Consider the following 115,343-nt stretch of genomic DNA (forward strand, 5'->3'; position numbering starts at 1 on the left):
TCGAAGGTGCGCAGCGCGTTGTCCGCCGTAATCAGCGCCATCGCGCCGTAGCGCCGGAGACGGGAGCCGTCGGGACGGCCGGTCCAGGCCGCGTCGGTCATCGGCTCGGGTTCGTCGGTACCGGCCCACACGATCTCGGAGGTGGTGGGCGCGTACAGGTCACCGCGCTCGCCGTGGCGCCAATATCCCAGCTCGTGCCGCGGCCACTGCCGGTCACCGAGCAGGGCGAGGACCTCGTCGAGATCCTCCGGCTCGCCGAAACTGGTTGTGCGAAGGGACTTTTCCGACCGTCGCAGCATCGAGGTGAGGCGTGCGCCGGGACCGGCTTCGATTACGTACCGGACCCCGCGGGCCGTCAGTCCCGCCATCACGGCATCCCAGCGCACGGGTGCGCAGATCTGCGCGGACAGCGAGTCGGCCGGGTCGAGTTCGGTACGCCAACTCCCGGATGCGCCGTCCACCAACGGAATTCGCGGTGCGGCGAATTCGGCGCGATCCAACTCCGACCGGAAGGCGGCCGCGGCCGGTGCCATCAATGCGCAGTGAAACGGCGCGCTGACGTCGAGAGCACGGATCATCGCCCCGCGTTCCTCGGCGAGCTGCCGAGCCCTGCCGACCGCGCCGGTGTGCCCGGAGATCACCACCTGACTCGCGCCGTTGTAGTTGGCGACCGCGACGACCTCGGATCGCGCTGCGGCAGCGCAGATCCGGTCGACCTCGTCGGCTTCCAGGCCCATCACCGCCACCATCGCACCCTTCCCCGGCGGCACCGCCTCCTGCATCAGGGCGCCCCGGCGGCGCACCAGACGCACCGCCGTCTCGAAATCGAGGGCGCCGGCACAGACGTGGGCGGTGATCTCACCGAGGCTGTGGCCGGCCACCACGACCGGATGAATGCCGGTCTCCGACACCAGAACCCGATACGCCGCCACACTGGTGGCCAGGATGGCGGGCTGGGCGTTCTCGGTCCGGGCCAGCTCCGCCGGGTCGCCGGCGAAGCACAGCTCGCCGAGGCCGAATTCGATTGCCGCGTCGGCACGGTCGAACACCTCGCGCGCGACCGCGTAGGTGTCGGCCAGCGCCTTGCCCATGCCGGGGAATTGCGCGCCCTGACCGGGGAATACGAATGCGATCATGTCAGCCGATCCTCAACAGTGCGACGCCCCAGGTGCCGAACCCGTGGCTGATGGTCATGACGATCTCCCCCGGCGCGACGCCGTCCTCCAGATACGTCTGCAGATTGATCAGATTGTCGGCCGAATGCACGTGGGCGTAGTCGGCGATATTGTCCAGATAGCACAGGTCGTGGTCGAGTCCGGCCGAGTCGGCCATGAAGCGCACGGCCTCCTCGTTGACGTTGTTGGCGATGATCCGCCGCACGTCGCCGCGATCCAGGCCGGCGCGGTCGAGCATATCGGCGACCGCGCGGGACAGGCCGCGCTTGGTGAGCCCGGCCAGCGCCGGCATCTTCGCCACGCGGATCAGCTGGTTGGTGCCCTGATTCGAGCCGAGCACCTCGATCCGCGAGGGTTCGGCGGAGGTGATCAGGCAGGCGGCCGCACCGTCGCTCAGGACCGAGAGTGCGTCACGCAGGATGCGGGCATGCGGGTCCGGGCACGCGTCGGCGGTGACGACCAGGACATTGCGGGCCGATCCGGCGGCGACCAGGCTGTGCGCGATCCGCAGGGCGCTGCCGAAATTCGCGCATTCGGCGAGCGTGACGCCGATCGGGGTGGCGCGAGTGAGGCCGAAACGCTCACAGAAGCGCAGGAATTCACCCCCGGCCAGGGCACCGGTTTCCGGGCTCGACGACGCGTAGACCAGCAGGTCGATCTCGGCCGCGTCCACCGGGATCCGGTCGAGAGTGCCCGCGACCACCTCGGCGGCCAGTTGCAGCGGGGTCTGTTCGGTCCGGCAGTAGTGGTACAGGCCGAGTCCGTGCATATCGCGCAGCATGGCCGGGTCCTCGCGCAGCGGCGGCAGGCCGGCGATCGGCTCGCGGGCGCCGACGGCGTAGGAGATGCCGTGCAGATAGACGCTCATCGGGGCTCCTGTTTCTTGCGGGACACCCGCACCCGGTCGGACCGGCGAGAGGCTGCGCGAGTGTGTCTCACCGGTCCTCCTCCTCGCGTAGGCGGCCGGACAGGTAGCGGTGCATCGCCCGCACCGTCGGATGTTCCCAGTGCACCGCGCCGGGCAGGTCGATGCCCAGGGCGGCCGACAACCCGTTCTTGAATTCGAGCAAGGCCAGCGAACTCATGCCGAGTTCCAGAAACGGTGTGGCGACATCGATCTCGTCGGTGTCGATGCGCAGGACCGCCGCCGTTCTGCTCAGCAGCAGCTCCCACAGCGCGGCCTCACGTTCCTCGGCCGGAAGGCGGCGCAGCTCGTCCGCCAGGGCCGAGGTGGCGCCGGAACCCATGGCGCGCAACGGTTCGTACATCGGCACGGCACGCGCGAAGGGATGGGCGCCGAGCCAGGCGTCGGCATCGAGACCGATGATGGCGGCGCGGGGGCGACCGTCGTCGAGCAGCGACTCCAGCAGTGTGTATGCCGTCGCGGGTGCCAGCGAGCGGATTCCGCGACCGGCCAGATATTCCTCCGTCGCGGCGCTGCGCGCGGCGAGTCCGGTGTCGCGGAAGGGACCCCAGGCCACCGTGGTCGCCGCCAAGCCCTGCGCGCGCCGGTAGTGCGCCAGACCGTCGAGAAACGCGTTGGCGGCGGCGTAGTTCAACTGACCGCCCGAGGGCAGCAGGGTCGCGGTGGAGGAGTACATCACGAAGTACTCGACGGGATCACCCGCCACGGCGCGGTGAATGTTCCAGGCACCCAATGCCTTCGGACGCAACACCGGATCGAACCGATCCCAGCTCTGATTGGTCAGGACGGCATCGCGCAGGACGGCCGCGAGATGGAACACCCCGCGCACCGGGCCGACCCGGGAGCGCAACCGCCCCACAGCGGCGCCGACCTCGGCCGCATCGGCGACGTCGGCGCGCTCCACCACCACCCGCTCTCCGGCGGCGTTGAGTTCGTCGATGATCGCGCGTTCCTCGGCATCCGGCTCGCGACGGGCGAGCAGGGCCACCTGCGCGCCGCCCCGTTCGACGAGGGTGCGGGCGAGTTCGAGACCGAGCCCGCCGAGGCCGCCGGTGATCAGGACGCAGCCGGGTTCGGCCAGCCCCTGCGCGGCCCCGCGCACGATGTCGGTGGTGGCCGCGTCGTCGGTCACCAGCACCAGTTTGCCGGTGTGCGCACCGGTGCTCATCAGCCGGAACGCCTCGGCCGCCGCGGCGATCGGAAAGGTCTGCACCGGAAGCGGTTTCAGTTCGCCGGAAACGACGCGGCCGAGCGTGTGGTGCAGCAGTTCGGCGAAGACCGCCGGGCGTTCGCGGTGCAGACCGGCCATATCGACGGCGGTGTAGGTGATGCGGCGTTTGAAATGTTCCAGAGGGAGCCGGCCCGAGCCGTGGATATCGCGTTTGCCGAGTTCGAGGAAGATCCCGTCGGCGGCGACCGTGCGCAGACTCGCCTCGGCGGCCGCGCCGGTGAGGGAGTTGAGCACGATATCGACCCCCTCACCGCCGGTCACGTCGAGCACCTGCTGCTCGAATTCCGTGGTGCGCGAATCGAAGACGTGCTCGATGCCCTGCTCTCGCAGGAGGCGGCGCTTGTCCTCGGTGCCCGCGGTGGCGATGATCTCCAGTCCGTGCCGCTGTGCCACCGCGATGGCCGCCGAACCCGTGCCACCGGTACCCGAATGGATCAGGATGCGCATGCCAGGACGCACCCGGGCCAGCTGTTCGAGCGCGTAGCAGGCCGTGGTGTAGGCGGTCGGCAGCGCCGCGGCGTCGGTGAGCGCGAACGTCTCCGGCAGCCGATGGACCAGCGCCGCGTCGGCGACGGCATGGGTGGCCAGGCAGTTCAGCGCCACCGCCACCACCCGGTCGCCGACGCGCACCGTATCGACCTCGGCGCCCACGGCGACGACGGTGCCCGCACATTCCGATCCCAGCGGCACGTCGTCGACATCCGCGAAGAACCCCATGGCCCACATGACGTCGGCGAAGTTGAGACCGGCGGCGGCGACGGCGATGACCACCTCGCGGGGGCCCGGGTGCGGCCGGCCGCGGCCGCGCAGTGTCAACGTCTGCAGGCGGCCGGGCTCGTCGATATCCACCCCGAAGCCGCGAGTTCCGGCGACGACGAGGGGTGGATCCGGGTTCAGCCGGACACGATCGAGGCGCGCGACCCAGCGATGGCCGGAGCGCAACGCGATATGCCGCTCGCCGCCGTCGGCGAGTTCGGCGACCAGGTCGGCCGCGTCGTCGCCGTCCACGCCCGCATCGGCGGCCAGGTCGACGAGCGTGGTGCGCAGTTCGGGGTGTTCGGCGGCCAGGGCGGTGCCGAAACCCCACAGGGCCGCCTGCCACGGGTCCACGCACTCCTGCGCCACCGCCTGTCCGCCGCGCGTAACCACCCACAGCCGGGGCGCGGAGGTTATCCGCACGAGCGTGCGCGCGAGGCCGAGCAGTGCGGCGAGATCGGCGAATGCCGTTGCGCCGTCCTCGGTTCCGGCGAGGTAGAGGATGTGGTCCACGGGTTCGCCGAAGGCCGGGGCGCTCTCGTCGCCACTCGGTGCCACCGCGGCCGTGGCGGCCTCGGCGCCCGCCGCGACGAGCTCCCGGATCAGCGTTCCGGGGCCCAGCGGTGCGTCGTCGTCCGCGTCGCCGCCGACGACCACCCAGCGTCCCGAAACCCGCCCGGTCGCGCGCGGGCGCTGCTGCCAGTCGACCGCGAGAACGGCGGCATCGGCCGTATCCGCCGCGTCGACGCGGGTCGCGGTCAGCTCGCGCACCGTGGCGACGAGCGAACCGTCGTCGGCGTAGATGTCGAGGTCGGCGGTCTGCAGGCGACCGTCGCGGGCGTAGCGGCGCACATGGGCGTAGACCTGCGGCGGAATCCGATCGGCGACGTGCAGGGCGCCGATCGCGGACGGCAGGAACAATTCGTCCCCGGCCAGGGCGCCGACCACCTGGAAACATCCGTCGAGGACCGCGGCCGCCGTCACCCCCTGCTCCGGATCGCGCGCAGCTGCCACCGCGCTCACCCGTCCGAGCGCCTCGCCGTCGCCGACCGACAGTTCCGTCACCGTGCGGAAGGCGGGACCGTAGCGGGTGCCGGTGCGGGTATAGGCCGCGTAGAGCTCCTGCGGGTCGGCCGCGGTGCGGCAGTGCCGCCGCGCCGCGGCCAGTCCGGGCGCCTCGGGGAGGTTCTCCCCCGCAACGATCCGTCCACGCGCGTGCTCGGTCCACACCGTGGCCGCGCCACCCGGCTCGGCCGCATGGGCGCTGATCCGAAATTCGTTGTCGCGCAGCACTACCTGCACTCGACGGCCGGACTCGGGCAGGGTGAGTACCCGCTCGAACCGGATATCGGCGAAATGGCAGCCGGGTCCGAAACCGTGCTGCAGTCGCGCCGCGGCGGCGAGGTTGACCAGCCAGGCGCCGGCGGCGACCGGAGTATCCCCCACCGCGTGGTCGAGCAGCCAGGGCGAGCGGGCGAGATCGACCACCCGCTGAAGCAGACGTTCCCCGCTGACCGACGATTCGACCACGGCCTGCCCACCGTGCTGTTCGGCGGCCACATCCCAATCGGAGCGAGCCCAGAACCGCTTGTGCTGCCACGGATACGACGGCAGGTCGGCGATCCGGCCGCGCACCCCGGCGGCCGCCCAGTCCACGGGGACGCCGTGCACGTACAACCGGGCGATCAATTCCAGGATGTCGCGGCGCGCGTAACCGTTGCGTTTCAGGGAACCGGCCACCGCGCCCCGGTCGTTCGAGGCGTCGATGCGGGCGCGGATGCCGTCCACCAGAACCGGATGGGGGCCGATCTCGACGAAGGTCGCCGGACCCTCCGCGAGCACCCGTTCGATGGTCTCGTCGAGGCGGACCGTGCTGCGCAGATTGCGCCTCCAATAGTCGGCGGTCAGCGCAGCGGTGGGGACGTAGTCGGATTCGACGGTGGACAGGAAGGCGGCCCGGCCACCCGGGATCGCGGTGATGCCGGCGATCCGTTCGACGAAGGCGTCCAGGTGCGGATCCAGTTGGCGGCTGTGCGCGGCCGACTCGATCTTCACTCGGCGCGGGTCGTAACCCGCTGCGGCGAGTGCCTTTTCGAGACGGTCCAGATCGGCGACCGTCCCGGAGACGACGACCTGCGCGGGCCCGTTCACCGCGGCGAGGTCGAATTCGCCTTCGATCTGCTCCAGCCATCCGTCGAGCTCGCGGGCGCTCATCGGCACCGACAGCATGCCGCCGGCCCCTTCGATCGCGCGCAGCACTCGATTGCGGTGGACGATGACCGCGGCCGCGTCCGCGAGGCTCAGTGCCCCCGCGACCCGGGCGGCCGCGATCTCACCGACGCTGTGACCGATGACGGCATCGGGCCGCAACCCGGTCGCCGCCAGCAATTCCGCCAACCCGATCTGCACGGCGAAGGACATGGGTTGCGCCAGATCGATGCGGCCGCCGTCGGATTCGCCCGTGGCCAGCAGTTCGGCGATATCGGTGCCCAGATGGGGTTCGAACGCCGCCGCACAGTGCCGCACCGCCTCGGCGAATACCGGGTAGTCGGCCATGAGCTGGGCGCCCATCCCGGCCCAATGCCCACCGAATCCGGCGAAAACGAAGACCAGGGCGCCGGGTTCGCCGCGGCGGCCGCGAATCACGCCCGCGCGATCGCGATCCTCGGCGACGGCGGTGAGTCCGCGCTGCAGTGCGGCGGCGGTTTCCCCGATCACCACGGCACGATGGTCGAGTGCGGCGCGGCGGGACGCGGTGAAGCACAGGTCGCGCGCCGGCGCGCCGGCCGCCAGCCGGTCACGCCGGCGAAGTGCCGTATCCCGCAGGGCTTGTCCGGTTGCCGCCGACAGCGGTAGGACCAGCAGTTCCCGAGCCGGTTCGGCGGCATCCTCGGCCGCCGGTTCGAGACCCGGGGCCGCGGTGATGATCGTATGCGCGTTGGTCCCGCTGAATCCGAACGCACTCACCCCCGCGTACACCGGCTCGGCGCCGGAGATCTCCTGCGCCTCGGCCGGGATCACGATCGGCGTGGCGTCCCAGTCGATGAGCGGATTCGGCGCATCGAAATGCAGTGTGGGAGGAACGATCCGGTCGCGGACGACCGTGATGGCCTTGAGCAGTCCGGCGATGCCGGCGGCCGGTTCCAGATGACCCAGATTGCCCTTGGCCGATCCGACGAGCAGCGGACGGTCACGGCCGGCGCCGAAAACCGCGGACAGCGCGCGCAATTCGATGGGGTCGCCCAACGGTGTGCCGGTGCCGTGCGCCTCGATGTAGTCGATGCGGCCGGCCTCCAGCTTGGCCTCGCGCAGCGCATCGCGCAGCACCTGTTCCTGTGCGCGGCCGTTGGGCGCGGTGAGGCCGTTGCTGCGGCCGTCCTGATCGACGGCCGTGGCCACGATCGAGGCCAGCACTCGATCACCGGCGGCGTGGGCGGCGGACTCCCGCTTCAGCACGACGACGCCGCACCCCTCGCCGCGTACCAGTCCGTCGGCGGCCGCGGAGAAGGGTGCGCAGCGATTGCTCGGCGAGGGCGCCCGTAGTTTCGACATCGAGATCATCGACTGCGGGGAGACGATCAGATTGACTCCGGCCACCAGGGCCAGATCGCACTCCCCCGCCCGCAGGCTCTGCACCGCCAGATGCAGCGCGACCAGCGCGGACGAACATGCGGTGTCGACGACCAGGGCGGGGCCCTGCAGTCCGAGGTGATAGGCGATCCGCCCGGCCGCCACCGACGGCGCCAGACCGGTGGCCGAATAGATGTCGATCGCCGCCGGGTCGGTGGCCGCGGCGCCGTAATCGTTGGGGCACATGCCGACGAATACGCCGGTCCGGCTCTCACGCAGGGTCTCCGGTGGAATCGCGGCGTGTTCGAGCGCCTCCCACGCGACCTCGAGCAGCAGCCGCTGCTGCGGGTCCATGGCCTCGGCCTCGCGCGGCGAGATGCCGAAGAAAGCGGCGTCGAAATCGCCGATATCGGTGAGGGCGCCCATCTTCGCGATGAAGGATCGGCCGGGTGCGTCGGCGTCGGCGTCGTAGTAGTGCTCGACATCCCAGCGGTCGGGTGGAATATCGACCACGCCGTCGCCACCCGCGCGCAGGAATTCGGCGAATCCCTCCAGCGAATCGACCCCGCCGGGCAGGCGGCAGCCCGCACCGATCACGGCGACCGGCTCGCTGCGCTGCGCCAGGGCCCCACGGGCGGTGCGCAGGGCGGCGATGGCGCCGCGTAAGGCCTCGCTGCTGTCGCCGCCCTCGGGCAGCGCACTCGGATTCGTCGCGGTGGGGGTCAACGCAGCACCTCTTCCAGGGCGGCCACTTCCGCGCGAGCCAGCGCGATGAGATCGGATTCGCTCAACCCGTCCAGCGGACTGCGGGTCGTGCTGACGCGGATATCGAACGACACGGGGTGGGGCCCGGCCGCGTTGTGGTGCTCCAGCTCGGTCGATGCCGCCGGAGTCGCCGATTCCGGCATCGCCGGTTCCGCGGCCGGTGCGGGCGCACGCGTCGGCGCGTCGGCCAATCGAGCCGTGAGTTCGGCGATCTGCGCTGTGGCCGTGGGGAATTCGAAGGCGAACGCCGCTTCTATCGGCAGCGCGAGGGCGCGGCCCAGTACGGTTCGCAATTCGATCGCCATGAGCGAGTCGAAGCCGAGCTCCTGCAGCGGCGTATCCAGATCGACGGGGTCGGAATCCGGCATCTGGAAGACCTGCCGGATACTCCCGGTCACCACCGAGTGCACGCGCCGGCGCAGCAGGAACAGGTCGGCTTCGGACAGCGCGGGCCGCGCGGATTCGACGGCCCCTGCGACGGGCGCGGTCGATGGGGTCGCATCGACTCCGGTGCGAACGGGTGGCCCGGGGACGGTGCAATCGGGGACCGTTCCCCGACCGTCGCCCGGCTCGGCCCCGTCGAGGGTGGCCGTGCGGGCAGCGTCGGGGGCGTGCGTGGCGCCGGACGCTTCCACCCAGTAGCGGCGGCGCTGGAAGGGATAGGTGGGCAGGGTGATCCGGGGATAGTGGGTGCCGTGCAGGTCACGCAGGTCGTCGACGGCTCCGGCGGCGAACAGCCCGGCCGTGCACCGGATCAGCTCGCCGCGGGTGGTGCCGGTGGTGAACCAGCGGCTCTCCGAGGCGGTGCGGCGGTTGCTTCCCAGCTCGGTCAGCGTCGCCCCCGCGACCTCGGTGAATACGGTGCAGTCGAGCTCGAGCAGCGTGCCGAAGGCCCGGTCCAGCTGCGCGGGCCACAGCGGGCGGCTCGACCAGTAGGCGGGATCGGCTGCTTCGCGGCCGAGGCGCGCCCCGGTGTGCGCGGAGACGACGGTGAATTCGGGGTCGCCCGGCTGTCCCGGGTCGGCGAGGGCCGTTCCCACGTGATCGCGCAGTTCGGCGTGCGTCGTAGCGGCGATCCCGGCGGTGCGCAGGCGGTGCAGGAGCGGCTCGCGACCGCCGGGGCCCGCCTCCAGCAGATAGCGGTCGCCGAAGTGGCCGCACAGGCGCGCACCCGTTTCGCGCAGTACCGCGTCGAGCAGCGCCCGGTCGCCGGTGCGCGCCACCGCGCGTTCACCGAGCAGCGCCGCGGTCGAGACCGAAGCACGCAGTGCCACAGCGGGTTCCAGAATCCCGGTGATCGCGGCGGTCACGTACTCGCCCACGCCGACGCCCAGGACGGCAGCCGGGCGCAGTCCGAACGCCAGCAGCTGGCGAGTGGTGGCGTAGCGGTGCACGAAGGCCAGCGCATCCGCCAGGCCGGGGACGCGCTGCGCCTGATGCGGTGCCAGCCCGGCGAACAGAGCGGTCCGGAAACTCTCCCGCGAGGAGGTCGCGTCCAGGCATTCGTCGACGGCGGCGCGGAAGACGCCGGAGCCGGTGTAGCTCTCACGATCGAGCGGTTCCACGCCGGGGCCGCGGTGCCCGATCAACAGGGCGGCACGCACGGCACGACCACGCGGCACATGGCCGGTCACGACCGCCGGCTGCCGCTGCCCGGCGGTATGCGCGTCCAGGGCGGCGGCCATCGCGGTCGTACTCCCGGCCACCACCGCGAGTCGATGTTCGAACGAGTTCCGCCCGAGATTGGCCGTCGCGCAGACGGATTCGAGCCGCGACGGTTCCACGGTCCGCAGCGCGAGCGCGAATCGCCGCGCCTGCGCCCGCAGCGCCTCGTCGCTCCGGGCGGACAGTGTCAGCAGACCCGAGGGCACGGCGGTGGCGGATTCCACGGCCACCGGCGGCTGTTCGACCACCACGTGCGCATTGGTTCCGCTGAATCCGAACGAACTGACACCCGCGATGCGTGATCCGGCCGGCCACGGTGTGGTCTCGGTGACCACGCGCGCCGAACCGGACGCCCAATCGATGCGTGGATTCGGTTCCCGCACATGCAGCGTCGGCGGGATCGCACCGCGTTGCACGGCCAGGGCCGCCTTGATCAGACCGGCGATTCCCGCGGCCGTCTCGGCGTGCCCGACATTCGATTTGATCGACCCGACCCACAGCGGCGCCCGTGCGGCGCCGAAGACGGAGTTCAGCGCACCGATTTCGATCGGGTCGCCCAGTGCGGTGCCGGTGCCGTGCGCCTCGATGTAGTTCACCTGCGCCGGTTCGATATTCGCCGCCCGCAGCGCGGCCCGCACCACCGCCTCCTGGGCGCGGGCGTTCGGCACGGTGAGCCCGCCGGTCCGGCCGTCGTGGTTGACCGCCGAGCCGCGGATCACCGCGTAGGTCCGGTCACCGTCGCGCTGTGCCTGCGACAGCCGCTTGAGCACCACCAGAGCGGCTCCCTCGGCACGACCGTATCCGTCGGCGGAGGCATCGAAGGTCTTGCAGCGGCCGTCCGGCGACAACGCGCGGATGCGGCAGCAGAACATCGTCGACAACGGCGAGAGGATCAGATTCACACCACCGGCCAGCGCCGTCGAGCAGTCGCCGTTGCGCAGGCTCTGCACCGCCTGATGCACCGCCACCAGCGACGACGAGCACGCGGTATCCACCAGTGACACCGGCCCGTGCAGATCCAGCGTGTACGCCACGCGGCCCACCGCGATACTCGGCGTATTGCCCAGTCCCGCATAGGCGTTCATGGCTTCGGGCCGGTCGGCGACGGCGATCCGGTCGTAGTCGCGCCAGCTGAATCCGACGAACAGGCCGGTATCGGATCCCCGCAGCCGCTGTGGCGCGATCCCCGCGTTCTCCACCGCCTCCCACGCGATCTCCAGCAGGAGCCGCTGCTGCGGGTCCATCGCATGCGCTTCCCGCGGCGAGATGCCGAAGAAGTCGGCGTCGAACATGTCCACCGCGTCGAGAAATCCGCCGCGGGTGGTGTAGATGGTGCCGGGCTTGTCCGGGTCCGGATCGTAGAACCGCTGCACGTCCCATCGATCGCCGGGCTGTTCACCGGTGGCGTCGACACCCCCGGCGACGACGTCCCACAGAGTGTCCGGTCCGGTGATGCCGCCGGGGAACCGGCATCCGATGCCGACGATCGCGATCGGTTCCGCCGGGCGGGGTGCGGCCAGCCGCTCCCGCGCCGCGCGCAGGGCCGCGGCGATGCGCTGCTCGCGGTCGGGTGTCTCGCCGGCGGTGGAGGCGGATTCGGAACCAGCTGCGGACATATCCCTCACCACTGTGCGTCGCTGTGTAATGCCGCCTCCAGCAGAGCCAGCTCGGCGGCGATCGGATCCTCCGACGGGGATGCGGCGTGCCGGGCCGACGGGGCCGGTGGCGAACCTGCCGGTTCCGAGCCGGGCGGCTGCGGCCCGGCCGGATCCGGACCGGTCGGACTCGCGACCGCAGGAGTCGGCGCAGGCGAATCCGGCTCAGCCGGAACCGGAATCAGCGAACCGGACGCAGCCGGGAGCGGCGTAGCCGAAGCCGATGTGGCCGAATACGACCCGGTCGGTGGTACATCCGGCGATGTCGCGGCCGAATGCGGTGGTCCGTCCTGTATCGCCGGCTGCTGCGGCCGGGCACCGTGTGCCGCGGCGGCCACGGTCGCGTCCGACGCGTCGGCTTCGTCGGAAGCGATTGCGGCCGAGAGGTATTCGGCCGCCTTCTCGATCGTCGGATAGTCGAATCCGAAGGTCGCGGGGAGCGCGAGTCCGAAACCGTCCTGCAGGCGTGAGCGCAGTTCGACCACCGCGAGGGAATCCATCCCGAGCTGGGTGAATCCTTCCTCCGGGTCGACCAGATGCCCGTCGTCGAGTCCCAGCACCGCCTTCACCTCGGTGGCCGTGAGCTCGCGCACGAGGGCCGTCCGATCGGTCCGGGCGGCCGCCAGAACCCGGTCGCGCAGTGAGGCGGCGGGCCCCGCGGCCGCGGGGGTCGCGACGATACTTCCGTACCACGGGTCGCCCGCGGCCGCCGCGGCCAGCTTCGGCCAGTCCAGATCCGCGGCGACCACGGTCGGCCCGGCAGCGACCAGATTGCCGGCCAGCAGACGCAGCCCCTGTTCCGGCGAGAGCGGGCGGTAGCCGCGCAGCCGGGCACGTTCGCGCTCCTCGGCGCCGAGCCTGGCCGCCATCCCGATCTCACCCCACGGGCCCCAGGCGATGCTGGTCGCGCGGATACCCTGCGCCCGCAACAGCGACGCGTACCCGTCCAGATACGCATTGGCCGCCGCGTAGTTCGCTTGCCCGCCCGCACCGACGGTCGCGGTCAGCGACGAGAAGCACACCACGAATTCCGTGTCGGTACCGATGATTTCGCGCAGCCGGTGGATGCCGCCGACCTTGGGCGCCAGGACCCCGGCGAACCGGTCGGCGTCCAGGCCGGCGATCGTCGCATCGTCCAGCACACCGGCCGCGTGCACGATGCCGCCGAGCGGATGCGGCGCCGCGGCGACCACGCCGGCGAGCGATTCGGCGCCGATATCGGCGGTGTGCACGGTGACCGAGCAGCCACCGCCGCGGATCTCGTCCAGCAGTCGCACGGTCTCCGGGTCGGGTGCGGTGCGGCCGACGAGTACGAGATGTCGCGCGCCCTGCTCGGCGAGCAGGTGCGCCACGCGCGGGCCGATTCCCCGCAGTCCGCCCGTGACGAGGTAGCTGCGATCGGGCCGTATCCGCACCTGGGTCCCCGGCTGTGCCCGGCGCAGCCGCGCGACGTACCGATTCCCGCCGCGATACGCGATCCGCATCTCCGCCGACCACCGCTGGATCTCGGCCGCCAGCCGCGTCAGCGACGAATCGTCGTCGCCGTCCAGATCGACTGTGCTGCAGTGCAGTTCCGGGTACTCGCGACGGACGACCGTGGCGATCCCCCACAGCATGGTCGCGGCCGGATCGGTGACGTCGGCGTCGCCGGTCACGGGTTGGGCGCCACGAGTGGGCCACCATACGCGGACGCGGTCGGATGCCAGCGCCGGGAACGGTCGCACAGCCGCGGCACACCGCTGGGCGGCCTCGCCGACGAACCGCGCGCTGTCGCCGTCCGCGCTCGACAGGCCGCGTAGGTCGACGTAGCCGCGACGGTCCGCCGCGGCGAATTCGACCGGCCACGACAGTGTTTCGCCGTCGGTGGCCGCGCGGCGGGTGATGCCCGGCCCGGGCGGCGCGTCCGCACCGATCAGTACCGTCACGGCCGGGATCGCTCGCTCGCGCAGCACCCGCGCGAACCGGTTCAACCGGTCGGGTTCGTCGTCGACCACAAGCAGCGAGACCGGATGGATGCCGTCGCCGGCGGCCCCGGTGCGCTGCCAGTGTTGTTCATGGGTGATATCGGCCGTCTTGTGCGCGAGCGCCCGCTCCACCTGTGCCCGGCTGATGCGCCGCGATTCGAATCCGTCTACGGCGACGACCAATTCGCCGGTGGCGCTGTACATCCGGATATGCGCGGTGAACGCGTCGTCACCCGCACCGTGCCCGCCCGCCAGCCGGGCGTGGATCCACAGCGGGCCCTCGGTGCGGCGACCGGAGAAGTAGTAGCGGTCGATACTGAACGGAACGTAGATGTTCTCCTGCGCCCGCAGCAGATCGTTGTCGTATTTCCAGCAGCTGTTGAGCACCTGGAACGCGGCCTCGACCAGCCCCGCGTGCAGCGGTTCCGGCCCGATCTCCACGCCCTCGGGACGGGTGGTCAGGCACAGTGCCTCGTTGTCGCCGCGCCGGATGGTCTCGATCCAGTGGAAGGAGTTTCCGGTGTCGAGCCCCGGCACCCACACATCACGATAGAACTCGAGTCCGGACAGCTCCTGCGGACAGCGGGCGAGGATGTCGTCGCGATCCGCGTCGCCGAAGGTCGAATCCGATTCGGCGGGAGCGCTTTCCAGCGCGGTGCGAAACAGCGCCGGCCAGGCCGCGCCCGCACCGGACTCCTCCTCCGCGACGAGGGTCACGTCCCAGCCCGGGCCGTTCGGCCGCAGCACCAGCTGTGCGCGGCGGCTACCGCCGTCCGATACGGCGAACGGATGGAGGAACAACGTGTCACGCAGCACGGACGGCCCGTCGATGTGATGCGCGGCCGCGGCCAGCACCATCGCGATATGAGAGGCGCCGGGGACCACCGCGGTACCGAACAGCCGGTGATCGGTCACATAGGACGGCGAGTCACAGGCGAAAACGCGTTCGTAGCGAATCTCGTCCGACAGCGGCAGATCCACCGGACGACCCGGCAGCCCGGGCTCCTCGACGGTGCTCTCGGCACGGCGGAGCGCACGATTCGGCTCGACCCAGAAGGTGCTGCGCTGGAAAGCGTAGGTAGGTAGCGGGATTCGACGGCCGTGCGCGAACGGCCCCCACGGTGTGAGGCAGATGTCCTCCCCGCTCGCATAGAGTTTCGCCGCCGCGATGGCGAAGGTGCGCGGAAAATCGTGCGGCCCGTCGGTCGCGAGGACCGTGTGGACGCTGTGCCGATCGGCGGCGAGCCGCAGCCGGGCTCGTTCGTCGCCGCGCCGGCCCAGCACCAGCATCCGATCGCAGCCCGCGGCGGCTACACACGACTCGACGCCGTGTGCGTGCGACGCCTGCCAGAGGTCGCGGCGATCGTCACCCACCGGCGCCGGTGCCCCCGCCGCGGCCTTCCGCATCGCGGTCGCCAGATCGATGACGCCGGATATCGCCGCGGCGACGTATTCGCCCGTGCCGTAACCGATCACCACATCCCAGCGCAGCCCGCAGGCCCGCCACATCTGCACCAGGACGTACTGCCGGGCCAGCTCGGCCTGCACCCCGGCGGGTTCGGCGCCGCCGAGCGCCGCGGCCACCTCCGCGCGCGCCGTGCGCACCACCGCATCGTCGGCGTACAGGTCGAGGAATTCGTCGATACCGTTTTCGGGCGCGTCGCCCAGGACCAGGCACAGGCGGCGGTCCGCGTGCTGTTGCGCCTCGGTGAACAATGCCGCCGCGGGTTCACCACGCAGGTAGGCGGCCAGCGCCGCCCGCAACTCCGGCAGCGTGGCGGCCACGGCGGCCAACCGGTTCCGATGATGCTCTCGCCCGAAACCTGTTGTGTAGCAGACGTCCTCGACGGCCGCGTCGGCGTTCAGCCGATCGAGGTAACGCTGCGCGAGCTCACGCAGCGCCGCGTCGGAACGCGCCGACAATCGGAACACTCCGGTCCAGCCCGCGGGGGCGGTGTTCCCGGTGCGCGGCGGCGCGGCCTCCAGCACCGCGTGCGCGTTGGTGCCGCCGATACCGAAGGCCGACACCGTGGCGATCCGCGGCCGATCCGACGGCCACGCCCGCGACCGCTGCGACACCTGAAAAGGCGTCTGGGACCACGGAATCCGGCTACTGGGCTGGTGCAGATCCGCGAGCCCCGGCAGGACCGCGTGATCCACCGCGAGTACGGCTTTGACGAACCCCGCCACACCGGCGGCGGTATCGAGGTGGCCGATATTCGCCTTCACCGATCCGACCTCGCACCGTTCGGCGCGCGGGCCGCCGAACGCCTCGGTGAGGGCGGCGATCTCCATCGGATCACCCATCGGAGTGGCCGTACCGTGCGCCTCGACGTATCCGATATCGGCCGGCGCCACCCCGGCGACGCGATGCGCCCGGCGGATGACCTCGGCCTGGCCGTCGACACTCGGCGCGGTGAACCCGACCTTCGCCGAGCCGTCGTTGTTGATCGCGGTGCCGCGCACCACGGCGAAGATCCGGTCCCCGTCGCGCATCGCGGCGTCGAACCGTTTGAGTACGACCACGCCCGCCCCGTTGCCGAAGACGGTGCCGCCGGCCTGCTCGTCGAAGGCGCGGCAGTGCCCGTCCGGCGAGGCGACCATCCCCTCCTGATGCAGATACCCGACCCGATCCGGCACGCGCACCGCGACCCCGCCGGCCAGGGCGATCTCGCATTCGTCCCGGCCGATGGATTGGCAAGCCAGATGAACCGCGACCAGGGAGGTCGAGCACGCACTCTGCACGGTGACGGCCGGCCCGTGCAGGTCGAGCCGGTAGGCGATCGAGGTGGGCAGGAAGTCGGGTTCGTTGCCGACCTTGATCTGATAGTGCTGGGTCGAGGGCAGCCGGGTGAAGTCCTCGGCGAAATAGCGGTGGAAGTAGCTGCTGGGCAGCCCGCCCACGAACACCCCGGTGCGCGGGCGCTGCGGCGCACCACCGTAGCCCGCGTGTTCGAGCGCCTCGACCGCGCATTCCAGCAGCAGCCGATGCTGCGGATCGGTGACCTGCGCCTCGCGGGCGGTGAAACCGAAGTAGTCGGCATCGAATCCGGCGATATCGTCCAGGACGGCCACGGTGCGCACGTAATTCGGCGCGGCGATGCGCTCGTCCGATTCGCCCGCGGCCCGCAACTGCTCGTCGTCGAGTTCGGTCATCGTCGTGCGCGCACCCGCGATGACATCCCAGAACTCATCGAGGTCGGCAGCGCCCGGAACGCGCACGGCCATGCCGATCACCGCGAACGGACCGCTGTGGTCACCGGTGTCATCGGTCGACTCTCGGGCGACGACCGAACCGGCGAGGGCCGCGGCCAGCGAGGCCACGGTCGGGTAGCGGAACAGGTCCGTGCGCGCGATCGAGATACCGAGCGCCTCTTCCAGCGCCAGGTGCACCCGGGCCACGAGCAGTGAATTGCCGCCCAGATCGAAGAAATTCGCGGTGGCGGGCACCGAATCACACTCGAGCACCCGCGCCCAGACCGCCGCTATCGCGTCGGAGAGATCGCTCGGTGACGCGGCGGTCGTGCTGCGCACCGCGACGACGGGTGCGGGCAGACTCCTGCGATCGATCTTCCCCGCCGAGTTGCGCGGAAATTCCTCGAGCACAATGATTTTCGCCGGAACCATATAGACCGGCAGCAGCGCACGGGCATGATCGCGCAACGCGTCGGCGTCGACCACCGCGTCGTCCTCCGCGCTCACGTAACCGACCAGTTCGCTGCGCTGCGGATCATCACCGAAGATCGTGACCACGGCCTCGCGTACCCCGTCGGCCGTGCGCAACGCCGCCTCGACCTCGCCGGCTTCGATCCGCAGGCCACGCAATTTGAGCTGATGGTCGGCGCGGCCGAGATAGTCCAGGCGTCCGTCCGGCAGCCGCCGCACGCGATCACCGGTGGCGTACAGCCGATCTCCGGTTCGCCGGTCGGCCACGAAGCGGCCGGCCTCGTCGGCGGGATCGACATAGCCACGCGCGAGGCAGACCCCGGCCAGATACAGCTGACCCGGAACTCCGACCGGCACAGGCTGTCCGGCGGTGTCGAGGACGACGGCGCGCACATTCTCGATCGGGCGACCGAGGGTGACCGCCGCCCCCGGAAGGACCTGTTCGCAGGTGACGTCGACGGCCGCTTCGGTCGGTCCGTAATAGTTGTAGAGCGCGGTGCCGGGCAGCAGCCGGTGGAATTCGGCGGCCACATCCGCGGGCAGGGCCTCACCGCTGGTGGTGACGTAGCGCAGCGAGGTGCACGCCTCGACGCCCGGCTCGGCCAGCCACGTGCGCAGCATCGAGGGCACGAAGTGGGCGACGGTGATCTCCTGCGCGCGAATGATGTCCAGCAGATAGCGCGAATCCCGGTGTCCCTCGGCATCACACAGCACCGACTGCGCACCGTGCACCAGCGGATAGAACAGATCCCACACCGACACGTCGAAGGTCAGCGGCGTCTTCTGCAGCACCCGGTCGGACTCGTCGATGCGAATCGCGTCGTGCAGCAAGCGGTTACAGATCGCCGCGTGTTCGATCAGCACACCCTTGGGCCGGCCGGTCGAGCCGGAGGTGTAGATGACGTAGGCCAGATCCGTCGGCGCGCCGACGCGTGCGGGCGCGGGCTCGGCCTGTTCCAGGTCGTCCCATACGGCGTCCAGATCTATCGCCGTGACGCCCTCGACGGATAAGCGTTCGGCGATCTCGGCGTCGTCGCACAGCACCACCGACGCCCCGGAATCGGCGAGGATCGTCGCCAGCCGCGCATCCGGATCCGCCGGATCCAGCGGCAGATACGCCGCACCGGCCTTCATGACGCCCAGGGCCAGCACCGGCACCCGCGGCGAACGCCGCAGGCACAGCGCGACGATCTCGCGAGGCCGCACCCCCACGACGCTCAGGTATCCGGCGACGCGCGCGGCGCGGTCGTCGAGTTCGCCGTAACTCAGGGTGCCCGCCGCGGACACGACGGCGGGACTGTCCGGCCGGCTCGCCGCTCGTTCGGCGATCAGGGCGTGCAAGGTGGTCGCCGGGCGGGCCACCAGCGGCCCGGCCGACCACTCGTCGAGGGCCGCCCGGTCGTCGTCCGGCAGCATCGGCAGGGCCGTGAGCGCGGTATCCGGCTGTGCGGTGAACGCGTCGATCAGCGTCGCCCATTGCGCCAGCAGTCGCCGCACCGTCTGCGGTTCGAACAGCTCCGCATCGTATTCGCAGCGCAGTTCACCGGCGTCGCGATCGTCGACGAACACCAGGTCGCAGCCGACGACGGCCTCGAGCGCGTCCTCCGCCGCGTCCGGCTCGTGCTCACCGGTGAGTTCGCAGTAGGCGATCTGGAACAGCGGATGTCGATCGAAGACCGGTGTGGGGCAGAGCTTCCCGATCAGGTCGTCGATGTCGAAGCCGGCCCGCATGGCCGCGAGCCGCGACCGCGCGTCCTCGACCTCGGCGGCCAGCGCGTCCGCCGTGCGATCCGGTTCGACGGCGATCCGCAGCGGGATCGGTGAATCATCCTCTGGCGCGATCACACCGAGCGTGACCTCGGCGTGTTCGGAATGCCTGTGGACCAGGGCGATCAACGCCGCCAGTGCCGGACCCGAGGTGCCGGGACGATACTCCTCCCGGGCGCGCAGGTATCGCTGCACCGGGGCGCGCCGGAAATCGGTGGCGATGGCGAGGACGCCGGGAAGAAAGTCGGCTTGCACAGTAACTCGATCCCACTTATCCGGCGCGAACCGGCTCTACCAGATAATTGCCGATGGCCAGCACGTCCAGTCCGGCGGTGACGAAGGTGTCCAGGCCCTCGGCGGGCGTGCACACGATCGGCTGGCCCTTCACGTTGAACGAGGTGTTCAGCAGGATCGGCGTACCGGTCTCCTGCCGGAAGGCGTCGATCACCGTCCAGAACCGCTCGTTGCGCTCGCGCGACACCGTTTGCACCCGAGCGGATCCGTCGACGTGGGTGACCGCCGGCAGGCCCTCGCGGAACTCCGGCCGCACCGAGGTGATGAACAACATCCAGGCGTAGGTGTCGACCTCGGTGTCCTTGATGTCGAAATACGTGGTCGCGTACTCGTCGAGGACCGCGGGGGCGAAGGGACGGAAGCCCTCCCGTTTCTTCACCTTCGCGTTGATGATGTCGCGCATGCGCGGATGGCGCGGGTCACCGAGGATGCTGCGATTACCCAGGGCGCGCGGACCGTATTCCAGGCGCCCCTGGAACAGCGCCCCGATCTGCCCGGCGGCCAACCGGCGGCCCAGTTCGGCGGCCAGCGCGGTGAAATCGTCGAATCGGGTTGCGGTGCAATCGGTCCGGCCGGCCAATGCCGCCGCGATCTCGTCGTCGGCGTATTCCGGGCCGTTCAGCGGTGTCTCGATACCAGCGATCGGGGCGGCCCCTTCGCGCTGGTAGTGGACATACAGCGCGGCGCCCAGTGCGGTGCCGTCGTCACCGGCCGCGGATTGGATGAACATGCGCTTGAACTGGCGGCTGCGCAGGATCACACCGTTCGCCGTGCAGTTGAGCGCGACCCCGCCGGCCATGCACAGATTCTTCGCACCGGTCTGTTTGCGGAAGTACCGCAGCGTGTGCAGCAGTGTCGCCTCGAGCGCCGCCTGCAGGGCGGCCGCGATATCGCGGTGGTGGTCGGTCAGTTCGTCCTCGGGGCCCCGGGCCGGTCCGAAGATCTCCTCGACGGCTTTCAGTGTGCCGCGGTAGGTTTCGCGGTCCAGATCGGTTTCGTTGCGGTACAGGATGGGAATGGTGAAAGTACCGTCGGACCGCAGATGAATGAGATCCATCATCGCCGCGAAGTGTTTGCGGTGGTCACCGTAGGGCGCCAGCCCCATGATCTTGTATTCGTCGAGGCCGAATGCGAAGCCCAGATAGTAGGTGAAGACGCCGTAGAGAATTCCCAGGGAATTCAGCTCCGAGACCGTCGCGATCGGTTCGATGCCCGCATCCGTTCCGAGCGCGACGGTCGCGCTGTGCTGCTCCCCCATGCCGTCGGCCACGAGGATCAGCGCCGAATCGAATCCGCTGGGATAGAACGTGCTGGCCGCATGGGCCAGATGATGCGGTACCTGCACCAGCCGGTCGTCCCAGTCGCCGCCGAAGGTCTCGCCGAGCTTGTCCAGCAGCACCTGCCGGGCGAAGACCTCACGGAACCGCGCGCGCCCGAGTTCGCTGTGTTCGAATTCGGCGCGCAGCGGCTCGTAGGAAAAGCCGTGCGCGAGGACATCGAGCGAATCGACCGAGATTCCCGCGCGCTCACAGCCGAACCGGATGGCGTGTTCGGGAAAGGCGCCGGTCGCCTTCTCTCCGGTGAACCGCTCCTCGGCGACCGCGCTGATCAGTTCGCCGTCGTGCAGCAGTGCCGCCGCGGAATCGAAGCCCTGGGTGATGCGATAGTCACGCCACCCCAGCCCCGGGAAGCGGGCCTGCTTGAACGGCACACTGTTGTGCAGACCGCTGATCCCCATGATCGACTTCGGTTGCGCGGCTGGTGTTCTCACCATGGCGGAAGCTCACAATCTTCGTGCCCGCGGACGTTTGCGGGCGAAATACTGGCTGGTCGCATACAGTTCGACGGCGATGTCGGTATCCGGGACGACGCGCTGCAGGAAGGCGCGATGGGCTTCGATGGCCGCCGGATCGGCGCCGGCGTGCTCCAGGTAGGCCGGCACGCACTGTTCGAAACCCAAGGCGTGCAACATCTTCGCCTCGGGCATCGCCGAGACCGGCTGGAAGCGGTCGCGTCGGGCGATGATGAAGCCGGTCTCGGTGAGCAGCTGCGGGGTGCGGTCGTAGATGTCGTGTGCGGCACCGCGCGCCCGGCCGAGGGCGAACCACCACTCCCGCCACAGATCCGCGGCCGGATCGTCGCCGGGCACGAATCGCAGCGCCCCGACATCGGACATCTCCAGCAGCAGCGCACCGTCGTCGGCGAGCATGCGCTCCATCGCGGTGAGCGCGGCGGCCGCGTCGGCCACGTGCATCAGCAGGAAGCGGCTGTACACCCAATCGATCGAACCGGGTTCGAGCGGTGCGTCCTCGATGCGCGCGTGCACGTAGCGCACCTGCGGCAGATCGCCCACCAGCCGGCGCGCGATCTCGAGCTGTTCGGCGGAGGCGTCGACGGCGTAGACGACGCCGTCCGGCCCGACCCGCTCGGCCAGCCAGGCCGTCATCGCGCCGTGCCCGCAGCCGATATCGGCGACCGTCGCGCCGGCACAGAGCCCGACGGACTCGAGGAAGGCACGCGAACTGGGGTTGTAGTGCTGATCGAGCAGGGCCAGGCGCGCCGCGTCGCGATCGCCGACGGCCATGCTGTAGGTCATCGCTGCAGCCATATCGGATTCGTCTTTCTACGAACGCGCGGCCGGTTCGTGCTCGAGCGTGGAGGCCCACTGCAGGCTGTGCGCCCGCTCCGGGTCGGGCAGCAGATAGCACCCGTCCTGGCGCGGCCGGCGGCCCGGCGTCACCAGACCGACCGGCGGCCCGGCGCCGAAATCCAGCCAGGAGGCGGGAATCCGGGACAGATTGCTGACCAGAAAGCCCGACTGCGGCGGATATCCCCAGACCCGGTCGAGTCCCGCGATGCCGTGCACCTGCAGGAAGGCCTCGAGTTCGGCGATCGCGTCGTCGATGCGTCCGGGCGCGGTGGCGACCGCGTCCCGCACCCAGCCGGCGATCTCCGGCACCGAGGCGTTGCGGACGCGCTCGGTCTCGACATCGACCAGCACCTGCACGAAGGCATTGCCGAAATAGGTCGGGCCGAGCTCGCGGACGAAACGGCGGATGTCGACCGGGCAGGCCAGGGTCACCAGCTCGGTGTCCTTGGTCGCGGCGTAGTCGCGAAACAGGCCCGCCGCCACCAGATCCGCGGTCGACAGCCCCGAAACCTCGGCCTGCGCCTCGCATTCGGTGAGATCCAGCCGGCCGGTGTGCACGTCGAGTTCGGGCAGGACCAGATCGGGTTCGACAATCACGAATCCCGCCCGGCGCAGGGCGTCCGGATCGACGCTGTCACGGTCGCGGGCCTGCGGGCGGGTGAGCACCTCGCGGTCGCAGCGCGGCGACAGGAAGCGAGCACCGCGGGCCCGCGCCGCCCAGGCCGCCAGGAAGAAGAACATGCCGTAGCCGTCGGCCAGGCCGTGCGACATCGACAGCCCGACGGCCGTGCGGTCGCCGCGGGTCACCACCCGTCCGCGTGCGAGCACATGGCCCACCCCGATCTCGACCGGATCGAGGCATTCGCTCAGCGGCACGGTGGATTCGGCGACCGTGGCCCGGATCGCGGGGCGCGGGTCGTCGACGTCCATCGCCAGGGTGCGCTCGTCGAGTTGCACCAGCGCCGCGTCGGCGCCGACGAATTCGCGAGCGGTCTCGACATAGGCCTCGACGATCCGATCGGCGTCGAGCACCTCGCCGAACTCCACCACGAATTGCAGCGGACCGGCCATATTCGCCGTCCACATGTGGTCGACGGTCGACAGCGGTACCGGCGCCATCGTCAACTCCTCTCCAGGGCGTCGAATTCGCCCTGCAGCAACTGGTTCCACATCACCCGCCGCCGCGGCTTACCGCTGGTGGTGCGCGCGATGAGTCCGCGATCGCCGATGAACAACCGCAGCGAGGTATCCGTTCCGAGCTGCCCGGCCAGGACCTGCCGCAGCCGCACGGCCTCGACCGGCTTGTCCTCGACCAGCACGGCGACGCGAGCGGCGCCGAAGGCGTTGCCGGCCAGCGCGACCACTCGGTTGGCGGGCACGCCGAAGGCTTCCACCACGGCCGCCTCGATGTCCTCGGCATAGACCGTGCGGCCCCGCACCTTCACCGCGTCGCCGACCCGGCCGATCGGATACAGCTGCCCGCCCACCAGCAGGCCCGCATCACCGGTCGCCAGGGCCCCGTCCTCGGCCCGCGACAGATCGCGGGTGCCCTCGGCGGTCTGATATTCCCGAGCGACGCTCGGACCGCCGACGATCAATTCGCCCGGCGCTCCGGCATAGTCGTCGGTCGCCGCGGTCCGCACCGTCACCCCGTCCAGTGGTGCGCCGCATCCGACCAGCCACCGGCGGCCGTCGTCGAGCGGTGCGGACATCAGCTCGAACGGACCGTCCACGGCGCCGGTGTCGGGGGTCACCGCGGCGGCCTGCACCGGCTCGGACGGCCGGAGACCGGACACCGCGAGCGTGCCCTCGGCCAGTCCGTAGGCGGGACACGGTGTGCGCGAATCGAATCCGTAGGGCGCCAATCGCTCGGCGAATCCGCGCAGAATCGCCGGATCGATCCGTTCGGCGCCGACGATCATCACCCGCCAGGGATCGAAATCCATTCCGGCCAACGCGTCGTCGGTCATCTTTCGCAGCAGATACGCCAGCGCGAAGTTCGGCGTCGCGGTGATCGTCGCACCGTCGCGGCCGAAACAGGACAGCCACGACAACGGATCGCGAATGAAATCGATCGGCGTCATGGCCTGAATGTCCAGATTCAGAATGGTCGGCGTGATGATGCAGCCGATCAGGCCCATATCGTGATACGGCGGCAGCCAGGTGGCGATCCGGTCCGTCGGCCGAAACTCCAGCCACCGGTCGATCGCGGCGCAATTGGCCTCGAGATTCGCCACCGATACCCGGACCGCTTTGGGCGAACCGCTACTGCCGGAGGTGAATTGGAGCAAACCGATGCGGTCGGGTGCGCAGCCCGGCAGTTCGGTCACGGCGGGAGTCGCATCGGATGTGCCGACAATCGTGATCCCGCCCACGGATTCGAGCACCGGATGAACCACCGCGGCGAGTTCCTCGGCCACGATGATCGCCGAGGGGGCGGCCGCGGCCAGCAATGCGGACAGTTGCTGCCGATACGCCGACTCGTTCTGCAGTGGTAGCGGCGGCGCCAGCGGATTCGGAGTCGCCCCCGCGGCCAGTACGCCGAAGAAATTCGTCATGAATCGTTCCGGGGCCGATTCCACGATGGAAACCACCGCACCCGGACGCACCCCGGCCTCGATACAGGCCGCGGCCACCCGCCGCACCTGTTCACTCAACCGGGGGTAGGCGACGCGTCGCCATCCGCCGTTGTCGGCGATGGTCCAGCCGCGTTCGTCGCCGTCGTAGGCCAGCCAGTCGAGCAACCCGGTCATGGCCGTTTCGCCCGCAGCGCGTCACACACCATCTGCTCGATATCGCCGACGGTCACCACATTCGTCGCACCGGAGTCGCCGCCGGCGTCGATGCCGAAACGCACCTGCAGGCCCAGCGCGAGTTCGATCAGGGCCAGCGAGTCGTAGCCGAGCTGTTCGGCCAGCACATCGTCGGAGGACAATTCCGCCGAAGGCTGGGGGGCGTGCCGGCGGACCAGTTCCCGTACCTGGTCGCGCACTTCATTTTCGTCCACGAAATGCTCCCGAGTTATTTTGATTCATCGAACGAGGTAGGTGACGGGATGTGATTCACCGTGCAGATCGGCATATTCTCCCGCGGCCGCCGCACAGGATTCCCGCCAACTCTCCGCGAGTTCCGAAATCGTGTCCGGCGGAATTCCGATCGACGTCATTCTCCGACCGAGGGAACTCTCCGCGAATTCCCATTGTTCCCGAAGTATTTCTGCGCGTTTCCGTAAAACCGGAACCAATCGCGGGAACGGATCACGCGTTTCCGGATCGACCAATGTCCGGGCGGCCGCCGGAATATGTTTGCGAATCATCGCGACAATATGGTCGCGATATCCGCTGCGCACTCCGTTGCGCAATGCCAGCACACCGAAGGAAATATGCCGCGATTCGTCGCGGGCGACATTCGTGATGCCGGTCCGCAGGATGTCGAAGCGCGGCAGCGCCCGCACGGTCCCCAGGACGGTGTGCAGACCGGTCATCGCCACCGCACCCTCGACCAGCAGGTGGTAGACCACCACGCCCTCGTACCAGGCGGCGGTGTCGCCCGGGTCCGCCCGCACCCGCTCGACCGCGTCCACGAGCGCCTTCTCGAACAGGTCACCCACCCGATCGACACCGCTGACCTGCGATAACTCCTCGTTGCCGAGGGTTTCGGAGAGAAAGGCGAGGTAGCGCCGGAAGAAGACGGTGTGGCGGGCCTCGTCGGCCAGCTGGGTGGCCAGATACATCGTGTAGTCGACCTCGGGCGCGGCGTAGGCCAGCGGCGCCAAGGTCTCGGTCACGGTCGTCTCGCCGACCAGGAAGCGGGCCAGGGTGGCCAGCAGCGGCAACCGCGCGAAGGCCGGCAACCGGGTCCAGCCTTCGGCATCACGCTCGTATTCCAGGCTCTGCGCCTGCCATTGCTGCATTTCCCAGCGGCGATAGAGATCGAGTGCGGTCACCCGTTCGGCAAGATCGATCTCGATCTCGTCGATGACCGTTGAATTGTTCATCGCGATTTCTCGATCTCTCAGGAGAGGCCGGTGAAAATCGATAGCAGAGTGCTTTCGTACACGTCGATCAACCCTTCCAACCGCCCAGCTACTCCACGCGCAGCTTCCTCACCTGCTGCGGCGTGTCAATACCCGTGACCACGCATCCGTACCGGAAGGATTAAATCCTTCGATCTTGTGGACAGCGATTCTGCACGGTGCCCGAGCTTACTCCGGAAATAGCTCGCGAGCCACTCGTAACGGGTAGATCACAACGGCAAAAGGTTACCTATGAATTTGCCGCCTTCTCGGCACTCCCGGTGAGTGGACACGGGCTTTTCACATTCCGGCTGACAGCTCACCACACCCCACCCCCCGCCTCGGATGCGGGAAGTTAGCCACAGGTGCCGATTCGTCCGCCGGCCGCCGCGAAAAATCGCCCGGACACACCGAAACGGCCGCCGCTCGCAGCTCCTGGCTACGATGCGGCGGCCGGCGGTGACCGGCTACCTGGCTCCTATTCGCCTGCGGCGCGGCGGATTTCACCACCCGCGGCCCGGTTCCGGGTGGCCCGGGCAGCGGCGGCGTCGAAGTGTTCCAGGTGGTCGAACAGCGGGTCCTCGTCGTCGACGTCGAGCACCACCGCGCGCCGGCGCAGGGCGCGGGCGGCATCACGATCCATTCCGGGACGCCGCTCGGTCCGGACGCGTTCCTCTGCAACGGCTTCGGCGTTCTCGGCCGGCCGCTGCCGCGCACCGGACAACCGTGCGGCGCGGCGGCGGCGGATGTCCTCCTCGTAGCGCACCTGGCGCCGCAAGTACGCCAGATAGCCCCCCAATGCCACCACCGACAGCGCACAGCCCCACCACAGGGCCGCGTTCACGACGATCGCGAAGGCGCCGAAAAGCAGTGTGCTCAGGATCAATCCGAGGGCGGTGCGCTGCCGGAAGCGATACCGGGCCGCCCGCGCGATGGCGTCGGCCTCCGGATCGAATCCGCCGCGGCCACGCCGGGAGGGGACGAAATCGCGTGTGGCCGACTCGGCTTCACCGCCGGCGCGGTCGTCGAGATCATCGACGTCGTCGTCCGGATCCACCTCGCCGCGCCGGGCCGGAACAGCCGCGCTCGGCGCGGGTGGGATGCGGGCCATACTCCCCTGCGGGCGATCCTCGGTCTCGGCGGCGGCCGGCACATCGTCGGCCTCCACACCCTCGTCGGCCTCGTCCGCATCGCCGGCGCGGGCGTCCCCGGCGGGGTCGCCGTCGACTTCCCGGTCGCCTGCGCCGAGGTCGGCGCGCTCGTCCTCGCCCGGCTCGGCATCGGCGGCGTCGCCGGGGGTTTCGCGGGCGTGGTCCTCGTCCTCGCCGGTGTGACCGGGCGGATCACCGGCGCTCCGATGGGCCCGCGTCACCTCCGATTCGGCGCGCTCGGGTGCGTTCCGGTCGTCCTCGATGACGGGCTCATCGGCCGATGTCGTCATCCGGTCCTCCGCATCATCGCCGTGGGAAAGCCTTTTCTGCCGAGGGGTCGGCACCCAGTCCGGATCGGTCTCATGCCCGGTGGCCGGCCCTTTCTTCGCACGTCGTCTGGTACCACCTCGATGCAGCACCCGGGTTGCCAGGGCCGCGTCCGTGGTGCGGCGGATCCGCGGATGCCGATCGGCGAGCATCGGGAACAGCACGAAGACCCAGAGCACGACCAACGCGATCCACAAGATCGAATTCGGCATCGCGCTCCCACCTCCGTCCCCGCCTGACCACTGTCCCTTCTCGACCGTTGGGCAGGTTCTCGCCACCTGTTCCGTCCTGGCACCGGACGCACCACCGACGTCCGTAGGTTAATGCGGCGTCACAGGAATATCCCGCAGGCGCGCCGCCCACACCTGTCCCACCCGTCACAAGCCGGTCATGACCAGGCTCGGGCGTGTCGAACGCGGAAAACACCGCGCGACAGGGGCGCTCACGGCGGCGTGGCACGACCCGAGCGGATGAGGCGATCGACCACCGTGCCGGATACCTCCTCGACGGTCATCGCGACCAGCAGATGGTCGCGCCACGCGCCATCGACGTCCAGATAGCGCCGCAAGGTGCCCTCCTCGCGGAAGCCCACATTGCGCAGTACCGCCTGGCTGGCCAGATTCTCCGGCCGCACGGTCGCCTCCACCCGGTGCAGGCCCACGGGCCCGAAGCAGTGGTCCAGTCCCATCGCCAGCGCGGCGGTGGCGACACCCTGGCCGCCGACGTCCTTGGCGACCCAGTAGCCGATCCACGCCGAACGCAGCGCACCGCGCACGATATTGCCGATGGTCAGCTGGCCGCCGAAGGATCCGTCCACCTCGATCACCAGCGGCACCATCGCACCCCGGCGCGCCTCGGCCTTCAGACTCGACCACAGCGAGGGCCAGTTCGAGGCGTGATTGCGCGCCTCCCAGCTACCCCGGCCGGTCGGCTCCCACGGCTCCAGATGTTCACGGTCGCGCAGGCGGATTCGCGACCAGGCCGCCGCGTCCCGCAGCCGGATCGGGCGCAGCGTCACCCGCCCACCCGGGACTCGAACCGGACCGAGATGTGCGGGCCAGCCCGGATGCTGGGCGGCCCGGAATACGTTCATGTCCACATATCACCCGCGCTGCGCGAGAAATGCGACCTGGACCTCGTCACCGGTGCGAATATCGGTGACCTCCGGGTCGATGACGATCAGGCTGTTGGCCTCGGCCAGGGTCGAGAGCAGATGCGAGGAGCCGTTCACACCCAGCGGCTGCACCAGATATTCACCGGTCTGCTCGTCGCGCATCAACTGGGCACGCAGGTAACCGCGGCGGCCCTCCATGGAGGTGATCGGCATGATCGTGCGGGCCCGCACCACGCGGCGCATCGGATGCCGGCGGCCCAGCGCGATCCGGATCAGCGGCCGCACCATGATCTCGAAAACGACAAGGGCGCCAACGGGATTCGACGGCAGCAGGAACGTCGGCACCTCGTCGCGGCCGAGCCGGCCGAAGCCCTGCACCGAACCCGGATGCATGGCCACCCGATCGATGGTCAGCTCACCCAGCCCCTCCAGGGCCTCGCGGATCTGCTCGGAAGCCCAGCCGCCGACCGCGCCCGCGATCACGACGACCTCCGAACGCACCAGCTGTCCCTCGACCACGTCGCGCAGGCGCTTGGGATCGGCGCTGACGATGCCGACCCGATTCACGTCGGCGCCGGCGTCGCGGGCGGCGGCGGCCAGCGCGTAGGAGTTCACGTCGTAGACCTGTCCCGGGCCGGGCGTGCGATCGATGTCGACCAGCTCGCCGCCGATCGAGATCACCGACAGCCGCGGCCGCGGATGCACCAGCACCTTGTCCCGGCCGACCGCCGCCAGCAGGCCGACCTGCGCCGCGCCGATGATGGTGCCCGCCCGGACCGCGATATCGCCGGGTTGCACGTCGTCACCGATGCGCCGCACGTAATCGCCGGACCGGACCGGCTCGTAGATCTTGATCCGGGCCCGGCCGCCGTCGGTGAAATCCAAGGGCAGCACAGCGTCCGCGAGGGTGGGCAGCGGCGCGCCGGTATCGATGCGGACCGATTGCCGCGGCTGCAATCGGATCGGCTGGCGCGAACCGGCCGCGACCTCGCCGACCACCGGCAGTGTCAGCTCTATCGGATCGCCGTCCTCGGTGCGGATGTCGGCACCGGCACCCTGCACATCCACGCTGCGCACGGCATAACCGTCGATGGCGGCCTGATCGAATCCGGGCAGCGGACGCTCGGTGACCACGTCCTCGGCGCACAGCAGACCCTGAGCCTCGGAGATCGCGACCCGGACCGGCCGCGGGGCCACGGCCGCCGCGGTCACCTTGATCTGCTGGTCCTCAACCGAGCGCATGCCGCCCTTCCCTTTACTCCGACTGATCACCCGGTCCCGCGGTGACGGGACCCGGCCGACCCCGTCGTCACGACGAGATCAGCTGCGGGTTCCAATCCGGAGCAAGCCGACGCTGCAACCACTCGCGCAAGGCGGGGCCGTATTCGTCTCGCTCCAAAGCGAAATCGACCGCAGCACGAAGATAACCGCCAGGGTTGCCGAGGTCGTGGCGCGACCCACGGTGGACAACGACATGTACCGGATGTCCCTCCGCGATCAGCAGCGATACGGCGTCGGTGAGCTGCAGCTCACCGCCCGCACCCGGCTCGATCCGGCGCAGCGCGTCGAAGATGGCGCGATCGAGCAGATACCGGCCCGCCGCGGTGAAGGTCGACGGCGCCTCCTCGAGCGCCGGCTTCTCCACCATGCCGACCACACGCAGCACGTCGGGGTTCGTGCTGTCGGTCACCGGCTCCACGTCGAAGACGCCGTAGGCGCTGACCTCCTGCTTGGGGACATCGATCGCGCAGAGCACCGTGCCGCCGCGCTTGCGCCGGACACGGCTCATCACATCCAGGACGCCGCAGGGCAGCACCAGATCGTCGGGCAGCAGCACGGCGATGGCGTCCTCGTCGGGGTCGAGCGCCTGCTCGGCCTGGGCGACGGCATGGCCCAGCCCGAGTGGCTCGTCCTGCACCACCGAGGTCACATCGAGCAGGCCGGGAGCCTTGCGCACCTTCTCCAGCAGCTGGAACTTCCCGCGTTCGGCGAGCGTGCTCTCCAGCACCAGGTCCTCGACGAAGTGGGCGACGACCCCGTCCTTACCGGGCGAGGTCACGATGACCAGCCGCTCGGCGCCCGAGCCGGCGGCCTCGGCGGCCACCAGTTCGATACCGGGTGTGTCCACGACCGGCAGCAGCTCTTTCGGCACGGTCTTCGTCGCGGGCAGGAACCGTGTCCCGAGTCCGGCCGCGGGGACCACCGCGGTACGGAAGCAGGAACTCACGGCCCGCGTCGCGTCCGATCCGGCGTCAGCTGTCATAAGTGCACACCCTATCCATCGCTCTTGTCGTCGGACCGGCTCAACACCGGCCCGGCATCTGGGAAGCCTAGGCGGCCGCGGCGGCGCCGTCGCACCGAAACGGCGCGGCAGCAACCCTGCCGAGGTCCACCGCCGGACCCCGGGACTATCCGCCGGGGAACCGGCCGCAACCGTTGTTTCACCGCGTTACCAGCGTGTTCGCGGTACCGCGTCGGGTCAGCGATTCCCCGTCGAGGGCACCTGGAAACACGGGAGCGGGCAAACTCACCGTTCGCCCACCTAGGGTGAGCCTGTGGAGATCGCCGGTCAGCGGGACAAGGGGCGGTGGCGGACGGAATTGCTGGCCGCCCGAGCGGCGGTGCCGCCGGAGACCAGGGCCGCGGAGGCCGACGCCCTGTCCCGGTCGGTGCCGCGGGTACTGGACCTCGACGGGCCGCGCACGGATGGGCCCGGGCGCGAGCGGCGCCCCGCGGGCGGGTCCGGCTCGGGGTGGGTGGCCGGGTATGTCCCGGTCGCGGGCGAACCCGGGTCGGTGGCGATGCTCGACGCGCTGCGGGCCGCGGGGGCTCGGGTGATGGTCCCCGTGACCGGCCCGCCGGGACCATTGGATTGGGCGGAGTACACCGGCGTCGAGGGGCTGCGGCGCGCCCGCTACGGCCTGCTCGAGCCCGAGGGGCCGCCGTTGGGGGTGGCGGCGATCGCGTGGCCGGAGGTGATCGTGATGCCGGCGCTCGCGGTCGATCGGCGCGGTGTGCGGCTGGGACGAGGCGCCGGATATTACGACCGGACGCTACCGGCGGCGCGACCGGACGCACGTCTGGTGGCCGTCGTCCGGGACTCGGAACTGCTCGAGGCGCTGCCGGAGGAACCCCACGATCGGCGGATGGGATGGGCCTTGCTGCCGGAGGCCGGGCTGTGCAGGCTCGGCGCCGACGATCGCGAGAGCGACGTCCGGCCCGTGCCGCGATGAGAGCGAGACCACCGCACCGGTGCCCGACGGCGCCGGCACCGTGGGAATCAACACCGGATTGGCACTGTTGGCACTGTCGGCTGTAGAGTGCTAAAAGACGAAAACCGTGGAGGTTCGCAGGTGCCTACTTACTCGTATCAGTGCACGCAGTGTGGCGACAAGTTCGACATCGTGCAGTCGTTCTCCGATGACGCCCTGACCACCTGCGAAAAGTGCAACGGCAAGCTGCGCAAGCTGTTCAACTCGGTCGGCATCGTCTTCAAGGGCAGCGGCTTCTACCGCACCGACAGCCGCAACGGCTCCTCGTCGGCCAGCGAGCCCGCGAAGTCGAGCGAATCCAAGTCGAGCGATTCGTCCGCCTCGAGCAGCTCGTCCAGCTCGTCGAACAGCCCGAGTTCATCGTCGAGCTCCTCGTCGACCAGCACCGCCGTCGCCTGACCCGGGCCCGCACCGGGCTGCGATGAACCGCCCGGCAGGCCATTGTGTTCCGTCCGCGTCGGCCACAGTTTTCCACAGCCCCTCCGTTATCCACAGAGAAGTTCTGACCTGCTCTTTTCCGGGATGACCGAGCTGCTGCGGCTCCTACGGTGGCCGATATGCGGACCTTGCGATTCGATCGTCTACGCCCCGTCGATACCGATCTCGGCCGTGCTCGCGGCACCGAATTCCTGTCCCGGATACGGCCGCCCTGGCTCGACCTGACCCTGATTCGCCGCCTGTCGGCCGTCGGACTGGCCGCTGCGGCGGCTGTCGTCGCCCTGCGCGGCGACACCGCCGGACATCGCACGCCGGTCGTCGTCGCGGCGCGAGATGTGGCGCCCGGACAGGTATTGGCACCCGCGGATCTGCGGCGCGCGGACCTGCCGGCGGACGCGATACCGGGCGGCGCCGTCACCGATCCCGCAACCCTGCTCGGCGCGACCTCCACCGGCGCGGTGCACGCCGGGGAAATACTCACCGATCTCCGGATCGTCGGCCCGCGGCTGGCAGCCGTGGCGACCGGTGTGCCGAATGCCCGGATCGTGCCGATGCGGTTGGCGGACAACGCCATTGCCGATATTCTGCGGCCCGGCGACCGGGTGGACGTGGTCGCCGCGGAAGAGACCGGCGGCCACGGCGATCCGGATACGGTTGCGCCACGCGGGCGGTCACCGTCCGCACACACCCTCGCCACCGATGCCGCGGTGGTGCTGATCTCCGGCGCCGCCGAGGCGGGTTCCCGGACCCGCGCTTCCCCCGAACGAATCGTGCTGCTGGCACTCGATCCGGATCATGCAACCACCGTCGCGGCCGCCTCGTTGCACACGGCGCTGACCGTGGTGTTTCACTGATGTTCGCTGTGTTCGCCGAGCATTTGCCACAACTGTCCGTTAGCATCCCGAGTACCTCATTCGATAGCGGAAAGCAATCGCATCGGATGCCACGACCAGACCGAACGGCGAGGCGCGGACACGCCGGATGAGACAGGAGCCGCAATGCTGAAAGGTTTCAGAGATTTCCTGCTCCGGGGGAACGTGATCGACTTGGCGGTCGCGGTGGTCATCGGTACCGCGTTCACCGCGGTCGTCACCGCCATCGTGACCGGGATCGTCAATCCTCTGTTGGATATGTTCGGCGGCGCGAACGAACACGGCTGGGGCTTCTATCTGGATTCCAGTAAGCCGTCCACGTTCATCGCAATCGGCCCGATCATCACCGCCGTGGTCAACTTCATTCTCATCGCGGCGATCCTGTACTTCATCTTGATCCTGCCGGCGGGACGCCTGATGAAGCGCTTCGGCACCGAGAAGGAAGCCGTGATGACCGAGGTCGAATTGCTCACCGACATCCGCGATCTGCTCGCGGACGGCAGTAAGAGCGCCGGCGGCCGGCACGAGTTCTCCGACGTCGAATCCCTTCGCCGCCAGGCGGATGCGCAACGGGGCCGGTGAAGCGAAGGCCCTGCGCCGCGTATCCGATATCGGTCAGCCCAGGCTGAACGGCTCACCCCACAGCGTCACCCAGGAGATGACGTCGTCGGTTTCGACCTCGACGCTGACGAATGCGCGCGCCTGCGCCTGACCGCCACATCCGGTCAGGCCGATGGCCTCGTCGGACCAGGCCACCGAGCCGCTGTCACCCTGGAATTTGTTGCGGGACTTGTGCACATCCCGGCCGCTCGCGTCGTTCTCCTCGAGGTCGAGGACGTAGAACGACTTCGCCTGGCCCGGTGCGAGAGTCAGATTGCCGCCGACGTTTCCGCCGGCGTCGGGCTTGGCGTTCTCGCCGTCGCTCCAGTCCATATTCGCGCCGGGGCCGCCGTCGGCGCCGACTCCGGAGATGTCGACCTCGCAGCCCACGGTGTAACCGGGATAGAGGCTGCCACCCACGGCGGTGGTGGTGCCGGACAGTTCGACATGGGCGTTACCGGAGACCCGGGCAGTGCGGTGCACCGCCGTGGCGCCCATCGACGGGTCGATATTCGCGGACTCGCCGTCCAGCCAGACGTGCACCGCGGTCCCGTCGGACAGCGTCTTGGACAACTCGCCACCGGGCAGCGGGACGAAGGTGTCGGCGCCGGCGGCACCGGTGGAGAGCAGTCCGACGGCAACCACCGCGGCGGCCCCGACGCCCGCCGAGCGCACACCCCACCGCACACCGTGCGCACGGTTCGTATTCATCTTTCCCTCATCAGGTTCTTACGGCTGGCCTCGAACAGCGAGACCGGCATGCGGTTCTCCCGCCTTCACCACCGGCCGGCATCCGATCGGAGGGGAACTCCGGGACCGTCAGCCGTGATGTGGGGGAACCTGAGAGCGCAACCAGTCGTCCGATGAGCGGGGTCGCTCACCGTCGGGGGCGCGCTCGTCGCTACTGGCCCGTGGCAGCGTTTCGCCGAAGATGGCCGCCAGACGCGCGGCTTCCGCTGCCGACCGGGCGCGGCTCTTCGCCGGGCGATCCGCGGAGTGCGAATCTCCCGGGCGCTGCGCCTCGGCCGGCTGGTCGGTCATACCGCGATTATTCCGCCAAACCGGACAGTTCGTCGACGACCCGGCTCACCAGCGGGCCGAGCGTGGCCATGCCGTCGCGAATGGCATCGCGCGTGCCGGGCAGGTTGACCACCAGGGTGCTGCCCGAGACGCCGGCCAGACCACGCGACAGACCGGCGTCGAGCGAGCCGGCCGCGAGTCCGGAGGCACGCAGCGCCTCGCTGATTCCGGGCAGTTCGCGATCGAGCACCTCGAGGGTCGCCTCCGGAGTGACATCGCGCGGCGACATACCGGTACCGCCCACGGAGATCACCAGGTCGACCCCGCCGATTACGGCGGTGTTGAGGGCATTGCGAATTTCGATCTCGTCACCGGCCACCGACACCGTGGCATCCACGAGGAAGCCGAATTCGGTGAGCAGTTCGGTCACCAGCGGGCCCAGCGAGTCCACCCCGCCATGCGCGGTTCGATCGTCCACGACCACAACAAGTGCCCGGCCCGCCACGGGAGCATCGATTTCCATGTTGCTCACCGTAGCGTCCGTGGGCGACAACCACTCCGGTCCCCCGGGCTCGTCGGCATCGGGTGTCGGGAGCACTGTCAAAGGACGCGGTTCACGGATCATCGGCCACCCTCCGCCGGTGCGGCGCCGAGGGTCACCTCGACGGTTTTCGGATTCTGTCCCTGTGGATCGGTGTAGGTGACCTTCACCTTGTCACCTGGTTGGTGCGACCGCACGGCGGCGATCAGCGAGTTGCCCGAGTCGATGACCTGATCGTCGACCCGGGTGACGATCGCGCCCGACGGGATGCCCGCCTTGGCGGCCGGACCGTCGGGTGTCACGTCCAGGACCCGGGCGCCGTTGACGTCGTCCTGCGCGCGCACCGAGATCCCGATCTGAGCATAGGTGGCGTGACCGGATTTGGTGAGTTCGTCGGCGACGCGACGGGCCTGATCGACCGGAATCGCGAAGCCCAGGCCGATCGATCCGCTCTGCGAACCGGGCATCTCGGAGGCCCCGAGTGTGGCGATCGCGGTGTTGATGCCGATCAGCTTGCCGTTCGTATCGACCAGTGCGCCACCGGAATTACCGGGGTTGATCGCGGCATCGGTCTGGATCGCCGAGATGACCGTGCCCTGGGAGCCGGCCTCACCACTGGTCGACACCGGGCGGTTGAGCGCCGAGACGATTCCGGTGGTGACGGTTCCGGCCAGGCCCAGCGGCGAGCCGACCGCCACCACGGGCTGTCCGACCATCAGGTTGCGCGAGGTGCCGAGTTCGATCGGCGTCAGGTCGGTCTTCCCGGCCGCTTTGATGACGGCGAGATCCGACACCGGGTCGATGCCGACGACCGAGGCGTTGGCGGTACTGCCGTCCTGGAAGGCGACCTCCATCTTGGCGTTGGGACCGGCACCGCTGGCGACGTGGTTGTTGGTGAGGATCAGGCCGTTCGAGGACAGCACCACACCCGAGCCCTCACCCTCCGCGCGGGCGCCCGCGACACGGATCATCACCACGCTGGGCAGGACCTTCTGCGCGACCGCGGGGACGGACCCGGGCGGCGCGCTCGCCGAGGCGGGATCGACGGGAGCGGGTGCGTTCAGGGCATTGTTGACCGGCGCCTTGTTGTCCGAGCGCGTGGCGAGGGTGCCGACCGCGCCACCGATACCACCCGCGACGAGCGCCAGCACGACGGCGCCGGCGAGCAGGCCCGCCCGGCCCCGGCGACGCGGAACCCCGGCGTGGGCACCGGCAGGGTCGGCGCCGGGGGGATACGGTTCGCCCGCTCGATGCTCGCCGGTGGCGGCGTAGGGCGCACCGGGCGGGTACGAGCCGGGCTGCTGATAGCCCGGGCCCGAGGTGTGCCCGGTCGACGCGTACGGGTTGTACGGCGGCATCGGCGCGGTGTGACCGGCCGCTTGCTCGGCGGAGGAGAACCCCGGATGCTGCGCCGGTCCGTGGGCTTGCCCCGGTTGACCCGGGCCGCCCTGTTCAGGATTCGGGAACTGCTCGGTCCGATGCTCGCCGGCCGATTGCGCGCCGGGCTGTTCCCGCGGTTCCCCACTCGACCCGGCCGATCCCGGCGACTGGGCACCCGCTTCGCCACCGGCCTGCGACGACGGCCCGGCCCACTGCGACGGTTGCCCCCACCCGCGCGACGCGTTCCCGGCATCCCCCGCCGAAGCCGTCCCGGAATCCGCCGACGGCGGAGTCGGCTCGGGCCCTCCCGACTGGGGAGTCGAACCGGTCGGCTCGTCGCGCCTGTCCCTCGAATCCTCGGTCATATCTCTCGTTTCTCCTCGAGTCTGTCGCCCAGCCTGGTGACAGCGACTGAGAGCGGACTGAGACCGTGCTTTCAGTTCTCCGTGACTCCGTGCAGTATCCGGCGGCCGCGGCCGGGTTTCCGCGGGACGGTACGCACGCGTGCCAGTGTATGGGGCAGCCTGACGCGGGCCCGTCGATTCCGGATCGCCGCTGATCACTCCCGACGGTCATCGGCGGTCGGCGGTTCGCCGGGAAGGACGATGCGTACCAGCGTGCCACCGCGTCCGGAGGTATCCACGGTGATCGTGCCGCCGTGCTTGGACACCACCTGCTTCACGATGGCCAGTCCCAGCCCGGATCCGGGCATCGAGCGCGACGCCGTGGTGCGGTAGAAGCGTTCGAAGACCAGTTCCCGCTCCTCCGGCGGAATGCCCGGCCCGGCATCGTCGATCGCGATTTCCATGAGCCCCGGCCCGGTTTCGCGCATGGTCATGATGACCTGCGCCTCCGGCGGACTCCATTTCGCCGCGTTGTCGAGCACATTGAGGATGGCCCGCTCGAGTCCGGCGTCGTGGCCGTAGACGAACCACGGCCGCAGCTGCGCCGAGAATTCCACGTCCACGCGCCGGCGCCGCGCCCGTTCCAGGGCCCGTTCGGCCACTTCACCGAGATCGACCCGCTCGTAGACGGTTTCGGGCGCGTCTTCGCGAGCCAGGTCCACCAGGTCACCCACCAGCGTGGACAACTCCTCGATCTGGGCGATGACATCCGCGCGCAGCCCGGCCATATCCTCCTCGGGAATCGGCGGTGCGTCCGGACGCGAGGAGGCGATGAGCAGTTCCATATTGGTGCGCAGCGAGGTCAGCGGCGTGCGCAGTTCGTGTCCGGCGTCGGCGACCAGCCGCCGCTGCCGGTCGCGAGATTCGGCGAGCGCCCGCAACATCAGATTGAAACTCTCGGTGAGCCGCGCCAGTTCGTCGTCACCGGTCACCGGAATCGGCGCCAGATCGTCGGTGCGCGCGACGCGTTCGGTGGCCGCGGTCAATCGCGCGATGGGCCGCAGCCCCGTCCGGCCGACCGTCGCACCGGCGGCTCCGGCGACCAGCACTCCACAGCCGCCGATCGTGAACAGCAGCCACGCGAGCCGGTCGAGCACTTCGCGGGTGGGTTCCAGCGACCGCGAAATAACCAGCGTGGCACCGGATTTCGTGCGCCGGGCGAGCACGCGCTGATTGTTCGCGGTCCGCAGCGAGACATCGGCCTTGCCGTGCGCCACCGCCATCTCGGCCGGGCCGATCGGCGGATCCATCGGCTGCGGCGGGGCATAGGGGATATCGACGTCCGGATAGATCAGCGCGATGCCGATATCGTTGGAGTACAGGCTGCTGAACATGATGATCGCCTGGAAGCCCTGCAGGTCGATGTTGTTCTTGACCATCACCTCCGAGCGGCTGCGCAGCTGACTGTCCACATCGGCATACAGCGCGCGGGCGACCAGCGCGTAGGCGGCGATCGAGGTCACCGCGACCGCGATGGCCACCACCGAGGCGGCCAGCAGGGTCACCCGCCAGCGCAGCGACACCGAACGGGTCAGCGGCATCGGCGGGCGCATCTCGTGCGGATCGGGACGCGGCCGCAGCCGCGCCACGCGATCGGGGCGGCCACCCTGCCCGGGATGAGCTCTTGCCACGACGACCCCGCCTACGGAGGAGTCTCGCGCAGCACGTAACCCACCCCGCGCACGGTGTGGATCAATCGCGGCTCCCCCTCGGCCTCGGTTTTGCGGCGCAGATAGCCGATATAGACCTCGAGCGCATTACCGGAGGTCGGAAAGTCGTAGCCCCAGACCTCTTCCAGAATGCGGCTGCGCGTCAACACCCGGCGCGGATTCGCCATCAGCATTTCCAGCAGCGAGAATTCGGTGCGGGTCAGGCTGATCGCGCGCTCCCCGCGCGAGACCTCACGCGTCACCGGATCCAGGGACAGATCCGCGAAACGCATCGTCTCCGAGGAATCGGTGGCCGAGTCGGCGGTGGTGCGGCGCAACAGCGCGCGCAAACGCGCCAGCAATTCCTCGAGGGCGAACGGTTTGGGCAGATAGTCGTCGGCGCCGGCGTCGAGGCCGGCCACTCGCTCCGACACCGAATCCCGGGCGGTGAGCACGAGAATCGGCAGATCGTCACCGGTGCTGCGCAGGCGGCGGCATACCTCCAGGCCGTCCAGCCGCGGCATCATCACATCGAGCACCAATGCGTCGGGCCGGGACGCGGTCACCTTCTCCAAGGCGTCGATGCCGTCGACCGCCAGCTCGACGGAATATCCATTGAAGGTGAGCGACCGGCGCAGCGACTCGCGCACCGCGCGATCATCGTCGACTACCAGAATGCGCATGGCCTCCAGTTTGACCGGATCGACTGAGAGCCGACTGAGAACCGACCATTCGACACGCCGCACAACCACAACAGGTGACCTGCGGAATCATCGAAAATAGTTCCGAGAAGTATCTGTTGCACACGAAAGTTGTTGCGCCGAGCGGTTTTAGACTGTTGTCGCAGGACCCCTCCAAATTGCCGCGAACGTGTTCGCGCGGTATGTTGCCTGCGGTAAAAGTAAACCTCTAGTTGGTTCTCAACCCGTTGGACCCGAACGGCCAGACGCGGGCGGCGGCCGGAACCCGGGGCACGTGCGCGAGCGGAGGCGACGGAAGCGGGATGGGCACTGCACCGCGGCCATGGCAGAGGAGTCTGTCCAATCTGTCCGTGACTAGCAAGGTCGGCATCGTGCTACTGCTGCCGGTCGTGCTGGCATCGGCATTCGCCGTTCTTCGAATCAAGGACGAACTCGGCACCGTCTCACAGCTGAACACAGCCAGTGAGCAGGCGCGGATCATCCGGCCGACCCTCGACTTCGGTTCGGCGGCCAACAATCTCGCCGTCACCCTCGGCAACGGCGAACACGTTCCGCAGTCGGCGCTGGACCAGGCCGCGGCCCGGTTCGACCAGGCCGCGGCGGATCTGCAGACGGCGCTGCAGAATTCGGCGGCCGACAAGCGGGTCGCCACCGAACTCACCGAGGCGCTGGCGGCCGGGCGCACCCTGCGCAACAGCCTGCACGGCGGTGCGCCGCAGGAGGTCGTCAAACAGGCGAGCGAGGTGAACGGCCACGTCAGCAACGCGGTCTCGTCCCTGGCGACGCCGAAGGAGACCACCCTCGAGCGCTACTACGTGCAGATGGGTGTCATCGCCATCGCCCGCCAGATGTTCACCCAGCAGCAGCTGGCGCTGGAGAGCGGCGAGATCGGCAACAACCCGGCCGTGCTGGCCCAGGTCCTGACGGCCACCGGCGCCGAGCTCACCATGATCAACCAGTACGCGGTCGTGCAGCCGGAATCGGCGCTGAAGCCGGATGTGCTGCTCGGCGCTCTGCAGACGCGTATCGCGGCGATGAGCCAGAACGCGGTCGAGCCGATCAACGTGCCCGGTGTCGTCCAGTCGCTGCAGACCAGTACCGACACCTACAACGAGGCCACCAACCATCTGGTCGACCTGATCGACTCCGGATTGTCGGACCGCTCGGTCGACGCGCGCGGCACGGTTCTGCGCGATGTGGCGCTGGTGGTCGTGACCCTGCTGGCCGGCCTGGCCCTGGCGCTGGCGGTCGCCCGCTCGCTGGTCGTCCCGATTCGCCGGCTGCGCCGCGATTCGCTGCAGGTCGCGCACACCGATCTGCCCGCCGAACTCGCGGTCGTGCGCGGTGGCGGCGCGACCCCCGAGATCGTCCCGGTCGACGTGCAGACCACCGAGGAGATCGGTCAGCTGGCGCGAGCGGTCGACGACATGCACCGCCAGGCGCTGTTCCTCGCCGCCGAGCAGGCCCGTCTGCGCCTGCAGATCAGCAATATGTTCGAAACGCTCTCGCGGCGTAGCCAATCGCTGGTCGAACAGCAGCTGTCGCTGATCGAGGATCTGGAACGCGACGAGGACGACTCCGATCGGCTGCAGAGCCTGTTCCGCCTCGACCACCTGGCCACCCGCATGCGCCGAAACGGCGACAACCTGCTGGTGCTCGCCGGCACCGCGCTGCGCCGCGGCCATCTGCCGCCGGTGCCGCTGTCGGACATGCTATGGAGTGCGGTCTCCCAGGTCGAGGACTATCAACGCGTCGAAATCGGTTCGGTGCCCGACGGTATCGTCGCCGGTGAGCCCGCCGTCGACATCGAACACCTGCTGGCCGAGCTGATCGACAACTCGCTGCGCTACTCACCGCCGAACACGCCGGTGGCGGTTTCGGTGTCGCGCGCGGTGGACGGCGGATATCTGATCGAGATCACCGACCGCGGCCTGGGCATGTCCGCCGAGGATATGCGCGCGATCAACGAGCGCCTGGCCTCCGGTGGTGAGGTCACCATCGAAACCGCGCGCCGCATGGGTCTTTTCGTGGTCGGTCGGCTGGCGGCACGGCACACCATCACGGTCGGCCTGCGCCGCACCTCCACGATGGCGCAGCAGCCGGGCATCACGGCCAGTGTGCATCTACCGGGTGCGCTGGTCTCGCCCGCGGAGGCCGTGGTTCCGCCGGCCATCTCGACCTTCACCACGCCGGCCGCGGACTTCCCGTCCCCGGTGACCGAGTTCCCCGCTCCCGGCCGCACTCTCACCGCGGTGCCGAATCCGCCGGAGCGGTTCGGGGAGAGTTCGGAGCCGGCCCGTTTCACCAGCGCCGGACTGCCGCAGCGGCGCCCGACCGGCCAGTCGGACTCCGAACCCGCGGCGGCCCCGGTCACCCGGCTCACCCCCCTGCCCGACGTCGCGGAGACCGGCGACCGCGCGGCGGAACCCCACGACGACGGCGTATTGCGCGGTGCCGAGACCGGACGCGAGGACGCCTTCCACGACGACCACGCCGAGGAGAATCCCCGCGCCGAGCGCGCCGAGGCCGAGGAGGCCGAAACCGCGGACCGCGGCGACAGTTTCGCCCCGGTCTCCGATCCGTGGAACCCGGTGACCGACCGCGACCTCGGACAAATCGTGCCGCCCCGGCGTCCCGCCCCGGCCGATCCGCGGCCGCAACCCCAGCCCCAGCCGCAGCCCATCGATATCTGGGCCGAAACGGCGATCATGGCCCCGGCGCAGCGCACTCCGGACCGTGAACCGGCGCCGCTGTCCCGCCACGGCGCGACCCTCGCGCCACCCCGGCCCGACGCCTACCAGCACGATGCCGACCAGCAGGATGCTCAGGCGCCGGCCAAACCGGAATCCCCCACGCCGATCTATCAGCGCATGGTGTCGGAATGGCTGGTCGAACCGTCCTCGAACGCGCCGACCGGCGCCTGGTCGTCTCCCGCCGACGAAGGCTGGGCGGCGGCCGCGGACGCCAGTTCCCCGACCGCGACCACCCGTACCACGGGTGGCCTGCCCATCCGCCGGCCCGGTGCGCAGCTGGTGCCCGGCGGTCTGACGCAGGAGGATGTCGTCGAGGCTCGGGATCCGGAGGAAATCCGCAACAACTTGTCCAGACATCTGAGCGGCGTCCGCAGCGGACGCGTCAGCGTCCGAGACAACACGGCCCAGTACGACCCGGCCGATACGGCCGGCTACGACTCGGCCGGGCGGAACAACGCTCAGCAGAACGACGGAGGCTTTGCATGACCGACACTGCGCAGAACACGACAGACGAGAATTTGAATTGGCTCGTCACCCGCTTCACCAGAGAGGTGCCTGGAGTCTCGCACGCGGTGCTCGTGTCGGCCGACGGCCTGCTCCAGGCGACCAGCCCGCATCTCCCGTCCGATCGCGCCGAACAGCTCTCCGCGGTGACCGCCGGTCTGGCGAGTCTGTCGGCGGGGGCGGCGCAATTGTTCAACGGCGGCAAGGTGATGCAGTCGATCGTCGACATGCAGCGCGGCTACCTGCTGGTGATGAGCGTCGGCAACGGCTCGCACCTGGCGGTACTGGCCAACAAGCAGCACGACATCGGCCGCATCGGCTACGAGATGGCCCTGCTCGTCGATCGAGTCGGATCGGTCGTGCAAGCCACGGCCCGTTCGGCGGTCTGACGATTGCGATGTCGAGCTCGTTCGGAGCCGGGTCCGGCCGGCCAACCACACGCGTCCGTCCTTATGCGCTGACCGCTGGGCGCACCGAACCCGCGGTCGAACTGCCCCTCGAGGCGGTCGTGGAGACACTGCCCTACGCCAATCAATTCGATTGGCCCGCAGGCGATATTCGAACAGATATTCTGCGTCTGGGCGCGGGTCGGCTCTCGGTCGCCGAAATCGCCGCCCATCTGCAACGTCCTCTGGGCATGATCCGGGTGGTGATCGGCGACCTCGTGGTGGCCGGGACCCTCCGGGTGCACACCACGCTCAGCGAGGATGCCAGTTTCGACGAGCGGCGATCCCTGATGGAGAGGACCCTGCGTGGACTCCGTGCCCTTTGACACCGCGGCACCGCCCCTTCGCCCCGCGGCGCCCTCGACGGCCGAGCGGTATCCGCCCGCACCGCAGCCGAATTCCCCGCAGATCGATTCGCCCGGAGCCAATTCCCCGGGCTCGCACCCGCAACCGCCGCTTCCATACCAGAATCCCCCCATGCACTTTCAGAACTCGACGGCTCCGATGCCGCCCCACCCGGAGCCCGACAGCCGCACCGCTTCGACCAAGATCGTGGTCGCGGGCGGGTTCGGCGCCGGGAAGACCACCTTCGTCGGTGCGGTCTCGGAGATCGTGCCGCTGCGCACCGAGGCCATGGTGACCGGCGTATCCGACGGTATCGACGACCTGTCCGCCACCCCTGGCAAGGAAACCACCACGGTGGCCATGGATTTCGGCCGCATCATCCTGCCCGGCAATCTGACGCTGTACCTGTTCGGCACGCCCGGACAGCGCCGATTCTGGTTCATGTGGGACGACCTGATCCGGGGTGCGATCGGCGCCGTCGTGCTGGTCGACACGCGCCGGATCGAGGACAGCTTCGCCGCGGTCGACTTCTTCGAGGCGCGCGGGTTGCCGTTCCTGGTGGCGGTCAACAGGTTTCCGAACGCGCCACGTTTCCCGGTCGCCGAACTGCGGGAGGCGCTGTCGATCCGCGAGGGCGTGCCGGTGGTCGACATCGACGCCCGCGACGCCGGGGAGGTGCGGCGGGCGCTCGCCGCGGTCACCGAATACGCGATTCAGCGGCTGACGGCCACCCACGCGACGGTGGGACAGAGCTGAGCGTTGCGAGCGGAGGGGAAGCGATGAACTACTTCACCATGGGGTACTGGGTGCTGGGCCTGGCACTCGGGGTTTCCGCGGCCGGCGCGGTGGTCGGGCTGGCCTGTGTTCGCCAGTCGACGCTTTCGGTCACCGCGCGGTTCCGGATGGTGTGGCTCACCGCGGCGGCCGTGTCCATCGGTGGCGTCGGCACCTGGCTCGCGGTCTACGTCACCATGCTCGGCGTGGGGGTGTCGGCCGGTGAGATCCGCTACGACATCCCCCGGTTGGTCGTGGCCACGGCCATCGCGGTGGCGGCGGTTCTGGCCGGACTGGTGATCACGGGCAAGGTGAACACACTGGTGCGGGTGATCAGCGGCGGCGTGGTGATGGGCCTCGGCATCGGGATCATGCACCTGCTCGCCATGGGCGCGATCCGAGTGCAGGGGTCGGTCGATGTGAACATCTGGATGTCGCTGGGGGCGGGAGCGCTGGCCATCGCGGCCTCGATCGGTGTGCTCTGGGCCACCACCCGTTTCGGCACGATGCTGCCCCTCGCCGGTGCGGCCGTGCTGTACGCGCTCGCGGTCACCGCGATCCACTACCTCGGTCAGGCCGGAGTGCACGTCCATCTCGACACCGCGGTCGGCCAGCCCGACGGCGACGATCTGTTCACCCTCTTCGTCCCGGTGTTCGTGGTGGGCACCCTGTCGCTCGCGGTGCCGATCACCGCGGTCCTGGTCGCTCCCGACCGCACCGGCACCACCCGCTCGCGGCAGCTGGCTCAGGCGGCGAATTCCGCTGCCGGGCAGGCCGCCTCGCCGACCGCCAAGGTCCGGCCCGCGGGACGGGCACCGCAACCGGTGGGCTGAGCGACGACCGCGCCGGCCGAGCGGGGCCGAGCCGCGCACAGACGACAATCGGGGCGGGCCGTAGGGCCCGCCCCGATTGCGTTGCGCTGTCGCGAGATTACGATTCCGCGGGCGCGTTGATCCGGTTGAAGTACTCGATCGCGACCAGCACGCCGGAGATACCACCGACGCCGACCAGACCGGCCGCGGCACCCAGCGGGGCGCCCAGGGCGGCACCGGTCAGGCAGCCGCCGATCCAGCCCGGAACGACCAGGAACGGGGTGCCGAGGGCAGCGCCGAGCACACAGCCGCCGGCCAGGCCGATCGCGGTGCCGACGAGGGTGCCGATGCTGGTGGCGATGCCGAGCTCGTTGATCGCGCTCTGGTTGGCCGCGTCGAGATCCGAACGGCTGGCCACGTCGTGCAGCATCTGCGCCGGGTGGGCGGCAGCGCGGTCGGTGCTCGGGACCAGGGTGGCCTGATTGCCGTCGATCTGCGCGGCGATCGGGTACTCCAGACCGTCGTGCTGATAGCTCAGCGGAAATCCGGCTACTACCTTGCCCTGGTTGTCGCGAACCTGGAACTCGTTGCCTTCGGTCGTCAGCGATCCGGCGTCGGTCTTCACCACGACGGATTTGTCGACAACGTTTGCCGTGTAATGAATATCGGGGTTGGCGGCCGGAGCGGGGGCTGCGAATGCGGTGCCTGTGGAGATCCCAAGAGCAGCGATGACCAGAGCCGATGTTGCGGCGAACTTCCTGAGCTTCATTCCCTCATACACTTTCTTCAGCAGTTTGCGGCGCCGATACCCTGGCGCCTGAGCTCGAATTCGAAACCCTTAGACAGGCTGTCGTGCACCCATTACGAACACGTAACAAAGGCCGTTAATAAGCCGCCAAGAAGATGCCAGGAATGTTAAGAAACTGAAAATTCGGACATTTTCGGGCCGTTGAGCGCGAGTCGGCAAACGCGCAGCCTCCCCGCGAAGCCGCGTCTCGGACTCCCCGCAGGCGGCGGCGCCCGCCCCGGCCGGACCCCCTCGCACCACGGCGTAGGCACCCGGTCTCGGTGCACGGGAGGGGCTTCGCGAATTACAGTGTGGAGCAGGCATTTCGGCCCGCCGCGGGAGCGATGAGAGAGGTACCGGATGTGACTCCGGAGCAGGAAGCGATATTGCGCGATGTTCAGATTCAGCTGCGCGGTCCCGGTTTGGCGGGCTGGCCCCAGCTGGGCGACGACGACGGCACGAACGGCGGCGCCATCTCGGAACGGACGGTCGTCGAGGCGCTGGGCGCCGCCCTGCGGCAGATCGCGGAGCTGCGCACCGAGATCGCCGACCTGGAGACGACCGTGCTGGAACTGGCCCGGCAGGCGCCACCCGCGGCCGAATTGCCGTGGCCGCTGTCGCTGGTGGCCGCGCTGCTGGAGAACCCGGCGGCGGTGATCGGTGAGCAGATCGCGCGCTGGGAGTCGCTGCTCGAGGCGTTGCGACCGAAGCCGGACGAGACGCCACAGGCCGGACAGCGGGCACTGGAAGCGCCATCGTCTGCCGCGCAGCGTGGGTGAAAGGCCTGGAAAGTGGCGATGAGCGGGTTCTCCTGTCACCAGGAGAACCCGCCCTCAGCGACGAGGGTACCGGTATCGCCCTCGGATAGCAGCGTTTCCGCCGGACTTTTTCCGACGCCAAAAACCAACCCGCAGTTGGTGTTTCATCTTCCAGCTACCATTTCGCAAGCGTGATGGCGCCGATATCCCTGCTGGCTCCGATTTATTCGATAACCAAACGGTCGCTCGATTCAGGCAAACGACACAAAAAATTCGGCCGACCGGACGTCGAATCCTACAGCCGGTTCGGGTCGATCAGGCCCCGTCGCACGGCGGTGACCAGCCGGCGCGGGATCTTGTGCACGACGCCCCCGACGTTCACCGGCACCAGGTCGGGCGGAGTCGCCTTCCAGTTCGAACGCCGGCTGTGGGTGTTGGCGCGTGACAGGCGTCGCTTCGGGACCGCCATCTCAGTTCTCCTCTCGTACCGGCGCGGAACGCGGTGTGCGCCTGCCGTATTTGCGTTCGAATTTCTCCACCCGGCCCTGGGTGTCGAGAACGCGGTGCGCCCCGGTCCAGAACGGATGAGAATCCGCGGTGACGTCGACGGTGATCAGCGGATAGCTGTTGCCGTCGGACCATTCGACGGTGCGGGTGCTCGTCGCCGTCGAACGGGTGAGGAAGCGTTTGCCGGTGCTCACATCCTCGAAGACCACCGGGTGGTACTCCGGGTGAATCCCTGATTTCATCGCCCTACCTTTCGTTCGGCCGGGAATCGACGCCACGGCCGCCGGAGTTGTCGGATTGCGTTGTCTCGCACGGGTCCTCGTGGAACTCGCCGAACGGATCGGCCCACTGGGCGACCAGATCCGGCGCATTGCGCAGCAGGATCATCTCGGCCTCGTCCAGCAGTGCCCAGTGCAGCGCGGTACGGATCTCGTCCGGATCGGCACCGCAGGTGAGAATCACCAGCGAGATGTCGCGGTCCCCGAAATCCTCGTCCCAGCGCAGCGCCGCCAGCGCGCGCCGATCGGGGTCGACGGAAGCCAGTTCCGCGGGACTCATCGCCGCCAGCCACGGTCCGGCGTCGCCGACCCGCAAGCCGCCACCGGCGGATTCCAGCCACACCACCCGCTCGGGCTGGGTCGCCAGCCATATCCGCCCGCGCGCGGTGACCACTCCCTCGAACAGCACATCCAGCGCTTCGTGCAGGCGGGTCGGGTGGAACGGGCGATCGGTGGCGAATTCGACCAATGCCACGCCGTGTTCCTCGACCAGCGGCGGCCGGCCGCGCAGCAGCGGTGCGTGCGCGTCGAAGACGCGGCCGCGCCGGGAATCGGCGGGGATGCGGTCGAGCAACATCTCGATGCGCGCCCCCGCTACGTCGCGTCCGTCACCGACCCAGATCGACGGAGCCCGGGGCACGAGCCGATCCACGACCGACCGCACCACGTCGCGCTCCCCGTCGCTCACCCGGTCCGCGGCGAAAACCACCACCGCATCGGCGAATTCGACCTGTCCGACGGCCAGCTGCGCCACGGTCCGATCGTCGTCACCGGGCCCTCCGGCGCGCTCGTCGAGGGTCTCGTCACTCAGCGCGTCGGAAAGCCAGCTGCGCGCGTCGAGGCCGGTGACCACCGCCTCGATCCGCACATCACGGCCCGCGGGGCCGTCCACGCGGCCCACCATGTCGACCACGGTCACGGTGTCGATCGCATGGCACACGGCCTCCGCTTCGAAGGCCGGATCCAGGGCGATCACGATGCGGTGCACCGAGTCCCGTGCCGCCAACCGGCACAGCAGCGGCAGCAGATCGGCGCGCAGGGTGCAGGAGACGCAGCCGTGCGCGAGTTCGTGCACGCTCGCCGTCTCCCGGCCGTCGAGGTCCACCCGGCGGCGGACCACGCCTTCCCGCAGCGAACCGAGATCGTGACGCACGACGGCCGTGCCGGGCGCCGCACCCAGCAATCGCGCGATGTGGTCCATACCGTCCGCGACCGGCCCCTGGAAGCCCGCCAGCAGCACGACGGGCGTGCGGCGGTCGGGATGTGACAGCACCGGAACCCCTTTCGATAATGATTTTCATTTGCTCCAGCCACACGGTACAGTCTGCGGCGACCGTTGTCGAAAATGATTTTCAGAAAGGAGCCCCATGTCGGCCCACTGCCAGGTCACCGGCCGCAAGCCGGGCTTCGGTAAGTCCGTCTCGCACTCCCACGTTCGGACCAACCGGCGCTGGGATCCGAACATCCAGCGCAAGACCTACTTCCTGCCCAGCGAGGGCCGCCGCATCACGCTGCGTGTCTCGGCCAAGGGCATCAAGACCATCGACCGCGACGGGATCGAAGCGGTCGTGGCTCGCATCCGCGCTCGAGGCGGGAAGATCTGATGGCGCGCAGCAACGAGATTCGCCCCATCGTGAAATTGCGGTCGACGGCCGGTACCGGCTACACCTACGTCACCCGCAAGAACCGCCGCAACGACCCCGACCGCATGGTGCTGCGCAAATACGATCCGCTGCTGCGCCGGCACGTCGAATTCCGCGAGGAGCGGTAATGGCGAAGAAATCCAAGATCGCGCGCAACGAGCAACGCCGCGACATCGTGGCCCGCTACGCCGAACGCCGCGCCGAGCTCAAGGAGCTGATCCGGAATCCGGCCACGGCCGACGATCGCCGGGCCGCAGCCCAGCTCGCGCTGCAGCGACTGCCGCGCGACGCCAGTCCGGTACGATTGCGCAATCGGGACGCCACCGATGGCCGCCCCCGCGGTCATCTCCGCAAGTTCGGACTATCCCGGGTGCGTGTGCGCGAGCTGGCCCACCGGGGGGAGCTGCCCGGTGTACACAAATCGAGTTGGTAGACCATCGCAGATCTCGTCGGAAGGACCCGGCATGAACGGTCGGGGCCCGGAGGAGGCAGCTCGCGTAACCACGTAGGGCCCAGAGTTCGTGCCGAGAAAGGATACTGACATGGCAGTCAAGCGAGCACCGTCGAAGCGGATCCGCGCCGAACAGGCCCGGCGCCCCAAGAAGAATCCGCTGATCGCGGCCGGAGTCGAAACCGTCGACTACAAGGATGTGAACCTGCTGCGCACGTTCATCTCCGACCGCGGCAAGATCCGCAGCCGCCGCGTCACCGGACTCACCCCGCAACAGCAGCGGCAGGTGGCGGTCGCGGTGAAGAACGCGCGCGAGATGGCGCTGCTGCCGTTCACCAGTAGGTAGCGAACGAACACGCACGCCCCCGATGCCGCGGCACCGGGGGCGTTCGGTCGTTTCCGGTCACGGAATGGTCAGCAGCTGACCCTCGTTGATGACATCCGGATTCTCGATGCCGCTCGCCCCGGCGATCTCCAGGTAGCGGTTGCCGTCGCCGTAGAACCGTTCCGCGATGGCCCACAGCGTGTCACCGGCCTCCACGGTGTAGGTGCGGGGTTCCGGCGCCGCCGGCGGCGGAGGCACCTGCTCGGCGGCCGGAGCGGCGACCGACTCCTCGACCACGATCGGATTGTCGGTGTTTGTGCCCGACGCCCACAGCGAGGCGCCGTCCCGGCCGTACAGGACGAGGTTGCGGTCCGATTGCAGGACCAGGCGATCGGCGGCCTGCCCGTTGGTGTCGGTGGCCCAGACGGGCCCGCTGCCGGAGTACAGCACGAAGTTGCCGTCCTCCTGCAGGACGGCGCGCTCGACGCCCCGCTCGTGGGTCATGGTCGCCCACACCACGGTGCCGTCGGGCTCGGAAAGCACCAAGTTGCCATCGTTTTGGAGAGTCAGCGTGTACGCGCCGCCCTGAAGGGCCTGACCCAGGCCGAGTTCCTCGCCTACCTGCAACGTGTCGCCCACGCGGTGGATCCTTTCGAGAAGAGGTCGTGTCGATCGGTGATTCGATGGCGCAGAACCGCATTCGCTCATCGTTTGCGAACGATACTTGGCGGGCATCGGATTTCGCAGCAGTTACGCGCCGGCGTTCGCAGAATGTTCACTGGGATGTGGCTCACAGCCGGACAACTCCCGCCGATAGGGTGACCGCATGGACTCCCTCCCCGGACGACGCCGCATCGCAGCGGCGGCAATCACGCTCCTCGCACTACCGGCCCTGCTGGTCACCGCATGCGGGAACTCCGACAACGGTGGGGCACAGTCGAATACGACCACGGCCGCGGTGAGCACTCCCACCGAGCAGAACCCACCGCAACCGGGCCGGATGTTCACCGCCAACTCGACGATCACCTCTCCGCACCCGCTGCCGTTCGACAGTTGGAGCCGGGTGGCCCCGGACCGGATCGCGGTGAATTTCCAGATCGGCTCGCCGGAATGTTACGGCGTGGACGCGGCCACCACCGAAACCGACACCACCGTCACCGTCGCCCTGAAGGCCGGCACGCTGCCCGAGGCGGCCGGGCGCATGTGCACCATGATCGCCGTCTTCGGCACCCTGGAGATTCCGCTGAAGAAGCCACTGGGCGACCGGAAGGTATTGAGCGCCAACTGATTATTCGAATCAGCCGACGCTTTCGGAGAACGACGTCGCCGCCCGCCGGAGCTCCGGCGGGCGGCGACGTTCGTGTGCCCCGATCAGTGCGCGAAGTGGCGCGCCCCGGTGAGATACATCGTGACTCCGGCCTCCCGGCAGGCGTCGATGGTCAACTGGTCGCGCACCGAACCACCCGGCTGCACAATGGCTTTCACGCCCGCGGCGATCAGCTGCTGCGGGCCGTCGGGGAACGGGAAATAGGCGTCGGAGGCCGCCACCGAACCCTTGGCCCGGTCACCGGCGCGCAGCACCGCCAGATGCACGGCATCGACGCGGTTGACCTGTCCCATGCCGACACCGACCGAGGCGCCGTCGTGGGCCAGCAGAATCGCGTTCGATTTCACGGCCCGGCATGCGCGCCAAGCGAATTCGAGATCGGCGAGAGTTTCGGCATCGGCCGCCTCGCCGGTGGCGAGCGTCCAGTTGGCGGGGTCGTCACCGTCCGCGTCGACGATATCGGTCTGCTGCAGCAGCGCGCCGCCGCTGATCGGCCGCAGTTCGACGCCACCGCGCCGGGGTTCGTCGGCGATCAGGATGCGGACGTTCTTCTTGCGCTGCAGCACCTCGACCGCGCCGTCGGCATAGCCGGGAGCCACGATGACCTCGGTGAAGATCTCGGCCACCTGTTCGGCCATCTCGACGGTGACCTCGCGGTTGGCCGCGATCACCCCGCCGAACGCGCTCACCGGATCACAGGCGTGCGCCTTGCGGTGCGCTTCGGCGATATCGGCGCCGACCGCGATGCCGCACGGATTGGCGTGCTTCACGATGGCCACCGCGGGTTCGGCGTGGTCCCAGGCTGCCCGCCAGGCGGCATCGGCGTCGGTGTAGTTGTTGTACGACATCTCCTTGCCGTGCACCTGCTCGGCCTGCGCCAGCCCGGCCGGGCCGGAATCGTTGCGATACAGCGCCGCCGCCTGATGCGGGTTCTCGCCGTAGCGCAGCACCGCGTCGCGGGTCCACACGCCGCCCAGCCACGACGGGAACTGCTGCCCCGCAGCGGAATCCGCGGAATCGTCGGCGGTCAGCACGTTGGTCATCCAGCTCGCGACCGCGACGTCGTAGCTCGCGGTGTGCTGGAAAGCCTTGGCCGCCAGCGCGGTTCGCTCGGCGAGGGTGAAACCGCCACCGCGCACCGAGGCCAGCACGTCGTTGTAGTCACCGGTGTCGACCACGACCGCGACCGAGGGGTGGTTCTTCGCGGCCGCGCGCACCATCGACGGGCCGCCGATATCGATCTGCTCGACACATTCGTCGGGTGTGGCGCCACTGGCGACGGTCTGCGTGAACGGATACAGGTTCACCACCACCAGCTGGAACGCCTCGACGCCCAGTTCCACCAGCTGATCGAGATGTTCCTGCTTGCGGGTGTCGGCGAGGATGCCGGCGTGCACGCGGGGATGCAGCGTCTTCACCCGGCCGTCGAGGGTTTCGGGGAAACCGGTGAGGTCTTCGACCTTCGTCACCGGAATTCCGGCGTCGGCGATGCGGGCGGCGGTCGAGCCGGTCGACACCAGCTCGACACCGGCGTCGTTCAGTCCGGTGGCCAGCTCGATGAGCCCGGTTTTGTCATAGACGCTCACCAACGCCCTGCGAATCGCCCTGCGTGCACTAACCGGGGCCTCACTCATCTGGGATTACTGCCTTTCGTCCGTCGCAGACAATGCCTCGCGTGGCGACGGCGGCGACGGTCTCCGCCAGCAGCCGACGCTCCACAACCTTGATGCGCTCGTGCAAACTCGCCTCGTCGTCGCCGGGCAGCACCGCGACCGGCTCCTGAGCGAGGATGGGTCCGGTGTCGACGCCCGCGTCGACGAGATGCACGGTGGAACCCGTCACCCGCACGCCGTATGCCAGCGCGTCGCGCACCCCGTGCGCGCCCGGGAAGGCCGGCAGCAGCGCGGGATGGGTGTTGATGATCCGGCCCTCGAATCGCTCCAGGAATTTCGGGCCGAACAGGCGCATGAATCCGGCCGACACCACCAGGTCGGGTGCGTAGGCGGCGACCGCGTCGGTCAGCGCGATATCCCAGGCGGACCGATCGGGATGGTCGGCGGGGGCGACGCGGAAGTCCGGGATGCCGGCCCGCACCGCATGGTCGGTCGCGGCGCAGATCCGGTCCACGCCCACGGCGGCGATGCGCGCCGGATACTCCGGCCGCTCGGTGGCCGCGATCAGCGATTGCAGCAGCGATCCCGTGCCCGAGGCGAGGACGACGAGGGTCGCAGGCGCGGTCGGAGGGACCAGCTGGGCGGGCGGGGTGGTCAGCGCTCTACTCCCTGTGCGTCGGGGCTGCCGGAGGGCGGCGAACCCAAGGTCCGCCGGGTTAGAGCCTAACGACCGCCCCTGCCGGGACTCTCCGGCAGGTCACCCTCTACCACTTCCGCGTCGACGATGTCGGAGTTTCCGGCGTCGAATTCGTCGTCCGGATCGGCGTGCGCGGGCGCGAGGTCGTCGTCGAGCAGTTCGCCGTCGACCTCCACGACCTCGACGGAGCGGGTGCGGCGGTAGGCCGGTTGCGGATAGTCGTCCTCGACCGCGACATCGTCCTCGAATTCGTACTCGACGTAGCGCGGGTCGTCGTACAGCTGATCGATGTAACCCGGTTCGTCGCGGTCGTCGTAGTCGTCGTCGCGGTCGAAATCCGGGTCGTAGCCGCGATCCCGGTACTCGTCGTGGTCGTCCTCGTTCCGGTCGTACTCGTCGCGCGAGTAGTCGGTGGGCAAGTAACGGCCGCGGTGGCCGGAACGACCGCCGAGGCCCGGTTCGACCACGGCGGGCGGAATGCCGAGAAACCGTCGCCCGCACAGCAATCCGACATATCCGGCCAGGGTCAGCCAGGCGAAGGTCAGTCCGGCGGTGACCAGCACGCCAGGCCCGATCTCCCCGAACGACCCGACCGTGCCGCCCGCGAGCAGCCCCAGCAGCAGCAGGGCGAGCGCCGCCAGCGCCGCCGAGAACACCGTCGCCCACGGGCTGCGCATCTCGTCGGCGGAGTCGCGCGCGCAGTCGAGGCCGCCGCGCACCCCGACGGCCGCCGGAATCAGCAGCACTATCGGCCACCAGCCGGCCGCGGGTCCGCTCGGCACCGCGGCGAGCACGGGCAGCGCGGGCACCGGCGCCCCGGCGACCGAGAAGACGCTCAGCGCCCCGGCGCCGATGTGCACGTCCGCACCGATCAGCACGCTGGTCGCCGCGATCACGACGTTCGGCAGATAGGCCAGCGACAGCGCGGTCAAACCGACGACACCCGCGAAATTGCCCGCTGTCTCGTACGTGCCGCCGATCACCGACCAGTGCAGGACGAACGACACCACCGTGAGGACCGCCCCGGCGAGCAGCAGGCGCCACAGCGCGCGCGCCGCCGCCCGCGCCCCGGCGAAAACCCAGTCCGGCAGCGAGGAGGCGATCCGGTCGCGCAGCGCATTCGGCCGGGTCGCGATCCCGGTGGCCGCGGCGAGCAGGTGCAAACCCGCCACACAGCAGAAGGCGGTGAGGGTATGGGGCGACTGCAGTGGCACGGCCGTCGCGGCGTCCTCGGCCACGGCCAGGCAGACCGCGGTGACCAGCAGCGGGCCGGCGAGCGCGGCGCCGACGATCCAGCCCAGATCGGCCCGCGAGGAGCGCGGCGACACGGCATGCGCGCAGTCGCGCATGGTCAGCCACAACACCACCGCGGTCGGCAGCAGCGGCAGCAGGCCGAGCGAGGTCTTGCCGACCACGACCGGCACCTGGTGCACGGCCAGCCAGCCGGCCGCGATCGCGCCCGACGCGCCGGTCATACCGCTGCCCGCGGCCGTCAGCGTGACCAGCACGATCGCGACGATGGCGACCACGGTGAAACTCGACGCCCGAGCGGCGATGGTGAGCAGCACCTTGGCCCGCTCGGGACTCAGGGAGAGGAACACCGGATCCTCGGATCCGTCCGCGCCGCCGGGACCACTGCGCTGGTGGGGCGCATCCGCATGCGGGCGAGCCTGCGCCGGTCTCGCGCCGGCCCGCTGTTCGCGAAGGTCGGCCCATCGGACCAGTGCGGACTTCATAGAACTACCTCGCGGGATCCTGGTTGACTCGTCCGGTTGACTCGCCGAAGCACGACACGACCACCGACATGACAGGGTGTCAGCCGAAAACGGATCGGCGAGTCAGGCGCGCCGTGAAAAGCGCCTGACTCGCCGATCGTCGCGTCGAAGCGGATCTACTTCTTGTCGTCCTCGGGACGGAAGGCCTTGGTGGCGTCGGCGGCCGGGTTTCCGGTCTGCTCGCCCCCGAACGGCTGCGTACCGGGCTGACCGGGCTGTCCCGCCTGGCCCTGCTGCCCCTGCTGGCCCTGCTGACCGAAGTTCAGCGAACCGTACTGCTGACCGGACTGGCCGGGCTGCTGGCCCGCGGCGCCGAAGTGCTGGGTCGCGGCCTCGTCACCACCGGCCGGGCGCTGGCCGTAGGGCGACTGCGCACCCTGCGCGCCGTACCCCTGCTGGCCCGGCTGCCCGTAGGGCTGCTGTCCGGGCTGGCCGTAGGGCGAGGGCTGCTGACCGTACTGCCCCTGGGCGTACTGCTGGCCGTACTGCCCATAGCCGGCCTGCTGCTGACCTGCCTGCGACTGCTGCTGGGCCTGTCCCTGCGCCTGCCCGTACTGCTGGCCGTACTGGCCGTACGCGGCCTGCTGGCCGGCCTGGGCCTGGCCGTAGGACTGCTGCTGGCCCGGCTGGCTCTGGCCGTAGGAGGACTGCTGGCCGTAGGCGCTCGACCCGCCGGCGCCCGGGGCGGCTGCCGCTGGCTTGGCCTCGGGCTCGGACAGGATGCCCACCGCGAACAGCAGTGCGACCACGGCAGCTGCGGCCTGAACGAGCGAGAGGAAGACCACGACCCAGCCGGCGCCCGCGGTCTTGAAGGCCGGCCCCTGATCCAGTGCCTGCAACAGGACGGTCAGGAAGCCCACCACCGAGGCTGCCGCGACGATCGGGTGGTTCAGCTTCTGCTTGGGCAGCAGCGAGATTCCGGCCAGCACACCCGCGAACAGCAACAGTGCCAGCGGAGCGGTGCCGCCCTGGTTGAAGAGGTTGAGCGTGCGGTCGTTCGAGTTGTCACTGGACGAGGACAGATCCAGCGTGGCGAATCCCAGGAAACCCAGGAAGAAGTTGATGACGCCCAGCGCGGCGATTCCGACGGTCAGGTAGAACGTCAAGCCCTTGCCGCTCAGCGCCGAAAGCCCCGAGCTGCCGCCGGTACTACCTGTCGGCTGCTGGCCGAAGCTGGGGCCGGACGAGGGTGTGGGCCCGGGCGTCTGATTGGGCGCGTTGTACCCGGATCCCCCGGTCGGGTAGGACATGTGGTCGTCTCCTATCGAGTCCTTCATCGGCTTCAGGCTGAATGCCCTTGACGCTACTGCACTCGAGCGCGCCGGTCACGGCCACGACGCCACTGGCGGCAAGCTCGAGAATTCGCTATGAACCGCATACCCGTCTCGATCGTGTTGTCACCGAAGACGAGCGGAGGTATCGGATGGACGTTTCGGAAATGTTCTGCACGGTGGTGCGGGCGCTGGGCCTGTGCCACCTCTTCCCGGCACCCTGAACGACGGTTGTTCCCCTGCCCACGACAACCGCTGCTGACCTGCCCACCGCAGCGAACTGCTCCTGCCCGGCAGCGACCTGCCGACTGCCCAGCAGCACGTCGTTCACCTGCCGAGAGGAAGAACGAAGGCCGCCTTGTCATGACGACGAGGCGGCCTTCGCAGTGGCGAACCATCAAGCGGTGATCGACGCCTTCTCCAGGATCTCGCGCGCCAGGGCGGCGGTCTCGGACGGGGTCTTGCCGACCTTCACGCCCGCGGCCTCGAGGGCCTCCTTCTTCGCGGCGGCGGTACCCGAGGAACCGGAGACGATGGCGCCGGCGTGGCCCATGGTCTTGCCCTCCGGCGCGGTGAAGCCCGCGACGTAGCCGACGACCGGCTTGGTCACGTTCTCCTTAATGTAGGCAGCCGCGCGTTCTTCTGCGTCGCCGCCGATCTCGCCGATCATGACGATGAGCTTGGTCTCCGGGTCCTTCTCGAACGCCTCGATGGCATCGATGTGGGTGGTGCCGATGACCGGGTCGCCACCGATGCCGATGGAGGTCGAGAAGCCGAAGTCACGCAGCTCGTACATCATCTGGTAGGTCAGGGTGCCGGACTTCGACACCAGGCCGATCGGGCCCTTGCCGGTGATGTTGGCCGGGGTGATGCCCACCAGCGACTCACCCGGGGTGATGATGCCGGGGCAGTTGGGGCCGATGATCCGGGTCTTGTTGCCCTTCTCCACGTTGTAGGCCCACGCGTAGGCGGTGTCCTGCACCGGGATGCCCTCGGTGATGACCACGAGCAGCGGGATCTCCGCGTCGATGGCCTCGATGATGGCGTCCTTGGCGAACTTCGGCGGCACGAAGGCGATCGACACGTCGGCGCCGGTCTCCTTGATGGCCTCGGCGACGGTGCCGAACACCGGCAGCTCGACGGCCGAGCCGTCCTTGGCGGTGTGCGAGACGGTGGTGCCGGCCTTGCGGGCGTTGACGCCGCCGACGACCTGGGTGCCGGCCTTCAGCATCAGCGCGGTGTGCTTGGTGCCCTCGCCGCCGGTGATGCCCTGGACGATGACCTTGGAGTCCTTGTTCAGGAAGATAGACATGTTGTTTTTCGTCCTTACTTGGCCGTGCCGTTGGAGGAAGCCGCCAGTTCAGCCGCTTTATCTGCGCCTTCGTCCATGGTCTGGGCGAGGGTCACCAGCGGGTGGTTGGCGTCGACGAGGATCTGGCGACCCTCCTCGACCTTGTTGCCGTCGAGGCGGACGACCAGCGGCTTGTTCGCCTCCGACCCCAGGATCTCCAGGGCCTTGACGATGCCGTTGGCCACCGCGTCACACGCGGTGATGCCGCCGAACACGTTCACGAACACGCTCTTGACCTGCGCGTCGTTGAGGATCACGTCGAGACCGTTGGCCATCACCTCGGCCGAGGCGCCGCCACCGATGTCGAGGAAGTTGGCCGGCTTCACGCCGTTGTGCTTCTCACCGGCATAGGCGACCACGTCCAGGGTCGACATGACCAGGCCGGCGCCGTTGCCGATGATGCCGACCTCACCGTCGAGCTTGACGTAGTTGAGGTCGTTCTCCTTGGCCTTGAGCTCCAGCGGATCGGTGGCGTCACGATCGGCGAACTCGGCGTGGTCGGGGTGGCGGAAGTCGGCGTTCTCGTCCAGGGTGACCTTGCCGTCCAGCGCCAGGATCTCGTTCTCCGGCGTGCGGACCAGCGGGTTCACCTCGACCAGGGTGGCGTCTTCGGCGACGAAGACCTCCCACAGCTTCTGAATGGTCACCGCGGCGGCGTCCAGCACGTCGGCGGGCAGATGGCCCTGCTCGGCGATGGAGCGCGCGAAGGCCAGATCGACACCCTTGACGGCGTCGACCGGCACCTTGGCCAGGCGGTCGGGCTTGGTGGCGGCGACCTCTTCGATCTCCATACCGCCCTCGACCGAGCACATGGCCAGGTAGGTGCGGTTGGCGCGATCGAGCAGGAAGGAGATGTAGTACTCCTCCGCGATGTCCTTGGCCTCGGCGACCAGGATCTTCTTGGTGACGTGGCCCTTGATGTCCAGGCCCAGGATGTTGGAGGCGTGGGTGAAGGCGTCGTCCGGGGTGGCGGCGTACTTCACACCACCGGCCTTACCGCGGCCACCGACCTTGACCTGCGACTTGATCATCACAGGCTTGCCGATTTCGGTCGCGATGGCACGGGCGTCCTCGGCCGAGTCCGTGACGCGGCCCTCCGACGAAGGCACTCCGTGCTTCACGAAGAGTTCCTTCGCCTGATATTCGAAGAGATCCATGTACTCACCGTCTCGTCTGCGTTGTTGTGACAACGACTTTGTTGGCGGCCCGTCGTCGGAAGCGGGTCGAGTCGGACTCTAATCAGTTCGATGTCGCCGAAATCAGCCGCATACAGCCTAAGTGGCGCAGGTCACGAGCGGGCATCCGCCCGGGCAAAACCGCTGGCCAAGGCTACTGGCGAGTAGCTTGCCGAGACGCCGCCAGGTAGGGCGGACGATGGTCCGAATTGCCACCGGGGCTACTACGTAGTGTAGTTGCCTGTTCTCACTCGCGTGCCCAGCGGCAGGTGAGATATTCCGGCGACGTGACGTGATCAATCTCACAAGTAACGCCTTATCGACCGGAGCGCTTGCCCACCTGCAATCGTTTCGTTACCGTCGATGCGGTCGATGTCACAGCCAGATCACAGGCCAGGCGGGAATACTCGTCACTCGGTCGCAAGACCCAGCTGGTAGAACACCTGGTACACGACATCGGCGAACCCACCCGGATGAGGCCGCGTACACCGCACCGATCAGGAGGACGGCAGGCTTGTTGCAGCACAGTGCTCCGCAGGTAGCGAGCTGTTCCATCGGCGCACCGCGTGCCGCGTCATCCGGCTCCCCCGCGTTATCCGGTCTCGGAGTCCGCCGATGAGCCACGGTCGCCTACAACCCGGGCATCGGCCACAGTCCGCTCGCCGTTACCGCGCCGACGGGGAATCCCTCGACCAGCATCCATACTTCGGTGGTAACCAATCCTTCGGCGGTTACACCGGTTCCCGTTCCGAGGAGCCCGTGGCGCCGCCCGTGCGCAGGATGCCGGGGCGTGCCGACAGCTGGATGCCGTCCGGTGGCGCGGCCGTCGTGGGTCTCACCGCGACCACCGCGAACCCGGCCGAGAACACCTGGGGGGCAACCGGTTCGGACGATTCCGGGCAGTGGCAGCCATGGGGAGCCCAGGCGCAGCCCGACGGTGACTGGACCGCCGATCCGCAGTGGCCGCGAACCGATGAATGGGCCGCCGCCGATCCCGGTTTCGACGACAGCCGTGGCGTGCACTACCCCGAGGACGAAGCCGACCACGGCACCGCCGAGGGCTACGACCAGCCCGTCGGCCACGAACCGTTCAATCTGGCCAAGCTGCGCAGCACTTGGAAGCGGGACACCGCCGAGGCCGATGAGGCCGGCGCCACCGCGGAGGGCCCCCGGCGGTTCAGCGGTGCCCACCGGGTGCCGACCCCGCCGGCCGCCCTCAAGGGCCGCGCCGCCGTGGTGGCGGTCGCCGCCGGCGCGGTGGTCGCCGCCGGACAGGCCGGAATGGAGTCCGGCAGCCAGCACCACAATGCGACCGCCGACTACGACGCCGCCGGTCAGGTGCACGAAATCGCGGCCCAGGCGGTCAGCACCCAGGCGGGTAATCCACAGTCGCCGCAGGTTCTCAATGTCGCGCCCGTCGCGGATCTCAGCCAGTTCCAGGACATCCTGCAGCACGGACAGGAATTCGCCGCCGGACTCGCGGCCCAGGAATCGGCGAAACTGCGCCCCCTGTTCTCCAAATTCGCCAACGGCACCTTCACCTCCGGCTTCGGTAGCCGCTGGGGTGTGCAGCACCTGGGTGTCGACATCGCCGCACCCATCGGTACCCCAATCTACGCGGTCGAGGACGGCGACGTGATCAGCGCCGGCCCGGCCTCCGGTTTCGGCATGTGGGTCCGCCTGCGGCACGCCGACGGCACCATCACGGTCTACGGCCACGTCGACACCGCCACAGTCTCGGAGGGCCAGCACGTGCTGGCCGGCGACCAGATCGCCACTGTCGGCAACCGCGGCTTCTCCACCGGCCCGCACTGCCATTTCGAGGTGTGGCTCAACGGCCAGGACAAGATCGACCCGCTCCCCTGGCTCGCCTCCCGCGGCATCTCGCTCGGCCCCGAGCGCGACTGACTCGTTCGCAGCGTTCAAGATTGCGTCATGATCGACATTCGTGCGGTCGACGCGGACGACTGGCGGTTGTGGCGGCGGGCTCGGCTGGCGGCGCTGGCGGGGGCGCCGGATGCCTTCCGGACCCGGCTGGCGGACTGGCAGGGCGAGGGAGATCGGGAAGAGCGCTGGCGTGCGCGGTTGAGTATTCCCGGGGCGCACGATCTGCTGGCGCTTCGCCACGGCGAACCGGTGGGAATCGCGAGTGGGGTGCCGGAGCCGGATCGTGGTGCGGCCCGGGTGATCTCGATATGGGTCGATCGGTCCGCTCGCGGCCTGGGTGTGGGTGATCTGCTGCTCGGCAGTGTCGAGCGCTGGGCTGCCGAGAACCGATACACCACCCTCCGGCTCGGTGTCTTCGCCGACAACGAGCATGCCATCGCGCTGTACCGCCGCAACGGCTTCGAGTTCGAGTCGGAGCGTCAGCCCACCGCACAGCCCGCCGTCCTCGACGCGGACAACCGGGTGGAACGAATCATGGTGAAAGGCATCGTCCCGGCGGGCCGTTGAGCGCCGGCGCCGGGACGGCCCCGCTCAGAGCTTGACCAGTGTCCGGCTGTACTGCGGGATCAGGCGAATCTTGCCGGCGGTGCCGAAGTCGATGGTGACCGTGGCGAGGGCGCCGAAGCCTTCGGCGGCGACCACTCGGCCGAGGCCGTACTTGTCGTCGCTGACGCGGTCGCCCACCGCGAGGACCAGGCCGGAGTTGTTGTGTTTGGCCGCGGGCCGGGCGGGGCCGCGGTCGCGCAGACCGGGGCGCTGCTGGGACCAGCCGTCGCCGCGGGTCCAATCGCGTTCCAGGCCGTCGTCCTCGCCGCGGCGGCGGAAGCCGCGTCCGCCGGACGGCGGAGTCGGTTCCAGGCGCTGCCAATCCATCAGATGGCCGGGAATCTCCTGCAGGAAACGGGACTCCGGATTCGACACCGCCTGACCCCAGCCGGACCGCACCACCGCACGCGTCAGGTAGAGCCGTTTCCGGGCGCGGGTGATGCCGACGTAGGCCAGGCGGCGTTCCTCGGCCAGTTCGGCCGGATCGCCCAGCGCGCGCATATGCGGGAACTGGCCGTCCTCCCAGCCGGTCACGAACACCACCGGGAACTCCAGTCCCTTCGCGGTGTGCAGGGTCATCAGGGTGACCACGCCGGAACCCTCGTCCGGGATCTGATCGGTATCGGCCACCAGCGAGACCCGCTCCAGGAACGCCGCCAGGGAACCGGGGTCCGGCTCGCCGTCGGCCGCCTCGGGCAGCAGGCCCTCCTCGCGGGCGGCCTCCACATTGTTGCGCGCCTCGGAACTGAATTCCCTTGCCACGCTGACCAATTCGTTCAGGTTGTCCAGCCGGGCGCCGTCCTGCGGATCGTCGGAGGCCTCCAGCTCGGCGCGGTAGCCGGTCTTGTCCAGGACCGCCTCGACGACATTGCCCACATCGGGGAATTCGGTGTCCGCGGTGATGCCGGCGGCACGGATCTCGTCGAGCAGATCGAGGAACCCGGCGATCGCACGCTGCGCGCGAGTGTTCAACAGCGCCACCTTGCCGTCGGCGGCGTCGCGCAGTGCGGCCGCGAAGCCGATGTCGCGCTGCTCGGCATGCACCGCGACACAGGCTTCGGCACGGTCACCGATCCCCCGCCGCGGCGTGTTGAGGATGCGGCGCAGGCTCACCGCATCGTCGGGATTCTCCAGCACACGCAGGTAGGCGACCACATCGCGAACCTCCTTGCGCTCGTAGAACCGGACTCCGCCGACCACCTTGTAGGGCAGGCCCATGCGGATGAAGATCTCTTCCAGCGCTCGCGAGTTGTTGTTGGTGCGGTAGAACACCGCGACATCGCCGTAGTTGTAGTCACCCTGTTCGACCAGCCGGTCGATCTCGCGCGCGACGAACGACGCCTCGTCGTGTTCGTTGTCGGCGACGTAACCGACGATCAGGTCGCCCTCACCGGAATCGGTCCACAACTTCTTGTCGCGCCGATTCTCGTTGCGGGAGATGAGCGCATTGGCCGCCGAGAGGATGTGCTGCGTGGAGCGATAGTTCTGTTCCAGCAGAATCGTCTCCGCGTCCGGGAAATCGCGCTCGAATTCCTCGATATTGCGGATGGTCGCCCCGCGGAACGCGTAGATGGACTGATCGGCGTCACCCACCACACACAGTTCGCTGGGCGGCACCACATCGTCGCGGCGCGCCGGCGTGAAGTCCGGATCGGCCGCCGCGGCCCCCGCGTCGGCGTCGTCGACTTCGCCGGCCGGCCGTCGTACGTGATGGCCGACCAGTTCGCGCACCAGCACGTACTGGGCATGGTTGGTGTCCTGGTACTCGTCGACCAGCACATGCCGGAAGCGACGGCGGTAGTACTCGGCGACCTGCGGGTGGCTCTGCAGCAGCGCGACCGTCTCGCCGATCAGATCGTCGAAGTCGAAGGCGTTGGCCGCGCGCAGCCGCCGCTGGTATTCGGTGTAGACCCGGGCGACGATGCCGGGCAGTTCGGTCTCGTCGGATTCCGCGTCCGCCGTGGCCGTTTCGGGGTCGATGAGCTCATTCTTGAGATTGGAGATGGCGGTCGCGAGCAGACGCGGCGAGTATTTCTTCGGATCCAGATTCTGGTCGCGAATGATCATCGCCAGCAGACGGCGCGAGTCGTCGGCGTCGTAGATGGAGAAGTTCGAGTTCAACGCGCCGGGCAGCAGATTCGCCTGCATGCGCAGGATGCGCACGCAGGACGAGTGGAAGGTCGACACCCACATGGCGGCCGCACGCGGGCCGACGAGGTCCGTCACGCGTTCGCGCATCTCCGCCGCGGCCTTGTTGGTGAACGTGATGGCGAGGATCTGCCCGGGCGTGACGCCGCGTTCGGCCAGCAGATAGGCGATGCGCCGGGTGAGTACGGCGGTCTTCCCGGAACCCGCGCCGGCCACGATCAGCAGTGGCGAACCCGCGTGCACAACCGCCGCTCGCTGCTGTGGGTTCAGGCCCTCGAGCAGGCGCTGCGCCTGCCCATCGGCCTGTGCGGACCTGTCCGCGCCTCGCGTTGCCGCCGTACCCACCGTTGCCGTCCCCGCCGCTGTTCCCGCCACCGTCGTCTCCATCGTCCATCCACGCTACCGGCGGCCACCGACATGCTGTAGTCCGGCGCGATCTCAGCGCATTCTCACCGGGGAGAACTTTGCCTCACTTGCCCCACGTGGCAGACTGGCCACATGACCAGCGCGCTCACGACCTCTGCTGTTCAGGCGTACGAAGGTGTTCGTGGTCGCCGATTTCGCACGTGAGCGCACATTCGACGGGGGACAATTCAAGGCCGAACAGGTCTGTTTCACGGTGGAGGAACTAGATCGGTAACGGGGCAGGGCCGCTCGCCGATCGAAGTTCTGACACGAGGAGAAGAAAGTATGAGCACCTCTACTGAGCCGATTGATCAGCCCGCGACCGGTTCCGATGTGACGTTGCCGAGTAGCGAGGCGGAGATCGAGAAGCTCCGCAAGGAGATCGATCGCCTCGACGCCGAGATTCTCGCGGCCATCAAACGGCGCACCGAGGTCTCGCGCATCATCGGCCGCACCCGCATGGCCAACGGTGGCCCGCGCCTGGTGCACTCTCGCGAGATGAAGGTGCTGGAACGCTTCAGCGAACTGGGTCAGGAAGGTCACACGCTGGCCATGCTGCTGCTCCGCCTGGGCCGCGGCCGTCTCGGCCACTGAGTCACAGCCGTCTACCGGACTGCCGCATCGGCAGCCCATCGAGACCACGCGGCGATCGTCTCGGCGAACTCCGCGACCCCAGGCCGCCCCGGGTGCCGATCCCCCGGGGCGGTCGTTTCGTATCCGGGGCCTGCCGGCTCAGGGCAGAGCGATGTACTTCGTCGACAGATACTCCTCGATGCCCTCGAAGCCGCCCTCCCGCCCGAATCCGGAGGCCTTGACCCCGCCGAACGGCGCCGCCGGATCGGAGATGACGCCCCGGTTGATGCCGACCATGCCGCTCTCCAGTCCCTCCGCGATGCGCAGCGCACGATCCAGATCGCGGGTGTAGACGTAAGCGACCAAACCGAATTCGGTGTGGTTGGCGGCGGCGAGGCCCTCCTCCTCGGTATCGAAGCCGACGATCGGCGCGACCGGGCCGAACACCTCCTCGCGGAGAATCCGGGCCTGTTCGGGCACCTCGCACAGCACGGTCGCCGGGTAGTAGTAGCCGGTCCCACCGGGCGCCTTACCGCCGATGCGCACCTCGGCGCCGCGTTCGACCGCATCCTCGACCAGTTCGCTGACGGTGTCGAGCTGGTCCTGGTTGATCAGCGGGCCGAGGGTGGTCGACGGGTCGTCACCCGGACCGAGCGTGACCTCCTGCATGGCGGCGACGAGTTTGTCGGTGAACTCCGCGCGGACCGAGTTGTGCACGTGGAACCGGTTGGCGGCGGTACAGGCCTCACCGCCGTTGCGCAGCTTCGCCAGCATCGCGCCCTGCACCGCCGCGTCGATGTCGGCGTCGTCGAAGACCACGAACGGGGCGTTGCCGCCCAGTTCCATCGAGGTGCGCAGCAGGCCGTTCGCGGACTTCTCCACCAGCTTCTTGCCGACCCCGGTCGAGCCGGTGAAGGTGAGTTTGCGCAGCCGCGGATCGTTGATCAGCGGCTCGGTCACCGCGCCCGAGTGGCTGGAGGTGATCACCGACAGCACGCCGTCCGGCAGCCCGGCCTCACTGCACAGCTTCGCCAGCAGCAGCATGGTCAGCGGCGTGGCCGAGGCCGGCTTGACGATCATCGTGCACCCGGCGGCCAGGGCCGGGCCGATCTTGCGGGTGCCCATGGCGAGCGGGAAATTCCAGGGGGTGATGGCCAGGCACGGCCCGACCGGCTGCTTGTGCACGACGATGCGGCCGGTGCCGGTGGGCGCGGTCTGGTAGCGGCCGTGCACCCGGACCGCTTCCTCGCTGAACCAGCGGAAGAATTCGGCGCCGTAGCGCACCTCGTTGCGGCTCTCCGGCAGCGCCTTACCCATTTCCAGGGTCATCAGCAGCGCGAAGTCCTCGGTGCGCTCGACGATCCGCTCGTAGACCGCGCGCAGGATCTCACCGCGCTCACGGGCGGGGGTCGCGGCCCAGCTGTCCTGAGCGGCCACGGCCGCGTCGAGGGCCCGCACGGCGTCCTCGGGCGTGGCGTCGGCGACGTGTGCGAGGGGCTCTCCGGCCGCCGGATTCTCGACCGCGAAGGTGGCGCCGCCGGTGGCATCCACCGGCCCGCCGATCCAGAGTTGAGTGGGGACGGATTCGAGTAACTCGGTATGCGACACCATGTGCTCAGGGTAGGCCGCGGTGGCGGCGCGCGCGGGCAACTGCCGGGTGGGCTGTGACCACCTGCGCGTTGGGGAACTGGTCTGTAATCTCGCGGGGGTGAGCAGCGACATCACCGCGACGGCGGCCTGGCGGAAACTGCACGATCACTATTCGGCCGTGGCCGACCGGCATCTGCGCGAGTTCTTCGCCGAGGATCCGGACCGGGGACGCGAGCTGACCGTCGAGGTCGGCGATCTCCACATCGACTACAGCAAGCACCGCATCACCCGCGAAACTCTCGATCTGCTGCTCGATCTGGCGGAGACGGCGGGTGTGGCGAGGCGCCGGGACGCGATGTTCGCCGGCGAGCACATCAACACGTCCGAGGACCGCGCGGTGGGTCATGTGGCACTGCGCCTGCCGGCCGGCGCCTCGATGATGATCGACGGCGCCGACGCGGGTGCGCAGGTGCACGAAGTCCTGCGCCGGATGGGCGATTTCACCGATGCGGTGCGCTCGGGCCAGTGGCGCGGCGCGAGCGGCGAACGCATCTCCACGGTGGTGAACATCGGCATCGGCGGCTCGGATCTGGGGCCCGCCATGCTGTATCAAGCGTTGCGGCACTACGCGGATGCCGGTATCTCGGCGCGATTCGTCTCCAATATCGATCCGGCGGATCTGACCGCGAAACTCGACGGCCTCGATCCGGCGCGCACCCTGTTCGTCGTTGCCTCCAAGACGTTTTCGACGCTGGAGACGCTCACCAATGCCACCGCGGCGCGGCGCTGGCTGGTCGCGGCGCTCGGCGAGGACGCGGTCGCCAAACATTTCGTGGCGGTGTCCACCCACGAGCAGCGGGTGGCCGATTTCGGTATCGATACCGCGAATATGTTCGAGTTCTGGGATTGGGTCGGCGGCCGCTATTCGGTGGACTCCGCGATCGGGCTGTCGATGATGGCGGTGATCGGCAAGGAGCGTTTCGCCGAATTCCTCGCCGGAATGCACAGTGTCGACGAACATTTCGTCTCCGCGCCACCGGAGCGTAATGCGCCGATTCTGCTCGGCCTGCTCGGTGTCTGGTATTCGAATTTCTTCGGCGCCCAGTCGCGCGCGGTGTTGCCGTACTCCAACGATCTGGCGCGGTTCCCGGCCTACCTGCAGCAGCTGACCATGGAGTCGAACGGCAAATCGGTACGCCTGGACGGCAGTCCGGTGACGACCTCGACCGGCGAGATCTTCTGGGGTGAACCGGGAACGAACGGGCAGCACGCCTTCTACCAGCTGCTGCATCAGGGCACCCGGCTGGTACCGGCCGACTTCATCGGATTCGCCCGTCCCACCGACGATCTCGCGACGCGCGACGGGTCCGGCAGCATGCACGACATCCTCATGAGCAATCTGTTCGCGCAGACGAAGGTGCTGGCCTTCGGGCGCACGGCGGCGGAGATCGAGGCCGAGGACGGCGGAACTCCGGGTTTCGATCCGGCCCTGGTGCCGCATCGTGTGATGCCCGGTAACCGGCCCTCGACCACGATCCTGGCCCCGCAGCTCACTCCGTCGGTGGTCGGGCAGTTGATCGCGCTCTACGAGCATCAGGTCTTCGTCGAGGGCACCATCTGGGGAATCGACAGTTTCGACCAGTGGGGCGTGGAGCTGGGCAAACAGCAGGCGCTCGCATTGGAGCCGCTGCTCACCTCCGCCGAAGATCCGGCACCGCAATCGGATTCGTCGACCGATGCGCTGATCCGGTGGTATCGCGGCCACCGCTGACCCGCCACCACAGAAAATACCTGGCCCGGATGCGTAATTGATCTCATGCCGGGAATGTGAGCACGGCGCTGCCACGGGCTGCCGCACCGTTGTACCGTCCGGAACATGACCTCGGTTGCACAACATCTGCTGTGGTTCCTGCCGATGCTGTGGCTCGGCATGGTGCTGGCCATCTCCTTTCTGGAGGCGCCGCTGAAGTTCCGCGCGCCGGGAGTGACGCTCGCCCTCGGTCTGGGTATCGGACGGCTGGTGTTCAAGGCGCTGAACATCACCGAGGCCGTCTGGGCGGTGCTGCTGTTGATCTCGGCGGCCGCGGTGGGTCCGGGCGGGGCGACCTGGGGATGGCTGATCGGCGCGGTGGTCGTGCTGGCGATCCAGGTGGTGGCGGTGCGGCCGCCGCTGACCCGGCGGTCGGACCGGGTTCTGGCCGGCGAGGACGGACCGCGCTCGACGGCGCACTACTGGTACATCGGGCTCGAGCTGCTGAAGGTGGTCGCGCTGATCGGTCTGGCCATCGCCGCCGCGCCCTGAGTCCGGAAACGACCGGCATCGGACCGACCGCCGGCGCCCGCTTGCGTCATCGGCCGGTTCGAACTACCTGGGCAACAGTCCGGGCCGTTGACTTATGCAGGTAAATGCCTGCATAATTTTCCCTGTGCAACCCGAACCCGATTTGGACGTCGTCTTCAAGGCATTGGCCGACCCGACGCGGCGACTGCTGCTGGATCGGCTTCGCGAGCAGAACGGGCAGACCCTGCGCGAACTGTGCGAGCGGGTGGAGATGGCGCGCCAGTCGGTGACGCAGCATCTCGACATCCTGGTGCGGGCGGGACTGGTCACCGTGCTGCGACGCGGGCGGGAACGGGTGCACTACATCAATCCGGCACCTATCCACGACATCGAACAACGATGGATCTCCGTCTTCGACAGGCCGCGACTGGATGCGATCCGGGCCATCAAAAACCAGGCTGAGGAGTACGCCATGAGCACGACCGTGCCCACCTACGTCTATGTCACCTACATCCACGCCAGTGCCGAACAGGTCTGGAAGGCATTGACCGATGCCGATCTCACCGCCCGCTACTGGGGGCATGCGAATGTGTCCGACTGGCAACCGGGTTCGAGCTGGGAACACCGCCGCGTCGACGGCTCGGGCGCCGTCGACGTCGTCGGTGAGGTCATCGAATCGGATCCGCCGCACCGCCTCGTGGTGACCTTCGAGGACATGCCGGATGCCGACCGGTCGCCGTCGCTGGTCACCTTCCTGGTCGAACCGCACCGCGATATCGTCCGGCTCACCGTCACGCACGAGAATCTGCCGAATCAGGAGATGCTGCACGGCATTTCGAGCGGTTGGCCGGCGGTGCTGGCCAACCTCAAGTCCCTGCTCGAGACCGGCGACGTACTGCCGCAGGCCCCGTGGGAGATGTCGAGCGAACCGGTCGGCTGAGCCGGATCGAACGAAGCCGGATCAGACGAAGCCGGATCAGACGAAGGCGCGCTGCAGGATCGCCTCGGTATCCACCCCCACCGAGAGGGTGCCGAAGGCGATTCCCCAGTCGCCACCGAATCGGCTGGCGCAGAACGCGTCCGCCACCGCGGCATGGCCGTGGCGCACCAGCTGCGCGCCCTGCAGTACCAACGCCATCAGTTCGACCACCCGCCGGGCGCGGAACTCGATATCGCTGAGGTCGGTGAGCTCTTTACCGATCCGGTCGATCGCATCGTCGAGGTGGTGGTTGGCGCCGCGGGCCAGCGAGACCTCGTTGAAGTAGGCCTCGACCGTCTCCGGCTGACGGCCCATGGCGCGCAGGGCGTCCAGCGCGGCCACATTGCCCGAGCCCTCCCAGATCGACATCAGCGGCGCCTCCCGATACAGCCGCGGCATACCGGATTCCTCGACGTAGCCGTTGCCGCCGAAGCACTCCAGCGCCTCGGCCGCGTGCGCGGGGGCACGCTTGCAGACCCAATACTTGGTGACCGCCAACGCGATTCGGCGCAGCGCGGCCTCGGCGGGGTCGGTAGCGGCGCGGTCGGTGGCGCCGGCCAGCCGCATCATCACCGTGGTCGCGGCATCGGATTCGATCACCAGATCGGCCAGCACATTGCGCATGGCGGGCTGATCGATCAGCTTGGCGCCGAAGGCTTCTCGATGCCGGGCGTGATGGGCGGCGTAGACAACGCCGGTGCGCATACCGGTCGCGGAACCGATCACACAGTCGAGCCGGGTCATATTCACCATCTCGATGATGGTTTTCACACCCGCGCCCTCGGCGCCGACCAGCCAGCCGGTCGCGTTCTCGTACTCGATCTCCGAGGACGCGTTGGACTTGTTGCCCAGCTTGTCCTTCAGGCGCTGCAGCCGCAGCGCGTTGCGGGTGCCGTCGGGCAGCACTCGCGGCAGCAGGAAGCAGGACAGGCCGCCGGGCGCCTGCGCCAGCGTCAGGAACATATCCGACATCGGAGCGGAGGTGAACCACTTGTGCCCGACGATGCGATAGGTGCCGTCGGATTGCGGTGTGGCCGTGGTGGTATTGGCGCGAACGTCGGAGCCACCCTGCTTCTCCGTCATCGACATTCCGGCGATCAGCCCGGCCTTCGAGGAGGGCTCACGCAGGCCGAAATCGTAGCTGCGCGAACCGAGTAGCGGCTCGAAGCGGGCGGCCAGTTCGGGATTGTGGCGCAGCGCCGGAACCGCGGCGTAGGTCATGGAGATGGGGCACATATGTCCGGCGTCGGCGATGCCCCAGGTGTAGAACTTCGCGGCGCGGGCGACGTGCGCGCCGGGCCGATCGTCGAGCCAGGGGCTGCCGTGCAGGCCGTGCCGGACCGCGACGTCCATCAGGTTGTGCCAGTAGGGGTGGAACTCCACCTCGTCCACTCGATTGCCGTAGCGATCGTGGGTGTGCAGCACCGGCGGATACTCGTTGGCCAGCCGGCCCCACTCCTGCACCTCGAAACTGCCTGCCAGCGCGCCCAATTCGCGCACTTCGGCCTCCGCCCAGCCGGCGCCTTCGCGATGCAGGCCCTCGATCAGCGCGGGGTTGCGGGAGAAGTCGAACGGGGTGATCGGCGGAACCTGGTTGAACACTTCGTGGGTGGCCATATGAATTCTCCTATTCGTGCGCGCCGAGCGCGCGCAGGGCGAAGGCGACGAGTTCGGGCACCACCGATTCGCTCTGCAACTGCTCGGCCAGCGGTCCGACCAGCACCTCACCGATCGCGCCGACCAGGGCGGTGGCGGTGGTGCGCGGGTCCTGGGGCGGCAGCTGTCCGGCGCCGACACCGTCGGCGATCGCGGTCTCGAAGGTTTCGGCGAAGGCCCTGCGGAAGCGCAGGCGTTCGGTGTCGACGCTCGCGTCCACGGGTTCGGCGAGCAGGACGTAGGCGAGTTTGGGATTCTTCAGCGCGCGTCCGGCGAAGGTCTCCACCGCGGCGGTGACGCGCTCGACGACGCCGCCCTCCGCCCCGGCCTGGGCGACCGCGGCGACCTCGCGCGTGACGACATCCCGGAACACCGCGGTGACCAGCTCGGCCTTACCGCTGAAGCTCTTGTAGACGGTTCCGGTGGCCACCCCGGCCTCCGCGGCGACGGTGGCCATCGACAGCCCGGCGAAGCCCTGCTCCGAGAGCACCTTCATGGCCGCGTGCACGATGGCGCGCGACTGCGCGTCGAGTCGCGCCTGCACGGCGGGTGTTCTGCGGTATGCCACGCAAGAAGTGAATCATAAATTCATTTCTTGACGCAAGGGCCGGGGCGGGCCGTATGGTCGAATTCGTGAGCGTACGAATCGAGCGCAGCGGCCCGGTCTTCACGGTGATCCTGGATCGCCCCGAGGCGCGCAATGCCGTCGACGGACCGACCGCGCAGGCGCTGGCCGACGCCTTCCGCGCATTCGATGCCGACGACACCGCGGCGGTCGCGGTGCTCTGGGGCGCGGGCGGCACCTTCTGCGCCGGGGCCGATCTGAAATCGCTGGGCACCGAGAAGTCCAACCGGGCGGCCGAGGACGGCGACGGCCCCATGGGTCCCACCCGCATGACGCTGTCCAAGCCGGTGATCGCCGCCGTTTCCGGCTATGCCGTAGCCGGCGGGCTGGAACTGGCGCTGTGGTGCGACCTGCGAATCGCCGAGCAGGACAGCACGTTCGGTGTGTTCTGCCGTCGCTGGGGCGTCCCGCTGATCGACGGTGGCACGGTGCGGCTGCCCCGCGTCGTGGGTGCGGGCCGGGCGATGGACATGATCCTGACCGGCCGAGCCGTCGCCGCGCCCGAGGCACTGCAGATCGGACTGGTCAACCGGGTCGTCGCCCCCGGTGAATCCCGTTCCGCCGCAGAGCGACTCGCCGCCGAACTGGCCGCGCTGCCGCAGACCTGCCTGCGTTCGGACCGGATGTCGGCGCTGGAGCAGTGGGGCCTGGACGAATCGGAGGCGATGGCCCGCGAATTCCGCTACGGCTTCACCGCGCTGGCCGACGGCGCGCTCGAGGGCGCGCAACGGTTCGCCGGTGGGGCGGGCCGGCACGGATCGTCGGCCTGAGCGGCGATGGGCCGGCTCACCGTCGTCGACGAGATCTTCCTGCGCGCCCACCGTGGTCTGGGCACTTCCAGCGCCCTGCAGGGGTTGTGGCGCACCGCCGACCCGATCGACCGGCGGCTGCTGGAACAGCTCCACGCCGCCCTGCGGGTCGGCCCCCTCGGCCGCCGCGTGGTCCGGCCGCGAGTCCCGGGGGCGCGGCCGTACTGGCGGCGCAACAACAGCGCCCATCCGTTGCGCATCGCCGGCGGCGGCATCGCCACCGCCGACCTGCTGAGCTGGGCCGACGAACAGGGCTACGATCTGGATCCGGAATTCGCGCCGGGATGGCGGCTGTCCGCGGCGGCGCTGCGTGAGGGCGGTTCGGTGGTGGCACTGACATGTTCCCATGCTCTCGCCGACGGACGCGGCCTGGCCCTGGCCGTCGACCACGCGCTGTCCGGCACCCCGCTCACGGAATATGCGGCGCCGCAGTCGGATTGGGCCGATGCGGCGCGGCAGTGGACCACCGTGCTGTCCGGCACCGCGCGAGCCCTGCGATACGGGGTGCCCCGGGGATCCGATGGCGGTCCGGGACGCAGCGCGGAAACGGCGACGACATCCGATGCGGTGCTGCAGTTTCCGGCGGCCGACTGGGAGCTGGCCGCGGCGGGACGGGGCGGCACGGCCAACAGCCTGTTCCTCCACATCGTCGCGAAGATGCTGTGGGACAGCGGCTTCCCCGATCCGTCGATAGCCGCCGCCGTACCCGTCGACACCCGCGACGATCGCCGGGTCAACAACGACATGGCCATGACCGAAGTGGTGGTCGACCGCACCGATACGCCCGCGACCCTGCGCGAGAAGTGCCGTGCCGCATACGAATACCGGATCTCCGGTCCCCCGGGCATGCCCGCGGAACTGCTGCAGGTACTGCCCGCGCGCGTCGCCCACCGGCTCTCCCGCGGTGCCGGCGAACGCGACATCCTGTGCTCGAACATCGGCACCCTGCCGACCTCGCTGGCACAGCTGGGCCCGCATCGCTGCACCGGCGTCGCCGCCCGGGCCATCCATCCCGGACTGCAATCGACGGCACTCCCCCGCACCCGCCTCGCGGCCTACCTGTCCCGGATCGGGCACACGTACACCCTCGCGCTGGTGGGCCTGGATCAGGAGTACATCCGTTCCCCCGCTGCGCTGGTCGATCTCGCGCGCAAGGCCATCGAGCGGCTCGACGTGCCGGTCACCGTCTGGTGAGCCGGCGCCCGGTTCAGGCGAATTCGCCGGACCGGGTGCGCGCCATCACGTGGTCCGGGACAGCCACCGGGCGCACCAGGTCGGGCGCCGCGACCGGCGTGCCGAAGACCTGGCGGACCGGGAGCAGGCCCGCCCAGGCGTCGCTGTTCAGGTCTGCCGGATCGTCGGAGGGATCGCCGGTTCGGGTCTTCACCGACGCTTCGGTGAGATCGAGGGCCAGAACCAGAGTGGCCGCCAGTTCCTTCTTGTCGGGCGCACGCACGGTGTCCCAGGCGCCGGGGGCGGAATGTTCGACGATGGCGCGCAATGCGTGCAGACGTTCGTCGGGGTCGGTGACTTCGACCGGACGCCCGTGGATGACGGCGGAGCGGTAGTTCATCGAAAAGTGCATGGCCGCACGGGCATACACGATCGCATCGACCAGACTGACCGCGACACAAACATCACCGGTCAGCGCGGCGCGCAGGTTCCCGGCGCCCGTGGATCCGTGCAGATACAGGGTGTCCGCGCGGCGGCCGTAGATCGTCGGCAGCACGACGGGCGAGCCGTGCAGGGTCACCCCGATATGACAGATCAGTCCGGCGTCGAGCACCTCGTCCAGTGCCGCGCGGTCGGTGACGGCGCGGTGACGGTATCGGGTGACGGTGCTCCGCGGCGTCGGCGAGAGCTTCGGGCGTGCGGGTGTTCCTGTCATATGACCAGGGTCTACGATCGAGTGGCATCGCCATATGGCCAATCAGGAGCTATTCCGGAAGTCCACTTGCGCGGACATCTCGGTGGGTCCCGTCACTCGATCCGAAGGGAGCACCCGTGGACGACCTCCCGCTGTCGATCGATCGCGATGTACCACGCCCGCTGTCGGTCCAGGTCGCCGACGAATTGCGCGCCGCGGCGACGGCCGGCCGGCTGCGGGGCGGCGAGCGACTCCCCTCCTCCCGCGCTCTGGCCGCCCGCCTCGGCGTCAGCCGCACGGTGGTCACCGCCGCCTACGACCAATTACATGCCGAGGGCTGGATCTCCGGACGGCACGGCTCGGGCACCTACCTCACCGCCGCACCCGCATCGGCGCCGGAACCCGTTGCGGTGAACGCGCTTTCGGATACCACCGATGATCTGCTCGACCTTGCCCCGGGCTCCCCGTGCGTAGCGGCGATAGACCGTGCGGCCTGGCGTCGCGCCTGGCGTGCCGCGAGCGACCGGATGCCGTCGGCGCGCAAGGACCGCGGCGGCGAACCGGACTACCTCGCCGTGATCGCCGAACATCTGCTCCGCCATCGCGGCCTCACCCCCGGCACCGACAGCGTCGTCCTCGCCACCTCCGGAACCAGTTCGGCGGTCGGCGAACTCGCGCACGCCGTGCTGCGCCCCGGCGACACCGTGGCCGTCGAGGATCCCGGCTACCTCCGCGCGGTCGGCGCCTTCCAGGCCGCGGGAATCGACGTGCTGCCGATACCGTTGGACGACAAGGGTATTCGAGTGGACAGGATTCCCGCCGATGCGCGCGTCGTGTACTGCACCCCGGCCCATCAATTCCCGCTCGGCGCCCGGATGCCCGCCGCCCGCCGCGTCGAACTGATCGACTTCGCCCGGCGAACCGGCGCCCTGATCATCGAAGACGACTACGACGGTGAATTGCGGTACGACAGCGCCCCTTTGCCGCTGCTGGCGAGCCTCGACCCGGACCGGGTCATCCACCTCGGCACCACCTCCAAGATCCTGTCCACCACGCTCGGCGTCGGCTGGCTGGTCGCATCCCGGGCGATAGCGGACGCCGTGCTCGCCCATCGGGAATCGACCGGCACGTGCCCGGCTCCGGCCGGCCAGTTGGTGTTCGCCGAACTCGCCGGACACGGTGACCTGGCGCGTCATCTACGCCGCCTGCGCCGCGAGATGCCACCGCGGCGGGCACTGGTGGTCGACACCCTGCGCCACCACGGCCTCGAGGTCGCCGGCGATCACGCCGGATCGCACGTCCTGGTCCCCCTCGAATCCGCCGCGATCGAGGCAGCAGCGATCGGCCACGCCCGCGATCGCGGCGTACGGCTCGACGGCCTGGCCCGCCATCACGCCGATCGACCACACACCTTCGGTGCCCCGATCGGCTACGCGACCCTGCCCTCCGCCGAACTGCGCGCCGCGATCACCATCGCCGCCGAATGCCTCGCGGCCGCTTCGTCCGGCCGCTTTTCCCAAAGCTGGCAATAGCAGGCCGGTTGCGTGCGGGCATAGGGTGCGAAATTCTCGATCCGAGTGCGACCCTGACGAGCGATAGATCGAGGCGGTTGTGGGAATTGCTTCTGCTCTCCCCGAGGTCGAGGTGGGCAGCCGCGGCAGTGGCTGCGTATCGGTGGTTCGCGGATCAGGGCGTGTGTGGTGACTCGGTCCGGGGGTGAGGATCTCGCGGGCTTGGAGGACCACATCATCACCGGGTTGCGCGGGCTCGCGCCGCCGGGATGGCAACGGCTGGAGGCATCGTTCGCGTCGACCGTCGTCACCGAATCGGCGTTGTTCGTGGTCGATGACGGCGACGGGCCGATCAGGTGTCAGGTGTCGGAGGAGGTGTGGGCGTCGGTGCGCCGGCACCGGCAGGTTGCGGCTGAGCTGCGGAGTGAGCCGTGGTGGCGGATGGTGGTGCGTGCCGACGCGGACGCGGCCGAGGTCGTCGTCGATCATGGGGCCGAGCCGTTTCCCGGAGAGCAACTGTTCGCACCGCAGGCGTATCTGGCCGACCTGGAGCACTATCCGCGCGGTCGGCTGCCGGTGTGGCTGGCCGCGTACATCGGGCGGGGTGAATCCCAGTCGCGGCCACCGCGCGCCGCCTGGGATCGAATGCGGGCGGACCGGAGTGCGGGCGTGCGGGCCGTGCCGGTGACCGGCGAGTTGCCGGACCTGCGAACACTATGGGCCCGGTGGGCGGTGCTGGCCTCGGCCTTCGTGGCGGTCGGCTCGGAACGGGGACCACGGATCGGTCCCTCGGTAGGCATCTTCGAGAGTGCGGGACACAGCGGTTCGACGTTGACGCTGCTGCCCGGGGACCGGGCGGTGCTGTCGGGTGGCGTATGGGAGGCACCGGCCCTGGACCTCGCCTACAACGGTGGCGGTGCGATGCCGAATGTGTTTGCGGGAGCGCCCGATTGGGTGGCCGACCCGGTGCTCAATCCGCGGGTGATGACCGGCATGCTGTCGTTCTGCTTTTGGTGGGATGGGGGACAGTGGTACCGGGGTGAATCCGCGCCGATGCCGGAATGCGCGGCGGCCCTGCCGGCGGTGTGGACCGCCGACACGGTGGCGCGAGTAGTCGCCGATGTGGTGGAGAATCCGTCGCCGGATGCCGCCGAGTCGCTGGTGTCGGCCGCGCAGGCCGCCGCGGTGACACGCGAGGCGGTCGTGCAGGTCGTCGGTGACGATTCCCGGGTCGACGTCCCCGGTGCGCTGTTCCAGTTCGTACTCGCGGATCTGATCGCCGGCGAAGTCGCCGGGATCGGCGAGGCGGAGGCGTTGAAACTGGTCCGCGATCACATCCGCGAGCGCGGGTACGACACCGCGGATTTCCCCCTGACGTCCTTGCGCGCCACCCGGGTCAGCGTGGGCTGGATGGTGCGATCGCCGGTGCCGGACAACGACATCGCCCTGGACCGTGCGGTCTTCTATGTCGCCGACGACGGCGTCGTGGAGCGCTCGAGTACGTCGGTGCCGCTGTCGGTTTTCGTGACCGACTTCGAGCGACGCTTCCGCCTGCGGGTCGGCGGCCGGATCTGACGGCACGAGGCGGGATATGAGCGGCGAACTTCGATTGGACCTGGCCGGTCTGCGCGAACGGGGCGCACGACTGGCCGAACTCGCCGACCGGGTGGGGCAGACCCATGCGGGACTACGGGATTGCCTGGAACAGGCCCAGGGCAGCTGGGGCGACGACTATATGGGCCGTCAGTTCGCCGAGCAGTTCACACCGCATGCCGATCAGATGCTCGCCAATGTGCGGGAGATGGCGAAGGGGCTGCACAGCACCGCGGCCGGAATCATCGGTGTCACAGACGAATTCGATGCGCAGGACGCCGGCAACGCCGCCCGGCTGGCCGACGCCGCAGGAGATGCGGGTCCGGGTGCCGGGAGTCCGGCCATACCTGTGCCGGAGAACACGGCCGGCATGCCGTCACCGGTCGATGCGGGTCCACAGCTCCCGTACGACCCCGCCGCGGGCTCCCCGGCTCGGCACTCTCCGGTCGCCGACGGTGCGCCGCATCCCAGCGGCGCGCGGCGCGCCGGCCAACCTCCGGCGGGCGGGTCGCAACCATCGAACGGTTCTCCGGCGCGGACCGTCCCGCCGGATGGGGCGCAGTCCCGCTCACCGTGGAATCGGGACCGGCCGGAGTCCGCCCCTTCCGGGCAGGAGAAGCGGTCCCCGGCCGGTCGCCGGTCCTCATCCGTTTCGGCACCGTCCCCATCCTCGTCGGGACGACCTCCGACCGACCGCCGCGCGGCACCCCGAGCTGCGGATGCCTCGTCCGGCAGCCGAGCCGCGCCGATCAAACGGGGCGATACCCCGTGGGGAGGGCAGCCGCCTCGCCCTCCCGCCACACCGGGAAGGACCGAAGCCCCGGGAAAGACCGGATCCCCCGGGAAGCCGGCAGCGAATCCTCGGCACGATTCGCCGCCACGTGACAACCGTTCGTCCCGCGACAAGCCACGTCCGGGTGATCGGCGCCGCTCTCGCGAGCAGCCGTCCGACCCGATGATCGGCTGGCTGGCGCGGACATTGGCCGAGCGCCACGGTGTACGGGTGTCCGGGTTCGACACACCCGGCCTCCAGCTGCCGCCGGTACGAGACTTCGTGGCAGCGGTGGACAGGGTGCTCACCGACTATCCGATGATCGGCCTGGATACGGTCGCGGTGGCAGAGCTCGATGGTGAGTCCGGCATGGTGCGATGGAGTCGTGAACCGGGCGCGGAGGGGGCCACCGACGCGATGACGCTCGACCGGCGCACCGCGCAAGAGCCGGCGGCAGCCGCCCCGGCCACCGAACCCGGCGGCGAACCGGCGCGATCGGACATCTATCCGGCGACGCTTCGGGAGTTCGGCCGGGCCCTCGACGCCGCCGGCGGCGGCGTAGCGCGCAAACAGGCGCAACGGGTCCTGATCGGGGAATACCTGCGCCGGCAGCCGGACGGCACACTCGCCGAAGTGGTGACCGGTTACCGGGACTGGCGAGCCCAGTTGGCCGGGAAGTCCTCAGCCCCAGGTGAATTCGATGTGGGCGAGGCGCTCGGGCTCGCGTTCGCGGAGGTGGTACAGCACGGCGCCGAGGCGGGCATACAGGCGAGATTGCTGCATGCGGTGCTGATCGCCGCGGCATCCCGACCGGTGTAGGCGGTGCCGGTGGACGGTTCGTTGTTCAGCCCCGTCGTCGAGCTGCGGAACACCTTCGAAAGTCTGCCCGACATGGTGCGGCGCCCGATCGAGATGGTGGTGTTCGGCGGTGAACTCCCGCGCGCCGACATCTCCGCCATGCGCCGGATGGCCGCCGAGCTCCGAGCTCGCGGCGACGAGCTGGACGGACATTCGAGGGATATCGAAGCAATACTCGCGCAAGAGGATTCGGTGGGCGAGCTGGCAAACCGGCTACGCGAGGCATTGCATTCGTACGGGAAAGGCGCGGCCCAGCTCGGTAGCGACGTCGGCACCCTGGCAGACCAGGCGCAGGCGGCCGCCAACGACGCCGAGAAGTGGCTGTGCGTGATGTTCACGTTCGGGATCCACTTGGCGTGGCGAATCTTCAGCGTGGTGACCAGCGCGGCGGCAACAGGTCCGGCCGGCGTGACGGCGGCGGCGCCGACCGTGGATGCCATGCTGGTCGAGGGGCGCGGCGAAGTAACGGCGATGCGAGCCGCCCTGACACGGGCGGTCGAGGAGGGCGCGGCGAAAGCGGCTGCCCGGCTGAGCGCGCCGGGGGCCTTGCGGTTCGTCACCATGCTGGGCAAGGCGGCCGCGCTGCCCGTGGGCGTGGACGCGGGTGTACAGGCGCTGCAGGTCGCTACCGGCGATCGCAGCGCCGACATCATCGGATCGGACGGTTCGAATCGGACCGGTATCGATCTGACGTCGATCGAAGTCGCCGCCCTGGCCGGCGCGGGTGGAGCGGTGGGCGGCATGCTCGCCGGCAAGTTCGCGCCGATGGTGTTCCCCCGGATCGGCAGCAGTCGCTTGGCCATGGGCCTGGTGCACGGCACCGCCGGTGCCATAGCGGGTTTGGGCGCGGCGTCGCTGGTGGCCGGTTGGCCGCAGCACTACGACCAGGTGCTTGCACCGCTGCTCAACGGCGCGTTCGCCGGGGGCGTGCATTCCCGAAGCGGACCCCACCCGCCGGCGATCGACGGCGGCGCGACATTCACACCGCCCGACGGGTTCTCGCCAGGGCAGGACGCGAAAGCCGCGACGCCTCGGCGGCCGGTCGAGGTGTCCACGGAATCGAAACGGGCATGGGAGGACGCGCAGAAGGCATGGGGCCCGACCGCTGAGACCACGAAGGCCGCAGGTGAGCGCGGCGAGGCGCGCGCGGAGGTCAAAGAGGTGACCGCGGCACCACGCTCCCGCGGCGAACAGGGTGCATCGATCGCAGCCGACGAAGCAGCCGGCCACCGGCCCGGGCAACAGGTCCGTCCCGCATCCTCCGACGCCGCCGCGGCACGGCCGGGAACGCATTCCGAGACGGGTGAGCGGCCACCGGCCGAGAAACCGGTCGCCACCGGGAAGACGACCGCGCCCCGATCGGTCGAGGCGGTGGGCGAAACGTCGACACCGCCGAGGCTCGCGGCGAGCGCCACGCCACGTCCGGCCGGCGAGGTTCACGAAAAGACCGGCGCACCAACAGGAAGCAGCGCGCACGCGAAAGCCGGGCCGAGCCCGGCCGGAGAACACACGGCGGTCGCGGACGGTGCCGGCACGCAAACATCGGCACGGCCCCATCCGCCCGCCGAGGGCGAAGCGGGATCACCCGGCGCTCGCGGCGAACCCGGATCGTCGAGTCGTGAAGAGCATGCGACCCCGCAGCGAGAGTCGACTGCCGAGCAGTCCGGTCACGAAAGCCCCGAAAGCCCGGGGCGGACCGAAGCGGACGGCACCGAAACACCTGCCGCGGAGGAACATTCGTCGTCGGCGCACGACGAGCAGAGCGTTGCGACCACCGATCACGACAGTCTCGCCGACGACGCCGGTATGCCGCGCAGCGACCGCGACAAGGCGGTCGATCTGCTGATCGACTTCCACCAGGCCTCGGCCGAGCATGTTCCGGAGAGTCAACGCCTGTCCAACCTTCCGGACGACGTCCTGATGGCCGGCCTGCACAGCGGCGACGAGCACCAGTCGTTGCTGGCGACGATGGAGATCATCCGGCGCGGCACGATCAGCGAGAAGGTGCCCGGCGGCATGGTGCTGCGGACCGAGCAGGCCGAAGCCGTCTACGCGATGAAATCGCGTCCGGTAGAGATGAAACCCGGCGAGGGCAAATCGCTGGTCTTCATGGCCGGCGCAATCCAACGTGCGGTTCAGCACGATTCTGTTCTGCTCGTCACCACCACCGATGGACTGGCCAATCGCGAAGTCAGCACGTATCGGAAGCTGTTGACCGGCGACGAGGAATTCGCCGACATGCAGAATGTGCTGGGCAAATTCGGGATCGACGTGTTCCGCGCCGATCAGCAGACCGGTTTCGGGCCGATCACGAAGGGGCGGCCGGCGATCGTGGTCGCGACCGGCGAAACGGTCGGGCATCTGTGCAATGCGGGCAAAGAGCCACCGCGTCATGCGCTGATCGACGAGATGGACGGCATCATCGACCGGGGTGAACGGCAGTTCCTCCGGTCGGAAGGTGTGGAAGAGCCGGCGCCGGAGGCAACCGCCAAGCAGGTATTCGATGCCCACGATTTCCTCACCGAGGCATTGGCGAAAGGGGCTCTGTCACACGAGGATTTCGGCCTCCGGCGCATCTCGGAGGAAATAGGAGAGCATGCCGACGGGACACCGGAGGTCATGTACTGGTACGACGGTCAACCCGAACTCACGCCCGAGGGCAGGGCGAAGGTCGAGGCGCTGCCCGGTGGAAAAAACTGGCTGGACGGAATGGGCGCCTCGCGGCTGGAGACCGCGGCCCACGCCGAATTCCTTGTCCGTGAAGGCGTCCACTACGAAATGGACGCGGGCAAGATCGTCATCATCGACCAGGCCGAACACGGTCTGCAACGAAACCCGAAGACCTCGAGCGAGTCGCGGTGGAGCGCGGAGCCGGGCAAGGCGAGTCTCGCCCAAGCCATCGAGGCCAAGGAGTTCCGGGCGGCCGAGGCCCGAGGGGAGAAGGCCGAGGCGCATCGGATCGTGGTGCGCGCGGATGCGGAGTCCGCCAAACGCATCGATTCGGTCGAAATCTACCGTGTCGGAAGCGAATCCTTCTTCGATGAAGTGACCGGTGCATCCGGCACCCTCACCGACCTGAATCCCGTACTGAACAAGATCTACGGTCTGCAGGAGGCTCACGAGGTCGGACGGTCGCAGACGCATCGGCTGGTGGAGGGTCAGCATGATGTGGTCGAGAGCACCCATGCCAAACTGCGCGCGATTGCCGAATACGCGAACGAGATGCGGGCCGGAGGTGAGGGCCGGTTCCAGGAAATCCTGTGTCACCGTAACGATCTGGTCGCCCGGCAGGTCGAGGCACTGGTGCGCGCGGGAGTGCCCCGAGAGGCGATCGAAGCGGTCGATGCCAAGCGGATCATCGGCTGGGGCGCGGACTGGGAAGCCCAGTTGCAGAAGGTCTTCGACGAGGCCGGTGAGCAGGGCAAGATCCTGGTGATCAACCGGCAGGGCCAGCGCGGTGTCGATATCTCGGTCTCGGATGCGGTGAAGGCCAAGGGCGGCATGCACGTCTGGATGACCGAGGCCCCGGAGCAGTCCTACATCCACGAACAGGCCAAGAACCGCACGGCACGGAACGGTCAGCGCGGCAGCGCGCAGGTCGTGATGTCGCCGCAGGACGCGCTGATTCGCAATGCCATGCACCTGCGCGGGGTCCGAGAGACGGTGGTCGTCTACGAACAGGCCGTGGCCGCGCACAACGCCGATCCCACCCCCCAGACCCACGATGCGGTCGTCGCGGCGAGCGATGCCATCCGTGAGATGGCACCGGAACTGCAGCAGCGCGCACTGCGGCACTCCACCGCGGATTTCATCCGCCATCATGCCTTCTCGACCGGGAACGTCCCCCTCACCCTCGCCGAAGCCGACACCGGGTTGTACGGCCGACCCGACTTCACCCGCCCCGATGAGCCGGCGGACCAGGCGACACGGCTGGCCGGATTGCTGGGGATCCCGGCTCCGGCCGTCGCGAACCGGATCGCCGAACTCGAACGCAACGGTGCCACCGATCCGGTGCACGAACTGCTGAATCGGGCCGGTCTCGCGCCCGCCACGGCGGAGGCGCTGCGGCAACATGTCGAGGCCACCGCTCCCGCGAAGGCGCGCGAGCGTGCAGGACTCGGCGATGTCGACGCGCTGATCGAGATGATGCCGCTGCGGAACCGAATCGCCGCCGAACTCGGTGTGCCGATCGCGGATATCGGTGGGGCCGAGGGCATGCGCCTGCTCGATCCGCTGCTGACCGAGGCGAGAGACGCCCTCGCGGCCGCGCTGGGTTATCCGGCCGCCGGCATCACCCCCGTCATAGCCCGCGACATCCTGGGCGAAGCGGTCGGCGATCATCTGACAGCCACGAACACCGAGCAATCAGCCGGGAACGAGATCGATTCCCCGGCAACAGTTTCCGGACCGGCGAGCCGGGACGGTCAGGATCATGCCCAGAACGCGGACACCCGGGATGTCGCGGACGGGACGGCCGCGGACATCATCGCCGCCGCGTCACAGTATCTGGCCACCGCGGCCCTGCTCGATCTGGTCGTACAGATCCACCGCCGCAGCCCCAACAGTTGCGTCAACAATGCTGTGACCGGCATGCGCGTGTTGTGCCCTGACAACGCTCGACGTTTCGAGATGCCGGCCACCAGGTTGCGGGGCCACGGGCGCGATGTAGTGCGCAAGGTGTTCGGCGCCGGGCTCGAGAAGGCCGAATCGCTGGAGCAGGTGGCCGAATCGCTGAAGACCCGGCCGGGCGGGATCAGCGTCCTGGTCTACAAATGGAAGGACACCCGAGCGACCGGCAGCGCCGATGCCGACGACCATATGGTCTTGCTGGTCAACGACAGCGACTCGGCCGACGAACCGAACCTGGTCGTCGTCGACCTGGCGGTCTCGCGGGACGGTGACACCGCGAACGACTACGGTCCCAAGGACCTCCGCAACCGCCGCGCACTGCTGAACAAGGCCGTGGCCTTCGAGGATTGGCGTCGCGAGCAACACAAGTACATCGACCGGATGCCGGTGGAGAAGCGGCTGTTCGAGACCATCGAGTTCGACCGCGACGGCAACCTCGTCGCCGGCTCGCACATGGGCGCCCCGGCCGCCGAGAGCCTGCCGCCATCCCGGCAAGTCGTCGTTCCCGCCGCCACGGTGGACGAAATAAGAGAAATCAGCGCGGGCCTACCGGACCTGGACGTGGCCGTACCGGTCCGACCAGGGGCCGCCCGGGACGGGGCGAACGAGCCACGCCGAGACGAACGCGCACCGGTCGGCAGCAGACCCTCGGAGAACGCGGCGAATCCGACACCGCCGAGCACCCGTATGCGGTACACCGTGCGCGAGGCCGGCGCGGCAGTGGGCCCCTCCGGCAGGGAAGGTGAAAGAGCCCGCACCAACGACGTCGGCGCGGAGCGTCACCGCCTCGAGCAACTGCTGAACGAATCCTACGGCTGGCTGGACTCCGACGGCGTCGACATCGCGGTCATCCTGATGTCGGAACTGATGGCGAACTCCCTCGCCGACACCGACGGCAAGGTCGAGGTCGTCATCACCCAGACCGACACCGAGGCCGAGCGGAAACTTCGTTTCGAAGTTCTCGACGAGAGCACCTTCGCCCCCGAAATCGGCGATATGCCCGACGAATTCGCCGAACGCGGCCGTGGCCTGCCGATGATGGCGGCCGCCGCCGACGAATCCGGCATCACGGTATTCGACGACGGCTCGGGCAAATCGTCCTGGTTCGAACTACACCGGCCGCTTCCGGCGGGTGGTCCGGCCGCGCCGGCCACCGAAATCCCGCCCGGCACCGGCAGTTTCGGCGAGGCACTCAGCGATGGCCAGCAGAGTCGGGCCACGCTGCATCGCGCACAGCGCGGTGACGCTGCGGCATTTCGAGAACTGCGGGAGCGGTACGGCGAGCAGGCATTCCGACGCGTGCTCGATGCTCTGGCGCCTGGCACAAGACCTTCGGTCGGCCCTCAAGCCGTTCGACTGCGGACCGTGGCTCAGTACATCAACGGGGTGGTCTTTCGAAGCGCCGAGACTCGACGCTGGCCGGTAGCTGCGAAGGAGGACATCGGAACGTGGATCCTCGACCTCGCGCAGCGTGCCGCGAGGGCGTGGTCCGGCCTGACCCCCGCGCAGCGTCGAATCATCACCGAAGCGGTCACCTCACCGCGACAAGATCGCACACCGCTGCAGCGCGGGGCCTTCGGCGCCTTCGTTCGGTCTGTCGAAGCACTACTGCCGAGCGATGTCGCGCCGCCGATCGACGAACCCCGCGAGGTGCGTCCTGAAGCACCAGCGCACAATTTGACCGATCACGAGCTCGAACTGATCCGGATGGTTGCCGCCGGATTGTCGAACGAAGCCATCGCAAGTCGGCTGGACCGCTCGGCGAGCCGAGTCAAGTTCTATCTCAAGCAGATCGGCGACAAGCTCGGCGACCATGGCCGGATCGGCATGGTGTCGGCGGCACGAGACCAGGGGCTGCTTTCGGACGACGACATTTCGGTGCCGCTCGAAAAACCGTCGAACCTCGCACTGACCGCGCGAGAAGTATCGATCCTCGCAAAGGTCGCCGACGGCATGTCGAACAAGGCGGCCGGTGAGCAACTCGGGTTGTCACCGCTCACGGTGAAAGCCCATCTCGCCCGCATCGGCGGCAAACTCGGCATCAGTGATCGCGCCGGGATGGTGGCGCGGGCCTTCCATGCCGGCCTCATCCCGGCAATCGACAGCGGCCCCGGTGTCGAGTGGTCCGATACGGAACGCGAGGTGCTGGGGCTGGTTGCCGAAGGGATGAGCAACAAAGAGATCGCAGTCCATCTCGGACTGTCGCCCGACCAGGTGAAAGGCCGGCTGAACCGGATCGGCGTCAAGCTCGGCATTCGAGATCGGGCGGGAATGGTGGGCAAGGCGCTGCGCACCGGTGGCCTCGTGCTTCCGTCCGACGCGGCCGACACCGGTCCCCGGGTGTTCCAGGGCAGGGATTCGTTGTCCGAGACCGAGGCCACGATTCTCGCGCTCGTCAAACAAGGCAAGACGAATAGGCAAATCGCGGCTGCACAAGGGATCTCACCCACCACCGTCAATGCCTACCTGATCCGTATCGGCCTCAAGCTGCGCACGAGCGGCCGAACGGCCGCGGTGGAGGAGGCAGAGAACCGCGGCATCGACTTGACGGGTGAGCTGGGCAGCTCCCGGTCCACGCCCGATGACCCCGCATCCGGGGACGCTATCGGGAGTCGCCCGATCGGCAGTAGACCGCACGATGCGGAGGCCGCCGACGCGAGCGGGGCGAGCGAGTCCCGTTCCGCGACAACAGCTCCCGACGGTTTCCGTACTGCGATGACAACGAAGCTGTGGGGGCCGGGCTCGTCCATCTCTTCCGCCGACGCAACGATGTCCGATTCGGAACCGGGGAACCATTCGCCGCAGGAGCGCAGCATGCGGGCGGTCCTCGACTACGTCGCGGGGGCGACGTCCAGCTTCGTCGCCGCTGCGGTGAGCGAGGGTCTGGAAGTGTCCGTGGTCGAGGCGATTCGAGGACTGGACCCCGCGGACCTCGAAACCATGCTGGTCGATCTCGGTGCGGCGCAATCGACCGTTGACGGCGCTGTGGCACGATTCACCGAGATCCAGATCCGGGGGGCGATCCCGAGTGCGGCACCGTCCGCAGTGCCCGACGTCGGTGAGTATCTGGTGCGGGTCAGCGCCCCGGACGGTTCGGACAGCTGGCGGACCAGGCGGCTGGTGCGCAGGATCATGGAGAACCGGGCACACGCCGGTGAGGTGGGATGGCCGGACGTCGATCAGGTCGACTCGGCCGAGTTGCTGGTGTCCGAGCTTGCGGGCAACATCCCGCGTCACGCCGGAACTCACGGGTTCGTCATCGCGACGGTGACCGAAGGGCCCGCCAGCCCGACCATCCGGGTGGGTGTTCGCGACTACAACCGCACGCTTCCGGGTTGGCGCACCCCGGACGGTAACGCCGAATCGGGCCGGGGTGGCCCGTTGTTGACGATGCTCGCCACCGATCACGGTGTCGTCGAGCACGTCGACGGCAAGACCGTCTGGTTCGAGCTCCGCGCACAGCGACCGGTCGCCGACTCCGACACGGACAGCGGCGACGAACTGGATCGTCTGAGCGCACTGTTCCCCGACCTCGACGACGATTCGCCGGACCCGCCCTCCGCAACGAACCATCAAGGGCCCGACGACGTTATCGGCAGCAGGCCGACGGAGGAGCTCGGATCGCCCGAGGCTGCTCTGCGGTCGCTGTCGGAACCCGGGGCGGTTCTCGAGTGGGTCCGGTCCGCCCTGCCTGCCGCCGGCAGCCGGGGTTCCGATCGCCGGGCTCTCATCGATCACCTGCGCGACCGTGCCGCCTTCACACATCCCGCCACCGGGTTCCGCGCACCGGACGGATGGCTCGCGGACAACCGCGACATGCGTCGCGACCACGCCGCGAAGGCACGGGAAATCGCCGAGAGATTGGAGTCCGACCCCTCCTATTCGTCGGCCGATGCTCATGACGATGCCCGGCTGCACGCGTCCGATATGCGCGAGGAGTACAGCGGTTTCCGCTGGCAACTGGTCGTCTCGGGTGCTGACGTGTCGGATCCGATTGCCGTGGCCGCAGCTCTTGCGGCGCGACTGCCCGAAGAGAACTCGAAGCCGGCGCACCGGGACATCATCGCCGCCGCGGCGCGCCTGGCCGAGCTCGCCCGGACCGCCGCCGGGGACGACGCCGCAGTCGTCGTCACGTCGTCCCAGGACCCCGATGGCCGACACCGCCTGATCGCGCAATTGGATTACACCCGAAGCGATCCCGCCGATTCCGATCCCGGGCCGACCGTCGAGGAGTTGCGTCGCGGACTGTCGGATATCGACGGCCGCATCGACCTCGACACGGCCGATCCCCTGCCGGAGGGGCAGGTCTGGCATCGGGTCCGGCTCGACCTCACCCGACAGCGAATTCTGGTGTGCTGCGAGCTGTGGGGGCGGGGCCGGACCGGGATGGGCACCTTGAACCTGGCGCTCTGTGAGGGTTTGGTAGCGGCCGGGCATGAAGTGACCGTCCTGCCGCGACAGGTCGATTCCGAGTTCCGGGTTCCGGGTGTGCGGGTCTACCTCCGCGACGAGTGGATGCAAGATCTGCACCCCGAGCACGTGCGGAGCTTGCCGGACTCGGTCGACATGGTGGTTGTGCACGTCGAAGCCGACGGCCTCCAAGCCGCGCTGGCCGCCGAGAAGCAGTATCCCGCAGCCAAAATCGTCGCTGTCCACCATCTGATTCCGATGCTGTGGGAGAGCCTCACGAGCGATCCCGCGCAGGGTCGCGCCCGGGTCGCGGCGGGCATCTATCTATCGCGGCGGGCGCATCTGGTGACGGGCTTGGGCCCGGCATTGGCGACGGACGCATTGTTGCAGGCCGCCATGGCGGGCCACGGTTCGGTGCACGAACTGCAGCCGGTCCTGGATATGGCCGAACAGCCGCCGCAGCCCGCGCCCGGCAGTCCGGTACGGGTTCTGCTCTTCGGCCGTGTGGACGACGCGTTGAAAGGTGGCGCGGAGATCGCCGAGGTGGTGTCGCGGCTGCGCGCGCACGGCCATGATGTCCGGTTGGTGGTCCGGGGTTTCGAGAACGACCTCAGGGCGGCCCACACCGGATTGGCGGAGATCGTCGGTGACCCGGATGCGGTCGAGGTGCTGCCGCACACGAGGGATCGCGCTGAGATCCGAGCAGACATTCGCGCGGCTACCGTGGTCGTGATGCCTTCGCGCGCAGAGGGATTCGGTAGCGTCGCAACGGAGGCGATCGAACAGGGTGTGCCGGTCGTGGTGCCGTCGACGAGCGGGGCGGGTAGATACCTCGCCGCATTGGCCGGCCATCGCGCCGCTGCGGAACGATTCAACCTGGTGAAGCAGGACCAGGGTGCACCGGTGCCGATCGACGACTGGGTGGCCAAGCTCCTGGTCGTCATCGACGATGTGCCCGGCGCGTGGACGACGGCCCGCCGATTGCAGGAGCTGGTGCGGCCCCTGACACGTGAGAACAGCGCCAGGATGCTCGTGCACGCCACAGTGAATACCGATCCGCACGCGCGTCCCGAGATCCGGCCGTCGCGGACGCGAGTGTCGTTGGCGCAGGGGCGTGTCGTGGCACGCGGCGAGGAAGAAGACTACCTGCGAATCCTCGCCGTGGCCGACGCGATGGAAACCGATCCCGCCGTGCGCAGTGCGATCATCGGTCGCAAGGGAATCGACTTGGCGCCGTCCTGGGAGCCCCTGTCGATCCGCCTCGCCGCAGCGGATCCTGACGAGTGGATGTTCGCGCCTTGGACAAGGCCTGCGCAGCAGGATGATTCGCGGGCCCGCATCCTGGGTGCCACGGTGGCGACGGTAGCCGAGCAGGGATTCGCCGCAACGACGATCGACGACATCTGCCGCCGCGCGGAAGTCACTCCGGAGGAGTTCGACGAGCACTTCCCACGCGCCTACGACGCATTCGCCGCGGCGCACAAGGCGGCGCTCGACGATCTGCGGCACCTGGTCGTCGACGAAGTGAGTCTCGCGCGGGCGCCCGACCGCACCGCCCGCATGACGACCGTGGTCCAGACCTATACCAGTGCCCTGACCGCTCGACCGGTCACCGCACGAGTCGTCCTGGTGGAGAGATCCGGCCTCGACCTGGTGCAGCGCGCTGCCCGTGCGATGACCGCCACGAAATCGATTGCCACCACTCTGGCGGAGGTGCTCGACGAGCCTGCCATGTCCGTCGAGGGCCTGCGTGCTCTGGCGGCAGCAGTTCAGGGCCTGCTGGCGAACTGGGCCGTGACCGCGGACAAGGGCGCGGTCACGGACCTGCAGGGTGACCTCGCCGACCTCCTCCGCATCGGTACCGCGTCGCCGGAGGTGAGGCCCGTCGCCGTCCCGCGACCGCCGCAGGTGCAATCGGAGGACGACGGCTCGACCGAACAGGCGGAACCGGACGAGCGCGAACGCATTCTGACCGAACTGCTCGCGGGCGCCGCCCGCTACGGTTACACCAACATGTCGCTGGACACCGTCCAGCAGCGTGCCGGTGTGTCCGCCGAGACCTATCAGGAGTTGTTCTCCGACAAGGAGTCCGGCTTCGAGGCGGCCTGCGCTGCGGCGATCGAGCGTCTGCGAACGTCCCTTCGAGCGGCAGTGCCCGGCCGGTTCGACGGTGAACTGCGGCCTCGCCTGGAGACCGCATTGCGCACCTACCTGACGGTCCTCGCCTCGAGCGGGGACGAGACGCGGGTGCTGCACTTGGAGCTGCCCACGACCGGCCCGCTGCGCGATCGGTTCCTCACGATGGTGGCCGGGCATCTCGCCGAGGCTGTCGATGAGATCGACGACCGCACCGGCCGACTCCTCGCCGCTGCCGTCACAGGCGTTGTCGCCGACCGGATCGCCGCACGGCAATACGCCCGGTTCCATGATCTGCCGTCGGCCGACGTCGAGGCGGGAGCACTGACGCCGCTGCCCGGAGACGTTCCGATCGTCGCGGCCTGGGCGCACGCACTACTCACCGGCACCGCGTCACCGTCATCCTCGGCGCACGAGACGGTACGGAATTCGCTGCCACCCGAAGCGACCACTGAGCAGACCGATGACGACCCCACCGCGAGGCCCATCGGCTCACGACCAGGACGCCCTGCGCCGCAACGAGATTCCGGCACCGGACGCCCAGCCCCCTCACCGTGGCGCCGCGGCGATACTTCCCGTCCCGGGACCGGCCCGGCCGCCGTCGACTCCGGCGAGGGCAGCGACGACCAGGCGGTCGGGGCCACTCCGTGGCAGCGCAACGACTCGGCGCCGGCCGCTACACCGTGGGCGGCAGTCGCCGGAACACGCAGCATGTCGCAGCAACGTGGATTCGCCGATATGTGGCGGCGCATCCGCGAACTGCTCGTCAACGGCGCGGGTCTGACGGAATCCGATCCGATGGTGCAGACGTGGAACAACGTGCCGCTGACCGACGTACGGCGCGCACTCGACGCGCTGCCGCCTCATCGCCGCGAGCGCCTGATCGCCGGCTTCAACCCTGCCCGCCACGGCACCGGTCGGGCGCATATCAATCCCCTCGCCACCGACCAGGAGCCGTTGTGGTCGGCCGCCCGCCACCTGGGATCGGCGATCGCCGCCGCCCATGGTGTACAGGCCGAACTTCCGGACGAGCCACGGGCCCGGCTACGCGCACCGAAGTCCGGCGCCGAAGCGGAGCCGATCTACATCGTCGATCCCGGTCGAATCGCCGAGGCGCTTCGAGTTGCCGGCCAGGCACATCGGGGGAAGCCGACGGATCCCGGGACGAATACAGCCGACGGTCCGATTGGACACCGGCCGTCCGACTCCGCACCGACTCCGCTCGACGTCGATGAGGTGCTGCAGTGGATCCTCGACAGCCCGTCGACACCGGTGCACTGGCAGCATGTCGGTCCGGTGCCCGACGACGTGCTGCTTGCGTCGGCCGCCGATGCGGATGTCGACCTCGACGCCATTCGCCGGAGGTGGGACGCCCTCGCGGAAGACTATGTCCGCTCGGGGTGGCGCACCGGCGGGGGCCTGGTGTTCCGGGGTGACACGCGGCCCTTTTCGGTCCCGTGGGCGGACGGATTCGTCCCGCTCTCCCAGCGCGACGGCAAGGTCGTCTACACGACTGTGCGGGTGAATCGAGCCGGCGACTACGGCGAGTCGGTGGTGATGGACACCGCGACCTCCCAGTGGACCGTCGTGCACCGGATCTACGTCATCGACGCGCCAGGTGGTTTCGGAGTGGTGGACCAGAACGGGGATGTCGTCTCCGTGCACTGGCCGGGAGGCCTGCGTAGCGACCGCATCGTAGGCTGCTTCGAGATTCCCGCCGAAATCTGGCAGCGCGATTTCACGGCTCAGGCCGACCGATTGCGGCAGTACTGGCGCCCCAATCCCGCCTACCGCCGACTGGACACGACCGCGGCCGAACTTTCCGTTACCGAAGACGATTCAGCCGAGGCGACTTCGGCGCGGTCGCCGGCACAGGTCGATCGGAACGGTCCGCAGCCGGTCCCACCGGAGAATCCCGAGGCACGACCGGGCGAGCCCGTGCGAGCCGGCACCGCCGACCGAACGCCAGCATCGGCGGCTCGACATGCGCTGGCCGGATTGCTTTCCGCGCCGGTACGTGTCGTGCGCGCGGGAGCTGTGCGCTCGGTCGTGAACTCCGTCCAGCGACGCATCGCCGAGACGCCCGACGACGTTCTCGTGGCGGTGGATATCTCCGACTTGATCACCTGGATCTCGGAGTCGCTCGACGTGCATCATCGAGCCGAGGCGGTGACCAGGAGGTCGGCAAGGTTCGACGCTCTGCCGGCGGATCGTCAGGACCAGCTGGACAATCTGCGGCGGGCGTTCGTCACGACGAACGACGCATTGTCCCGCCGCCTCGATCGGATGTTCGGATCCGACCCTTCAGCGCCACTCGCCGCTCTGGATGCCGATGATCCCCTCCGTGAGTTGAGACGGCTGGCCGAAGTGTCGCGCTCGGCGCGGGCCGCCGGCCTGGTCGATTCGCTGACGCACTACTTCGAGAACGGCGACGTCGAGAATCAACGATCCGACGACCACACGAATCCCGAATTGGCCGCTGCCGCAGCGCGATACCGCGACCTGCAGGCAGCGGGATTCACTGGGAAAGCGGCGCAGAAAGATGTCGCGAAGGTCGCCGGAACCTCGCAATCGAAGGTCAGTCAGATACTGCGCCGGCGGGCAGCCGATATCACCGCCGACCAGCGAATCATCCTCATCGCCGCACGCTGGCTCGACTACGCGATGCCGGACGATCTGGTACGCGCCGCCGCGCGATACGAATCGGAATTGCGCAGCGGCACAGACCGGATGATGGACGAGACCGACCACACCGGCCCGGGCGTCACTTCGCCGGCCGATGAGGCGCCGGATACCGAGCGACCGGCCCCGGGCGCGATCGGCGCGAGGCCGGGACAGACCCCAACCGGGGATGCCTCGAAGACCGACTCCGCGGTCACACCGGATCCCCTGCCGGCCGACACGGATCCCACCGTGTCCGAACAGCGCCTCGCCGGCGAGGCGCTGGCGGGACTGCGCACGCATTTCGGACCTGACGCCGACGAACGCACACTGCTTCAGGACGTCGACACCACCGACGTCGCCGGCGCCTCCCGCGCCCACACCCACAAGGTCGCGCAGTGGTGGCATGCGATGAGCACCGGCGTCCCCGATCGCCCGAACCTACCGTCGATACAGGTCGAGCTCGGACTCTCCGACCGGCAATACGCGCTGCTCCGGGTCTACCCGCATGCGATCGGCAATGCCGACGGTATTCCGTTCAGGGTGCGCGACAAGGCGAATCGGCTCTCGATCGCCCGCGACATCCGGCGGTTCCTGCAGCGGCGACCCGAAGTCGTCACGCCCGAGGTCGACGCCGAGGCCGCGGGTATCGCGCGCGCTCGCGCGCTGTTGCGCCGCGCGAGCGCCGAACTGCAGGCGAGGATTCCCAATCCGACGCTCACCAAGGCAGAAGTCGAAGAACTGGGCAATCTGCTCGCCACTCGACGGCATTTGCGCGAGATCCAGGCCGATGCCACGCGTCTCACCGGACACCCGGTCGTTCAACTGCTCGCCTACGACGCCGCAGCGCACGGCGGTAACGGCCGCGTGATCCTCTCCATCGGTGACGCCGATCGCGCCGGGATCGTGAACCGGATGACCAACGGCTTGGGTTCGACAGTACAAACGCTCTACCACCGCTCGCACTACGCGCAGAGCCTCTACGAGGTCACCACGCTGCGCGGAAACGGCGCTTCGGTGGCGGCGATCGTCGATATCGGCTATCGCTGCCCGGTCGATCTGTCCGTCGCGTCGCCGCGGATGGCCGAAGTCGGGGGCGACGTCGTGGCCCGTGACATCACCGCCTTCAACGCCACCCGCGAGTTCTACGCCGAGAAACCCGCCGGGGCGCCCGTGCCGCGACTGCGCAACGCTATCGGCCACAGCTACGGCTCGACCACGCTGTGCTACGCGGCACAGGATATGCGGCTGGCCGGCGAGATCGACCAAGCGATTCTCACCGGTTCTCCCGGAGCGGGCCGCCGGATGCGGCATGCCGGTGAGTTCGGTGTGCCGGTGTACGTGTTGAGCGAAAAGACCGACCCCGTAGCCAATCTGGGTGCCCACAAACAGGGCCGGAAGGGCCGATACGCGAATGCGGGACTGGGCACGAGCCCGGCTGCGGCCATCTTCGGCGCCATCCTCCTCACCACCGAAGTACCGGCCGGTGCCACGTACTTCGCGGAACGCCCGGGGCCGGCCCACCGCCTCGTGGTGAAGCCGCACGCCTCCTACTATCTCTGGGCCGATGAGACCGAGCGGGTGCCGGGCCGCGGCCTCGACAATCTGGGTTGGGTATTCGTAGGCCGGGCCGAGGTCGCCGAACGTGCCGAATACCCCGATGCGCCTCGGCCCGCCGGTAAGCGATGGCGGCGGAAGCGACAAGAGCCCTCCACCCTCGAGACGGATGTCGACGCCGAAGTGCGGGCCGCGCTCGAATCCGCGCGGGTACCCGGTGAATCCACCACACCGGCGCGATGCGGCCTGGCAGAACTGACCTTCGCGCGGCAACGCTTCACCGGACGCGCCCCTATCGAGCTACCCGATGAAGACACCGTCACCATCCTCGAATACCGCGGATTCCACCCCAGGGAACTCGCCCAGTACGCCCACGGCAAGTGGGCGGAGGTCGATCCCGACAGTGAATTCGTCTCGCGCATAACAGGTTCCGAACAGCCCACCGATTTGGCACTGTTGCTCGTGCAAGCTCCGAACGCGGCCGAAGACCGTATAGACGGGCACATCATCAGTCTCACCACCGACGCGAACGGCGAACTCTGGCTACACGAGGTGGTCCCGGGGCCGGACGATACGACGGTCGAGCACAACCTGCACGGCGACGCCGCACATCGACGCTTGTCGGACCTGCGAAACCAGAACGGCGCCGGTTTCTTCGCCATCACCTACGGAACCGACGGCCGACCCGAAAACCCGATCGACACCACGACCTCGACCGGCACCGAATGGGCACAGGGCACAGCCCCTGCCACACGTATCGGCCGCACCAACGACGAGCCGCCCGAGGACCCTGGGGCCTCGACGAAGAAAACTCCGGTACCGAATCGGAGTGCGTTGACCGATGCGGAAATCGAAGTTCTCGCGTTGCTCCGACGGGGCATGACCGACGACGAGATCGCGATGGTCGCCGAGCTTCCGGCGGCGGATGTGCGGGCGCTCCGCGAAAGTGCCGTCCGCAAACTCGAAACCGTCCGGCGCCCGACCCAGGAGCCGGCATCGGATGATGCGGTCGCCCGCGAGACCGAGCTCTGGTCGGCGGACGACCGGTGGTGGGCCGGTAGCCAGGTCGAGGCGGTGCAGCGGTTCACCGAGACACTCACCCACGACGGTCGCCGCGGTCGGGTGGAGGGCCGGACAACCGACGACGGACGACGAATCTTCCATGTACCGCTCGGCTCCGATCGCCTCGTTCAGGTCGAGTTGCAATCCGGCCGCCGGACGGCGATCTCCATGGTGCTGCGGGAGAGCGACCGAGGACGAAGCTACGACCACAGCTCCGAATTCCACGAGCTGCTCCGCAACCTCACCCGCAGTTCCGGGCCGGTGCCGGCTGCAGAGATCCTCGCCACCTTGATCTTCGATATGGAGTCGACGCAACGGCGCGCCCACGAGGACGGGTTGTCCGGCGTTCGGTTCGATATACACACCGACACACCCGTCACTCTCGAGGTAGCGCCCGGTCGTTTCGGACCGAACGTGAGGGCGACGGTCGAGTCGTCCGGCCTTCGGGCCGGCATCGCGCTGAGTTACGGCGATACCCCCCATCCGGCGATTCGCGCCGATCTCCCACTTCGAACCGGCACGGATGTGTATTGGGTCTCTCACCTCGTGGACCAGGTCCTGCGGGAGGGCACATTACGCTGGGAAGGATCGCAGCGCCCCGCCGAAGCGGCGACGGCCTGGCTGCTCGATGTCGCCGGGACCCACACGACGGGCGTTGCGCGGACCCCCGCCATCTCGCGGTCGATACATCTGTCCGCCACCATGTCCGGTGCGCCGGGCGCTCGAACAGCGCGTCTGACGGCAACCGATCCCGCGACCGGCTGGACCGGCGAATACGAGGTTCGGGAGAAGTTCGCCCTGGCGGAGGCCGTCGTGGCGGAAGCCGGACAGCTCTCACCGACCGGCCCGATACGGCCGGGCGATCCCCGTGCGGGTCGGGCGGTCGCGTATCCCGATCGTGCGGCATTGGAGGCCGAGCTGTGGCGGACACGCGAATCGTGGCTGAGGGTGGTAGAGCATCGCCCCGACGGCCCGGTGGAATACGAGATCCACCGGCCGAACGGCATGCCGGTGCTGGTCGATTCCCGGACCGGCGCCACTCGACGATTCACGGACTACACATCCTCGAATTCATCGCACTGGCATGCCGTCTCGTTCGACAGTGCCGGCGAGCCCCTGCACCCGACCGCCGACTACGTCCGCGAGTTGCGGCAGCGACGCACCACGATATGGGAGCGGCTCGGCTTGGAGACCCCGGACGACGGTTCCCGTGCTGCGTGGCGACGACTCGTTCGGGCACACCGCGAGATCGCCCGGATCGAAGTCGCCGAGATCGACGCTTCCCTCGCCGGGCTGCGTTCCGACGAGCCGGCCACACAGGCCGCACTGGCCGAGCCGCTACTCGTTCGGCGTGGTGCGGCGACTGATCGGCTGAACGATCTCGCGGAACTGGACGCCCTGGTGGTGCGTTACGACAGGGCAGCGTCTCGCCTGATCGTTCCGGCATCGGAAGAACTGTTCGCGCGTGAGCTGGAGCGTCGCGCCGGTACGGTTGTCACCCCGCAGGTGGTTCGCTTCGCGCCGAAACCCGGTGAACCGCAAGAAATTTGGGTGGTCGCGAACGAGGGCGGGCACATGCGGGCGCTCGAAGCCGCGATCCAGGCCGACCGGAGTCTGGCTCCCGCGTTGTGGCGCGGCTGGCGCATCCGCTACATCGAATTGAACGCCGGGCCGTCGGGACTCGTGGATTCGACACTGGAGCCCACGGATGTGGAACGCACCTACCGGGCGTCGTTCCGCCGGGAGCTGGAGAAACATCTGATGGCCGCGTACCTGAAGTACCGACGCGGAACCGAGGCGCCCGATCCCATTTCGAAGTGGTTGAAGCCGCTGACTCCGGACCTGTCGACCGTTCCCGACGACGGGAACACGACCCGTTCACCGGCGCCGATCCGGGTTGCGGTCGACCTGATGCGAGCTGGGATCCCCGGCTGGGAGGACGCGGCACCGGTCACCGCGCTGGTAGCGAACCAGCAGGTGGTTCCGATTCGGGCCGGCTGGTTGGAAACCGTTGTCGTTCCGGTGGAGTTCCGGGAAGGAGACGAGTTCGAACCTAAGGCCGGATGGCGAGTCGCGCAGCCCGGCGGCAACGAAATGGCCGACGTGATGGCCCGGGACTTCACCCTGGTGCGCCCGTCCGAGCGCAAGTTGCGCTCGACCTTCCGGTCCACTGCACAGCTCAAACGTGTGATCGAGAAGATCCTGGCCGGCACCGGCCGCCTCCCGATGGTGATGACGGGCTTCACTCCCGTCGAGCTCACCGCACCGGACTCGACGCCCGAATTGCCCACGGCCGCAGCGGTGACGCGAGCTCACGAACTGCCCACGGTCGAGGAGTTGGACCGCCACGAGAGCGATCGAAGCCATGCCGTCCTCCGCTCGGCGTTCGAACTGTGGCAAGCGCACGCACTGTGGCAACTGACCACGGAGGGCACGGCACATTCCACGCTCCGCGAACTTCCGCCGGACACACTGCGGCAATTGCGGCAGCAGCTGACGGATTCGGGCCCGGGGATGCGTGCGGCGGGTCTGGGCCACCGGTACGCACAGATGAGCACGGCGTTCGACCGACTGCTACGCGAGGTGTCACCGGATCCGGCGTCAACGACCGCCGCAGAATCGGACACCGACGCGGCGGTGGATGCCGAGGTGCGGTCGGCCCTCGAAACTTCTCCCGTACGAGTTACTTTCACGCCGGCAAGCTGTGGAATCGGTGAACTCACCTTCATCCGTGAGCATTTCGACACCACACCCGTCCAGCTCCCCGATGCCGACGCGCTGGCCATCCTCGAATACACCGGCTTCCATCCCCGTGAATTGGCCCAGTACGCCGGTGGGCAGTGGACGGAGACCACTCTCGACGAAATTACCGCCCGCATCAGCGACCCTGACGAGCCCGCGCATCTGGCGCTGATCAGCATCCAATACCCCGGCGCCCGAGAGGACTTCATCGACGGGCACGTTTTCACACTCACCACCGACAGCAACGGCGAACTCCTTCTCCACGAACTCGTCCCGGGCCCCGACGGCGGCGTCACCGAAAGCGATCCCAAGGACACACGGCGACGCCACGGTCAGCTGCTGCAGCAGCAACTGGAGGGCGCCACCTTCCACACCATCACCTACAAGGCCGACGGCGCGCCGGAAGACCGCCTCGGCACGGACGACCGAGAGACCGGCACGGACCGGCACCAAGTGCCCGCGCCCGCCACCCGCCTGGGCCGGGCGGAACCCGGGGACGACTCCGACGCGAATACGCCGGGCGTTTCCAGCTCCGAGCGCGGGAAGCTGCGGATTCCAGCCCAGCCCTCACCGGAATCGAAGTCGGTGGGCGCCGATAAGGACACCGCCGCCTCCAAGAGCTCGAGCGATGTGCGAGTACCGCAACAATCGACCGATTCACCATCGATCGGCCGCACCCTGATTCCGGGGCCGCGACAGCACGTCGCGATGTTCACGGAGTCGGATCCCCGCGACGATGTCGAGCTGATGGCCGCAGTGCGCGACGGGGACACAGAAGCTTTCGGGACACTGTTCGAACGTCACGTCGACGCGGTTCGGAAGTACGCACGCGCTCGCTTCCGGCCCTCGGACGCGGACGATCTGGTGTCATATGCGTTTCACGCAACCCTCGCCGCCCTGCGGAAGGGTTTGGGACCGGAGTCCGCGTTCCGGGCCTATGTGCTGACGTCAGTGCGTCACCAAGCCCTGTCTCAGAAACTCCGCTACAACGATCGAATTACGTTGAGCGACGATATGACTCGCTACGACATGGCTGAAGAGCCCGTCGATACGGAGTTCGGAAGACGCGAGCATGCTCTCCTCGCACGGGCGCTGGCCCTGGGTACCTTGTCCGAACGTGTTCGGCTGATACTGGCCAACTTCGGTCTACCGGCGGCTGAGCTGGCACGCCTCATCGAGGCGCCCTCCGCCAATGCCGCAAATGTGGCGCGACACCGGGCGATGGAGGAACTGCGAGCGGCGTATCTCCAAGCGCAGATTCCGCATGAACCCGACGAATCCTGCCGCGACACAGTGGAACAACTCGGAGCGTGGGTCCGCGGGCCCCTGCGCAAGCGAGCCGAAAGTCGGGTGAATGCCCATTTGCAGGGCTGCTCGTCATGTCGCGCAACGCTGCAACTGCTGATCGCGCTGAATCCGGGCCTCGCTGTCCGTACCCGAATTCCGGTCGTCGCGCGCGGTGACGGTCGAACCGGAGGTCCGGCGGGCAAGCCGGCACCGACAGATCGCGAAGGCGCGCAACCGAACGACGCGACCACACCCCGTCGCAAGCAAGGCGGTGCTCGTCGGCAACGGCGTGGTGCCGCTCCGCGGGGCGAGGAGAGCTTCGCCCCCTTCGGGGGCGTGCCGAACGACCGCGCCCCCGCCGTCCTCCCCGGACAGTTGGACAACCCGTGGCTCGTCTTCGCCGACGACCCGCGCGGCGGCGACAATGTCAGTGCCGTGCGCCCATGGAGCGAAGACCGGCCGTCGGTGCGGCAGCCCGTCGGCCGCGTCGAGGATCCGCTCTCTCCGGCGTGGCTGCGGGACATTCACGCCGCGATCACCGCGGAACAGCTCGATGCCGACGGTCCCTTGCATGCGCATCTCGGCCGCATCCTCACGCACCTGGACAGGCTGATGCCGGGTGCCGCGCCGATCACCACGACCCAGCGCACCGAGTTGGAGACATTTGCCCGGGCGGTCGGCCGCTGGCTGGATATCGCGCATACCGAACTCGACGATGATCTGTCCGCGGGACAGGTCGCCCACGGTGTCACGGCACGTCGAAGCCACCTGGCCGAAGCGACCGACAGATACCGGGTAGCCACCGAGGTGCTCGCCTCCCATGCGTCGAAAATCGATACCGCACCGGCGAATACGTCACCGTGGGCTCGGGGCTCGGCATCGCTCGACGGTGTCGACATCACCGAACTCGCACAGACCATCGAGGGTCTCGCCGCGGAATCGGCTCGGCTGGAATCCGATTCGACGCGGGCCGCGGAGGTCCAGCAGATACGGCATGCCTGGACCGCGGCCTACGAGCTGTGGAATCTCGCGCAGGATCCGCGATCGGTGCCCGCAACCCCCCGCGTGGAGGCACTGGTCTCCTATGCCGATGCGGCACGGCACTGGCTGATGGCGCTGCTGGACCGGGACAACGCGGCGGACCTGTTGGCGCGAGAACAGGGAATCGCTCGGACTGTCGACAACTATCGACAGGCCGATCGCCGGGTCCGCGAGTTGCTGCCAACATTGGAGGCGCAGCCGGTGGCCGCACCGGGCACGGAGAAGCCCGGGCCAGGTGAGCCGGCGCCGATCGCACCGCCCGAAGCTCAGTCACCTGTCGCATCCGCACCGGCCGACGGTCGAGAGCCGTGGCTCGACCTGCCACCTCCGGAGCCGCACAAGGAAGTGAACCTCGGCCATGCCGCCGGTGTCACCGATGTCGGTCGCCGCACGGCGAATCAGGACGACTTCGCCATCGCGACCGCGGTGATCAATGGTGAACGAGTAACGCTTGCCGCGGTCTGTGACGGCACCTCCGGGGAAGCGACCCGCAGCGACCGTGCCGCTGCCGTCGGCTCGGCCGCGGCATGCGCGGTCCTCGAACACGAGGCCGCCGCCGTTGTGGCCGGCCGGACCTGGGATCCGGCGGCCGTACTGGCGAAAGCGACGCAGGCGGCCCAGACCGCGGTACTGGACCTGATCTCGCGGGAGTTCCCCGGTTGCGATCTGCCACCGGTGAGCACGATCGTCCTGTCACTGGTCACCTCGACCCACGTGTTCACGGAATGCGCCGGCGACTCCCGTGCGTACTGGGTTCCGCTGGACGGCGGTCCGGCAGTCCAGTTGACCACCGACGATTCGGCACTGCAGAGCTATATGGATGTGATGGGCCTGAGCGCGGAACAGGCCGCACGCATGCCGCACGCGTCCTCGCTCACCCGTGGCCTCGGCGTGAAATACGAATGGCGCGAACCGGATCCGACTGCCCACCGAATCGCCGGCCGCGGCGTGGTCGCGCTCGTTTCCGACGGTCCGATCAAGAAGATCGGCACGCCGGATGCGATCGCGGACCAGGTCCGGGCCCAACTGGCCAGGACATCGGGAAATCTCCTCGCCGCCGCGCAAGCATTCGCCACCGCGGCCGTCGACGCCGGCACTCGGGACAACGTCACCGTGGTGCTGATCGCCGGGCCGGACCACTCGGGACGAGGTAAGACCCCGCCGGGTGCCGTAGGGACATCACCGTGGACGACACCCGCGCGCCAGGAAGTACCGGCACCCGTGGACCCGCGCACCCTGCCGTGGACCGGAGGTTTGCCGCAGGGTCGCGCTCATACGACACGCCCTGCCGAATCGTGGATCGGAAAGGTCTCCGGCAACCGCTCAGCTGCCGAAATCGTTCCCACCGTGAACCCGAACGACCACCACGAACCCGACGCGCGCAGAGACCCCCACCGGAAATCCGACCCACCCCGGCCGTCGGCGGCCGATCCGAGCTCGGGCACCACACGGGCCGAAAACCCGGCGCTGCACGAAGCAGCGGAAGCGCCCGGCCGGCGGGACGACGAGGGGGTAATCGGCTCGGCGCCCCGATCCGAGGAGACGAGCAGCGACGTTCCCACACCCCTTCCGCGTTCGCTGGTCGTGGGATCGGCGGCTCGACTGTACGCGGTTGCGGCCGCTGAACCACCTGGTGAAACGCCTGGATACGGGGCTGTGCTCGACACGACGGCCGACCCGGCCTGGATCGAAGCGCACGACGGCAGCAACCGAATTTCGCCGTCCATCACGGGTTTTCACGATCTTCCGGACGACGTGCTGTCCGAATATCTGCGATTGGCGGAGATCGCCGTGCCGATCGTGGTCGCCGCGCTGGCTTCCGGAACAGATGTCTCGGCCGACGACTTCCTGGACGACCTGGCCGGCCGAATTCACAATGGGCGCCTCCAACGCCATTGGCGCACCGCCACCCCGGAACAGCGATTGCCGTTCGACGATCCCGGCTACCCGGAGGAATTGCGTGAGCAGCATCGGCGCCTCGCTCGCGCGGCACGCGATTCGGTGGTGGCGGCCGATGCAGTCGATCGGGCCGTTGCCGACCCGTTCCGGTCCTGTACGACGGGTGCCGCGGTCGCGGCGGAGATGTGGCGCAGACACGCCGTTCGTATGTTCGGGTTCGACGTGCCCGGCATCACGGTGGAACTCGTTCGTGAGCTCGCTCGAGCGATACACCAGCTGTTGACGAAATACCCTCACATTCAACTACTCCGGATCGGGTTCGGCCCCATTTCCGAGTCGCGTCTGCTCGCCGAGAGCGACCACGTCGCCGGAACCGACACGCGTTACCCCTACACGCGGTCGATCACGGTATCCGACGCCGTCGCTGCCGACCGGGAGCTCTTCGCTTCGGAATGGGCCGACATGGTGAACAGCGGCCGCGCTGTGGGATCCGTCGCCGAGCCGGTAGTCGGCCTGATCCGCCGTGAGTTCGGCTACTCACTCAATGTTGCGACTCGGCTGATCGCACAGCGGAAAGCCAAGACGACGCTTATCGACCACCATGAGAACAATCACCGGGGGCCGATGCGATGGTCTCCGCGCGAGGCATTCGCCTGGTCCAACAGCCAATTCCGCGAATACGGACCCGATGGGAAGGGACGATTGAACTCGGCTGCAGCGCTGGCGGGAGCCTTCGCGGCCATGGAACACGATCCACGGGACACATCGGACGGGGAGCGGGTGCTTCACAACCTGTTGATCGAGATCGCACCGCAGCTCGAAGCCGGGAAAGCCCGGGATCGAGAGCAACTCACGGCCGAATACCGCCCTGTCACGCCGACGGAACAGCAGGCCAAGCTGACCATGGCCGCGGCGCTGCGAGCCGATTACGGCATCGACATCATCGGTCTCGACAACCCCGGCATCCCTGCGGCCACCGCCGGTGAGCTCATCGCGGCGGTACGGCACATGATCGCCCGCTTCCCGATCCTCCTCGGCGACTTGTCCGAGATCAGAATCGCTCCCGGGGACGCCGGCGAATTCGCCCGCACCTCCTTCGACGGCATCGAATTCAACGAATTGTGGATGACCGCACCGGCGCGAATGCACGCCGAAGCGGTAGAGCAGTTGGCTGCCGAACGGCTGCGCATCGATCTCGATCGGGTGTACTTCTGCTTGGCCATTCACGAATTGGCGCATCTGCTGCGCAGACTCCTGCCCGTCCACGCGCCGAGTGCGTATGAGGTGGTCACGCGAGCCTTCGAGGAAAGATATGGCTCCAACGACCTTCCAGCGCTACGGGCCTGGATGGTGGCCCAATTCAGCTCGTACAGCATCCGCCAGGACGGTGCTCTCCAACCGGACGAGGCCGAGGCCGAATCGGTAGTGGCTGCCGAGGTCGACAGCCTGACGCCGACCGAGGGCGAAGCGATAGTCCACCGCAACTTCAGCGAGCTGGCCGCGGCCGAGGCCGAACGACGCGGCTTGCCCTCGGCCGAACCCACCATCGGGAGCCGGCCGTCGTCCGCGACCGCCTATGCACCCCAACCCGATCGGCTCGCCGCGGAACTACTCGGTTTGGGGCCGAGCTTCGACTATGTGGAGGATCTGCTGCGAATCGCGGCCCGTGAGCGGCCCGACCCGGCCTGGATCGACAGCCCCGACTACTGGGATTGGCAGCTGAACTGGCTGGCCGAACGCGGGCCCCGGCTGAGCGTGCTCGCGGCATTCTCCGCTGCCACGCTGGAGGCGGAAGCGGCTCTCGGCCTTCCCAATACGAGCGGCCGCAGGTTGCTCCTGGAACAGTCACGACCCCGGACGCCCGGCGAACTGCTGCTCCTCTACAAATACGGGACGATGTGGGGAGGTGAACCGGAGCAACCCAGCGGACCCGACACCGCGGCACGTGCCAGCGCCATCGGCCGCGTACAGCGCGACCTGTCCTTCGACGAGCTTCCGCAGTACGCCTACCTCGCGACGATCGCGGCCCGGCCGATCCTGCAGGCCGATCGTGACCTGACCCGAAAGCACGTGCGGCCGGAGGAGTTCCGGCATTTCGATCCCATTCCCCGCGACGGTGTCTACGGATTGAACTATCCGGGTTGCCGAGCCCTGGACCGGCAGTCACCGGCATACTTCCGAGCGCGATACGCGGGCGACAGTCTGCTTCCGATGATCGCCTGCCGGCCGGTGTACGACCGCTTCCTGAACCACTGGATCGAGCCGTACCAGCTGCGTCACGCCATGCGGCTGCGCGACGGATTCGATGGCACGAGATCGGCGGAGGGGCGAATTGCCCAGTGGTTCACATCCATCGTCGCGGATGTGCTGGCCGCCTCACCGGATGCCGCTCCCGAGATCCTCGACGACGCCCTGCGCACACAACTGCGCCGCAACCGTCCGTCCACACCCGCGAACCACAGGCTGCTGCTGTTCGCGGAGACAACGCAGGATTTGCTCGGCGGTGACTACGACTTCGGCCACTACCTGCGGCGCCGCGATCACCCGGAAACCGAAGGGTACATCCGGACCGTGCGCGAAACCGTCCTGCGCCGCCATCCGACTGCCGCGGTCGCCCGAGTCCCGTTCCTCGCCAACATCATCGATGTATCCGGTACCGGCACGGCGCTCAACGGCCCGAACGGTAGCCCCGGACCCGCCGCGCCGACCGGAGAGCGCCGCGGCCCGGTGACCCTCTTCGCCCCCGAGTTCGATCCGACGATCCTCGACCGTCCGGTCCGCGGCCCGGACCGCCGGCCGATCGAACACGTTCCGGTAGAACCGATGTGGGCGATGGGTTTCCATCATCGGCCGGACGGGCAACCGTGGGAGGTTGCGGACAACGCGCGCGAGCAGCCGGCTACGACCCCGACGACCCACTCGTCCCCGACCCCGGCCGAGGATGGAACGACGCTCATCGGTGCGGTACCGAAGTTCCCCGGACGTCCGAGCGATGACGCGGTCGAATTGCTCGAACGGATCCTCGATGCGGAACATGCCGGTGATCCGTCGGCGCCGGAACTTCGCGCCGAAGCGATTCGACTCATCCCCGACGAGGCCGAACGTGCCTATGCCGAACGTCATGCGGGGAATGCACGCCGGGCCGCGGCACTGGCCGCGGAACTGGGAATCACACCGGAACGGCTCGACGCGCTGACCGCCGAGGAATTGAAGCGGGCCTTCGCGGGCGAGATCGTGCATCGCACCAAAGCCGCGACCTTGCTGAAGATTCTCCGGGACGGCAGGTTCAAGACCATCTTCGAAACGGGCGGGCGGAGTGTCTTCGCGCAAGTTCCGCTGGAAGCTCGGCGAGAACTCGAACAGGTGCTGTTCGGGTACCGTCCGGATCTTCCGGTAGAGCTGCGCCCCATCCACAGCCGAATTCGCAGGACGTGGCGCGCGTGGATCCATGAAGCCGATTTCGCGCCGGTGCAGGATTTCGGCGATGTGGACATCGTATTGCGGTCGGCGGTCCGTGAGCGAACGACGGGCTGCATCGGTAGCCCGGTCCATACTCAGGTCATACCGAGCGCACTCTCCGATCCGCGGCCCGAATCATTCGGAGCGACACCGACGGAGCACGGCGAGTTCGGATACTTCGGCCTCGAAGGGATCGGTCGTGATTACGACGGGGACCGTTTTCATCGAAACGTCCTCATCCAGGCCCAAACGCACGGCGGTGTCCAGGCTTCCGACATCGCCTACGTCGTCTTCCACGGCGAACGCCCCGGCCGCGAATTGCGGGAGGCGATGGCAGCGGCGGGCATTCCCTGGATCAGCTCGATCGACAGTCCGGGCCCGACCCCGCCGGCCCTCGCCGCCACAGTACTGCCCGGCGACCACATTGCCGACGATCACTGACCACGATCGACCGAGCCGCCCCGCGAAACGGCACACTCCGGCCTCGTCGCACGCCGGAGCGACACCGTGGAACCCACGCCGGGGTGAATCGTCGTCCCCTGCCCCCGGCACCGCGCCGTACCATGGCCTCATGACCGAACAGGACATCCTTGCCCACATCCAGGACCTGGTGAAGCAGGAGCATCAGCTGCGGTCCAAGGCCACCAGCGGGGAGCTCGATCCCGAGACCGAGCGGGCGAAGCTGGCCGATCTCGAGGTGATGCTGGATCAGTGCTGGGATCTGCTGCGGCAGCGGCGGGCCCGCATCGACCAGGGCGGCAACCCGGACGAGGCCCAGGCCAACCCCGTGAAGCAGGTCGAAGGGTACCTGCAGTAACGGTTAGCATCGGGTCATGGTTGACATCACGACCGCCGACGGCGTTGTCCGCGGTCTCAGACGGCGTCGCATCGCGCAGTGGCGTTCGATTCCGTTCGCCGCGCCGCCCGTCGGCGATCTTCGTTTCCGCGCGCCGCAGCCCGTCGAGAGCTGGTCCGGGGTGCGCATGGCCACCGAATACGGATTCGCCGCGATGCAGCAGCGCGACGGCGCGCGCATCGGACCACGCGGCGCACAACCGACGAGTGAGGACTGCCTGACTCTGAATGTCACCGCGCCCGTGGAGCCGGCCGGCACACCCCGGCCGGTCATGGTGTTCATCCACGGTGGCGGTTATGTGCTGGGCACCTCGGCGCTGCGGTTGTATTCCGGAGCCCGGCTGGCATTGCGCGGCGATGTGGTCGTCGTGTCGTTCAACTATCGGCTGGGCGCCTTCGGCTATGTCGACTTCGGTGAATTCTCCACGGCGACAAGGCCGTTCGAATCGAACCTGGGTCTGCGCGACCAGGTGGCGGCGCTGCGGTGGGTGCAGCGCAATATCGCCGCCTTCGGCGGCGATCCGAACAACGTGACCATCTTCGGCGAATCGGCGGGGGCGCACGCGGTGGTCAGCCTGCTCGCCACTCCGGCCGCGGCCGGGCTGTTCCATCGCGCCATCGCGCAGAGCGCCCCGGCGGACTGGTCGCTGACGGCCGAGGCGGCGCGGGCCTTCGCCCGGCGCTGCGTCGACAATCTCGGCGCCACGCCGGAACAGGCGGCCGAGGCGCTGAGCACCGCCGGCGCGAACGATATCCGCAAGGCCGCCGATCGCGCGATCGGCGATGTGCTGTGGCGCCAGCCCGGCAGTTTCCCCGCCGCCCCGGTCGTCGACGGCGATTTCCTGCCGATGGACCCGATCGATGCCATCGCCGCCGGGCACGCCCACGCCGTCCCGCTGATCATCGGCACCAATCGCGACGAGGCGACGCTGTTCAAACGCTTCGACCGCTCCCTGCCCACCACCGCCGAACAGCTGCACGTGGCGTTGTCGCGCTGCGGCGACGCCGACCTCGAAAAGCGGGTCGTCGCGGCCTATCCCGGCTATCCGTCGCGGCGGGCCGCCGTGCGCATGGGCGGTGACTTCGTCTTCTGGCGGCCCACCGTGGAGGTGCTCGAGGGCCACAGCCGCCACGCCCCGACCTACGCCTATCGGTTCGACTACGCACCGCGCGCGGTCCAGCTGGCCGGCTTCGGCGCCACCCACGCCCTCGATCTGATTCCGGTGTTCGGCGGGGTGGACAGCCCCATCGGGCGCGGCCTCACCGCGGCCGGCGGCTATCGGGACTTCCTCGCGGTGCAGCGCGAATTCCAGGACAATTGGCTCTCGTTCGCCCGCAAGGGCGAGCCGCTGCCGTCCTGGCCGCAGTACACCGAGCAGCGCCGCAGTACCCGCATCATCGACAGCCCGGCCCGGGTGGAGGTCGATCCGGACCGTGAGAAACGCCTCGCATGGCACGGGGTCCGGGTTCCCGCGCTGGTCTGACCTACTTGAGCAGCCGGGACATGCGCCGGTCGGCGAGGATCTTGCCGCCGGTCTGACAGGTCGGGCAGTACTGGAACGACTTGTCGGCGTAGGCGACCTCCCGCACGGTGTCACCGCAGACCGGGCAGGGCAGTCCGGTCCGCGCGTGCACCTGCATGCCGGAGCGCTTCTCCCCCTTGAGCCGGGCCGCGTCCTGGCCGACGGAGCGGGTGATCGCATCGGTGAGGATTCCACGCATGGCCCGGTACAACTCGGCGACTTTGTCCGCGCCGAGCGTGGACGCCGTGGCGAAGGGCGAGAGCCGGGCGGCGTGCAGGATCTCGTCGGAGTAGGCGTTGCCGATCCCGGCCAGCACGGTCTGATCGGCCAGCACTGTCTTCAATCGCTGCGAGGTGCCGGCGAGGAGTTCGGCGAAGCGGTCCTCGGAGATCTCGAGCGCGTCGGGGCCCAGCCGGGCGATGCCGGGCACCGACTGCGGGTCCTCGGTGATCCAGACGGCGAGCCGCTTCTTGGTTCCGGCTTCGGTGAGATCGAAGGCGGGTGTGGCGCCCTCGCGGGTGAAGAAGTGGACCCGCAGTGCGAGCGGGCCTTTACCCGGTTTCGGCGGCGCGGCGCCCGGTTCGTCGATCCAGCGCAGCCAGCCGCCGCGGGACAGATGCGTGATCAGCCACAGGCCGTCGCAGTCGAGGCCCAGATGCTTACCCCAGTGCCCGGCACCGGTGACGTCGCGCCCGGACAGCGCGGTCACCGGCGGATCGAACGTCTTCAGCACACTCAGCGCCGCGACGTCGACCCGCCCGACAACCGCGCCTACGGCATGCTCGACCAGAAACTGTTCGAGCGCCATGATCTCCGGCAACTCGGGCATTCCCGCAGCCTACCGGCGCCCACCGACAACCGGCCGCTTTCACACGGCACGCGGGACGGCCCGGCCGACGCGAACGGCCGCGTTCCCACCGGGAGAACGCGGCCGTCGAACCCGCGGAACGCGAGTGGAATCACATCTGGACGGGCCCCTGCTGCGGTGCGGCCACACCGGGAGCGACCGCGCCCTCGATCGCGCCCACCCCGGCGCCGATCGCGGCACCCGCGGCAGCGGCCGGCGCCGCGATCACCGCGTAACCGATGGCGGCGCCGACGATCGGCATGACGATCAGGCCGGCGGGCAGGAACGGAACCCCGGCGATCAGACCGGCGACCGCGCCGACGACCGCGCTGGTGCTCGCGATCGGGCTGCTGACGATATTGCCCACACTGGATCCGATCACCGCGCCACCGAGGGTGTCCGCGGCGATCCGGTCGGAACGCGACGGCTCGAACCCGGCGGAGTCCAGGGTCTGTGCCAGCCCCGCCTCGGTCTGCGCGGCGGAATCGTTGATCTGCGCGGTCAGCTGTGGATCGATGAAGTCGGGCCGGGGCGTCACGACCGAACCGATCCGGATGGTGCCGTCGGGCGCCTTGATCGGCGCCACCGGCGGCGCGGGATGGGCGAGGTCGGGCATATGCAGCGCCCCGGGATTCACCATGGCCGGTGCGGTGAGATCGGGCAGGGCCCGAGTGCTGTTGGCGGCGTTACGGTTCGACGAGATGCCCGCGGCGGGCGCGGCGGCCGGCGCGGTGGCGTCGGCGGTGGTGGCATTCGGTTCCGCATCCGCGACCGGCGCGGCGAACGGCGGTACGGCCGGGTCGGTCGCGGCGCTCGGCTGGAACTGCCACGGGTTGGCCTGCGCGACCACGTGTGCCACCGCATCCGCCGCGTTCGACACACCGGCGGCGACGGTTCCGGCGTCCGGCAGCATCCCGGCGGCCGGTGCCACACCCGAATCGGCGCTCGGCGCGGCCGCCCCCGCCACACCCGTCTGCCACAGTGCCACGGTCAGTGGCAACGCACCGATGACGAGTGAGGAACCAACGCGCCGGCACCACTGTCCCGATGCCGCCGAATGCTGCCCTGCCATGAAAACCTCCAGTCGGATTCCGATCGATTGACAGTGATTCGAAATCGCCGGTGGTCTGGATCACATTCGTATCGATGTATTCCACAGCAATTTTGGAGCTATTTCGGACATGTCCGCGGCGCGAACGGCCGCTAACCGACTCTGCGCAAAAGGTATATGTCCATCACCCACCCTTTGGCTTCCCGAAGTTCGTTGCGACGCCGGACTATTCGATCCTCCACCGCACGCAGCGGACCCTCGATCAACGTCTCGTCCGGCATCCCCAGGTAGGCGCCCCACCAGATGTGCAGATCGTCGCCGGGCACCTGCGTGAACGAACACTCGCCGTCGAGCATCACCAGCGTCGGCCCGTCGGCCGCCACGCCCTCGGCGCGCACGCGGCGACCGGTGGTGATGTGCACCGGTTCGCCGATCTCGTGCAGCACGATGCGATGGGCCGCCGCCAGCGCCTGGGCGCTGGTGACCCCGGGGATCACCGTGTACTCGAATCGCGTTCCCGCGTCCAGCACCCGCTGCACCATCCGCAGTGTGCTGTCGTAGAGCGAGGGATCGCCCCAGACCAGAATGCCGCCGACCCCCTCGGCGGCATCGAACGCCTCGGCCAGCAGTTCGGCCCGGCGGCGATGCCAGTCGTCGACCACCTCGCGATAATCGGCGGCGCCCTCGACCGTGCGTTCGCGCGGCGGATCGGCGATGGCCACCACGCGATGGGCCGGATCGGCGTGCGCGGCGAGGATCGCGGCGCGGACCTCGGTCAGTTCCCGCTTGGTCTCCCCCTTACCGATGACGAAGAACGTGTCGACCTGCCGAATCGCCTCGACCGCCTGCACGGTCACCTGCCGGGGATCCCCGGCGCCGATTCCGATCACATACAGCATGCGCACGGTGCCCCAGGCTAGCCAGCGGGCCACCGCGGGATGAGGGCGGTGGTCGCCCGAAGGCTAGGCTTGCGGATATGGACGGCGCGCCCGGAAACGACACCCAGTACGAGGATCTGCTGCGGCTGGTACTCGAGCGCGGTACGCCGAAATCCGACCGCACCGGTACGGGTACGCGTTCGATTTTCGGACATCAGCTGCGCTACGACCTCTCCGCCGGATTCCCCCTGATCACCACGAAAAAGGTGCATCTCAAATCCATCGTCTACGAATTGCTGTGGTTCCTGCGCGGCGATTCCAATATTCGCTGGCTGCACGAGCACGGCGTGACGATCTGGGACGAATGGGCCGATGCGCACGGTGAACTCGGACCGGTCTACGGCGTCCAGTGGCGCAGCTGGCCCACTCCGGACGGCACCCACATCGACCAGATCGCGCAAGTCCTGCAGACCCTGCGCACCGATCCCGATTCCCGCCGGATCATCGTCTCGGCGTGGAACGTGGCGGACCTGGACAAGATGGCGCTGGCCCCGTGCCACGCGTTCTTCCAATTCCACGTGGCGGACGGAAAACTGTCCTGCCAGCTGTATCAGCGCAGCGCCGACCTGTTTCTCGGGGTGCCGTTCAACATCGCGAGCTACGCCCTGCTGACCCACATGGTCGCGCAGCAGACCGAATTGGAACCCGGCGATTTCATCTGGACCGGCGGCGACTGCCACATCTACGACAACCATCTGACGCAGGTCCGCGAACAACTCGGCCGCGAGCCGTATCCGTTCCCGCGGTTGCATCTGCGGCCCGCGCCGAGCCTGTTCGACTACACCTACGACGACGTGGAAGTGCTCGACTACCGCCACCATCCGGCGATCAAGGCCCCGGTGGCGGTATGAGCCGCATCGGCCTGATCTGGGCGCAGACCCCGGCCGGCGTGATCGGCGCCGACAACGCCATCCCGTGGCGGGTGCCGGAGGATATTGCACATTTCAAAGTGGTCACCGCCGATCATCCGGTGCTGATGGGCCGGCGCACTTGGGATTCGCTGCCCGCTCGCTTCCGGCCGCTGCCCGGACGCCGCAATATCGTGATCACGCGGCAATCGCAGTGGTCGGCCCCGGGCGCCGAACGTGCCGATTCGGTGGCCGGCGCCATCGCACTGGCCGCCGCGGATACCGTGTGGATCATCGGTGGCGGCGAAATTTACCGGCAGGCAATGGATTACGCGACCGAACTGATGGTCACCGAAGTCGACGCCGATATTCCCGGCGACGCCTACGCACCCGCGATCGAGGGCGACTGGCGGGTGGAGGACGCGCCCTGGTCGCAGTCGCGCTCGGGTCTGCGCTACCGGATCCGGCGCTTCGCCCGCGACACCGCCCCCGCTACCGTCGGCTGAACCGAGTCCGGCAGGTATCGAACCCGAATCGCATCGGCGAAACGCCCGACCGCGCGAGGTGGGTCCGGCATACTCAGCGATATCCAGCCTGTGACCACAGCCAGATCCCGGCTGAACCGCGAGAGGCAGATCATGGACAAGAAATCGCTGACGGCGGCGGCCCGCCAGCAGCTCAAGCTGGCCGCATCCGCCACGAGTGGACGCAGTTCGCAAACCCTCTACGGCGGCCACACCCACAGCCTGCGCCAGACCCTCATCGCGCTGACCGCCGGCCAGAGCCTGGCCGAGCACGAAACTCACGGCGAAGCCACCCTGCAGGTCCTGACCGGAACCCTGATTCTGATCTGCGGCACCAACGAGTGGAAGGGCTCGCCCGGCGATCTGCTCGTCATTCCCTCGGCCCGGCACAGTGTGAAGGCGATCGACGACGCGGTATTCCTGCTGACCGTCGCGAAGTGAGGCCGGTCTCGCGAGGCCGGGCCGTCCGCACCCGCTGCCGGCCCGGCACCGTACCCTGTTGATCATGGGTGAGCCGCAGCCGATCCTCGATCCGCTTTCGCGCGCCGCGATCTTCCTCGTCGCGACCATCGACGAGGGCGGTGAGCCGGTGGTGCGCGACCTGCTCGCCGATCTGGCGGGACTGCGGCGCTCGATCGGATTCCGGGTTCCGGAGACGCGACTGTCCTGCGTGACGAGTATCGGTTCCGCCGCGTGGGATCGGCTGTTCGCCGGCCCGAAACCCGCACAGCTGCACGAATTTCCGGGCTATGCCGGGGAGAAGCATCAGGCCCCGGCCACACCGGGTGATCTGCTGTTTCACATCAAGGGCGAATTGCCGGACGCCTGTTTCGAATTGGCGATGCTGATCGGTTCCCGGTTGAAGGGCGCGGCCACGATCATCGACGAGACGGTCGGATTCCGCTATTTCGAACAGCGTGATCTGCTCGGCTTCGTCGACGGCACCGAGAATCCCGAGGGTCCCGCCGCGGTCGCCGCGGCACTGATCGGTGACGAGGACCCCGACTTCGCCGGCGGCAGTTATGTCGTCGTGCAGAAGTATCTGCACGATCTGGAGGCGTGGAGTTCGCTGACCGTCGAGGAGCAGCAACTCGTCATCGGCCGTACCAAACTCGAGGATCTGGAACTGTCCGACGAGGACAAGCCGGCGGATTCCCATGTCGCGGTGAACACCCTGATCGATCCGGACGGCACCGAGCGCCAGATCCTGCGCGCCAACATGCCCTTCGGCAGTGTCCGCGAGGGCGAATTCGGCACGTACTACATCGCTTACGCGGCTACCCCGGATGTCACCGAGCGGATGTTGGTCCGCATGTTCCTCGGCACCGACGACGCGCCCTACGACCGCATTCTCGATTTCTCCACCGCGATCACCGGCACCCTGTTCTTCACCCCGGCCAACGATTTCTTCGACGACCTTCCGGACGCCCCCATGCAGGAGGCGTCGGAGCAGGACCTGGAACTCGCGGCAGCCGGAACCGCCGAGCTGCCCACGGCCGCGCCTGCGGGCGACGGCTCCCTCGGTATCGGCACGTTGAAAAGGATTCCTCAATGAACAATTTGCATCGTGAACTCGCGCCGATCAGCTCCGAGGCGTGGTCGGCCATCGAGGAGGAGGCGACGCGCACCTTCCGGCGTCATATCGCCGGTCGCCGGGTGGTGGACCTGTCCGGTCCGCACGGCACCGACTACTCCGCGGTCGGATTGGGACACACCACCGTCATCGACGCGCCGGATGAGGGCGTCCAGGCCCGCCGGCGCGTGGTCGCGCCGCTGGTCGAGCTGCGTGTGCCGTTCACCCTCTCGCGCGAGGAACTCGACAACGTCGAGCGCGGCGCACAGGACGCGGATCTGGATCCGGTGAAGGATGCCGCCCGCAAGATCGCGTTCGCCGAGGACCGCGCCGTTTTCGAGGGCTACCCCGCCGCCGGGATCACCGGCATCCGGGCGGCCGTGTCGAACACGCCCGTCACCGCGCCGAGCGATCCGCGACTCATCCCCGAGGCCATCGCCCAGGCGCTGAGCAAGCTGCGGCTCGCCGGTGTCGACGGGCCGTATTCGGTGCTGCTGAGCGCCGATCTGTACACCGCGGTGAGCGAGACCTCCGACCATGGCCACCCGATCCGCACGCATATCGAGCGGCTGATCCCCGAGGGCGAGATCATCTGGGCGCCCGCTATCGACGGCGCCTTCGTGCTCACCACCCGCGGCGGCGACTTCGATCTGCAACTCGGTCAGGACCTGTCGATCGGCTACCTGTCCCACGATGCGGAGAGTGTGCAGCTGTACTTCCAGGAAAGCCTGACCTTCCTGGTCTACACCGCCGAGGCCGCCGTCCCGCTGCGCGGCTGAGCACGACGCGAGCGATCTTCGAGGTGCCACCGTGAGCGACGACGTCCCGCCCGTATCCGGGCCCGATCTCTCCCGCCGGTCCCGCGGGCCGGCGCGGGCGGTGCGGGCCGGTGTCGTCACCGGCCGCCGCACCCTCACCTACAGTGCGCTCGCCGTGCTGTCGGTGCTGGTGATCTGCGGTGCCGTGGTGCTCCTGTTCGGGG

At 68.8% G+C, this 115,343-nt stretch carries 75 protein-coding genes (2 of these 75 only partly in view); 35 read left to right on the top strand and 40 right to left on the bottom strand.

The window, feature by feature from the left end; genetic code table 11:
• The 15 genes from fabD to NA3_RS18315 all read right to left on the bottom strand — a co-directional run.
• Positions 1 to 1,136: the 5' portion of an ACP S-malonyltransferase gene (fabD, locus tag NA3_RS18245; RefSeq protein WP_063917568.1), read on the bottom strand. Its footprint begins 196 nt before the window's first position; 1,136 of the gene's 1,332 nt are visible here — the first part of the coding sequence; it begins with the start codon at positions 1,134 to 1,136; its stop codon lies beyond the left edge, outside the window.
• Position 1,137: 1 nt separating this feature from the next.
• Positions 1,138 to 2,043, bottom strand: a complete 906-nt coding sequence (locus tag NA3_RS18250; RefSeq protein WP_062964822.1) for a 3-oxoacyl-[acyl-carrier-protein] synthase III C-terminal domain-containing protein — start codon at positions 2,041 to 2,043, stop codon at positions 1,138 to 1,140.
• A gap of 67 nt (positions 2,044 to 2,110) precedes the next feature.
• Entirely contained in the window at positions 2,111 to 8,383 is a 6,273-nt protein-coding gene (locus NA3_RS18255; protein ID WP_062964823.1) for a type I polyketide synthase, read from the bottom strand.
• Positions 8,380 to 11,703 (bottom strand): type I polyketide synthase, encoded by a 3,324-nt coding sequence (locus NA3_RS18260; protein ID WP_062964824.1) that lies wholly within the window; start codon positions 11,701 to 11,703, stop codon positions 8,380 to 8,382. Before NA3_RS18260 ends, NA3_RS18255 begins: the two co-directional genes overlap by 4 nt.
• A gap of 5 nt (positions 11,704 to 11,708) precedes the next feature.
• Positions 11,709 to 19,394, bottom strand: coding sequence for an amino acid adenylation domain-containing protein (locus NA3_RS18265; protein WP_062964825.1), 7,686 nt, complete (start codon positions 19,392 to 19,394; stop codon positions 11,709 to 11,711).
• A 16-nt stretch (positions 19,395 to 19,410) separates the two neighbouring features.
• Complete coding sequence (locus NA3_RS18270; RefSeq protein WP_062964826.1) at positions 19,411 to 21,207, bottom strand: carbamoyltransferase family protein; 1,797 nt, start codon at positions 21,205 to 21,207, stop codon at positions 19,411 to 19,413.
• Positions 21,208 to 21,216: 9 nt separating this feature from the next.
• Complete coding sequence (locus tag NA3_RS18275) at positions 21,217 to 22,041, bottom strand: class I SAM-dependent methyltransferase (protein ID WP_084491658.1); 825 nt, start codon at positions 22,039 to 22,041, stop codon at positions 21,217 to 21,219.
• 15 nt (positions 22,042 to 22,056) lie between these two features.
• Positions 22,057 to 23,202, bottom strand: coding sequence for an acyltransferase (locus NA3_RS18280; protein WP_062964828.1), 1,146 nt, complete (start codon positions 23,200 to 23,202; stop codon positions 22,057 to 22,059).
• A gap of 2 nt (positions 23,203 to 23,204) precedes the next feature.
• Positions 23,205 to 24,836 (bottom strand): AMP-binding protein, encoded by a 1,632-nt coding sequence (locus NA3_RS18285; RefSeq protein ID WP_062964829.1) that lies wholly within the window; start codon positions 24,834 to 24,836, stop codon positions 23,205 to 23,207.
• On the bottom strand, positions 24,833 to 25,090 hold the full coding sequence (locus tag NA3_RS18290) for an acyl carrier protein (protein ID WP_062964830.1): 258 nt from the start codon (positions 25,088 to 25,090) through the stop codon (positions 24,833 to 24,835). The genes NA3_RS18285 and NA3_RS18290 overlap by 4 nt, the downstream gene beginning before the upstream one ends.
• Positions 25,091 to 25,114: 24 nt before the next feature.
• Positions 25,115 to 26,080, bottom strand: a complete 966-nt coding sequence (locus NA3_RS18295) for a ferritin family protein (RefSeq protein WP_062964831.1) — start codon at positions 26,078 to 26,080, stop codon at positions 25,115 to 25,117.
• 496 nt (positions 26,081 to 26,576) lie between these two features.
• Positions 26,577 to 27,788, bottom strand: coding sequence for a divisome protein SepX/GlpR (sepX, locus tag NA3_RS18300; RefSeq protein WP_062964832.1), 1,212 nt, complete (start codon positions 27,786 to 27,788; stop codon positions 26,577 to 26,579).
• 230 nt (positions 27,789 to 28,018) lie between these two features.
• Positions 28,019 to 28,669, bottom strand: a complete 651-nt coding sequence (locus NA3_RS18305; RefSeq protein ID WP_062964833.1) for a GNAT family N-acetyltransferase — start codon at positions 28,667 to 28,669, stop codon at positions 28,019 to 28,021.
• A gap of 9 nt (positions 28,670 to 28,678) precedes the next feature.
• Positions 28,679 to 29,932 (bottom strand): molybdotransferase-like divisome protein Glp, encoded by a 1,254-nt coding sequence (gene glp / locus NA3_RS18310; protein WP_030515109.1) that lies wholly within the window; start codon positions 29,930 to 29,932, stop codon positions 28,679 to 28,681.
• Positions 29,933 to 29,999: 67 nt separating this feature from the next.
• Complete coding sequence (locus NA3_RS18315) at positions 30,000 to 30,953, bottom strand: UTP--glucose-1-phosphate uridylyltransferase (RefSeq protein ID WP_062964834.1); 954 nt, start codon at positions 30,951 to 30,953, stop codon at positions 30,000 to 30,002.
• Between the two features lie 292 nt (positions 30,954 to 31,245).
• Between NA3_RS18315 and NA3_RS18320 the strand changes: the two genes are divergently transcribed.
• From NA3_RS18320 to mscL, 4 genes are all read left to right on the top strand, one after another.
• The gene (locus NA3_RS18320; RefSeq protein WP_062964835.1) at positions 31,246 to 31,923 is read left to right on the top strand and encodes a 5-formyltetrahydrofolate cyclo-ligase; all 678 of its coding nucleotides are present in this window, start codon (positions 31,246 to 31,248) and stop codon (positions 31,921 to 31,923) included.
• 120 nt (positions 31,924 to 32,043) lie between these two features.
• Positions 32,044 to 32,361, top strand: coding sequence for an FmdB family zinc ribbon protein (locus NA3_RS36075; protein WP_084491660.1), 318 nt, complete (start codon positions 32,044 to 32,046; stop codon positions 32,359 to 32,361).
• A 158-nt stretch (positions 32,362 to 32,519) separates the two neighbouring features.
• Positions 32,520 to 33,254, top strand: a complete 735-nt coding sequence (cpaB, locus tag NA3_RS18325) for a Flp pilus assembly protein CpaB (RefSeq protein ID WP_062964836.1) — start codon at positions 32,520 to 32,522, stop codon at positions 33,252 to 33,254.
• A gap of 144 nt (positions 33,255 to 33,398) precedes the next feature.
• Complete coding sequence (gene mscL, locus NA3_RS18330; protein ID WP_062964837.1) at positions 33,399 to 33,854, top strand: large conductance mechanosensitive channel protein MscL; 456 nt, start codon at positions 33,399 to 33,401, stop codon at positions 33,852 to 33,854.
• Positions 33,855 to 33,887: 33 nt separating this feature from the next.
• Here the strand turns inward: mscL and NA3_RS18335 are convergent, their stop codons facing one another.
• The 6 genes from NA3_RS18335 to NA3_RS18360 all read right to left on the bottom strand — a co-directional run bounded on the left by NA3_RS18335 (position 33,888) and on the right by NA3_RS18360 (position 39,549).
• The gene (locus NA3_RS18335; protein WP_062964838.1) at positions 33,888 to 34,583 is read right to left on the bottom strand and encodes an MspA family porin; all 696 of its coding nucleotides are present in this window, start codon (positions 34,581 to 34,583) and stop codon (positions 33,888 to 33,890) included.
• Between the two features lie 108 nt (positions 34,584 to 34,691).
• Positions 34,692 to 34,913 carry a hypothetical protein gene (locus NA3_RS18340; protein ID WP_062964839.1) on the bottom strand — a complete coding sequence of 74 codons (222 nt, stop codon included), beginning with the start codon at positions 34,911 to 34,913 and terminating at the stop codon, positions 34,692 to 34,694.
• 7 nt (positions 34,914 to 34,920) lie between these two features.
• A complete protein-coding gene (locus NA3_RS18345) occupies positions 34,921 to 35,415 on the bottom strand; it encodes a MogA/MoaB family molybdenum cofactor biosynthesis protein (protein ID WP_083893212.1) in 495 nt (164 codons plus the stop codon).
• A 98-nt stretch (positions 35,416 to 35,513) separates the two neighbouring features.
• Complete coding sequence (locus NA3_RS18350; RefSeq protein ID WP_084491661.1) at positions 35,514 to 37,178, bottom strand: S1C family serine protease; 1,665 nt, start codon at positions 37,176 to 37,178, stop codon at positions 35,514 to 35,516.
• 194 nt (positions 37,179 to 37,372) lie between these two features.
• Positions 37,373 to 38,770: a sensor histidine kinase gene (locus NA3_RS18355; RefSeq protein WP_084491675.1), complete on the bottom strand. Its 1,398-nt coding sequence runs from the start codon at positions 38,768 to 38,770 to the stop codon at positions 37,373 to 37,375.
• Between the two features lie 89 nt (positions 38,771 to 38,859).
• Positions 38,860 to 39,549, bottom strand: a complete 690-nt coding sequence (locus tag NA3_RS18360) for a response regulator transcription factor (protein ID WP_062964987.1) — start codon at positions 39,547 to 39,549, stop codon at positions 38,860 to 38,862.
• Between the two features lie 368 nt (positions 39,550 to 39,917).
• On the opposite strand from NA3_RS18360, the gene NA3_RS18365 reads away from it, so the two are divergent.
• The 5 genes from NA3_RS18365 (at position 39,918) to NA3_RS18385 (ending at position 45,222) form a co-directional block, all read left to right on the top strand.
• Complete coding sequence (locus tag NA3_RS18365; RefSeq protein WP_227995565.1) at positions 39,918 to 42,806, top strand: ATP-binding protein; 2,889 nt, start codon at positions 39,918 to 39,920, stop codon at positions 42,804 to 42,806.
• Positions 42,803 to 43,213 carry a roadblock/LC7 domain-containing protein gene (locus NA3_RS18370; RefSeq protein ID WP_062964841.1) on the top strand — a complete coding sequence of 137 codons (411 nt, stop codon included), beginning with the start codon at positions 42,803 to 42,805 and terminating at the stop codon, positions 43,211 to 43,213. Before NA3_RS18365 ends, NA3_RS18370 begins: the two co-directional genes overlap by 4 nt.
• 8 nt (positions 43,214 to 43,221) lie before the next feature.
• Positions 43,222 to 43,596, top strand: a complete 375-nt coding sequence (locus tag NA3_RS18375; RefSeq protein WP_030515096.1) for a DUF742 domain-containing protein — start codon at positions 43,222 to 43,224, stop codon at positions 43,594 to 43,596.
• Between the two features lie 151 nt (positions 43,597 to 43,747).
• Positions 43,748 to 44,371, top strand: coding sequence for a GTP-binding protein (locus NA3_RS18380; RefSeq protein WP_372464285.1), 624 nt, complete (start codon positions 43,748 to 43,750; stop codon positions 44,369 to 44,371).
• Positions 44,372 to 44,394: 23 nt separating this feature from the next.
• Positions 44,395 to 45,222: an MHYT domain-containing protein gene (locus tag NA3_RS18385; RefSeq protein ID WP_062964842.1), complete on the top strand. Its 828-nt coding sequence runs from the start codon at positions 44,395 to 44,397 to the stop codon at positions 45,220 to 45,222.
• A gap of 97 nt (positions 45,223 to 45,319) precedes the next feature.
• On the opposite strand, the gene NA3_RS18390 is transcribed toward NA3_RS18385, so the two are convergent.
• On the bottom strand, positions 45,320 to 45,970 hold the full coding sequence (locus NA3_RS18390; protein WP_062964843.1) for a DUF8020 domain-containing protein: 651 nt from the start codon (positions 45,968 to 45,970) through the stop codon (positions 45,320 to 45,322).
• Positions 45,971 to 46,350: 380 nt separating this feature from the next.
• On the opposite strand from NA3_RS18390, the gene NA3_RS18395 reads away from it, so the two are divergent.
• Positions 46,351 to 46,767, top strand: coding sequence for a hypothetical protein (locus NA3_RS18395; RefSeq protein WP_062964844.1), 417 nt, complete (start codon positions 46,351 to 46,353; stop codon positions 46,765 to 46,767).
• Positions 46,768 to 47,041: 274 nt separating this feature from the next.
• Here the strand turns inward: NA3_RS18395 and rpmF are convergent, their stop codons facing one another.
• Genes rpmF through mrf form a run of 3 tightly spaced genes read right to left on the bottom strand, consistent with a single transcriptional unit; the run spans position 47,042 to position 48,804 of the window.
• Positions 47,042 to 47,215, bottom strand: coding sequence for a 50S ribosomal protein L32 (gene rpmF, locus NA3_RS18400; RefSeq protein ID WP_062964845.1), 174 nt, complete (start codon positions 47,213 to 47,215; stop codon positions 47,042 to 47,044).
• A gap of 1 nt (position 47,216) precedes the next feature.
• Positions 47,217 to 47,495 carry a type B 50S ribosomal protein L31 gene (locus NA3_RS18405; RefSeq protein ID WP_062964846.1) on the bottom strand — a complete coding sequence of 93 codons (279 nt, stop codon included), beginning with the start codon at positions 47,493 to 47,495 and terminating at the stop codon, positions 47,217 to 47,219.
• 4 nt (positions 47,496 to 47,499) lie between these two features.
• A complete protein-coding gene (mrf, locus tag NA3_RS18410) occupies positions 47,500 to 48,804 on the bottom strand; it encodes a ribosome hibernation factor-recruiting GTPase MRF (protein ID WP_227995567.1) in 1,305 nt (434 codons plus the stop codon).
• Positions 48,805 to 48,898: 94 nt separating this feature from the next.
• On the opposite strand from mrf, the gene rpmB reads away from it, so the two are divergent.
• The 4 genes from rpmB (at position 48,899) to rpsR (ending at position 49,971) form a co-directional block, all read left to right on the top strand.
• Complete coding sequence (rpmB, locus tag NA3_RS18415) at positions 48,899 to 49,135, top strand: 50S ribosomal protein L28 (RefSeq protein ID WP_062964847.1); 237 nt, start codon at positions 48,899 to 48,901, stop codon at positions 49,133 to 49,135.
• Positions 49,135 to 49,302, top strand: a complete 168-nt coding sequence (rpmG, locus tag NA3_RS18420) for a 50S ribosomal protein L33 (RefSeq protein ID WP_062964848.1) — start codon at positions 49,135 to 49,137, stop codon at positions 49,300 to 49,302. Before rpmB ends, rpmG begins: the two co-directional genes overlap by 1 nt.
• The gene (rpsN, locus tag NA3_RS18425; RefSeq protein WP_062964849.1) at positions 49,302 to 49,607 is read left to right on the top strand and encodes a 30S ribosomal protein S14; all 306 of its coding nucleotides are present in this window, start codon (positions 49,302 to 49,304) and stop codon (positions 49,605 to 49,607) included. Before rpmG ends, rpsN begins: the two co-directional genes overlap by 1 nt.
• Positions 49,608 to 49,716: 109 nt before the next feature.
• Positions 49,717 to 49,971, top strand: coding sequence for a 30S ribosomal protein S18 (gene rpsR, locus NA3_RS18430; protein WP_040722001.1), 255 nt, complete (start codon positions 49,717 to 49,719; stop codon positions 49,969 to 49,971).
• A 57-nt stretch (positions 49,972 to 50,028) separates the two neighbouring features.
• Here rpsR and NA3_RS18435 read toward each other — a convergent pair whose 3' ends face one another.
• Positions 50,029 to 50,589, bottom strand: coding sequence for a LysM peptidoglycan-binding domain-containing protein (locus NA3_RS18435; RefSeq protein ID WP_062964850.1), 561 nt, complete (start codon positions 50,587 to 50,589; stop codon positions 50,029 to 50,031).
• Positions 50,590 to 50,776: 187 nt separating this feature from the next.
• Between NA3_RS18435 and NA3_RS18440 the strand changes: the two genes are divergently transcribed.
• Positions 50,777 to 51,238 carry a hypothetical protein gene (locus tag NA3_RS18440; protein WP_062964851.1) on the top strand — a complete coding sequence of 154 codons (462 nt, stop codon included), beginning with the start codon at positions 50,777 to 50,779 and terminating at the stop codon, positions 51,236 to 51,238.
• Between the two features lie 83 nt (positions 51,239 to 51,321).
• Here NA3_RS18440 and purH read toward each other — a convergent pair whose 3' ends face one another.
• The 6 genes from purH to sucC all read right to left on the bottom strand — a co-directional run bounded on the left by purH (position 51,322) and on the right by sucC (position 59,141).
• A complete protein-coding gene (purH, locus tag NA3_RS18445; RefSeq protein WP_062964852.1) occupies positions 51,322 to 52,911 on the bottom strand; it encodes a bifunctional phosphoribosylaminoimidazolecarboxamide formyltransferase/IMP cyclohydrolase in 1,590 nt (529 codons plus the stop codon).
• On the bottom strand, positions 52,904 to 53,548 hold the full coding sequence (purN, locus tag NA3_RS18450; RefSeq protein WP_174561093.1) for a phosphoribosylglycinamide formyltransferase: 645 nt from the start codon (positions 53,546 to 53,548) through the stop codon (positions 52,904 to 52,906). Before purN ends, purH begins: the two co-directional genes overlap by 8 nt.
• A 65-nt stretch (positions 53,549 to 53,613) precedes the next feature.
• The gene (locus NA3_RS18455; protein ID WP_062964854.1) at positions 53,614 to 55,323 is read right to left on the bottom strand and encodes a cell division protein PerM; all 1,710 of its coding nucleotides are present in this window, start codon (positions 55,321 to 55,323) and stop codon (positions 53,614 to 53,616) included.
• Positions 55,324 to 55,478: 155 nt separating this feature from the next.
• Entirely contained in the window at positions 55,479 to 56,639 is a 1,161-nt protein-coding gene (locus tag NA3_RS18460; protein ID WP_062964855.1) for a DUF5336 domain-containing protein, read from the bottom strand.
• A 391-nt stretch (positions 56,640 to 57,030) separates the two neighbouring features.
• A complete protein-coding gene (gene sucD / locus NA3_RS18465; RefSeq protein ID WP_030515078.1) occupies positions 57,031 to 57,945 on the bottom strand; it encodes a succinate--CoA ligase subunit alpha in 915 nt (304 codons plus the stop codon).
• Between the two features lie 14 nt (positions 57,946 to 57,959).
• Positions 57,960 to 59,141 (bottom strand): ADP-forming succinate--CoA ligase subunit beta, encoded by a 1,182-nt coding sequence (sucC, locus tag NA3_RS18470; RefSeq protein WP_062964856.1) that lies wholly within the window; start codon positions 59,139 to 59,141, stop codon positions 57,960 to 57,962.
• Positions 59,142 to 59,918: 777 nt separating this feature from the next.
• Between sucC and NA3_RS36080 the strand changes: the two genes are divergently transcribed.
• Entirely contained in the window at positions 59,919 to 61,067 is a 1,149-nt protein-coding gene (locus tag NA3_RS36080) for a M23 family metallopeptidase (protein ID WP_233427306.1), read from the top strand.
• Between the two features lie 27 nt (positions 61,068 to 61,094).
• Entirely contained in the window at positions 61,095 to 61,613 is a 519-nt protein-coding gene (locus NA3_RS18480) for a GNAT family N-acetyltransferase (RefSeq protein WP_062964857.1), read from the top strand.
• 24 nt (positions 61,614 to 61,637) lie between these two features.
• Here the strand turns inward: NA3_RS18480 and pcrA are convergent, their stop codons facing one another.
• Positions 61,638 to 64,187, bottom strand: coding sequence for a DNA helicase PcrA (gene pcrA, locus NA3_RS18485; protein ID WP_062964858.1), 2,550 nt, complete (start codon positions 64,185 to 64,187; stop codon positions 61,638 to 61,640).
• A gap of 303 nt (positions 64,188 to 64,490) precedes the next feature.
• Between pcrA and NA3_RS18490 the strand changes: the two genes are divergently transcribed.
• Positions 64,491 to 64,799 (top strand): chorismate mutase, encoded by a 309-nt coding sequence (locus NA3_RS18490; RefSeq protein WP_062964859.1) that lies wholly within the window; start codon positions 64,491 to 64,493, stop codon positions 64,797 to 64,799.
• Positions 64,800 to 64,937: 138 nt separating this feature from the next.
• Here the strand turns inward: NA3_RS18490 and NA3_RS18495 are convergent, their stop codons facing one another.
• The gene (locus tag NA3_RS18495; protein ID WP_062964860.1) at positions 64,938 to 66,389 is read right to left on the bottom strand and encodes an NAD-dependent succinate-semialdehyde dehydrogenase; all 1,452 of its coding nucleotides are present in this window, start codon (positions 66,387 to 66,389) and stop codon (positions 64,938 to 64,940) included.
• Between the two features lie 97 nt (positions 66,390 to 66,486).
• On the opposite strand from NA3_RS18495, the gene pgi reads away from it, so the two are divergent.
• From pgi to NA3_RS18510, 3 genes are all read left to right on the top strand, one after another.
• On the top strand, positions 66,487 to 68,139 hold the full coding sequence (gene pgi / locus NA3_RS18500) for a glucose-6-phosphate isomerase (protein WP_062964990.1): 1,653 nt from the start codon (positions 66,487 to 66,489) through the stop codon (positions 68,137 to 68,139).
• A 105-nt stretch (positions 68,140 to 68,244) separates the two neighbouring features.
• Positions 68,245 to 68,670, top strand: a complete 426-nt coding sequence (locus NA3_RS18505) for a hypothetical protein (protein WP_062964861.1) — start codon at positions 68,245 to 68,247, stop codon at positions 68,668 to 68,670.
• A 124-nt stretch (positions 68,671 to 68,794) separates the two neighbouring features.
• Complete coding sequence (locus tag NA3_RS18510; RefSeq protein WP_227995568.1) at positions 68,795 to 69,589, top strand: ArsR/SmtB family transcription factor; 795 nt, start codon at positions 68,795 to 68,797, stop codon at positions 69,587 to 69,589.
• Between the two features lie 36 nt (positions 69,590 to 69,625).
• Here the strand turns inward: NA3_RS18510 and NA3_RS18515 are convergent, their stop codons facing one another.
• Both NA3_RS18515 and NA3_RS18520 read right to left on the bottom strand, forming a co-directional pair.
• Positions 69,626 to 71,245, bottom strand: coding sequence for an acyl-CoA dehydrogenase family protein (locus NA3_RS18515; RefSeq protein WP_062964863.1), 1,620 nt, complete (start codon positions 71,243 to 71,245; stop codon positions 69,626 to 69,628).
• Positions 71,246 to 71,255: 10 nt separating this feature from the next.
• A complete protein-coding gene (locus tag NA3_RS18520; protein ID WP_062964864.1) occupies positions 71,256 to 71,852 on the bottom strand; it encodes a TetR/AcrR family transcriptional regulator in 597 nt (198 codons plus the stop codon).
• 53 nt (positions 71,853 to 71,905) lie between these two features.
• On the opposite strand from NA3_RS18520, the gene NA3_RS18525 reads away from it, so the two are divergent.
• Positions 71,906 to 72,679: a crotonase/enoyl-CoA hydratase family protein gene (locus tag NA3_RS18525; RefSeq protein WP_062964865.1), complete on the top strand. Its 774-nt coding sequence runs from the start codon at positions 71,906 to 71,908 to the stop codon at positions 72,677 to 72,679.
• A 6-nt stretch (positions 72,680 to 72,685) separates the two neighbouring features.
• Complete coding sequence (locus NA3_RS18530) at positions 72,686 to 73,912, top strand: hypothetical protein (protein ID WP_062964866.1); 1,227 nt, start codon at positions 72,686 to 72,688, stop codon at positions 73,910 to 73,912.
• Positions 73,913 to 73,925: 13 nt separating this feature from the next.
• Here NA3_RS18530 and NA3_RS18535 read toward each other — a convergent pair whose 3' ends face one another.
• A complete protein-coding gene (locus tag NA3_RS18535; protein WP_062964867.1) occupies positions 73,926 to 74,606 on the bottom strand; it encodes a pyridoxamine 5'-phosphate oxidase family protein in 681 nt (226 codons plus the stop codon).
• Between the two features lie 116 nt (positions 74,607 to 74,722).
• Between NA3_RS18535 and pdxR the strand changes: the two genes are divergently transcribed.
• From pdxR to NA3_RS18565, 6 genes are all read left to right on the top strand, one after another.
• On the top strand, positions 74,723 to 76,117 hold the full coding sequence (gene pdxR / locus NA3_RS18540) for a MocR-like pyridoxine biosynthesis transcription factor PdxR (RefSeq protein WP_062964868.1): 1,395 nt from the start codon (positions 74,723 to 74,725) through the stop codon (positions 76,115 to 76,117).
• A gap of 168 nt (positions 76,118 to 76,285) precedes the next feature.
• Complete coding sequence (locus NA3_RS18545; RefSeq protein ID WP_227995569.1) at positions 76,286 to 77,671, top strand: hypothetical protein; 1,386 nt, start codon at positions 76,286 to 76,288, stop codon at positions 77,669 to 77,671.
• A 16-nt stretch (positions 77,672 to 77,687) separates the two neighbouring features.
• A complete protein-coding gene (locus tag NA3_RS18550) occupies positions 77,688 to 79,280 on the top strand; it encodes a hypothetical protein (protein WP_062964869.1) in 1,593 nt (530 codons plus the stop codon).
• Positions 79,281 to 79,289: 9 nt separating this feature from the next.
• Positions 79,290 to 106,643: a LuxR C-terminal-related transcriptional regulator gene (locus NA3_RS18555; RefSeq protein WP_062964870.1), complete on the top strand. Its 27,354-nt coding sequence runs from the start codon at positions 79,290 to 79,292 to the stop codon at positions 106,641 to 106,643.
• A gap of 130 nt (positions 106,644 to 106,773) precedes the next feature.
• Positions 106,774 to 107,019, top strand: coding sequence for a DUF2630 family protein (locus tag NA3_RS18560; RefSeq protein WP_030517178.1), 246 nt, complete (start codon positions 106,774 to 106,776; stop codon positions 107,017 to 107,019).
• Positions 107,020 to 107,035: 16 nt separating this feature from the next.
• Positions 107,036 to 108,541, top strand: coding sequence for a carboxylesterase/lipase family protein (locus tag NA3_RS18565; RefSeq protein WP_062964871.1), 1,506 nt, complete (start codon positions 107,036 to 107,038; stop codon positions 108,539 to 108,541).
• Between the two features lies 1 nt (position 108,542).
• On the opposite strand, the gene NA3_RS18570 is transcribed toward NA3_RS18565, so the two are convergent.
• From NA3_RS18570 to cobF, 3 genes are all read right to left on the bottom strand, one after another.
• On the bottom strand, positions 108,543 to 109,409 hold the full coding sequence (locus tag NA3_RS18570; protein WP_062964872.1) for an Fpg/Nei family DNA glycosylase: 867 nt from the start codon (positions 109,407 to 109,409) through the stop codon (positions 108,543 to 108,545).
• Between the two features lie 130 nt (positions 109,410 to 109,539).
• On the bottom strand, positions 109,540 to 110,499 hold the full coding sequence (locus NA3_RS18575; protein WP_062964873.1) for a hypothetical protein: 960 nt from the start codon (positions 110,497 to 110,499) through the stop codon (positions 109,540 to 109,542).
• A gap of 131 nt (positions 110,500 to 110,630) precedes the next feature.
• On the bottom strand, positions 110,631 to 111,383 hold the full coding sequence (cobF, locus tag NA3_RS18580; protein ID WP_062964992.1) for a precorrin-6A synthase (deacetylating): 753 nt from the start codon (positions 111,381 to 111,383) through the stop codon (positions 110,631 to 110,633).
• A 71-nt stretch (positions 111,384 to 111,454) separates the two neighbouring features.
• On the opposite strand from cobF, the gene NA3_RS18585 reads away from it, so the two are divergent.
• From NA3_RS18585 to NA3_RS18610, 6 genes are all read left to right on the top strand, one after another.
• Complete coding sequence (locus NA3_RS18585) at positions 111,455 to 112,267, top strand: thymidylate synthase (RefSeq protein WP_062964874.1); 813 nt, start codon at positions 111,455 to 111,457, stop codon at positions 112,265 to 112,267.
• Positions 112,264 to 112,770: a dihydrofolate reductase gene (locus tag NA3_RS18590; RefSeq protein ID WP_062964875.1), complete on the top strand. Its 507-nt coding sequence runs from the start codon at positions 112,264 to 112,266 to the stop codon at positions 112,768 to 112,770. The genes NA3_RS18585 and NA3_RS18590 overlap by 4 nt, the downstream gene beginning before the upstream one ends.
• Positions 112,771 to 112,902: 132 nt before the next feature.
• Positions 112,903 to 113,229 (top strand): cupin domain-containing protein, encoded by a 327-nt coding sequence (locus NA3_RS18595; RefSeq protein WP_030517171.1) that lies wholly within the window; start codon positions 112,903 to 112,905, stop codon positions 113,227 to 113,229.
• A 64-nt stretch (positions 113,230 to 113,293) separates the two neighbouring features.
• Positions 113,294 to 114,343, top strand: coding sequence for a Dyp-type peroxidase (locus NA3_RS18600; RefSeq protein WP_062964876.1), 1,050 nt, complete (start codon positions 113,294 to 113,296; stop codon positions 114,341 to 114,343).
• Complete coding sequence (locus tag NA3_RS18605) at positions 114,340 to 115,140, top strand: family 1 encapsulin nanocompartment shell protein (protein ID WP_062964877.1); 801 nt, start codon at positions 114,340 to 114,342, stop codon at positions 115,138 to 115,140. The genes NA3_RS18600 and NA3_RS18605 overlap by 4 nt, the downstream gene beginning before the upstream one ends.
• A gap of 31 nt (positions 115,141 to 115,171) precedes the next feature.
• Positions 115,172 to 115,343, top strand: the start of a protein-coding gene (locus NA3_RS18610) for a hypothetical protein (RefSeq protein ID WP_227995570.1). Its footprint extends 419 nt past the window's final position; 172 of the gene's 591 nt are visible here — the first part of the coding sequence; its start codon is at positions 115,172 to 115,174; its stop codon lies off the right edge, out of view.

Origin of the sequence: Nocardia africana NBRC 100379, from assembly GCF_001612635.1 — a bacterium.
GTDB lineage: Bacteria > Actinomycetota > Actinomycetes > Mycobacteriales > Mycobacteriaceae > Nocardia > Nocardia africana.

What these genes read in the sequence shown, in the direction of transcription:
- NA3_RS18405 (WP_062964846.1), bottom strand. Translation starts at nt 47,495, where the DNA reads ATGAAATCAGGGATTCACCCGGAGTACCACCCGGTGGTCTTCGAGGAT.
- NA3_RS18530 (WP_062964866.1), top strand. Translation starts at nt 72,686, where the DNA reads ATGGGCCGGCTCACCGTCGTCGACGAGATCTTCCTGCGCGCCCACCGT.
- cpaB (WP_062964836.1), top strand. Translation starts at nt 32,520, where the DNA reads ATGCGGACCTTGCGATTCGATCGTCTACGCCCCGTCGATACCGATCTC.
- NA3_RS18550 (WP_062964869.1), top strand. Translation starts at nt 77,688, where the DNA reads ATGAGCGGCGAACTTCGATTGGACCTGGCCGGTCTGCGCGAACGGGGC.
- NA3_RS18525 (WP_062964865.1), top strand. Translation starts at nt 71,906, where the DNA reads ATGGTCGAATTCGTGAGCGTACGAATCGAGCGCAGCGGCCCGGTCTTC.
- NA3_RS18250 (WP_062964822.1), bottom strand. Translation starts at nt 2,043, where the DNA reads ATGAGCGTCTATCTGCACGGCATCTCCTACGCCGTCGGCGCCCGCGAG.
- NA3_RS18345 (WP_083893212.1), bottom strand. Translation starts at nt 35,415, where the DNA reads ATGGAAATCGATGCTCCCGTGGCGGGCCGGGCACTTGTTGTGGTCGTG.
- NA3_RS18600 (WP_062964876.1), top strand. Translation starts at nt 113,294, where the DNA reads ATGGGTGAGCCGCAGCCGATCCTCGATCCGCTTTCGCGCGCCGCGATC.
- NA3_RS18440 (WP_062964851.1), top strand. Translation starts at nt 50,777, where the DNA reads ATGGACTCCCTCCCCGGACGACGCCGCATCGCAGCGGCGGCAATCACG.
- NA3_RS18280 (WP_062964828.1), bottom strand. Translation starts at nt 23,202, where the DNA reads ATGGCGCCGGTACCGCTGTCGACCGTCGACCACATGTGGACGGCGAAT.
- NA3_RS18390 (WP_062964843.1), bottom strand. Translation starts at nt 45,970, where the DNA reads ATGAAGCTCAGGAAGTTCGCCGCAACATCGGCTCTGGTCATCGCTGCT.
- NA3_RS18595 (WP_030517171.1), top strand. Translation starts at nt 112,903, where the DNA reads ATGGACAAGAAATCGCTGACGGCGGCGGCCCGCCAGCAGCTCAAGCTG.
- NA3_RS18335 (WP_062964838.1), bottom strand. Translation starts at nt 34,583, where the DNA reads ATGAATACGAACCGTGCGCACGGTGTGCGGTGGGGTGTGCGCTCGGCG.
- NA3_RS18260 (WP_062964824.1), bottom strand. Translation starts at nt 11,703, where the DNA reads ATGTCCGCAGCTGGTTCCGAATCCGCCTCCACCGCCGGCGAGACACCC.
- NA3_RS18585 (WP_062964874.1), top strand. Translation starts at nt 111,455, where the DNA reads ATGGACGGCGCGCCCGGAAACGACACCCAGTACGAGGATCTGCTGCGG.
- NA3_RS18315 (WP_062964834.1), bottom strand. Translation starts at nt 30,953, where the DNA reads ATGACAGCTGACGCCGGATCGGACGCGACGCGGGCCGTGAGTTCCTGC.
- NA3_RS18515 (WP_062964863.1), bottom strand. Translation starts at nt 71,245, where the DNA reads ATGGCCACCCACGAAGTGTTCAACCAGGTTCCGCCGATCACCCCGTTC.
- NA3_RS18270 (WP_062964826.1), bottom strand. Translation starts at nt 21,207, where the DNA reads ATGGTGAGAACACCAGCCGCGCAACCGAAGTCGATCATGGGGATCAGC.
- NA3_RS18370 (WP_062964841.1), top strand. Translation starts at nt 42,803, where the DNA reads ATGACCGACACTGCGCAGAACACGACAGACGAGAATTTGAATTGGCTC.
- NA3_RS18285 (WP_062964829.1), bottom strand. Translation starts at nt 24,836, where the DNA reads ATGACCGGGTTGCTCGACTGGCTGGCCTACGACGGCGACGAACGCGGC.
- NA3_RS18570 (WP_062964872.1), bottom strand. Translation starts at nt 109,409, where the DNA reads ATGCCCGAGTTGCCGGAGATCATGGCGCTCGAACAGTTTCTGGTCGAG.
- sucD (WP_030515078.1), bottom strand. Translation starts at nt 57,945, where the DNA reads ATGTCTATCTTCCTGAACAAGGACTCCAAGGTCATCGTCCAGGGCATC.
- rpmG (WP_062964848.1), top strand. Translation starts at nt 49,135, where the DNA reads ATGGCGCGCAGCAACGAGATTCGCCCCATCGTGAAATTGCGGTCGACG.
- rpsN (WP_062964849.1), top strand. Translation starts at nt 49,302, where the DNA reads ATGGCGAAGAAATCCAAGATCGCGCGCAACGAGCAACGCCGCGACATC.
- NA3_RS18360 (WP_062964987.1), bottom strand. Translation starts at nt 39,549, where the DNA reads ATGCGCATTCTGGTAGTCGACGATGATCGCGCGGTGCGCGAGTCGCTG.
- NA3_RS18340 (WP_062964839.1), bottom strand. Translation starts at nt 34,913, where the DNA reads ATGACCGACCAGCCGGCCGAGGCGCAGCGCCCGGGAGATTCGCACTCC.
- NA3_RS18375 (WP_030515096.1), top strand. Translation starts at nt 43,222, where the DNA reads ATGTCGAGCTCGTTCGGAGCCGGGTCCGGCCGGCCAACCACACGCGTC.
- sepX (WP_062964832.1), bottom strand. Translation starts at nt 27,788, where the DNA reads ATGCCGAATTCGATCTTGTGGATCGCGTTGGTCGTGCTCTGGGTCTTC.
- NA3_RS18535 (WP_062964867.1), bottom strand. Translation starts at nt 74,606, where the DNA reads ATGACAGGAACACCCGCACGCCCGAAGCTCTCGCCGACGCCGCGGAGC.
- rpmB (WP_062964847.1), top strand. Translation starts at nt 48,899, where the DNA reads ATGTCGGCCCACTGCCAGGTCACCGGCCGCAAGCCGGGCTTCGGTAAG.
- NA3_RS18295 (WP_062964831.1), bottom strand. Translation starts at nt 26,080, where the DNA reads ATGAACAATTCAACGGTCATCGACGAGATCGAGATCGATCTTGCCGAA.
- NA3_RS18605 (WP_062964877.1), top strand. Translation starts at nt 114,340, where the DNA reads ATGAACAATTTGCATCGTGAACTCGCGCCGATCAGCTCCGAGGCGTGG.
- mscL (WP_062964837.1), top strand. Translation starts at nt 33,399, where the DNA reads ATGCTGAAAGGTTTCAGAGATTTCCTGCTCCGGGGGAACGTGATCGAC.
- NA3_RS18355 (WP_084491675.1), bottom strand. Translation starts at nt 38,770, where the DNA reads ATGCGCCCGCCGATGCCGCTGACCCGTTCGGTGTCGCTGCGCTGGCGG.
- purH (WP_062964852.1), bottom strand. Translation starts at nt 52,911, where the DNA reads ATGAGTGAGGCCCCGGTTAGTGCACGCAGGGCGATTCGCAGGGCGTTG.
- NA3_RS18490 (WP_062964859.1), top strand. Translation starts at nt 64,491, where the DNA reads ATGAGCACCTCTACTGAGCCGATTGATCAGCCCGCGACCGGTTCCGAT.
- NA3_RS18565 (WP_062964871.1), top strand. Translation starts at nt 107,036, where the DNA reads ATGGTTGACATCACGACCGCCGACGGCGTTGTCCGCGGTCTCAGACGG.
- NA3_RS18275 (WP_084491658.1), bottom strand. Translation starts at nt 22,041, where the DNA reads ATGGCTGCAGCGATGACCTACAGCATGGCCGTCGGCGATCGCGACGCG.
- glp (WP_030515109.1), bottom strand. Translation starts at nt 29,932, where the DNA reads ATGCGCTCGGTTGAGGACCAGCAGATCAAGGTGACCGCGGCGGCCGTG.
- NA3_RS18455 (WP_062964854.1), bottom strand. Translation starts at nt 55,323, where the DNA reads ATGAAGTCCGCACTGGTCCGATGGGCCGACCTTCGCGAACAGCGGGCC.
- NA3_RS18380 (WP_372464285.1), top strand. Translation starts at nt 43,748, where the DNA reads ATGCACTTTCAGAACTCGACGGCTCCGATGCCGCCCCACCCGGAGCCC.
- NA3_RS18460 (WP_062964855.1), bottom strand. Translation starts at nt 56,639, where the DNA reads ATGAAGGACTCGATAGGAGACGACCACATGTCCTACCCGACCGGGGGA.
- NA3_RS18480 (WP_062964857.1), top strand. Translation starts at nt 61,095, where the DNA reads ATGATCGACATTCGTGCGGTCGACGCGGACGACTGGCGGTTGTGGCGG.
- NA3_RS18305 (WP_062964833.1), bottom strand. Translation starts at nt 28,669, where the DNA reads ATGAACGTATTCCGGGCCGCCCAGCATCCGGGCTGGCCCGCACATCTC.
- NA3_RS18495 (WP_062964860.1), bottom strand. Translation starts at nt 66,389, where the DNA reads ATGGTGTCGCATACCGAGTTACTCGAATCCGTCCCCACTCAACTCTGG.
- pcrA (WP_062964858.1), bottom strand. Translation starts at nt 64,187, where the DNA reads ATGGAGACGACGGTGGCGGGAACAGCGGCGGGGACGGCAACGGTGGGT.
- NA3_RS18350 (WP_084491661.1), bottom strand. Translation starts at nt 37,178, where the DNA reads ATGACCGAGGATTCGAGGGACAGGCGCGACGAGCCGACCGGTTCGACT.
- rpsR (WP_040722001.1), top strand. Translation starts at nt 49,717, where the DNA reads ATGGCAGTCAAGCGAGCACCGTCGAAGCGGATCCGCGCCGAACAGGCC.
- NA3_RS18505 (WP_062964861.1), top strand. Translation starts at nt 68,245, where the DNA reads ATGACCTCGGTTGCACAACATCTGCTGTGGTTCCTGCCGATGCTGTGG.
- NA3_RS18575 (WP_062964873.1), bottom strand. Translation starts at nt 110,499, where the DNA reads ATGGCAGGGCAGCATTCGGCGGCATCGGGACAGTGGTGCCGGCGCGTT.
- NA3_RS18590 (WP_062964875.1), top strand. Translation starts at nt 112,264, where the DNA reads ATGAGCCGCATCGGCCTGATCTGGGCGCAGACCCCGGCCGGCGTGATC.
- sucC (WP_062964856.1), bottom strand. Translation starts at nt 59,141, where the DNA reads ATGGATCTCTTCGAATATCAGGCGAAGGAACTCTTCGTGAAGCACGGA.
- NA3_RS18560 (WP_030517178.1), top strand. Translation starts at nt 106,774, where the DNA reads ATGACCGAACAGGACATCCTTGCCCACATCCAGGACCTGGTGAAGCAG.
- rpmF (WP_062964845.1), bottom strand. Translation starts at nt 47,215, where the DNA reads ATGGCGGTCCCGAAGCGACGCCTGTCACGCGCCAACACCCACAGCCGG.
- NA3_RS18385 (WP_062964842.1), top strand. Translation starts at nt 44,395, where the DNA reads ATGAACTACTTCACCATGGGGTACTGGGTGCTGGGCCTGGCACTCGGG.